The organism is Citrobacter amalonaticus Y19 (assembly GCF_000981805.1).
Classification (GTDB): Bacteria; Pseudomonadota; Gammaproteobacteria; order Enterobacterales; family Enterobacteriaceae; genus Citrobacter_A; species Citrobacter_A amalonaticus_C.
The window spans coordinates 1-111,853 of record NZ_CP011133.1 but is presented as its reverse complement, the minus strand read 5'-3'; the positions used below and the strand labels follow the sequence as shown (position 1 = coordinate 111,853).

General features: G+C 46.5%; 132 protein-coding genes and 1 riboswitch (1 of these 133 cut by a window edge). Of the genes, 105 read left to right on the top strand and 27 right to left on the bottom strand.

Going from position 1 to position 111,853, the window contains the following annotated elements:
* The 3 genes from F384_RS26770 to F384_RS26760 all read left to right on the top strand — a co-directional run.
* Positions 1-633: the 3' portion of a 2,3-bisphosphoglycerate-dependent phosphoglycerate mutase gene (locus F384_RS26770; protein WP_046499040.1), read on the top strand. The gene continues 54 nt to the left of window position 1, outside the view; 633 of the gene's 687 nt are visible here — the last part of the coding sequence; its start codon lies beyond the left edge, outside the window; its stop codon occupies positions 631-633.
* 34 nt (positions 634-667) lie between these two features.
* Entirely contained in the window at positions 668-1,042 is a 375-nt protein-coding gene (gene crcB / locus F384_RS26765; protein WP_008786685.1) for a fluoride efflux transporter CrcB, read from the top strand.
* A gap of 110 nt (positions 1,043-1,152) precedes the next feature.
* Positions 1,153-3,489, top strand: coding sequence for an HAD-IC family P-type ATPase (locus F384_RS26760; protein ID WP_052747017.1), 2,337 nt, complete (start codon positions 1,153-1,155; stop codon positions 3,487-3,489).
* 63 nt (positions 3,490-3,552) lie between these two features.
* On the opposite strand, the gene F384_RS26755 is transcribed toward F384_RS26760, so the two are convergent.
* The 4 genes from F384_RS26755 to F384_RS26740 all read right to left on the bottom strand — a co-directional run bounded on the left by F384_RS26755 (position 3,553) and on the right by F384_RS26740 (position 8,517).
* Positions 3,553-5,073, bottom strand: a complete 1,521-nt coding sequence (locus F384_RS26755; RefSeq protein WP_046499035.1) for a MutS-related protein — start codon at positions 5,071-5,073, stop codon at positions 3,553-3,555.
* On the bottom strand, positions 5,070-6,608 hold the full coding sequence (locus F384_RS26750) for a MutS-related protein (protein WP_046499031.1): 1,539 nt from the start codon (positions 6,606-6,608) through the stop codon (positions 5,070-5,072). The genes F384_RS26755 and F384_RS26750 overlap by 4 nt, the downstream gene beginning before the upstream one ends.
* Before the next feature lie 238 nt (positions 6,609-6,846).
* A complete protein-coding gene (locus F384_RS26745; RefSeq protein WP_052747016.1) occupies positions 6,847-7,266 on the bottom strand; it encodes a universal stress protein in 420 nt (139 codons plus the stop codon).
* A gap of 51 nt (positions 7,267-7,317) precedes the next feature.
* A complete protein-coding gene (locus tag F384_RS26740; RefSeq protein ID WP_046499028.1) occupies positions 7,318-8,517 on the bottom strand; it encodes a cation:proton antiporter in 1,200 nt (399 codons plus the stop codon).
* A 124-nt stretch (positions 8,518-8,641) separates the two neighbouring features.
* Positions 8,642-8,702, bottom strand: a riboswitch (Fluoride riboswitch).
* Between the two features lie 525 nt (positions 8,703-9,227).
* Here F384_RS26740 and F384_RS26735 point away from each other — a divergent pair.
* Both F384_RS26735 and F384_RS26725 read left to right on the top strand, forming a co-directional pair.
* Entirely contained in the window at positions 9,228-9,410 is a 183-nt protein-coding gene (locus F384_RS26735) for a hypothetical protein (protein ID WP_046499024.1), read from the top strand.
* Positions 9,411-9,857: 447 nt separating this feature from the next.
* A complete protein-coding gene (locus tag F384_RS26725; protein WP_046499020.1) occupies positions 9,858-10,274 on the top strand; it encodes a hypothetical protein in 417 nt (138 codons plus the stop codon).
* A gap of 52 nt (positions 10,275-10,326) precedes the next feature.
* On the opposite strand, the gene F384_RS26720 is transcribed toward F384_RS26725, so the two are convergent.
* Entirely contained in the window at positions 10,327-10,548 is a 222-nt protein-coding gene (locus tag F384_RS26720) for a hypothetical protein (protein WP_046499017.1), read from the bottom strand.
* Between the two features lie 266 nt (positions 10,549-10,814).
* Entirely contained in the window at positions 10,815-11,321 is a 507-nt protein-coding gene (locus tag F384_RS26715; RefSeq protein WP_046499506.1) for a hypothetical protein, read from the bottom strand.
* Positions 11,322-11,481: 160 nt separating this feature from the next.
* Here F384_RS26715 and F384_RS26710 point away from each other — a divergent pair, with 160 nt between their 5' ends.
* The 3 genes from F384_RS26710 (at position 11,482) to F384_RS26700 (ending at position 13,406) form a co-directional block, all read left to right on the top strand.
* On the top strand, positions 11,482-11,880 hold the full coding sequence (locus tag F384_RS26710) for a hypothetical protein (RefSeq protein WP_046499014.1): 399 nt from the start codon (positions 11,482-11,484) through the stop codon (positions 11,878-11,880).
* Between the two features lie 111 nt (positions 11,881-11,991).
* The gene (locus F384_RS26705) at positions 11,992-13,182 is read left to right on the top strand and encodes a hypothetical protein (RefSeq protein ID WP_046499011.1); all 1,191 of its coding nucleotides are present in this window, start codon (positions 11,992-11,994) and stop codon (positions 13,180-13,182) included.
* A 35-nt stretch (positions 13,183-13,217) separates the two neighbouring features.
* Positions 13,218-13,406: a hypothetical protein gene (locus tag F384_RS26700; protein ID WP_020996185.1), complete on the top strand. Its 189-nt coding sequence runs from the start codon at positions 13,218-13,220 to the stop codon at positions 13,404-13,406.
* 41 nt (positions 13,407-13,447) lie between these two features.
* Here F384_RS26700 and F384_RS26695 read toward each other — a convergent pair whose 3' ends face one another.
* From F384_RS26695 to F384_RS30090, 3 genes are read right to left on the bottom strand one after another with little or no spacing between them, the layout of a single operon-like run.
* Positions 13,448-14,428 carry a hypothetical protein gene (locus F384_RS26695; RefSeq protein WP_046499005.1) on the bottom strand — a complete coding sequence of 327 codons (981 nt, stop codon included), beginning with the start codon at positions 14,426-14,428 and terminating at the stop codon, positions 13,448-13,450.
* 25 nt (positions 14,429-14,453) lie between these two features.
* The gene (locus F384_RS26690) at positions 14,454-15,413 is read right to left on the bottom strand and encodes a toxic anion resistance protein (protein ID WP_226991693.1); all 960 of its coding nucleotides are present in this window, start codon (positions 15,411-15,413) and stop codon (positions 14,454-14,456) included.
* Positions 15,337-15,897: a hypothetical protein gene (locus F384_RS30090; RefSeq protein ID WP_193388329.1), complete on the bottom strand. Its 561-nt coding sequence runs from the start codon at positions 15,895-15,897 to the stop codon at positions 15,337-15,339. The genes F384_RS26690 and F384_RS30090 overlap by 77 nt, the downstream gene beginning before the upstream one ends.
* A 170-nt stretch (positions 15,898-16,067) precedes the next feature.
* Between F384_RS30090 and F384_RS26680 the strand changes: the two genes are divergently transcribed.
* The 7 genes from F384_RS26680 to F384_RS30255 all read left to right on the top strand — a co-directional run bounded on the left by F384_RS26680 (position 16,068) and on the right by F384_RS30255 (position 22,051).
* Positions 16,068-16,484 carry a hypothetical protein gene (locus F384_RS26680; RefSeq protein ID WP_046498999.1) on the top strand — a complete coding sequence of 139 codons (417 nt, stop codon included), beginning with the start codon at positions 16,068-16,070 and terminating at the stop codon, positions 16,482-16,484.
* A gap of 4 nt (positions 16,485-16,488) precedes the next feature.
* On the top strand, positions 16,489-17,217 hold the full coding sequence (lepB, locus tag F384_RS26675; protein ID WP_046498998.1) for a signal peptidase I: 729 nt from the start codon (positions 16,489-16,491) through the stop codon (positions 17,215-17,217).
* Positions 17,218-17,223: 6 nt separating this feature from the next.
* Positions 17,224-17,859 (top strand): hypothetical protein, encoded by a 636-nt coding sequence (locus tag F384_RS26670; protein ID WP_046498995.1) that lies wholly within the window; start codon positions 17,224-17,226, stop codon positions 17,857-17,859.
* The gene (locus F384_RS26665) at positions 17,856-18,164 is read left to right on the top strand and encodes a hypothetical protein (RefSeq protein ID WP_046498992.1); all 309 of its coding nucleotides are present in this window, start codon (positions 17,856-17,858) and stop codon (positions 18,162-18,164) included. Before F384_RS26670 ends, F384_RS26665 begins: the two co-directional genes overlap by 4 nt.
* A gap of 459 nt (positions 18,165-18,623) precedes the next feature.
* Positions 18,624-19,703: a restriction endonuclease gene (locus tag F384_RS26655; protein WP_046499500.1), complete on the top strand. Its 1,080-nt coding sequence runs from the start codon at positions 18,624-18,626 to the stop codon at positions 19,701-19,703.
* Between the two features lie 232 nt (positions 19,704-19,935).
* The gene (locus tag F384_RS26650; protein ID WP_046498985.1) at positions 19,936-21,300 is read left to right on the top strand and encodes a hypothetical protein; all 1,365 of its coding nucleotides are present in this window, start codon (positions 19,936-19,938) and stop codon (positions 21,298-21,300) included.
* A gap of 58 nt (positions 21,301-21,358) precedes the next feature.
* Positions 21,359-22,051 (top strand): hypothetical protein, encoded by a 693-nt coding sequence (locus F384_RS30255; RefSeq protein ID WP_193388328.1) that lies wholly within the window; start codon positions 21,359-21,361, stop codon positions 22,049-22,051.
* Positions 22,052-22,086: 35 nt separating this feature from the next.
* Here F384_RS30255 and F384_RS26640 read toward each other — a convergent pair whose 3' ends face one another.
* On the bottom strand, positions 22,087-22,656 hold the full coding sequence (locus F384_RS26640; RefSeq protein ID WP_080950112.1) for a phospholipase D family protein: 570 nt from the start codon (positions 22,654-22,656) through the stop codon (positions 22,087-22,089).
* A 261-nt stretch (positions 22,657-22,917) separates the two neighbouring features.
* On the opposite strand from F384_RS26640, the gene traA reads away from it, so the two are divergent.
* Positions 22,918-23,253, top strand: coding sequence for a TraA family conjugative transfer protein (gene traA / locus F384_RS26635; protein WP_008786660.1), 336 nt, complete (start codon positions 22,918-22,920; stop codon positions 23,251-23,253).
* A gap of 48 nt (positions 23,254-23,301) precedes the next feature.
* On the opposite strand, the gene F384_RS26630 is transcribed toward traA, so the two are convergent.
* Positions 23,302-23,589, bottom strand: coding sequence for a DUF1294 domain-containing protein (locus F384_RS26630; protein WP_046498981.1), 288 nt, complete (start codon positions 23,587-23,589; stop codon positions 23,302-23,304).
* 176 nt (positions 23,590-23,765) lie between these two features.
* Here F384_RS26630 and F384_RS26625 point away from each other — a divergent pair, with 176 nt between their 5' ends.
* The gene (locus F384_RS26625; RefSeq protein ID WP_046498978.1) at positions 23,766-25,241 is read left to right on the top strand and encodes a 3'-5' exonuclease; all 1,476 of its coding nucleotides are present in this window, start codon (positions 23,766-23,768) and stop codon (positions 25,239-25,241) included.
* 38 nt (positions 25,242-25,279) lie between these two features.
* On the opposite strand, the gene F384_RS26620 is transcribed toward F384_RS26625, so the two are convergent.
* Together F384_RS26620 and F384_RS26615 are read right to left on the bottom strand one after the other, a co-directional pair.
* Positions 25,280-26,179: a DsbA family protein gene (locus tag F384_RS26620; RefSeq protein WP_046498976.1), complete on the bottom strand. Its 900-nt coding sequence runs from the start codon at positions 26,177-26,179 to the stop codon at positions 25,280-25,282.
* 23 nt (positions 26,180-26,202) lie between these two features.
* Positions 26,203-26,772, bottom strand: a complete 570-nt coding sequence (locus F384_RS26615) for a hypothetical protein (protein WP_046498972.1) — start codon at positions 26,770-26,772, stop codon at positions 26,203-26,205.
* A 149-nt stretch (positions 26,773-26,921) separates the two neighbouring features.
* Between F384_RS26615 and mobH the strand changes: the two genes are divergently transcribed.
* The 18 genes from mobH to F384_RS26525 all read left to right on the top strand — a co-directional run bounded on the left by mobH (position 26,922) and on the right by F384_RS26525 (position 46,342).
* On the top strand, positions 26,922-29,624 hold the full coding sequence (gene mobH / locus F384_RS26610) for a MobH family relaxase (protein WP_046498968.1): 2,703 nt from the start codon (positions 26,922-26,924) through the stop codon (positions 29,622-29,624).
* A complete protein-coding gene (gene traD, locus F384_RS26605; RefSeq protein WP_046498965.1) occupies positions 29,617-31,587 on the top strand; it encodes a conjugative transfer system coupling protein TraD in 1,971 nt (656 codons plus the stop codon). The genes mobH and traD overlap by 8 nt, the downstream gene beginning before the upstream one ends.
* 8 nt (positions 31,588-31,595) lie before the next feature.
* Positions 31,596-31,982 carry a hypothetical protein gene (locus F384_RS26600; protein ID WP_046498962.1) on the top strand — a complete coding sequence of 129 codons (387 nt, stop codon included), beginning with the start codon at positions 31,596-31,598 and terminating at the stop codon, positions 31,980-31,982.
* Positions 31,967-32,617 (top strand): DUF4400 domain-containing protein, encoded by a 651-nt coding sequence (locus tag F384_RS26595; RefSeq protein ID WP_046498959.1) that lies wholly within the window; start codon positions 31,967-31,969, stop codon positions 32,615-32,617. The genes F384_RS26600 and F384_RS26595 overlap by 16 nt, the downstream gene beginning before the upstream one ends.
* Before the next feature lie 84 nt (positions 32,618-32,701).
* Positions 32,702-32,995: a hypothetical protein gene (locus F384_RS26590; protein ID WP_046498956.1), complete on the top strand. Its 294-nt coding sequence runs from the start codon at positions 32,702-32,704 to the stop codon at positions 32,993-32,995.
* A complete protein-coding gene (locus tag F384_RS26585) occupies positions 32,992-33,810 on the top strand; it encodes a DsbA family protein (RefSeq protein WP_046498953.1) in 819 nt (272 codons plus the stop codon). Before F384_RS26590 ends, F384_RS26585 begins: the two co-directional genes overlap by 4 nt.
* Positions 33,811-33,859: 49 nt before the next feature.
* Positions 33,860-34,144 (top strand): type IV conjugative transfer system protein TraL, encoded by a 285-nt coding sequence (gene traL, locus F384_RS26580; RefSeq protein ID WP_046498948.1) that lies wholly within the window; start codon positions 33,860-33,862, stop codon positions 34,142-34,144.
* Positions 34,141-34,767: a TraE/TraK family type IV conjugative transfer system protein gene (locus F384_RS26575; RefSeq protein WP_046498944.1), complete on the top strand. Its 627-nt coding sequence runs from the start codon at positions 34,141-34,143 to the stop codon at positions 34,765-34,767. Before traL ends, F384_RS26575 begins: the two co-directional genes overlap by 4 nt.
* A gap of 158 nt (positions 34,768-34,925) precedes the next feature.
* Complete coding sequence (locus F384_RS26570; protein WP_226991692.1) at positions 34,926-36,041, top strand: type-F conjugative transfer system secretin TraK; 1,116 nt, start codon at positions 34,926-34,928, stop codon at positions 36,039-36,041.
* A 4-nt stretch (positions 36,042-36,045) separates the two neighbouring features.
* Entirely contained in the window at positions 36,046-37,443 is a 1,398-nt protein-coding gene (locus F384_RS26565; protein ID WP_046498941.1) for a TraB/VirB10 family protein, read from the top strand.
* Entirely contained in the window at positions 37,440-38,006 is a 567-nt protein-coding gene (gene traV, locus F384_RS26560) for a type IV conjugative transfer system lipoprotein TraV (protein WP_008786645.1), read from the top strand. Before F384_RS26565 ends, traV begins: the two co-directional genes overlap by 4 nt.
* A 97-nt stretch (positions 38,007-38,103) precedes the next feature.
* Positions 38,104-39,705 (top strand): YadA-like family protein, encoded by a 1,602-nt coding sequence (locus tag F384_RS26555; protein ID WP_046498937.1) that lies wholly within the window; start codon positions 38,104-38,106, stop codon positions 39,703-39,705.
* 183 nt (positions 39,706-39,888) lie between these two features.
* Entirely contained in the window at positions 39,889-40,653 is a 765-nt protein-coding gene (locus F384_RS26550; RefSeq protein ID WP_007372229.1) for a DsbC family protein, read from the top strand.
* 27 nt (positions 40,654-40,680) lie between these two features.
* Entirely contained in the window at positions 40,681-43,167 is a 2,487-nt protein-coding gene (gene traC / locus F384_RS26545; protein WP_046498932.1) for a type IV secretion system protein TraC, read from the top strand.
* Positions 43,164-43,436, top strand: coding sequence for a hypothetical protein (locus F384_RS26540; RefSeq protein WP_046498929.1), 273 nt, complete (start codon positions 43,164-43,166; stop codon positions 43,434-43,436). The genes traC and F384_RS26540 overlap by 4 nt, the downstream gene beginning before the upstream one ends.
* A gap of 10 nt (positions 43,437-43,446) precedes the next feature.
* On the top strand, positions 43,447-43,971 hold the full coding sequence (locus tag F384_RS26535) for a S26 family signal peptidase (protein WP_046498924.1): 525 nt from the start codon (positions 43,447-43,449) through the stop codon (positions 43,969-43,971).
* Entirely contained in the window at positions 43,965-45,278 is a 1,314-nt protein-coding gene (locus F384_RS26530) for a TrbC family F-type conjugative pilus assembly protein (protein ID WP_193388327.1), read from the top strand. Before F384_RS26535 ends, F384_RS26530 begins: the two co-directional genes overlap by 7 nt.
* Positions 45,275-46,342, top strand: coding sequence for a TraU family protein (locus F384_RS26525; protein WP_046498912.1), 1,068 nt, complete (start codon positions 45,275-45,277; stop codon positions 46,340-46,342). Before F384_RS26530 ends, F384_RS26525 begins: the two co-directional genes overlap by 4 nt.
* 48 nt (positions 46,343-46,390) lie before the next feature.
* On the opposite strand, the gene F384_RS26520 is transcribed toward F384_RS26525, so the two are convergent.
* Entirely contained in the window at positions 46,391-47,137 is a 747-nt protein-coding gene (locus tag F384_RS26520; protein WP_046498907.1) for an AcaB family transcriptional regulator, read from the bottom strand.
* A 436-nt stretch (positions 47,138-47,573) separates the two neighbouring features.
* On the opposite strand from F384_RS26520, the gene F384_RS26515 reads away from it, so the two are divergent.
* The 21 genes from F384_RS26515 to traN all read left to right on the top strand — a co-directional run bounded on the left by F384_RS26515 (position 47,574) and on the right by traN (position 70,240).
* On the top strand, positions 47,574-48,185 hold the full coding sequence (locus F384_RS26515; RefSeq protein ID WP_046498904.1) for a hypothetical protein: 612 nt from the start codon (positions 47,574-47,576) through the stop codon (positions 48,183-48,185).
* 62 nt (positions 48,186-48,247) lie between these two features.
* A complete protein-coding gene (locus F384_RS26510) occupies positions 48,248-48,748 on the top strand; it encodes a hypothetical protein (protein WP_046498901.1) in 501 nt (166 codons plus the stop codon).
* Between the two features lie 366 nt (positions 48,749-49,114).
* Positions 49,115-49,879 carry a single-stranded DNA-binding protein gene (locus tag F384_RS30085; RefSeq protein ID WP_155404062.1) on the top strand — a complete coding sequence of 255 codons (765 nt, stop codon included), beginning with the start codon at positions 49,115-49,117 and terminating at the stop codon, positions 49,877-49,879.
* A 74-nt stretch (positions 49,880-49,953) separates the two neighbouring features.
* Positions 49,954-51,510 carry a recombinase RecT gene (locus F384_RS26500; protein WP_046498899.1) on the top strand — a complete coding sequence of 519 codons (1,557 nt, stop codon included), beginning with the start codon at positions 49,954-49,956 and terminating at the stop codon, positions 51,508-51,510.
* A gap of 57 nt (positions 51,511-51,567) precedes the next feature.
* Positions 51,568-52,677, top strand: a complete 1,110-nt coding sequence (locus F384_RS26495; RefSeq protein ID WP_008786633.1) for a lambda-exonuclease family protein — start codon at positions 51,568-51,570, stop codon at positions 52,675-52,677.
* Between the two features lie 371 nt (positions 52,678-53,048).
* A complete protein-coding gene (locus F384_RS26490; RefSeq protein ID WP_008786632.1) occupies positions 53,049-53,426 on the top strand; it encodes a hypothetical protein in 378 nt (125 codons plus the stop codon).
* Positions 53,427-53,483: 57 nt separating this feature from the next.
* Positions 53,484-54,563 (top strand): AAA family ATPase, encoded by a 1,080-nt coding sequence (locus F384_RS26485; protein ID WP_020996201.1) that lies wholly within the window; start codon positions 53,484-53,486, stop codon positions 54,561-54,563.
* 59 nt (positions 54,564-54,622) lie between these two features.
* Entirely contained in the window at positions 54,623-55,978 is a 1,356-nt protein-coding gene (locus F384_RS26480) for a DUF3150 domain-containing protein (RefSeq protein ID WP_046498895.1), read from the top strand.
* Between the two features lie 64 nt (positions 55,979-56,042).
* Positions 56,043-57,956: a VWA domain-containing protein gene (locus F384_RS26475; RefSeq protein WP_046498893.1), complete on the top strand. Its 1,914-nt coding sequence runs from the start codon at positions 56,043-56,045 to the stop codon at positions 57,954-57,956.
* A gap of 63 nt (positions 57,957-58,019) precedes the next feature.
* Positions 58,020-58,520, top strand: coding sequence for a hypothetical protein (locus F384_RS26470; RefSeq protein ID WP_046498890.1), 501 nt, complete (start codon positions 58,020-58,022; stop codon positions 58,518-58,520).
* A gap of 55 nt (positions 58,521-58,575) precedes the next feature.
* Positions 58,576-58,884 (top strand): hypothetical protein, encoded by a 309-nt coding sequence (locus F384_RS26465; protein WP_046498888.1) that lies wholly within the window; start codon positions 58,576-58,578, stop codon positions 58,882-58,884.
* A gap of 10 nt (positions 58,885-58,894) precedes the next feature.
* Positions 58,895-59,122, top strand: a complete 228-nt coding sequence (locus F384_RS26460; RefSeq protein ID WP_064766556.1) for a hypothetical protein — start codon at positions 58,895-58,897, stop codon at positions 59,120-59,122.
* A 34-nt stretch (positions 59,123-59,156) separates the two neighbouring features.
* On the top strand, positions 59,157-59,378 hold the full coding sequence (locus F384_RS26455) for a hypothetical protein (RefSeq protein WP_020996203.1): 222 nt from the start codon (positions 59,157-59,159) through the stop codon (positions 59,376-59,378).
* A gap of 27 nt (positions 59,379-59,405) precedes the next feature.
* Positions 59,406-59,666, top strand: coding sequence for a hypothetical protein (locus tag F384_RS26450; RefSeq protein WP_020996204.1), 261 nt, complete (start codon positions 59,406-59,408; stop codon positions 59,664-59,666).
* Between the two features lie 24 nt (positions 59,667-59,690).
* On the top strand, positions 59,691-60,080 hold the full coding sequence (locus tag F384_RS26445) for a hypothetical protein (protein ID WP_046498882.1): 390 nt from the start codon (positions 59,691-59,693) through the stop codon (positions 60,078-60,080).
* 21 nt (positions 60,081-60,101) lie between these two features.
* Positions 60,102-60,617, top strand: coding sequence for a hypothetical protein (locus F384_RS26440; protein ID WP_046498877.1), 516 nt, complete (start codon positions 60,102-60,104; stop codon positions 60,615-60,617).
* A gap of 215 nt (positions 60,618-60,832) precedes the next feature.
* A complete protein-coding gene (locus F384_RS26435) occupies positions 60,833-61,171 on the top strand; it encodes a hypothetical protein (protein ID WP_080950111.1) in 339 nt (112 codons plus the stop codon).
* Positions 61,149-62,249, top strand: coding sequence for a conjugal transfer protein TraF (gene traF, locus F384_RS26430; protein WP_046498875.1), 1,101 nt, complete (start codon positions 61,149-61,151; stop codon positions 62,247-62,249). Before F384_RS26435 ends, traF begins: the two co-directional genes overlap by 23 nt.
* The gene (locus F384_RS26425; RefSeq protein WP_046498872.1) at positions 62,246-63,688 is read left to right on the top strand and encodes a conjugal transfer protein TraH; all 1,443 of its coding nucleotides are present in this window, start codon (positions 62,246-62,248) and stop codon (positions 63,686-63,688) included. The genes traF and F384_RS26425 overlap by 4 nt, the downstream gene beginning before the upstream one ends.
* 14 nt (positions 63,689-63,702) lie before the next feature.
* Positions 63,703-67,146, top strand: coding sequence for a conjugal transfer protein TraG N-terminal domain-containing protein (locus F384_RS26420; protein WP_046498868.1), 3,444 nt, complete (start codon positions 63,703-63,705; stop codon positions 67,144-67,146).
* 436 nt (positions 67,147-67,582) lie between these two features.
* Entirely contained in the window at positions 67,583-70,240 is a 2,658-nt protein-coding gene (gene traN, locus F384_RS26415) for a conjugal transfer mating pair stabilization protein TraN (RefSeq protein WP_046498863.1), read from the top strand.
* Between the two features lie 45 nt (positions 70,241-70,285).
* Here the strand turns inward: traN and F384_RS26410 are convergent, their stop codons facing one another.
* From F384_RS26410 to F384_RS26385, 6 genes are all read right to left on the bottom strand, one after another.
* Positions 70,286-71,056 (bottom strand): hypothetical protein, encoded by a 771-nt coding sequence (locus tag F384_RS26410; RefSeq protein ID WP_046498859.1) that lies wholly within the window; start codon positions 71,054-71,056, stop codon positions 70,286-70,288.
* Between the two features lie 127 nt (positions 71,057-71,183).
* On the bottom strand, positions 71,184-71,714 hold the full coding sequence (locus tag F384_RS26405) for a FlhC family transcriptional regulator (protein WP_046498854.1): 531 nt from the start codon (positions 71,712-71,714) through the stop codon (positions 71,184-71,186).
* A 2-nt stretch (positions 71,715-71,716) separates the two neighbouring features.
* On the bottom strand, positions 71,717-72,247 hold the full coding sequence (locus F384_RS26400; protein WP_008786618.1) for a hypothetical protein: 531 nt from the start codon (positions 72,245-72,247) through the stop codon (positions 71,717-71,719).
* Positions 72,240-72,800: a transglycosylase SLT domain-containing protein gene (locus F384_RS26395; protein ID WP_008786617.1), complete on the bottom strand. Its 561-nt coding sequence runs from the start codon at positions 72,798-72,800 to the stop codon at positions 72,240-72,242. The genes F384_RS26400 and F384_RS26395 overlap by 8 nt, the downstream gene beginning before the upstream one ends.
* A gap of 30 nt (positions 72,801-72,830) precedes the next feature.
* Positions 72,831-73,361: a hypothetical protein gene (locus F384_RS26390; protein WP_020996207.1), complete on the bottom strand. Its 531-nt coding sequence runs from the start codon at positions 73,359-73,361 to the stop codon at positions 72,831-72,833.
* A gap of 14 nt (positions 73,362-73,375) precedes the next feature.
* Positions 73,376-74,398: a ParM/StbA family protein gene (locus tag F384_RS26385; RefSeq protein ID WP_008786616.1), complete on the bottom strand. Its 1,023-nt coding sequence runs from the start codon at positions 74,396-74,398 to the stop codon at positions 73,376-73,378.
* Positions 74,399-75,583: 1,185 nt separating this feature from the next.
* Between F384_RS26385 and mobI the strand changes: the two genes are divergently transcribed.
* Together mobI and F384_RS26370 are read left to right on the top strand one after the other, a co-directional pair.
* A complete protein-coding gene (mobI, locus tag F384_RS26380) occupies positions 75,584-76,015 on the top strand; it encodes a conjugative transfer protein MobI(A/C) (protein WP_020996208.1) in 432 nt (143 codons plus the stop codon).
* Positions 76,016-76,896: 881 nt separating this feature from the next.
* Complete coding sequence (locus tag F384_RS26370; RefSeq protein ID WP_008786615.1) at positions 76,897-77,586, top strand: hypothetical protein; 690 nt, start codon at positions 76,897-76,899, stop codon at positions 77,584-77,586.
* Between the two features lie 57 nt (positions 77,587-77,643).
* Here the strand turns inward: F384_RS26370 and F384_RS30080 are convergent, their stop codons facing one another.
* Positions 77,644-77,880, bottom strand: coding sequence for a hypothetical protein (locus F384_RS30080; protein WP_139156957.1), 237 nt, complete (start codon positions 77,878-77,880; stop codon positions 77,644-77,646).
* A 118-nt stretch (positions 77,881-77,998) separates the two neighbouring features.
* Here F384_RS30080 and F384_RS26365 point away from each other — a divergent pair, with 118 nt between their 5' ends.
* The 35 genes from F384_RS26365 to F384_RS26200 all read left to right on the top strand — a co-directional run bounded on the left by F384_RS26365 (position 77,999) and on the right by F384_RS26200 (position 99,878).
* Positions 77,999-78,562, top strand: a complete 564-nt coding sequence (locus tag F384_RS26365; RefSeq protein WP_008786614.1) for a hypothetical protein — start codon at positions 77,999-78,001, stop codon at positions 78,560-78,562.
* 12 nt (positions 78,563-78,574) lie between these two features.
* On the top strand, positions 78,575-78,991 hold the full coding sequence (locus tag F384_RS30250; protein ID WP_193388326.1) for a hypothetical protein: 417 nt from the start codon (positions 78,575-78,577) through the stop codon (positions 78,989-78,991).
* Positions 78,992-79,112: 121 nt separating this feature from the next.
* Complete coding sequence (locus F384_RS29650; RefSeq protein ID WP_071846954.1) at positions 79,113-79,364, top strand: hypothetical protein; 252 nt, start codon at positions 79,113-79,115, stop codon at positions 79,362-79,364.
* A 15-nt stretch (positions 79,365-79,379) separates the two neighbouring features.
* Entirely contained in the window at positions 79,380-79,652 is a 273-nt protein-coding gene (locus F384_RS26355; protein ID WP_046498843.1) for a hypothetical protein, read from the top strand.
* An 11-nt stretch (positions 79,653-79,663) separates the two neighbouring features.
* Positions 79,664-80,047 carry a hypothetical protein gene (locus F384_RS26350; RefSeq protein WP_046498837.1) on the top strand — a complete coding sequence of 128 codons (384 nt, stop codon included), beginning with the start codon at positions 79,664-79,666 and terminating at the stop codon, positions 80,045-80,047.
* Positions 80,048-80,110: 63 nt separating this feature from the next.
* Positions 80,111-80,806, top strand: coding sequence for a hypothetical protein (locus F384_RS26345; protein ID WP_046498832.1), 696 nt, complete (start codon positions 80,111-80,113; stop codon positions 80,804-80,806).
* Positions 80,807-80,986: 180 nt separating this feature from the next.
* The gene (locus tag F384_RS26340; protein WP_046498827.1) at positions 80,987-82,159 is read left to right on the top strand and encodes a hypothetical protein; all 1,173 of its coding nucleotides are present in this window, start codon (positions 80,987-80,989) and stop codon (positions 82,157-82,159) included.
* An 801-nt stretch (positions 82,160-82,960) separates the two neighbouring features.
* Positions 82,961-83,281, top strand: coding sequence for a hypothetical protein (locus F384_RS26335; protein ID WP_020996210.1), 321 nt, complete (start codon positions 82,961-82,963; stop codon positions 83,279-83,281).
* A gap of 151 nt (positions 83,282-83,432) precedes the next feature.
* Positions 83,433-84,026 carry a hypothetical protein gene (locus tag F384_RS26330; RefSeq protein WP_046498820.1) on the top strand — a complete coding sequence of 198 codons (594 nt, stop codon included), beginning with the start codon at positions 83,433-83,435 and terminating at the stop codon, positions 84,024-84,026.
* Positions 84,027-84,120: 94 nt separating this feature from the next.
* Positions 84,121-84,387, top strand: coding sequence for a hypothetical protein (locus tag F384_RS26325; protein WP_046498816.1), 267 nt, complete (start codon positions 84,121-84,123; stop codon positions 84,385-84,387).
* Between the two features lie 109 nt (positions 84,388-84,496).
* Positions 84,497-84,955 carry a hypothetical protein gene (locus tag F384_RS26320; RefSeq protein ID WP_020996211.1) on the top strand — a complete coding sequence of 153 codons (459 nt, stop codon included), beginning with the start codon at positions 84,497-84,499 and terminating at the stop codon, positions 84,953-84,955.
* A gap of 35 nt (positions 84,956-84,990) precedes the next feature.
* On the top strand, positions 84,991-85,467 hold the full coding sequence (locus tag F384_RS26315; RefSeq protein WP_046498810.1) for a hypothetical protein: 477 nt from the start codon (positions 84,991-84,993) through the stop codon (positions 85,465-85,467).
* A 75-nt stretch (positions 85,468-85,542) separates the two neighbouring features.
* Positions 85,543-85,818, top strand: coding sequence for a hypothetical protein (locus F384_RS26310; RefSeq protein WP_020996212.1), 276 nt, complete (start codon positions 85,543-85,545; stop codon positions 85,816-85,818).
* 115 nt (positions 85,819-85,933) lie between these two features.
* On the top strand, positions 85,934-86,206 hold the full coding sequence (locus F384_RS26305) for a hypothetical protein (protein ID WP_046498802.1): 273 nt from the start codon (positions 85,934-85,936) through the stop codon (positions 86,204-86,206).
* Between the two features lie 154 nt (positions 86,207-86,360).
* The gene (locus F384_RS30075) at positions 86,361-86,666 is read left to right on the top strand and encodes a hypothetical protein (RefSeq protein ID WP_008786602.1); all 306 of its coding nucleotides are present in this window, start codon (positions 86,361-86,363) and stop codon (positions 86,664-86,666) included.
* A 12-nt stretch (positions 86,667-86,678) separates the two neighbouring features.
* Positions 86,679-86,972 carry a hypothetical protein gene (locus tag F384_RS26295; protein ID WP_008786601.1) on the top strand — a complete coding sequence of 98 codons (294 nt, stop codon included), beginning with the start codon at positions 86,679-86,681 and terminating at the stop codon, positions 86,970-86,972.
* A 97-nt stretch (positions 86,973-87,069) separates the two neighbouring features.
* Positions 87,070-89,142, top strand: a complete 2,073-nt coding sequence (gene dinG, locus F384_RS26290; RefSeq protein ID WP_080950110.1) for an ATP-dependent DNA helicase DinG — start codon at positions 87,070-87,072, stop codon at positions 89,140-89,142.
* A 20-nt stretch (positions 89,143-89,162) separates the two neighbouring features.
* Positions 89,163-89,477, top strand: a complete 315-nt coding sequence (locus tag F384_RS26285; protein ID WP_046498794.1) for a hypothetical protein — start codon at positions 89,163-89,165, stop codon at positions 89,475-89,477.
* Between the two features lie 99 nt (positions 89,478-89,576).
* Positions 89,577-89,975, top strand: a complete 399-nt coding sequence (locus F384_RS26280) for a hypothetical protein (RefSeq protein ID WP_046498791.1) — start codon at positions 89,577-89,579, stop codon at positions 89,973-89,975.
* A 29-nt stretch (positions 89,976-90,004) separates the two neighbouring features.
* Entirely contained in the window at positions 90,005-90,427 is a 423-nt protein-coding gene (locus F384_RS26275) for a hypothetical protein (protein ID WP_155404061.1), read from the top strand.
* Positions 90,424-90,819 carry a hypothetical protein gene (locus F384_RS26270; RefSeq protein ID WP_046498784.1) on the top strand — a complete coding sequence of 132 codons (396 nt, stop codon included), beginning with the start codon at positions 90,424-90,426 and terminating at the stop codon, positions 90,817-90,819. Before F384_RS26275 ends, F384_RS26270 begins: the two co-directional genes overlap by 4 nt.
* 1,049 nt (positions 90,820-91,868) lie before the next feature.
* Complete coding sequence (locus F384_RS26260; protein WP_046498775.1) at positions 91,869-92,564, top strand: hypothetical protein; 696 nt, start codon at positions 91,869-91,871, stop codon at positions 92,562-92,564.
* 272 nt (positions 92,565-92,836) lie between these two features.
* On the top strand, positions 92,837-93,295 hold the full coding sequence (locus F384_RS26255) for a hypothetical protein (RefSeq protein ID WP_046498772.1): 459 nt from the start codon (positions 92,837-92,839) through the stop codon (positions 93,293-93,295).
* A gap of 303 nt (positions 93,296-93,598) precedes the next feature.
* Positions 93,599-94,240 (top strand): hypothetical protein, encoded by a 642-nt coding sequence (locus F384_RS26250; protein ID WP_046498769.1) that lies wholly within the window; start codon positions 93,599-93,601, stop codon positions 94,238-94,240.
* A gap of 454 nt (positions 94,241-94,694) precedes the next feature.
* Positions 94,695-95,372, top strand: coding sequence for a hypothetical protein (locus tag F384_RS26245; RefSeq protein ID WP_226991691.1), 678 nt, complete (start codon positions 94,695-94,697; stop codon positions 95,370-95,372).
* The gene (locus tag F384_RS30245) at positions 95,369-95,833 is read left to right on the top strand and encodes a hypothetical protein (RefSeq protein ID WP_193388325.1); all 465 of its coding nucleotides are present in this window, start codon (positions 95,369-95,371) and stop codon (positions 95,831-95,833) included. Before F384_RS26245 ends, F384_RS30245 begins: the two co-directional genes overlap by 4 nt.
* Positions 95,834-95,972: 139 nt before the next feature.
* Positions 95,973-96,212, top strand: a complete 240-nt coding sequence (locus F384_RS26235) for a type II toxin-antitoxin system CcdA family antitoxin (protein WP_046498757.1) — start codon at positions 95,973-95,975, stop codon at positions 96,210-96,212.
* Between the two features lie 2 nt (positions 96,213-96,214).
* The gene (locus F384_RS26230; protein ID WP_046498752.1) at positions 96,215-96,523 is read left to right on the top strand and encodes a CcdB family protein; all 309 of its coding nucleotides are present in this window, start codon (positions 96,215-96,217) and stop codon (positions 96,521-96,523) included.
* Positions 96,524-96,546: 23 nt separating this feature from the next.
* A complete protein-coding gene (locus F384_RS30200; RefSeq protein WP_167337386.1) occupies positions 96,547-96,702 on the top strand; it encodes a hypothetical protein in 156 nt (51 codons plus the stop codon).
* A 154-nt stretch (positions 96,703-96,856) separates the two neighbouring features.
* Positions 96,857-97,411, top strand: coding sequence for a hypothetical protein (locus tag F384_RS26225; RefSeq protein WP_046498747.1), 555 nt, complete (start codon positions 96,857-96,859; stop codon positions 97,409-97,411).
* Positions 97,412-97,483: 72 nt separating this feature from the next.
* Complete coding sequence (locus F384_RS26220) at positions 97,484-98,101, top strand: hypothetical protein (protein ID WP_046498741.1); 618 nt, start codon at positions 97,484-97,486, stop codon at positions 98,099-98,101.
* Between the two features lie 22 nt (positions 98,102-98,123).
* Complete coding sequence (locus F384_RS26215; protein WP_226991690.1) at positions 98,124-98,678, top strand: HAD domain-containing protein; 555 nt, start codon at positions 98,124-98,126, stop codon at positions 98,676-98,678.
* Between the two features lie 92 nt (positions 98,679-98,770).
* Positions 98,771-99,058 (top strand): glutaredoxin family protein, encoded by a 288-nt coding sequence (locus tag F384_RS26210; RefSeq protein WP_226991689.1) that lies wholly within the window; start codon positions 98,771-98,773, stop codon positions 99,056-99,058.
* A gap of 10 nt (positions 99,059-99,068) precedes the next feature.
* Entirely contained in the window at positions 99,069-99,467 is a 399-nt protein-coding gene (locus tag F384_RS26205; protein ID WP_046498736.1) for a hypothetical protein, read from the top strand.
* Between the two features lie 84 nt (positions 99,468-99,551).
* The gene (locus tag F384_RS26200; RefSeq protein ID WP_046498732.1) at positions 99,552-99,878 is read left to right on the top strand and encodes a hypothetical protein; all 327 of its coding nucleotides are present in this window, start codon (positions 99,552-99,554) and stop codon (positions 99,876-99,878) included.
* Between the two features lie 363 nt (positions 99,879-100,241).
* On the opposite strand, the gene F384_RS26195 is transcribed toward F384_RS26200, so the two are convergent.
* The 3 genes from F384_RS26195 to F384_RS26185 all read right to left on the bottom strand — a co-directional run bounded on the left by F384_RS26195 (position 100,242) and on the right by F384_RS26185 (position 101,464).
* Positions 100,242-100,550 carry a hypothetical protein gene (locus F384_RS26195; protein WP_046498729.1) on the bottom strand — a complete coding sequence of 103 codons (309 nt, stop codon included), beginning with the start codon at positions 100,548-100,550 and terminating at the stop codon, positions 100,242-100,244.
* A 39-nt stretch (positions 100,551-100,589) separates the two neighbouring features.
* Positions 100,590-100,901, bottom strand: coding sequence for a hypothetical protein (locus F384_RS26190; RefSeq protein WP_046498724.1), 312 nt, complete (start codon positions 100,899-100,901; stop codon positions 100,590-100,592).
* A gap of 224 nt (positions 100,902-101,125) precedes the next feature.
* Positions 101,126-101,464, bottom strand: coding sequence for a hypothetical protein (locus F384_RS26185; RefSeq protein ID WP_046498719.1), 339 nt, complete (start codon positions 101,462-101,464; stop codon positions 101,126-101,128).
* Between the two features lie 237 nt (positions 101,465-101,701).
* Between F384_RS26185 and F384_RS26180 the strand changes: the two genes are divergently transcribed.
* The 4 genes from F384_RS26180 to F384_RS26165 all read left to right on the top strand — a co-directional run bounded on the left by F384_RS26180 (position 101,702) and on the right by F384_RS26165 (position 103,698).
* On the top strand, positions 101,702-102,145 hold the full coding sequence (locus tag F384_RS26180; RefSeq protein ID WP_046498716.1) for a hypothetical protein: 444 nt from the start codon (positions 101,702-101,704) through the stop codon (positions 102,143-102,145).
* Between the two features lie 119 nt (positions 102,146-102,264).
* Positions 102,265-102,606: a hypothetical protein gene (locus tag F384_RS26175; RefSeq protein ID WP_046498712.1), complete on the top strand. Its 342-nt coding sequence runs from the start codon at positions 102,265-102,267 to the stop codon at positions 102,604-102,606.
* 158 nt (positions 102,607-102,764) lie between these two features.
* Entirely contained in the window at positions 102,765-103,385 is a 621-nt protein-coding gene (locus tag F384_RS30555; protein ID WP_226991688.1) for a hypothetical protein, read from the top strand.
* A gap of 46 nt (positions 103,386-103,431) precedes the next feature.
* Positions 103,432-103,698: a hypothetical protein gene (locus F384_RS26165; RefSeq protein ID WP_046498709.1), complete on the top strand. Its 267-nt coding sequence runs from the start codon at positions 103,432-103,434 to the stop codon at positions 103,696-103,698.
* Between the two features lie 67 nt (positions 103,699-103,765).
* On the opposite strand, the gene F384_RS26160 is transcribed toward F384_RS26165, so the two are convergent.
* The 3 genes from F384_RS26160 to F384_RS26150 are packed head-to-tail and all read right to left on the bottom strand — an operon-like array spanning position 103,766 to position 104,934.
* Complete coding sequence (locus tag F384_RS26160; RefSeq protein WP_046498706.1) at positions 103,766-103,996, bottom strand: hypothetical protein; 231 nt, start codon at positions 103,994-103,996, stop codon at positions 103,766-103,768.
* Between the two features lie 42 nt (positions 103,997-104,038).
* The gene (locus tag F384_RS26155) at positions 104,039-104,497 is read right to left on the bottom strand and encodes an RES family NAD+ phosphorylase (RefSeq protein ID WP_046498702.1); all 459 of its coding nucleotides are present in this window, start codon (positions 104,495-104,497) and stop codon (positions 104,039-104,041) included.
* The gene (locus F384_RS26150) at positions 104,494-104,934 is read right to left on the bottom strand and encodes an antitoxin Xre/MbcA/ParS toxin-binding domain-containing protein (protein WP_046499459.1); all 441 of its coding nucleotides are present in this window, start codon (positions 104,932-104,934) and stop codon (positions 104,494-104,496) included. The genes F384_RS26155 and F384_RS26150 overlap by 4 nt, the downstream gene beginning before the upstream one ends.
* 155 nt (positions 104,935-105,089) lie before the next feature.
* Here F384_RS26150 and F384_RS26145 point away from each other — a divergent pair, with 155 nt between their 5' ends.
* The 8 genes from F384_RS26145 to F384_RS26110 all read left to right on the top strand — a co-directional run bounded on the left by F384_RS26145 (position 105,090) and on the right by F384_RS26110 (position 110,878).
* Positions 105,090-105,407: a hypothetical protein gene (locus F384_RS26145; RefSeq protein ID WP_046498696.1), complete on the top strand. Its 318-nt coding sequence runs from the start codon at positions 105,090-105,092 to the stop codon at positions 105,405-105,407.
* Between the two features lie 41 nt (positions 105,408-105,448).
* Positions 105,449-106,291 (top strand): hypothetical protein, encoded by an 843-nt coding sequence (locus F384_RS26140; RefSeq protein ID WP_046498690.1) that lies wholly within the window; start codon positions 105,449-105,451, stop codon positions 106,289-106,291.
* Positions 106,263-106,541: a hypothetical protein gene (locus F384_RS26135; RefSeq protein WP_046498685.1), complete on the top strand. Its 279-nt coding sequence runs from the start codon at positions 106,263-106,265 to the stop codon at positions 106,539-106,541. Before F384_RS26140 ends, F384_RS26135 begins: the two co-directional genes overlap by 29 nt.
* 60 nt (positions 106,542-106,601) lie before the next feature.
* On the top strand, positions 106,602-107,045 hold the full coding sequence (locus F384_RS26130) for a hypothetical protein (RefSeq protein WP_046498679.1): 444 nt from the start codon (positions 106,602-106,604) through the stop codon (positions 107,043-107,045).
* A gap of 285 nt (positions 107,046-107,330) precedes the next feature.
* Positions 107,331-107,495 carry a hypothetical protein gene (locus F384_RS30195; protein ID WP_167337385.1) on the top strand — a complete coding sequence of 55 codons (165 nt, stop codon included), beginning with the start codon at positions 107,331-107,333 and terminating at the stop codon, positions 107,493-107,495.
* Between the two features lie 239 nt (positions 107,496-107,734).
* On the top strand, positions 107,735-108,910 hold the full coding sequence (locus tag F384_RS26125; RefSeq protein WP_226991687.1) for an HNH endonuclease signature motif containing protein: 1,176 nt from the start codon (positions 107,735-107,737) through the stop codon (positions 108,908-108,910).
* Between the two features lie 1,130 nt (positions 108,911-110,040).
* Positions 110,041-110,562: a hypothetical protein gene (locus tag F384_RS26115; RefSeq protein ID WP_046498671.1), complete on the top strand. Its 522-nt coding sequence runs from the start codon at positions 110,041-110,043 to the stop codon at positions 110,560-110,562.
* A 46-nt stretch (positions 110,563-110,608) separates the two neighbouring features.
* Complete coding sequence (locus F384_RS26110; RefSeq protein WP_046498669.1) at positions 110,609-110,878, top strand: hypothetical protein; 270 nt, start codon at positions 110,609-110,611, stop codon at positions 110,876-110,878.
* Positions 110,879-111,853: the final 975 nt, after the last annotated feature.

Below are 111,853 nucleotides of genomic sequence, written 5' to 3'. Positions count from 1 at the left end.
CGTTTTACCGGATGGGAAGATGTTCCGCTGACGCAGAAAGGAGTGGAAGAAGCCCGGCACGCAGCAAACCTGATAAAACGCTCCGGGATCATCATTGATAGTGCCTGCACATCCGTTCTTAATCGGGCAATTCATTCACTCTGGCTGATAATGGAAACGTTGAATCAATTGTGGTTACCGGTGGACAAATCATGGCGGTTAAATGAACGCCATTATGGTGTGCTTCAGGGAATGGATAAGGATAAAGCCGCTCAACAGATTGGCCAGAAAATCGTTTATCACTGGCGGAGGAGCTATCGTGGTATCCCGCCTCCGTTACTGGATGCGCCTGCTTTACTTCATCGTGAGGCACGTTATCGCCATGTGTCCCTGACGGATCTACCGGCAGGTGAAAGTCTGGAAATGACGCAGCGAAGGCTGCTGCCTTACTGGCACCACGTCATTGTCCCGCGAGTTGTCAGTGGTGAAACCATGCTGCTGGTCAGTCATGCTAATGCATTGCGTGCGCTGACCATGTTTATTGAGCAGATTGACGAAAACAAAATTCCCGATCTGCATGTCCTGACGGGTGTCCCCGTACTATATGAAATGAATGAAAATCGGGCCATCACCGCACGTTATTCCCTTGAATGACGGTCTGATGGTGCCCTGATTTCTGCGAGGTGATATGTACAAATCATTATTCGCGGTAGTGATAGGCGGCTCGATCGGCTGTGTGATCCGCTGGATACTGTCCATGCGTCTCAATGCGCTTTTCCCCAATCTTCCTCCTGGCACCCTGGTGGTTAATCTGGTTGGCGGATTTATCATCGGTATGGCACTGGCCTTCTTTGTCCGGCAGCCTCACCTCGATCCCGCCTGGAAGTTTTTTATTACCACCGGCTTATGTGGCGGTATGACCACCTTTTCCACCTTTTCTGCTGAGGTAGTGGTTCTACTGCAGAATGGCAATTATGCATGGGCTGTCATTTCCGTACTAACGCACGTAACTGGCTCGCTTCTGATGACTGCCGCCGGTTTTTTTGTGATGACACTGTTGTAAATGCATATGCGCCATACGCTTAACCGGCGCTATGTCTCCGTCAGACTTTCATTTTATCGGCATAGCAACACGCCTGACCCGTCGGGTCAGGTTTTTCCGGAGAAGGATGTATGGAGATGCCCCCTGAGAATAACGTGAAGGGACTTTCCGAAGCCGAGGTGCGGGCCAGGCTGGCGCAATATGGCTACAACGAAGTGCGTGAACAGCCTCCGGGCCAGTTGCGTGCGATCCTCAAACGTCTGTGGGGCCCCATACCCTGGATGCTCGAAATTGCGCTGGTACTCGAAGTGGCTCTGGGGAAGACGATCGAACCCGCCATCATTGCAGGGTGGCTCGCTTTCAGTGCGATCCTTGGCGGCATTCAGGAACGGCGGGCACAGTCAGCACTTGACCTGCTGCGCACCCGGCTGAAAGTCAATGCCAGTGTATGTCGTGATGGCACCTGGCGACTGATACCGGCCCGGGAGCTTGTCCCCGGTGATAGTATCGCCTTAACAGCGGGGGACCTGGTCCCTGCCGATTGTATGATTGATGAGGGAACTGTGGATGTTGACCAGGCGGCCCTGACCGGGGAGTCAACCCCGGAGTCACGCAACGAGGGGGATACTCTCTATTCAGGATCGACGATTGCGCGCGGAAAGGTGACAGGAACCGTCACCGCCACAGGTACCCGAAGCTACTTTGGACGTACGGCAGAGCTGGTACGAACGGCCAGCTCTGCCAGCCATCTTGAACAGCTTCTGTTCGCTGTTGTGCGCTATCTTGTGACCATTGATGCCATGCTTGCGGTCATTCTGGCCGTTGTTGCACTCTGGCGCGGTGAAGATTTGTTGCCCCTTGTCCCCTTCTTCCTTGTTCTCATTATTGCGACCGTCCCGGTGACAATGCCGGCAGCCTTTATGGTCGCCAATGCAGTAGAAGCCCGAAGGCTGGCGAATCAGGGGGTACTTGTCACCGGCCTGTCGGCGGTACAGGAAGCGGCAACCATGGATGTGCTGTGTATCGACAAGACCGGTACACTGACCAGAAACCAGCAGTCAGTTGCCGGCATAACGGCGCTTCCGGGAGAGAATGAGGACGAGGTTCTGGCCTGGGCTGCCGCGGCCTGTGACGAAACGACACAGGGGCAACTTGAGATGGAGATTCTGGATGCGCTACGACGCCGGGGGGGAATACCGCATATCCGAGAGCAATTCATCCCGTTCGATCCTGCCACGAAACTTTCCGAAGCCCGTGTGCGTTCAGACAATGACGGATTATCCGTTCACATCATTCTGGGTTCACCAGTTGTTGTTGCCTTACTCGCCGAATCTCCTCCTGAGTTCACCACGATCCAGCAGGCCATGGCGGCATCCGGCGCCAGGATCCTGGCAGTCGCAACCGGCACCGACGGCCATCTCCGTATTCGCGGGTTGCTGGCACTAGCCGATGCACTACGTGATGATGCCGCAGCCCTCGTCAGGGATATTCGGGCACTGGGTATCAGGATAATCATGGTCACCGGTGATACGGTTGATACCGCCAGAGTTATCAGCCGCCAGGCAGGGCTCGGTGACCGCTTCGGCGATGCGGTCAGGGATCTGCAGACACCTCTCCGCTTTGATGGTTTTGCTAACTTCTATCCGGAAGAAAAAGTTCGTCTGGTGCGGTCCCTGCAACAGACGGGCTGTATAGTCGGCATGACGGGGGATGGTGTGAATGATGCGCCGGCACTGAAACAAGCTGAAGTGGGCATTGCCGTACAGACAGCGTCTGACGTGGCAAAAGCTGCTGCTCAGGTGGTGTTGACCCACCCCGGATTAGACGGTGTTGCCGCCGTCGTATCGGGGGGCCGCCGCGTTTTTCGCCGCATGCTGACCTGGACAATAACAAAAATAGCCCGGACCGTTGAGCTGGCGGCCCTGCTGACCATCGGCTATATCGCGACAGGATTCTTCGTCACACCACTGGTTCTGATTGCCGTGATTGTGGTTCTCAATGATGTGGTGACAATCACGCTGGCGACAGACCGATCGTGGATTACTTCATCACCAGAAAGATGGAACGTTGGTGACATTGCCCGGCTGGGAGGTGTCCTGGCCGCAGGCTGGCTGGTTCTGGCATTCATGATCCTGTGGTTCGTCCTTACCCGGTTGCAGCTTCCCGTCCCGCAAATCCAGGCCCTGATGTTCGCCTATCTGATGTATACGGCCCAGATGACGATTTATCTTTCACGAACGCCGGGCCGCTGCTGGTCACTCCGTCCGGGCCGGTTTGTTGTGTTGGCCACGGTGGGCAATATCATCATTGCCACCGTACTGGCTGCCGGTGGTTTCCTTATGACGCCGGTCTCACTGACACTGCTGGTCATCATGTTTGCTCTGGTTTTGCTGGCCACCCTGCTGCTCGATCAGATCAAAATATGGCTCTTTGCCAGAAGACCTGTTGAGGACTTACCGAAAAGCTGAACACAGATTACATCCGTTCACCATATCCGAATAGTTATCACCGATCGGACTATGACGGGGCACTCAGCCGCTTTCAGCGGATTGTGCCGGAGGCGTGAAGACCTCCCGATAGAGGTCTTCACCATAGCTGGTATCCAGTGGCGCCCCTTCCGTAATACGGAACGTTCTTTCGCCATCCTCACGCCTTTCCGCGCACAGATAAACCGTATCCTGGTGATACTCCTGATAAAATGCGCAGGCAAATTCCGAGGTGTGTGTGACGAAAAACAGCTTCACATGACGTTCTGCCAGCGCGGTCACTATCCCCCTGATAATGCCTGCTCCTTCCCGGCTGTTAGTGGCGGAAAACGATTCATTAAACAGCACCAGATCATCCGGCTTCAGTTCGCTGACGATATCCCGCATACGTCTGAGCTCTTCATCAAGCTTTCCTCTGACCATATGGCTGTCTTCTTCACATTTATAATGGGTAAAAATATTCCGGCAGATATCGGCACTGAAACATTCTGCAGACACAAACATCCCCGTCTGCATCATGATCTGGGCCAGACCGATGCTGCGTAAGAACGTCGATTTTCCTCCCTGGTTAGCCCCGGTAATAATAAAGGTGTTTTTATTATCCGCTTTCAGGGTATTGCTGATGATGGTATCCGGAGAAGTCAGCGCCAGACAGGTATCAAATAATGCATCAAAGACCAGATAGCGCTCCCTTTTGTAGATCGGAACCGGAAAACACTGTGGCACATTCCGGTGATTCAGCACCTCAGCAAGATTCAGGCAGGCGATATAGAAACCCAGCTCAGCACGCAGCGCGCGAAAGAAATTGAGCAGATGTGCTGTAGACTGGGCCATTGCGCTGGCAACCAGCACCAGTCCCTCATCCTGCAGGTCGCTGAGTGCCCGGAACCCGTTTTCATCCCGCGGAGCAATCTGTACCGTATAATGTTCCGGTTTGCGGGAAAACAGACGCCGGAACCAGTTTCTGTTCTCCGCGGCAGGCTGGCGTAGCACATAGCCCTCCCCCCGGTTTCCCGCCCCCAGTCTGGCGCTCAGCAATACCCCTTTTTTAAATGTCATCTGCCTGAGGTGTTCCTCGATTACCTCAAGATATTCATCATTCAGCTCCTGCATAATCATGACAAACAGGCGTTCCATGCCGGGTGAGGCGACATGAAGAAGGTTTTTTTCCGCAATTCCCCTGACCTTACGTAAATTGTCCAACAGAAAACGGGTGAACGAAATGGACTGATGAAGAATGGCGGAAGGATACCGCCCGAAAACACCGTAATGGAGTTTTTCCTTTTCCATTAACAGGCAATCCACCACAACTTTATAAAATTCTCCGAAAATTTCAGGATTGTAGAGACAATCGCGCAGGATAGCCTGCCGGTATTCAATATCCTGTACCTCGGTCAATGGTTGTGAACACGCTTTTCTTACCACCGAATACAGAAAATCATCCCCGCCGGAAAGCGCCTGAAAGAGGACCTCCAGTTCCAGATCTTTAGTCAGAAGGGTAAAGTGGGCAGGAAATGATTCATCTACGATAAAATCATCATGTTTATACATCAGGTATGCTTTCATCCGTTTAACCCCGCTTTTATTTTTTCGTAGGTCAGTCCATATTTCTGCACCAGGGTGACCGACCATGCCACGCCATCAGCAGGTTTCCTGATAACTTTATAGGTCCGGGAGGCCTCATTATCCTCTTCCACCGTACTCATCATGCTGACGACTGACGTATCCAGTGCCGTCAGTTCATCTATAAACGTCACGCAGATACAAATGGCATCCAGCGCGATGACCTTTTCAATGACCCGGGTACCCAGATAAATCGCATCGTGTGAGGTTGTAGAGGTGAATATCTCATTCATAATGATGAGGCTGCGGGCAGTGGATTTATCCAGTATGGTTTTAATTCTCACCAAATCGTCATACAGTTTTCCACGTAAATTATGAATATTTTCATTTTTTTCAAAGTGGGTAAAAATATTATCAACCAGATACAGCGTTGCCTGTTGCGCGGGAACGTATAACCCCAGTAGGGCAAAATAGTGTAACTGTCCGACCATTCTGGCAAACGTGGTTTTCCCGCCCTGGTTAGGCCCGGAAATCACTAAAATACGCTCTCTCCCGTGGAGATAAAAATCATTACAGATAACCGGCACCTGCTTATTAAGCAGACTGTCAGCAAGCGCCAGATCAAAGGCCGACGTGACCGTAATATCTTTTCTTTCGCGATTAACCTCAGGAATACAAAACGTTAACCCTGCCACCTGAAACTGGCGGATATAATGGATACTGGCAAGATAAAACTGAACCTCTCGCTCAAAGACCTTCAGCGTATGTTCCTGATAATCAGAGTGAGCTTCAATGAAGGCATCAAGCCCTGCGAAAACAGCAGGGAAAAGTTTCGCCACACAGTCCAGAATTCTGGCCTCAAGATTATTCATGATGCCATCATGACTCCTGAAATCGACGTCAACCTGGACATCATGCTGTTTAAATCGGGAAAAGACCCGTAATACTTCATGACTGTAATTTATCTCATCCGCATAATGTTCCACGCTGATGGTGTCACCTTTGATCCTCAGACTGTAGCGGATATCTTCAAGTTGATTTCTGATGGTCTGAGCAACGGTAGATAAATCAGTAAATCCATCACTGTTGATATATTCAGACAGATAATTTCTGAAATTCGTCATCCCGCAGGACGTAAGTGACAGGGTTTCCAGCCGCTCATGCAATACGGTCACAGCACGGCAGTACAGCAAAACACACTCCAGCTCCCATCGCCGTTGCTGGTAGTGGTAGTAGCGGTTCTCCTTTCGCGAACCAATCTCCCTTATTTTCTGCATTGTCGTTGAATATTCAACCAGGGCATTGTAGAGGTCGTCTTTAGCCACATCCTGAATAACTCCCTGACGGTAGTAAATATCGTCAGGGTATTCCAGTGGAGTATAAAAGAATGGAGAGATATCATACTCCTCCCGACCTTTGACAATCGCCGTCACAACTTTATCAAGATTCAAATCAACAAAGCATTCAGGCTGCCGGGTATTTATTTTATGTTTTCTGTTTTCATCAAGCGTCGCGAACAATATGCTGATAAAGTTCATAATCCCTCCGGAATGACTTTCCTGATAATTTAGTTTAATAACGGACCCTCGTGTATATATCACCGGGCCGTCCTGCTATACTCATCTCCATACAATGAATGGAGATCATCATGGATTATGTCTTAATCGTATTCGCTCTCATGATTCTGGCCCTTATATGTGTATTTGCTTTCGCATTATGGTCGCAACATCGTGTGGCGAGAAAAAAACATAAAAAGTAATTAATTTCTTCAGGCCGTTATTTTCTGACCACAGTGACCGGACACAGGGCATGGTCAACGACCTGGCGGGCAACGGATCCCAGCAGCCAGCGAGAAAACAACGTTTTGCCACGGTGACCGACCACGATATGATCGATACTGTGTGTATCAGCATAACGAAGTATTTGTTCGGCGGGATGGCCCATTGCCACATGGAATTTGGTCTCTTTTTTCAGCTCAGGATACTGTTTTTTCAGATTCCGCATCATCTGGTTAAAGTAGGATTGTGTCCGGCTGACAAAATCCTGCATCTCCACCTCGCCACCAAACTCCGGCAGCTGGCATACGGCAATAACGTACAATTCACTGTTATAATGACGGGCAAGTTCAGACGCAAAACTCATCGCCTCTTTTGCGGGATCAGAGCCATCATAGGCAACCAGTATTCGGTTCATCATGATTATTTCCTCTTCTACGTAACGGACACTGAACATCGACAGTTGCGAACATTATTCCCCTTTATTCACCCCTTCATCCGTCACACGCCGGGTGTTGTCGTTTTCCGGCAGTAAGTGGCGTGGTAAGAAAAATGCATTTGCTATCAGCGTCGGAAGCACGGCGCTGCCGATCACCGCAGCGACCAGCGATGAGTACTGCGCCTCATTTATCAGGTGATGCGACAGGCCAAACAGTGCCGAAATCGTGCCGAAGGTCAGCCCGGTGGACATCAGCAATGTGGTGTACATACTTTCCTGATGGGAAGATCCATACCAGCGGCACACCGGATAGACTCCGGCAAGCTTGGTGAGCATTTTGACCAACAGCAGGATCAAAAAAGCACCAGGTGCGCCGGTCAGTGCCGGAAGAGAAACCAGCGAGCCCGCCCGGATAAAATAAAACGGCGTCAGCAGGCCGAACGTCAGCGTCCTGAGACGACGTATCAGCGCATGGTCCTTACCGACGGTTCCCGCCAGCACCATCCCGATAAGATACGCTGGCAGTACCGCCTCACTGTCAGCCCAGGTGGCCAGTCCACCGAGGGCGAACAGACATAACATTAAAAACTTGGCTTCCAGTTCGGAAGGCCGATCGCCAAAGCGCTTGAAGAAACGGGGGGTAAGCCAGGGAAGGAGAAAAGCCACCACCACCATGGCGCCGGTAAATGCGACGGATCTGAACGTAAAGGGGGCGAAAATTAGTCCCAGAGCAATAACGGTCGCCAGATCGGTGACAAAGCAGGCGGCAAGGACCGTTTTCCCGTATCCGGAGGTATTGAACCCAAGCTCCAGCATCACGGCATACACCACCGCGACCGATGTCGTGGACATGGCGATCCCGGCCAGCCAGCTGGCTTCGGGCGTCCATCCCAGACACCATCTGGCCAGTGCAGCACAGAGGAGAAACGGCAGGAAAAAACTGATCAGCCCAATAATCAGCGCCTGTTTCCACTGTTTTCGGAAAACGCCCGGGTCGAGTTCCGCTCCGGCAAGGAAAGTCAGCAGTATTGCGCCTGCACCGGATAAAAACTGCACCCAGCTGGCATCTCCGGCCAGTATGCTGGCACCTAACAGGGCACCAATAATGAGCTGCGCAATGGTGCCCACTACAATTTCGGAGAGCGCTGTCGCGATACGCAGGTATATGGACAGGATGGTGGCGATTAATGCGAGACCCAGCCACAGTGCAGCCTGGAACCAGATTTCAGTCATATAAACTCCCGATGGTAACCGGTGGTTTGCAGAACTGACAGGCAATGAAAGGGGCCAGAAAAGGTAAGCGGCATATTGGCTCCTACACAATGCAACTTCTCACCCGCAACGGGGTGAACAGTCAGAATGTGTAGGCATCATCAGCCGGAAGGCGGTTAGAGGAGAATGCCATCTCCTGTAAAAACCCTAGCAAGAAATACTACTGTTTGCCAGCAGTTGAAGACAGGGTTTGAATAATGTTTGTCAGATATGCTTCTGCTGACTGTGACAAACACCCTCACCTCCTGCTAAAGAGGATGCAACAGGTACAAAAATCAAAATAGCCCTAAAAGCGGCTATTTGGTGCTAGTTCATGAAGTATATTTCTAGTAAAACGGTTTTTAATGATAAAAACGGTGAAAGAACAATAATTACCAGCACTATCATCCGTGAACTAGGTTTGTGCTTAACATAAGTTAAATGCTGTATGCATATACAGTACTTCTTAACTTTAAACATACTATAAAAGCAGTTCCGCTACTATCTACTCTTCATTCGTTACTTATGAAATCCAACTTCATGGCTGTATGTCATCACAACCTCGTTCGATCGTACTGAGACAAGTCATTTCACTGGAAATGAAGAAGAATATATAATAGTTCTAGGCGATGGGCACTATCAGGACATTTTAACAGAGTTATTTAAACACATAGACGATAATGGAGAGCAAGATGAAGATATTTGATATGACTATGTTGACATCCTTTTTTGGCGATGACATTTACAAATTCCTAGATAAAAATTTAGGGAATGATGCATATTATGTCGGTTTGATTATATTAGCCTCACTGTGGATTACCGGGGCCACAATGATATCAATTATGTTCTCAGGAAATAAAAATAAAATTCGGTGATCGAATGACTCAGCAAAGGAATGACATCACTAAAATTTCCAACGCATTCATAACCTTAATGAATGCAGCTGAAAAAAGTGTCTTTCACTCAAAATCAATGCAGATTCATGGCCTTCAGTTAGTAGATGAGTTATACATCCGTGCCCAGACAGGAAAGATGTCATACCTCGGTTCGCCGGTACTTATAGTCGCTACCATTTCAATGAAGAGCCCAGGCAAGGGATTTTTCAAAGAGTTACTCTCGAAATTAAAAGAAACCGCTGAGACCAATAAATGCATCTTGAAGATTGAGAACGTCATTAACACCGAACTTAGGGAGTTTCTTATCCGAGAAGGGTTTTCATTTCCTGGTGAACGGTGGATGTGCGGTTCGGGTTATTGGGCTCCCTCTTCACTTGGGCTCAATGACCACTTATCCACCCTCCCCGTCTAACATGAGGCAGTACAATGTTTATAGCCAGTGAAGTTGCTTATGTTTGCGAGCTATTACATAAATATGATGCACTGCCACTCGAATGTGATGGTCATTCTATGGTTGTAAGTAGCCTGCTAGATAGATTCTGTATACCGCACCAGCGCATCGTTGGAGAAGTGACGTTGGCTGGATCTGGCCAGATAATTCGGCCTCATCTGTGGATAAAGTATGACGAATACATAATAGATTACCGCCTACGCATGTGGGCAAGGCAAACCGCAGATAATGTTTGTCTAGTACCTCATGGCATCTTTATCGAAGATAAATGCCATGCAACTTACACTGTTCATAGCATTGCCAGGAAAACCGTAATACCAGACAAGGTGATTGATTTAATGACTGATGGAATATGGTCTAAAATTCTCCACGATATCACTCATAAAAATTAAGATGGCTTAGAGTGGGATGCATAAGTTGTTCACAAAAAATGAGTCTCAAAACTCAGAGCAAAGACGATTTTTTCCAAGCACCAATCCTTGAGAAAATTTGTTTCTCTACTGCCTCAAGCTGATTCATTAAAAGATGATAATCAGGAACTTCAGCACCAATGTTCCCTTCCCATTTCTGAGTCAAATCACTAACCTTCCCTTTTAATGTTGAAAGGAGAGTAAGCTGTTTTTTTGCGAATACTATCTCTTCCTGATGTATGTTTTTCTTTGCCATTGTAGGTTCCAAATCCATGCTGATTTAGGTTAGGAGATTGCATTTTATTAACAATATTTTTATTGATTGTAAACAAATATCTCAATGGAATAGCATGAAATAAAGTCATAGAGACCACTATTCCTTGTAGTATCAGCATGATAGGAAGCAAGCAGAGGATTTGAAAAGCAGTCGGTCATCCTGAACAAAAAGATATTTTAAACCAAACAAAAAAACCATCACTGTTAAGCGATGGTTGATGATTTCAATATGCAATTATTTAATAATCAGACAAAATAACCAGGGTTTTTAATCAAATCACTTTGTTGCGTACTATGTGCCATTTCAACAAATTCAGACACGCTTATAATTTCATTGAGTGTGGTGATTGCGAATAATCGTAAAGAACACTCTTTACTACCTTTATTTGGATAGATATTCAGGAAAAAATTAAATTTTTGACCAACCGAACAAATAGGTGAAACCGCAGCATATGATTGTGTCTGTCTGAGGTAATGAGTAAAACATTGTGCAAGAACAAGACCCTCTTCAACCGTTAACGACCTGGACGTCTGAACCTTTAATAAATTTACAAGGTTATCCAGGGCGGTCTGAAGAGGAATAAGCTCATTTTGAGGAACCTCCAAAAAATCAGCTATAACAATACCAAGCAACTGACTTTGATCGTTCATGAAATTATGGATGTAAAGAAAGTGTGAGTCACTGAATCGTTCAGCAGCATCATACTTAAAATTCCACTCATTCATAACTGCACTGTATTTCTGGTTATTCATGGTTAGCTCCTCTTTATATAAAAAAAGATTAACGCAACCCTCGCGGCTGACGAAATTCCTAGACCCGATAATTTCGCCCCCTATTGCGGGCATAAAAAATTGTCTCGCTACGGTCTGTCTGGCAGAATTCCCTGAAACCGATTTGCGATAAGTAACCCTGATGAAAAACCTCATAAATGATGTTGCAACTGAAGCACGGGCATTACTGAACGGTATCTTGGCTGACTGTGATACCGATGACACCACGGGCACTTGCCTCTTTGCCAGTCTGCTATTGGCTCGCCTGGCACATAGCAAAGGGTTGCTAGCTGTGATTAGAGGGGGCGATGGGAAAGCTGACGGTGGATTATTTACTATACATGGCGGGTACGGGCATTACTGGTGCGAAATCTCTATTAACGATGAACTCCACATTGTTGATATATCGGCTGATCAGTTTGGCTTCGAAGGAGTGATCGTTAAGAGCATCAATGAGGCAGAAGGCTGGCCACGTTACATCCCAGGGAACCAGGATGTCGTAAATGCAGGAGTTGAGGAGCTCTTCAACCACGGATATTAAATGGTAGATCTTAGTGCGATTTATACACCTCAAAACGCCCCCATTCTTGATTCAAGAATTATTGCTTAACACGTAATATCAGAAATATTTAGTTCACTCTAAGGCAAGTGAATGAAGAAAAAATCATCGTCATGGTCACCAGCTGAAGATCTGAAGCTTGTAAAGGGGCTAAAGGAGGGTTACTCGTTTGCAGCGCTTACGTCCGTTCTTGGATACAATCAAAGGATAATTCAGCTAAGGTGTATCGAGCTGGATTTATACGTACTCGAAAGAGAAAATCTCTCTGAGCCTAGCGAAATTACCCTCAAGCCTAACTCTTCAATCAGAGTACCACCGGCTGCGGCAGCTTCAGGCATAACTCTTAAAACCCTGCTGGATAATGGATGGGTAGCACACTGCATCAATGGTGAAAATGTCCTGTACTCTCCAGACTGGTGGCGCACAAGAAACACTTGCCTGCTAGCACCGGAAGATGAGGATACAGGCCAGCCACATCAGAAAAAATCTTCACACCTCATTATCGGTAAACCGTGGACTCCTGACGATACTCGGGCCTTACTTAAGGCGATACAAAATGGTATCAGTAAAACAGCACTTACCGAACTTACCTTAAGAAGCCATCAATCAACTCTTCAGCAACTTATAGAGCTTGGGATGATTACTGTGGGCGCTGAAGACGATTCATCGAGTACGGTTATATGGTTAAATAAAAAAATAAGTTCTGCAAAATTATCAAAGAAACGTTTTCTTGAAGTCCTGCCACTAATCGAATTCGGCTGGTACATTGATGGATTCGACCTTAGCGCCCCAGATTGGTGGAGCAAGCATCGAGTGCTTAATGAAATTATCTATGAAGCCGTAGCAGATAAAACCATTTCAAGTTACCCGGCCAGAACTGACATTGGTTGTGATAGTGAAAAATCACAACAAAATAAGGAAAGTTCAGTGCCTGAACGGAACCAAAGAGACCCACAAAAACCAGCCAAATGGGTACGTGGAAACTATAAGTTTTTAATTACACTTATATCTGAGCATCGTGCAATAGAAGTGATTGCCAAGAAAATGAATAGGACAGATGGCGCGATCAGGTCACGCCTACAGCATATCGGTATGACGCGTTACGAGAAACCCACAAAACCAGGTGAAAAAGGAAGTGTTATTAAAGCCACATCAATTTCTATAGATACCTTCAGAAACCAACCTTTTTTTGTGAAGAGATTACTCATAGAGACTGGATGGTCTGAAAAGAACAATGAACTGCATTGCCCGGTCTGGTGGAGCAATTACCCACACAACGTTTAACGGGCTTAGTCTCGAACTCTACCCTGGAGAAGTATATGTTTGATTATTTTAACAGACCATTTGACACTTTCGACTGGGTGCTGATTATAGGATGCGGAATCCTTTTTGTCGGGCACATTATCTGGAAAGTTTTCTTCAGCGATGAAGGCCGTAGGAAAATTGACAATGAAGCCCCTCCTCCTATCATGACTCAGAAAGTAGATGATGAGACGGATGCAAAATAAGCAAACTATAGTAAAGAAAGCGCCTTCAGGGCGCTTTTCTTTTAGTACGTGAGATGCTTTTTGTTTGATTCTATCAAATAACTTAGCTTACGGTAATTTTTGACTGTTATGAATAAAAGAGCTAAGGATAATGATATGAATACAAGAAATACGGTAGTTGTTGTTTTTATAATGCTTTTGACATTATGTTTTTTCGTATCATATTCAGTTTTCCAGGCTGAATATGGGTTTGATGTGAGAATGCCAGCATTTACACCAATATCATATAGACTATAATCTATTGGGTTATAAAGCTGTGTATCAAACAAATTAGTTCCATCTGCAACCTCATCGTCTTTATGTTCAGGCATTAGCAATAACAAATTTCCAGGATGACGTTTATAAACGCCATCGTGATCTCGCTCAGTGGCCATGATGACCCCTCTCAGTAACAAGCCATCAATCTCACCTAGTTTTTTTACACTGGTTAATTTTGACATAGAAAGTACTTCTTCTACGGATTTTTTTACATTCTCCCCTTTTTCTCCATATATTTCATACAATGATGGTAAATCACCTGTTTGTATAGCAGAGCTTACTTTTTCAGAGTAATACGTGTACCTATCAGACTCGGAATCATAAAGCGTTCGAAAAACTGAAAAGCCGGTGGTTACAACTACAAGGGCGAAGAACAATTCGATATTGAAACCATCACCTTTAATCAGTGACCATGCAATTGCAAACATGGTTATCAATGATGTTATTACACTGGCGTATAGAGCCATGTCGGAACCAAGTGATTCAAAGATATCTGAAGTAACCACACCAAATCCATTAGCACTCAGAACCTTACTAATATCAGTTGAAACCTGGGCAACCTGTCCATCTATAGAAATATCCGTTGGAATACAAAACCACAATATGAGCAATATAACGGCAAAGAGTAAGGATAAAGCTATCGAAAGATAAATAATTCTATCGCGCTTACATCTTAATACCCTTTCTACCTCATCAAATGGATTGCTTTGCCTGATTTTTGCCATAGAACCTCCTACAAATTTGTAGTCATTATTTAGAAGACAGTTCCTGCGCAATCATAAAACGTTTCTCCTTCCATTGCGCTGCGCGTGTTTCAAGCTGGACATGTTGTGTTTTGGCACGGTCGTGGATTTTTTTAATTTCTCGTCCGGCCTCATTGATCTGATTTGATATGTAATCAATTGTCTCAACATCATACACTGTACGATTAGCTGTTTTTGCTACACGGATACTACTCTCTTTTACCAACAAAGCTTGACGTCTGGCTTGTTGATTTACAGAATCACCAATTGCCTGAATCAGTAATGAGCTTTTGTCACTTCTTTCGGCCTGGTCAATTATAAGATGGCTACGTTTAGAAGATGGTATCGTTACTTTAATAATAGTTTCAAACTGGTCTACCATCGAAAGGTTATTGAACTTCATCATTTTCATCATCTTCAGGTCTTCAAATGCCTTTTGTTGTTCTGTGATCATGTCATTTCGACGTTTGGTTATGAGGGCGATTTGATGTTCGATATTCATTGCTTCCATGCTCAGCATGGTATTATCAGGTTGAGTTTTTAGTTCCTTACGAATAGAAACCTGAACTGTTTGTAACTTCTCCAGAAGGTAATAAGCAGCTACAATGTTAACCCCTGTACTTTTTACACTCGTTAAGGCTTGCTCATACATTCCATCAATATTTTTATTCATTTCAAACAACCCTTCAGATATGCTTTCTATATCCGAAGTTAAAATATCGATTTGTCCTTTAACTGAATCAAATCTTGACATTGCACTAAAATGAATGCCGATGGCTTTCATTATGAAAGGCCCAACATACGGTATCCGTGACAGTTTCTTTTGAAGATAACTTGGTTCGACTGCATTACTGACTTCACGAGCCAGTGCAACAATCTCATTCAGAGTCTCACCCTTCTTGCCCTGAGAAGTTGTTAATTCTGATCCGTAGCCTGTTAATTGCCATATACTCATTGCTTGTGACATTGTAGTCACTCTCGTTCTTATCTTTCAGATATGACTCGACAGCATCTATGAAAATCTCCAGTTGATGAATATCTTGCGCATAGATTGCCTCCAGACCTTTTGTGATCTCAGCATGAGAGATTAGCATTTTGAAATGATCTGGTATGCGTTCACATAGTTTCATGACTACTTTGCTATAAATATCTAACTGGAATTTCCGCAAAATTTCCGAACCGGTTAAATAATCGAACACCCGACGAAAAAGATTCTTTTTTCCCGGTGAGAAATTGGCTTCCGTTTTGGTCATTGCGTCGATAAGCTCGTAAATTTCACCTAAGAGCCCCTTTTCAATATCACTCATCTTAACTGCTTCATCGATAGACATTTCATGCCCATTGATGTTGAGGACACATTTCTGATTTGAAATAAGCTCTGGCCCGAATCTATCGTAGCTCAATGGGTCTTTGACAAAGGCTTCTACCATCTTAATGGCATCACTGCTCATTTCCATTCTCCGCAAATTACGATAGAAAAAATCTACCATGTTCTTTTCAACTCACGAAATTACTGACCACTTTACGTCTGTTTTTCGGGGTCGTTTTGCTTTCAAAAAAAGTCGGAGAAAATTTGTCTGTCTATAAGATGGAGTAATCAAACATAGCTATGGTGGATTGCATGGTTAAATTTATACCCATTATGGTGGTAGCGGGCAGAACGCAGGCCAGATCTATTGCCAGACTGTTACAGGATTCAGTTCTGGTTTGGTCATTATGGAGCTGGTTCCACGCAATCATTCCATTCTATGTGCCTTTAGCGGTAGCCATTATCATATGCACAATAGATGCACGTGTGGGTTATAAAACATTTTTCAAGCCGTTAATTTACATTAAAGCTAGAAGTTTTAATGTCTCTACAGAAAAACCTACAGTTCAGCTCCAGTACTCATTAGCCGGTGGCCAGGAGAACCAATTTTTCACTTTAGCCAGAAAAACCACCAGCATCCATTTTGTTTACCTTTTCACCTGTTATGTGTACCTGTCTTTGGCTAAATCACTCTCCAAATACGCAAAAGTAATTCAGCGTGGTATATGACACCATGAAACCGTTAATTTTTGTTTTTATCATCTCTGTGCTTTATCTCGCTTACCAGCTGTTAAGGTCTCGTCGTCCAAAGCATTGGTTGATAGTTTCCTCCTCCTTATCGCTGGCAGTTATTCTGTCCTTTCAGTTTCTGGGGGGAGTATTCCTGATCCCTACAGAATCTATGTCACCAACTATAAAACCTGGAGATTTGGTTATTGCTCAGCGTGTAGGAGGTTTATTCGATCATCGCGCTGTTCAGCGTGGGGACGTACTCGTTTTTAACGCTCCATCCGTTCCTGGGGTTTACTACGTCAAACGCGTATTGGGTATTCCTGGCGATACCGTCACATACAACGAAGATAAAGTCTTCTCGATAAACGGTAAACAAAACGGTAGCCTGATTAAAAAAGATGCTTTTACAACTCAATACCAGGCAGAGACCGACACTGCCGGGCAAAGTTATATCTTCGAGACCGATAATCGTATCGGCTACGTACAAACGGGGAAAAAATGGATTATTCCCGAAGGATATTACTTTATGGTCGGTGACAACCGAGACCACTCGCTTGATTCCCGTTACTGGGACAATCCCCCTGGTACACCCAAAAACCTCAGAGGTCTCATCCATCACGAAAGTCTCGTAGGGAGAGTGAATTTCAAGATAGTCAATTTAGGCTTTCTGGCGCGTGGCGATTCAGGAGACCGTTCTATTAAACAACGACAGCAGCCGCAACAAAGGTAATCAGTCATGATGATCGAAACCTTTTACAGAACCGATGATATGAAGGTCAGAAGCACTTACGAGGAGGTGCTGTCTGCCTACCAATTGTGGTTCAGGTTAACAAATCAGCTCTGTAAAGATGAGGGATTCGAAGGTTTTACTGCTCATGATTTTTGTGTGCCTGATTTGTTTCTACGTTCAGTCGAATGTCATATCCAGCGGGTGTCTGGTTTCCGTCAATTCAAAGAGCAATGCTTAATTAGCCCCGACAACACTATTCCGTTTGCCCTAAGAACAGACCATGAGCATGGCTCTGCGCTATTCAATAAGTTTAATGGTATATCGAAAGCTGCATTGACATCGCTGGGTATTGATCCAATTCGCTTTGGTAACCCACCATTCGGTTTTGCGAAGGCTGTATTTTTGATTCTGAATATTCACCATGAAGCAAAATTAAATGGATTAGTTGGGTACAGCCAGTTGTGGGCTCTTGAAAACCAGCTCGACGAAATTCTTTTTGTTTGTTCCCTACCCGTTGTAGGCTGCGGGAGGATTCCATTTTATGAGACTCCGGCCATCCCCCCTTACTGGCTACCTATCACGGGAACTGAAGCCATCGACCTCTTTAATACGCACAACACCAAAATGAGGAAGAGAGGATGAAATCTATAACGATTGTTCTTTTATGCTTCCTTACCCTGGGTTGTGGAAGTCGGGATGCATTACCAGCTCCGGCAACTAAGGCTATAAATACCCTTCAAGATGCGATGGCAACTCTTACTAATGCTGGTCTATGGAATGAAAACGAGCTTTCTGGTGCTGAATTTCTTGAAAACAGTGACAGGAGCATGATAGTCGCTAACTTAACGAGCGTTCCTTGCAGAATGGTGTTCAGTTACGTCAAGACTTCAATTCACCCTTATTGGATGCCGAGCCAAATTGCTTGTGAGGAAGATGATAAGAATTAACTAAATTCACTGTTGTGCTTCGTCAATCGCTACACGGTGGTATCCTGTTATACAGGCCAGTAATGTGTATGAGGAAACCATGAACTCTCTACTCCAGCGTGTTGTGATTTACGCCATTGTGATTCTGATATGTAGTGTTTATTGCGTCCTGTACTTTGTACCAATCACTTCCATAAAGACGATCAACGCCATTGGCATTGCGAACTTAGTGGTTCTGGCGTTACTCACATGGTTGTTAGTAAGACCACGTTTGTTCCGATTGTGGAGTGGGTATCTTGTACTGTCAGCAATCTATTTAGGTGCGATATACCCTGATTATCCATATGTTGAAGAAATCATCGTTTATACATTTGCCCTGATCTGTTTATCAGTCATGGCATACGATGTAATCATTGATAACTGTAATGGGATACTGAGGCGCACCTTCCTTAGAATTAATTCTGAATGAATGGTGACCATATGGTTTTCAGAAAATTGGCAGCAAAAGGAATGTCCCGAAGTGCCAAATTCCAGTGGTGCTTTTTTCTTGTAACGTCATTAGTCTTATACTTTCTCCATGATGGCCCGTTAGTCATTGCGGGCCTCTTTATTACGCAATTATCTCTCCAGATGACCCTGACCCGTACAGGTAGGGAAGTCTCCGGCGTGATTTTTAATATCCAGTCATGGAGAAACAGTGGAGCTAGCCAGAAAACCTATTTATTCCGATGGTATATCGGATTCCCGATCTCATGCTTGTTATATATTCTTTCTCTGACTAATTATGTATACATACCAGGCGATTTGTATTACCAGTTTATTGCAAGCAGCACTGATAACCTTGCCCTCGTAATGACTCGCTTTGCTGTGGGTGTAAGCAATATACTCCCCGACATCCTTCGTGGCACATCTTTAACCTTTGCGATAATGATGTTTGTAGGAACATTGCTTAAAACTGTTCAACTTGCTGAAGTACGGCGAATTTACTCTTCTATTCAGGATGCAAATGATGCTCAAAATATCCTCTCGAATATGTCGTGGGAGCAATTTGAAAAGATTATAAGACTGCATTTCGAGCTCAACGGCTACAAGGCCACTCTGACCAATACAGGAGCTGACGGCGGAGTCGACATTCTGCTGCATAAAGGTGGCCACCGCGAAATGGTACAGTGCAAACTGTGGAAAACCAGCAAGGTTGGTGTATCAGTAGTCCGTGAAATTTATGGTGTGGTGCAAGCCGATGCATATGAGCGGGGCTATATCATAACCTCCGGGTTCTTCACTCAGGATGCATGGACATTCGCTCTCAGCGCAAACGTTAAAGGAACATTATCACTTATCGATGGTTCCAGACTTCTGAAAATCATCAAAGATAAAGACATCCCCACCCCTCCCCCTGAGATAATTAATGTTGTTCCAGGTGAGAATGAAATAAACGATCCGAATGCCATACCTAACTGTCCCCGCTGCCATAGCAAAATGGTTAGAAGAATGTCGAACGGTAATTATTTCTATGGTTGTTCGGTTTATCCCATTTGCAAGGGAACTCGTAACTACTAGAAATCAATCTTCAAGAAAACCATCTCATTTTGCGGTCGTTTTCTGGCCGCAAAATTTCGAGAGCTTACTCCATCAAGATATAATCCGTTTATTATCGCGAGAGCATATTTTCCTAATCATTTCCGGGGCAACCATCTCACGCGATTATGGGGCTTTCCATATCATGCTCACTTTCATATACACCGTGAGTTGGGGCTTCGGCCAGAACGAATAGTGATCAACGAGGTTTTCAATGACGAGTGAAAAACGTGGCACAAGTGCTGAATACGGCCAGGAGAAATTACGCGAACGCGCCGCGCAGAATGCTGGAGATGATACTCCCAGCGTTAAGGCGCGAATTTCCAAAAAAACCTTGGGTATCCTGGTTGCCGGTCTCTTTGCGGTAGGCACATTAGGTGCATTTATTTCAATGCATGGTAAGCCAGACAAAGAACCGAACCTATCTATCGTCGAAGTTGCTAAGAGCGGGATTAGCGTTAACCCTGATATTGCAAAGCAACATGCTATCGATGCGGATGACGATGACCTTGATACCGGTGATACTGGGCCTCAGCCGACACTGACACTTCCTGTCGCAAATAATGAACAGGAACCTGCATCAGTCACTCCTGATGAAGAGAAACGTGAACCTGCTGTCACAAAGCAAGATAGCGCCGGTGTTTCACCTCCATCGCCTGATAACCTTGGCGATCAGATGCTAAAAATGGCCACAACCACGTCACCAGCTAACCCGGATGCAAATTCACCAGTTGCTTCTAAGTCGGCTCCTTCTACGCAGTCATTGGTTGACTCAATTAAGGCGGAACCTGGATTTACTGACGGTAGTGAGGTTTCACAAAACGCAGAACTACCCGGAACTGTTGAGGTGACTCCTGCCCAGGAAATCGCACAAAAAGCACTATCTGGGGCCACAAGTGAAGCACCGGCTTCTTCTCCAGCTACAGCTCCTGCTCCTGCTCCTGCTCCTGCTCCTGCTCCAGCAGAACCAAGTCAACACGCTGTGGCGCAGATCAACCCGGTTCTAACACCTCCATCTCCTACAAATCGAGAAGTTGTAGGCGTTGAAAACACCGCCAAAGATACTTCTGGCCATCAAATTGACCCCGCTGAGTTCGGTTATACAGAACCCGCTAACACTGCGGCTACTTCTGACTATAAAGCTGCATCAAATGGCTATACAGCCCAACAATTTGTAGTTCAGGAGAAGAATACCCTTACTGGTGCTGACCTGGACTATAGTGGTCATTTTAAATCGGTTGAATACAACTCGCAGGGACAAAACACGGTATTCGTTTATTCAACCTTTTCATCAAAAGTATTCCTGTTACCATCGAAAGGTAAGGTCAATGTATACCTTTCTGATACAAAAGGTTGGTCAGTATCACTCCTCCCAGGAAATATTCTGCGGGTACAGCGATCAGAGAATAAAGGGGCTTGGACGCAGGCAACCGACCTCTTTGTACTCAATGGCGATAACGCCTACTCATTGATTCTACAGGCAGTCGGTGATCCTGATAAACGAACCGATTCCCTCAAATTCACGAAAAAGGAACTTTCTAAACAAACGGACAAGCTGGCAAAGAAATCCAAAGCCTGACTGTTGATTTGAAATTACGAGCGCATCTTTGGTGCGCTTTTTTTTCGGGAGGAGTTACATGACAGATTCATGCATCGACGGCTTAAGGCTGGTTTCCACCAGTTACCAAATTGGTTTTCCCTGGAATGAATGGTCAGAGTCGAAATCCTACATCGTATGCCGAGCCCTGGTAGACCAGGGCGTGGTTGCAGGAACGGCCACTATAGGGACACGTCGAAAAATGGTCAAAGAACGCATCAATCCAGGAGATCGTGGGATATACCAGATAACTGAAACGCAGTATGGCTGGATAGCACTTAACGGAGGGGGTGTGCTCGATCCTTGCGGCTTTCTTGGTAAGCCATTATCCGGCCCGGAACCCCAGTTTTGCATCCTTGAGAATGATGAGTGCTATATCAGGGGTATAAATCCCGTTCAGTGCCCCAGAACTCACTTACCTGAGCATCTTGTCAGTGATGAGTTATTCCCACTAACACGCGGTGTTATGCGCGATACATGCAGCCGCCTGCTGGGGTACAGGTTGCATATACAGGGATTGACTATGTCCGAGGCAGCATACCTTCTGTCAAGACCACTTACCGATTTTGACCGGTACAGCCGCCTGGTGTATGAATACTTTATTAAAATGGGGCTAAGCAGCATGATGCCATTAAGCAACATCAAACTGCTGCATCCGAATTTAGCCCGTAAAGGATGGCGTTCATTTTATAACGACCTTGATATGGACGAGCTTCACGTATTTCTGAAATGAGAAAAACAGGGTTCACCCAGAACCCTGAAAGTAATTCAATAATTAGGTATGTAATCCACACCACCAGCCCAACGCGATTCCCAGTGGGCCAGATACTGCGCTGTGACATCCGGGACGTTATAGAGAACAAGGCTGTTTTCACTATTTTTCATAGCTGAACTGGAATAATTAAAACTCCCGGTCTCAACAGATACCTGGTCGATACACAAATACTTATCATGGTGCAGAAGAAATTGATCATTCGTCCGTACCGGGATGCCCGCGTTAGCCACGGCATTCATAGCCGATACGGCATATCGGTTTTTATTTTGCTCTTTGTCGACTACGATCCTGACATCTACACCCCTTCGGTGAGCATTAACTAATGCTTTCGCAATTACGGGTGACGTAAATGAGTATGCCCCCATACGGATTTCCTGCTGAGCTGAATTGATCAGATCCAGTATGGCTTTCTGTGCAGACCCTTCAGGCGAAAATCCGACAACGACTCTCACACCTTCAGACGGTAGCATCACGTCAGTGGGGCTATCAGCGTGAGCTGTATTTGAACAAAACAATAATGCCAATGATGTCAGCGAACTAACCAATACCTCTGATTTTAACATATCAACCTCGTTTAAATGTGACACTAGTAAAGTTGGTTTTCTTACTCTAAAAGAAGATTTCATTTAGAATTACAGGTATTTTAATAGACACGGATAAATGTCACCTTATATCTCGCATTGCTATTGTATAACGCCTCGCTTTAATCATGAAAATAAACCAAACAATATTTATATTAAAATGGTTCTCAGCTCAAACCCGTTAAATAGCTGGAGAACATCCAAAGATCGAAATTATTAAAACTCGTTATTAAGGATGTTTAAATGAACGCTATCAAATTCGAGAAATTTAAAACTCCGCTGGTGATCACCGGCATTCTGATTCTGGCCATTGTAACCGCTCATGCTTCTGGTTCGACCCAGGAAGGTTTTGACGATGTATGGATCAAAATCTCTGATTACATGCAGGGTTCTCTGGGTAAGGTACTGATCGGTCTTATCGTTCTGGTGGGCCTCGCAGCTGCCGTTGTACGTCAGAGTCTGATGTCACTGGCGGTTGCTGTTGGTGGTGCGATCTCCCTGTACTACTCCCCGGACATTATCAATGGCATGATGGCCGCATCCCATGCGGTGCAAACCACGTTACCGACATTCATGTAGCCGACATGGATGAAAAAAGAACCGGCTCAGGCCGGTTTTTTTACATCTTTATATTTTATTTCCCGCCCATAGAAAATTCCATAATCCAATGTAAAGAACTATCCAGACCGCTACGATGACCCGGAACCGGCGTTGGTAAGCACTGCGTGTTTTGTGTTTAAACATCCGTTGAGCGATGAAACAACCGGGCCAACCTCCGAGCAAAATGAGCGCATCTAGCGTTAATTCATCCACACGGTACTCACCAGCAGTCGCAGCTTTTTTATCTTTGTAATACACATAAATCGATATCAGACTCCAGATTGACATCCAGACAAAGGACGATAAATAAAACATAGTTCACCTCCTGTTGAGGGGTCGCAGTAATTGTTTGATGCCTCTATATTATTGTATTACTCAATACCAGATAAATTTGTAACCTAAAAAATGGGTACAAATCGACCCCATTTTTAAATCATCCGCTGCGGGCTAAAAGGTACTATTAAGCGAAATCTAACATAAAGGTAATTCTGATGCCGGTAACTGATGAACAGAACGTGATCATTGGCTTCAAACCCACGCCTGGCAGTATTGTTTCAGTACAGGCATACGCAGGGTCTGGTAAGACCTTTACACTAAAAGAATTCGCAGACGCAAACCCTTCACTCAAAATACTCTATATCGTCTTTAATAAAGCGATTAAGGACGATGCAAAAAAGAAATTTCCCAAAAACGTCGAGTGCAAAACATCTCATGGTTTAGCCGCAGCTCGCTACAAGCACTTTGCTCATAAATACAGACAATTTATATCCGTGAGCGAATACCGCGCTATGATGGATGAAGAGGACTGGAGAGTGGTTAAGCTTGCAATAAACGGGCTTACCCATTTTATGAATTCAGATGAACACGATATTACCACCGAACACGTACTTAAAGATTTAAGTAAGGCCGATAAAATATCTCAAAGCAAGCTGGATCAAGCGCTACGTGCAGCAAAACGTACATGGCAAATGCAATCTGATCCGCTCAACGATGCCTATTGCTCACCGAATACCATCCTCAAGTTGTTCCAGCTATCGAACCCAGCCCTTGACCAGTTTTACAATGTCATTCTCTTCGACGAATCGCAGGATGCAAATCCGGTAACGATCGATATCGTTCTGAGAAACAACTGCTGCAAAGTCTTTGTCGGCGACCAGCACCAGGTGATTAACCGGTGGCGCGGCGCAGAAAACGCCCTTGAGGTTGTTGAGGGCCACGGGGCTCAGGTTATGCGCCTGACTAAATCCTTTCGGTTTGGGCCTCTTGTTGCAGCCCTGGCCAACGTTGTGCTGTCAATGAAGGGAGAAACTTTCCCCCTGGTAGGCCTGGGTAGTCTTGATGCTATCGTTGAACCAGCTGCGATACTGGATCAAAAGTTTTACGCCATCATCAGCCGTACCTACATGGGAGTCATACAATCTGCCTACGAGGCGATTATGTTGGGTAAGCGGGTGATGTGGAACGGAGGTATATCCAAATACCGTCTCGATGAGCTCCTCGATTTACACGCGCTGAAAACAGGCAACATTGCCGCTATTAAAAATAACCGTATCGCTATGGAATACGGTAACTGGGCAAATTTTTATGAGATCGCGGAAACCACTAAGGACGTGGACATGGTGCGGGCTATTAAGCTAATGGAAGTGTATGCTGATATCCCCGGGATGGTTGAGACCATGAGGATGAATGAAGCCAAAACAGAAAAGGAAGCTGACCTACTCGTTACCACGGCCCATACATCGAAGGGAAAGGAATTTGACCATGTCATTATCAATGACGACTTCCCATCCATTATAGAAGCAGTTGTGATGAAGAAGCCTCGGGAAGTAATTATTGATGAGTTAAATCTGCTGTACGTAACCATTACCAGAACGAAGAAATCAGTAAACATCAATACTTCATTAATGGAGTTATTAGAAGAATACCGAAGTCGTATTGATCGAAATGTTTCAGTGGTGATAATTTGAAAAAGAGCCCTGGTTTAATTCAGGGCTCTTTTTTATTTCTATTTTTCTGGTTGGGACGGTGAGGTTTCGCCCGATGTGTCTTTCTGAGAATCGGTAACCATAGCCTGGATCACTTCAACGAATTTTGAGAAGGGTTGTGCGCCTACAACAGACACTTCTTTACCGGTGACATTATCACGCACAATCGTTGTTGGTGTACCATCAACACCGGCAACTGAACCGGCCTCCATATCCTGCTTAATGCGCTTAATCACTTCAGTACTGCCCATACAGGTATCATACTTCGCCTGGTCTACCTCAAACAGTGCTGGGATACTGTCCGCATCCTTAAAACCTTTACCGTTCGTTTCAGTATGGTTAAACCAGTAATCAGTAACGGCCCAGAAAGCACTCGGCCCTTTCTGCTCCGCAATACACTCAGCAACAGCTGCGGCCTTCGATGCAACCGGCTCATGGAATGACATTGGGTAGTGACGCCACTCCCAGTTTACGGCCCCGGCTGTCGCGGTATCAACGATATACTTCGGTGTTTCTTTGAAGCGCTTACAGAATGGACACTCCAGATCTTCATAGTTGATCAGCGAAAACCGAGCGCCCGGCTCGCCATAGATATAACGGCCATCAGTATTTTTATTTGCTTTGTCCCAGCCTTTATAGAGTGCCTTTCGTTCTTCAGCGAGCTTTTGGTCGGCGATAGACTTGAGAGCATCTTTTACTTCATCCTGAAGATTTCCCTTTGCTCCCGATTGAGCCACGGGATTCGTGGCCAGCGATGTGCTCATTTTATCCAGCAGTTGATTGGTCATCACCTGGGTCTTGTACGTGATAAAACTAATTACCATCAACCAGATCATTCCGATTACAACAACGATTCCCCCGGCCCAGGCAAAAACCGATTTATTTCCAGAACTGCACTTTTCGTTTCTCTGCTTATCCATTGTACCCTCGCGTTTTAGATGGATTAGGACTTAGGTTGTTGGTTATCGATCTGCATCTGAATTCGATATTTCCGCAGCTCTTCCGGTTCTCCACTGGAAAGCACACTTAATTCGTGGGCACTTAACCGATAACCAGGTGTTGAGCAGTATTTATCTTTGATGCGGAGGTATTCGGCCCTGCCGGCGTTCTGTGTGTTATTAGGAAGGAGAAAGGTATTTTCCCCGCAAAATGCTGGGGTCTGGGTGAACGTGCCACGCGGCCCATTGGCATACTTTGTATTAGCCACTGAAGTGAGCAAGACCTGGGTGTAATTGTCATGAGCCACATATCGCTTCCCTGATGGGTCATTGATTGCATACGGACTCACGAGCGTGTGCTCATACCCTGGGTAACGTATCGCCGCGCCACCGCGTTCAGTACTACGCCAGGATTCTGAGTACTGATACTGGTAAGGGTACTCGGCCCTGGCCGGAAGATTGCGCGTTTCGTCGAGGTAAGTACGTTGAGGTTTACCTGACCCACTGCAACCGCTGGTGATTACGCCGGTAATAACCACCAGCAGGGGATAAACAATTTTATTAGCCAATTTCATCGCTTAGTCTCCAATTGGATAGCAACGTCATTATCTTAATTTCCTGCCCTTGACGTTATGTTTTATGAAGACAAAACGTCGTCATTTTTCAGCACGAATTTTCTCTCAATCAGTTAACTTACAAGGTACTTAACCGGAGAAATATTTTAATGCTGAGACTCATTAAAAATGTTCTGAATATCTTTTCGCCTGATAACAAAAAGGCTACCACTGATCTATTCGGTGACGAAATCGATACGTCAGTAGATGAAGAAATCGGAAAACTCATTTCTTCACGAGATAATATGCGCTATCCGGCAAGCGAAATCGGATTCCCGGCTCAAGTACCGGGTGAGTACGTATTACGTCATTACCAGAAACCGCTTGTGATGGCGATTAAACGAGAGCTGGATATAAGGGACTCTGAGTTCAATCAGCTTATTCTTCCAATGCTGGTAAATTTCGCTAACTTTGTTCATCTCTTCCCTGCATCTGAAAACCATCACCACCGTGCTGCAACCGGTTTGTTACGTCATTCATTAGAAGTGTGTTTCCAGTGTATCCGGCGTTCTAAAAACATTGAGTTCGATTCAATGGCGGTTCCCGTACATAAATCAAATCGGGCATTAGCATGGCGACTTGCAGTTGCAGCTGGTGGGCTACTTCATGACCTCGGGAAACCATTTACCGATTTTGAAGTATGGAACGAAGACGGGAAAATTCACTGGCCACCAGGCCATGAACCAATCCATATCTGGGCAAAAGAGAACAACGTAAAAAGATACTATCTTGTATGGAAACCAGGCCGTCACCGTCAGCACACCTCCAGCACGAGCAATATGCTGTTGATGATCATGCCAAAAGAAATGCATGTTTACCTGCTCAACGGCGGGAATGATATTTTCAATGAACTGACCCGGGCACTGAATGCCAGTGCGCAGCTCAATGCAGAAAAGCTTAGTGGTCAGGACGTCAAAAACAAAATTCTCACTACCATTAAGGCCGCAGATTCAGCATCCGTTAACTATGATATGCGGCAATACGCCGGTGATGCGATTCGTGCAAGCCAGTCAGGCGTACCTGCGGTTCAGCGGGTTGTTGATGCCATGCGCCATAGATTGAAAAAAGGTGATTGGATCCCGAACAAGCCAGGAAGCCCTGTATGGGTGACTACCTATGGCGTATTCATCGTCTGGGGTGTTGCGGTCAAGGATATTATTGAGACTGTCAGGAACTCCGGCTCTGTTATTCCACAAACCCAGAACAGTCTGGCTGACCTGATGCTGAGTTATCATCTCTGTCGACCAAACGTTCACCAGGACGATGACACGGCATACTGGCGTATTGCCCCTCATATTTTGAATGATAAAAGCTCAAGAGAAAGCAAAGACCCTAAAGTGGCGCTGAGCTGCATCCTTCTGATATCTCCAGAAGTACTATTTGTCGATACTGTTGACCCTCTACCATGCAGCAGCCGCATCCGTATCGAAGGGAAATGGGTGGAATACCTGACCGGGAGGCCAAACCAGCCGAAACTTGTCGAAAGCGAACCCTACATTGGACAGAAACCTGTTCCGTCAGCCGGGATACCGAAGGAAGTCGATCCCTCAGTTTTACAGGGTGGGACAATCATTGATGAAGAACAGGAATCGCCACTGACGAGTATTTTTGGAAACCGACAGGTTACGCCGGAAAACGCCCACGAACTGTTGCATAAGCTCAATTTGCTTTCTGATGAAGACTACAATCGTGTTAAGGAAAGACATACCAGTCCCAAATATCCAAATGACTGTCAGGATGGCGCTAATTCACCAACAACTGAGCCGGTGGTCAGCGGTGAGCCAAATGAGCTCAAAGCTAATGAACCAAAGCCAGTACCGGAGAGTAATGAACCCAAACGCCGTCTTTCGCTCAAAGAAACCCTGGCATCAGCACAAACAGAGATTGAGTTCTCTGCACCCGGTTCATTTACAAAAGAACCAAACCATAAAACTCTGAACGAAACTCTTGAGTTTCATTCAATGATCAACGCGTATAATAGCAACGAACCAACTTCAGGCGATGAAATCGATCAGCCCACGCGCTCACCTACCCGGCAGGCAATAAAGGAAATTCAGCTGCACCAGGATGCTGTCGACACCGGCATACAGTCTGGTGAGGTAATAGATGATTATTCAATATACCAAGATTATGATTCCATGTGGCAGGATGACGTGAAAGCTGATAACGATTATGGTTACTCGGCTCATGCGGATACATCAGACAACGTACCGGCTAATGTTAAATTTTACGATAAATTCAGCCAGCTATACATATCTGGTCTTGAAGCTGCAAAAGAATTTCTCGTTAAATATGTTGCCGACCACGCAAACGACCTATTTATTGAATCAGGCCACTTAATCATTACTGTTGATAAAGATTTTGACGAACGTAATTTTGCGCTACTTCAGGACTCGAACTGGTTATGGCAAAGGTTTATGGAAGCTCCAGCCCAGTATTATTTTCACCGTACTCAGAAGTGCTTTTATCTCAGAAAAGAACTTAATAATGATATCGACTTGCTGATGGACGGGAAGTTTAACCATCTGCTTTACTCTGCTTTAACTGATGTTTCAGATAAAGATTACGACATTACAGATTTATGTAATGAGATGATTTCAAAAGGTATGTTGAAGCGAACCTATTCTGGAGAGCCTGTTATTGCCATAAGCGTTGCCTTAAAGCGACGTATTGCAGATGAACTCGGCATTGATATTACTCAATTGCAAAAAATTATGCTTATGCACTTTGATTTCTATTCAAAGACCGGTGTTGACTACATTCTTCCTAATAGTGAAAGAATGCATAATCAAATGGTGGATAAAGATGAGTGAGTGGAAATATAACTTACGTTGGCGCACCAATTTTGAAGGTCTTGAGCTTCTTGGCTGGACAGCTGGCATAGCCGCCACTATCGGGGTTAATACACTTTTTAATATGCCATCACTGCCCTGCTATCTTTCTGTTGCCGTACAAGCCGCGTATGGCATACGTAGTCTCCCTGCGGCATGGGATATATACACTCATAAGCGTCGACTCAAACGCAAACCTAAACCGCTCGTCATGGACATGAAATCATTTATAAAACAGATGATTCGTGAGCCTGAAAGTTATCTTATCGGCAAGGGCTTTGAGTGGGGGCAAAATGAAGGGCAACTGGCTTCAGAGCTGATAAAACGTGATATCAAGAAATTTATAGCTAAGCCGCCAAAAAATTTCATGGGTCTCGGTTGGATACATGCGCTTGGTAAGAAAACCGAATGGGTCGGTATTTCGGAAGAGCTTTTAACATTGCATACTCTGGTAACTGGTACAACCGGTTCAGGTAAAACAACATATTTCAAACTGCTTATTCTTCAAGCTGCACTAAAAAAACAACCGCTTATTCTCATAGATCCAAAAAATGACGAAGAGCTCGCAGAATGGATGAAGTTTTGTCTCGAATTGGTAGATCGGTCGTCAAAATATAATTATGTTTCTTTAGCTCATCCAGAGAAGTCAGCTCGAATTTCTCCTATTACTAACTACACGCAGGCCGGTGAAGTTGCCAACAGGATCACATCGGTTATTCAACGAGCAGACAGTACGAGTGACCCGTTTGTATCGTTTGGTATTATGTCATTGACTACTGTTGTTGAGTTGATGAAGATTTGTGAAATCAAACCAACACTCCGTAATATCAAATCACAACTAAGCGCTGATATCTCTTCATTAGCATCGCTATTGATTTTGGCAATCACTAAGTTCGGGCATAAGACATTAGGTGAATCGGATTTTGACATCATCTTGCAGGCGAAGATTGATCGATACTCATCTAAAATTAAAGGGCCAAAAGAAATTGCTGAGATTTGTGCTGATATTTATCGTAATGATATTAAGGGTAATAAAGGGAAAGGTGATACCTCTATTGAGGCGGGAATTGATATGTTCGGCCATCAGCGCGAACACTTCCAGAAAATGATTCTGAACGTAATGCCTATTCTCAGCCAGTTAACCCAGGGCTTTATGTCAGAACTATTATCCCCTGACAGTAATGATGAGGACGAACTGAATGACATGCGCCCAATTTCTAACATTCAGGATATCATCACTACCGGGGGTATGTTGTATTTAGGGTTGAATTCACTTGCAGATGCAGAAACGGGTTCAGCTGTGGGTTCGATTTTCCTTTCCGATATCACATCGGTCAGTTCTACGGTATACAACTTTTTGAAACCTGGTGGCCAGGACTTGGCTTCAGTAATGGTACTGATAGATGAAGCAGCAGAGGTAATCAACGACCAGGTCATTAAAATGTTGAATAAAACCCGTGGTGCTGGTTTCCGGTTATTTATTTCATCGCAATCAACATCTGACTTCGAAGCCCGCCTCGGGTCAGAAGCCAAAATGAAGCAGGTTGTTACCAATACCAACCACTTTACGGCGCTGCGTACACCAGACCCTGAAGCCCAGGAAGCAATTATGAAGCGCGTCCCCCCAACAAAATTTAAATACATTATGCGTGGTCATGGTTCTAGCGCGGGCGCTGATCCTGAGCAGATTACTGGTAGTGTCGGGGAACGATTGATGGAGGAAGAAGGCGAGCTATTCCAGTCCCAATTGCTAGGTTGGTTACCAAACCTAGAATTTATGGCAATTAATCAAGCAAACAAAATTGTTAAAGGCAAAGTACCTATCATTTTAATGCCAAAGAATGATTCCGATCTAATCAGCATCAGAAAATTGGCTAAAAAGTTCCTTTCTACCTACGAACGATTACAGAAAGTTCGTGGTGAAAAATCACGTATTAGCGCATAGGGGTCTTTATGATTAAAACAAAAACTCTATTAAAGCGTAAAGATGATCTCGCCTCATATGACGGGTTAACCATGATCTGGCCATGTGTTGACGGCATCACTGCGCGAATGCTAGCTCTGCTGAAAACGCTTGCGCATGAAGAGCGTGTTGGTGCAGCCGTGAGCTCAGCCATCAAGGCTTATCATCAGGACATCGATGAGGAGCTAAATGACTGGGAACGTCTTGCTATCTATATCATTGAGCTCGGCTTATTCGTCAGCCGCGAACTTCAATTCGCTTTGAATTTGCAGGAAATCACTTCACGGATAAACCTACCGAGGAAGCTTACTCACGAACTAATGATCCAGGCGGGGAGGAAGGCCAGAATTGAGGAGGTCGAATGTCTGATAAGCTGAATGAAGAGAAGTGGCCTAAGACCATAAAGACGCTGATCATCTGGAGCTCGGCGATACTGCTCTTTATTTCTGTCTTCTTCCCGGTCGAATATTTCAAGTCTAATGCACTTAAGGAAATAGCCTGGGGCCACAAGATGATCGGTGATAAAGATTTCATTATGGTTTTGCAAAAGGCGCGTGACAATTATACGGAAACATTTGTAAATACGGGGATTGATAAAGCTCTAAAGGATTTTTACCAGCTTCCCCCAAGCGACATGGCTAACCACGGCGGGCCGCTGAAGTATTTTATTGGCCTATTCCAGAACATTGCCGAAAACCTTAACTATTGGCTCTACATGATTATGTATCGTTTGACACTGGACATGTACTGGTTACCGTACATGACCGTAGTCATCATGCCATCTCTGTTCGCAGGCGTAATGCGATGGATGGCAAAAAGATATAATTTTGGATATGCCAGCCCGTTTCTTAACCGACGTAGCATGGTATTAATTGGCTGGGGTGTTTATAGCGTTCTGCTATCACTATTTATACCGTTACCCGTGCCTCCAATGATCGGGGCGCTCATAATGATTGTGATGATACCTATAGGTTCATCTCTACTTATTTCGAACCTGCCAAAACGCATTTAACTTTCAGAAAAGCACCTCAATTTGCGGTGCTTTTCTTTATCCTCAATATTTCTTGTTTGTTAAATTAGCTGTGCGAGGTGACGCATGACTAATTCAAAACCATTTATTCTTTCTGCCCTGATCTGCCTGACGTTTACCGTAGGGATGATTGGCTATTTACTAATTTCTGATGTCCCGGAAAAAATCCGCATCCTCAATCAGAAGATTACGGTTGCTACTTACCCCCAGTCACGGGATGTCCTGAACAAAGACATGGCTGAAATCATACTGCCATATCTTAAAAAGCAGAAAGCAGCTGAGGCGTCTCAAGCCGAAGTCAAAAAGCCAAACGAAATCTATACGCCGGAACAATTGCAGCAATCAAGAGGCTACAAATGAAAAAGAACATTTTTAACTCTCTTATATTTGGTCTTCCGCTCATTATTATGGCAACCACTGCGGCGTACTTTACCTACCAAATTAACCAACAGTCTCAACTCCTGAATGACCTGGCGATTGTTGCAGAGACCCACCAACCCGTAGTCAACAACAAAAGTGAGCTACTGGATGCATTTGCAAAATACATGAATGCGGCAGGTCTTAAGCCTGAATCCCAGAAGCAATCTAATGTCGGTTATCGGACTGGCAATAAACCCGATACCGCCTATGCCCCCTCGACAGACAATGAACGTATTTACGGAAACCCGGATGCTCAGTTCTATATCATTGAGTATTCCGACTTTGAATGTCCCTACTGCAAACAACATTTCCCTATCGTGATGGATCTCGTGGATTCATCGCAAGGGAATATTGCGATGGTCTTCAAACATGTTCCTGTTCACGGGCAGGCTTCACGAACTGAAGCTTTAGCTGCGGAGTGCGCTGTTGAGCAAGGAGGAAATCCATCTTTCTTCCAGTTATCTAAAGCATTATTCCACTACAGCCAATCTGACGGCCACGGTCTTAGCGCCCCCCTAGACAAAATCGCCCGCGAAGCTGGTTTAGACGCAAACCGCTTACTTGAATGTATCAATGCTGCCAGGCCGTCGAGCAAGATAGCCGACGACGTTCATGAAGCCGGTCAGCTTGGTATTCAAAAGACCCCTACAAACATTGTTGTTTATGGAGATAAGTCGGCCATTGTTCAGGGCGCAGTTGATGGCGCTGGCCTTATGCAGATGATGGCTCAGCTCGCTGGCTCTGGTCAGAAATAGCCGCATTTTGTCGTCAATTAATCTGAAAAAAATCATATGAGAGGTCATCATGGAACCAGTTTATATTTCTCACTCGATTGACGAACCACCAAAGTTATTTTTCTGGTCTGTCGATGAAGCCATGCCATTTTTCGTAGCACTCGCGGTTGGAATTATCACTGGACGATTATTACCGATGATAATTCTGGGTGTAGTTGTTTCACGTGTATACGGTGGTTTTCTGGCGCGAGCCTCTGAGAAATATTTTATGCACCTATGCTACTGGAAATTCGGAGTCACATTCGGTGGTGGCACTTTTGTACCTGAATCCTTCGATCGGGAGTTTATTGTATGAATATCCAAAATTTCAAAAAAGGATTAGTTGGACTTCAGTTAGAAAACAAGAGTTTCAAGTTAATCGCTGCCTCGATGATTCTGGCTAACCTTGTACTTGGTTATGCTCTGCTTGCCAAAACACAACCCATCACCATTATTCCGCCAAACCTTACCGAAACAGCATGGCTGGATGAGAAAGCCGCCAGCAGCTCTTACATGAAAGCCTGGGCGTTATATATTGCTGACAGTTTCGGAAATGCTAACCCGACTACTTTAGATCTACTCAAAAACTCGATCGGCCCCTTTCTTGACGCTTCAATTTACACAAAAGTCATGAAAGCAATGGACGATCAGATTGACCAAATTAAGCGCGACCGAATCTCGCTTTCTTTCAATCCTGTCGGAGTTATCACTGACCCGTTAGCAGTTGGTACTTTTTATGTCACCGGCAACCAGACTCTCGAAGGTATCACCGGCAAACCATCGACCACACCGGTCTATTACGAGATTACTGTTAACGTAAAAGGCTACCGTCCGATTATTACGTTCATTGAGATAAAGAGTGGCAAACCGTTACTGCCAAGTGAACAAGATAAACACAAAGGCCAAAGCCAGAGGTCATCGGCTGCAAGAACATCCTGACATAATTTCGTCAGTTGTATTACCGGAGATATAAATCAGTAACCGGAGTTTTATAAACCAGCAATCAGTAAACAAAACGGATGTGCCGAAATGAATTTTCTGATTGGTAATTGCCAATTTAAAAATGAACGTAGCGTTGCCACTTATCGGGGGGCTAAATGTTGAATAGTAAACATACAATTATCCTGTTGCTTATCGTGTCATCCACATTAGCGGCCCATGTAACTGCGGGGGAAATGTCGGTTGATCAAGGGATGGTTTTTGAACAGCCTGATGCCCAGGCACAACCAAAAGTTACTGCGAAGCTCGCCTCTCGACCAGCGTCCTCGACCCAGGCAATGCTCAGTACGGCAACACGCCCTTACCCTGACAACTACACGCCACCAGCAAATGACACAAACGCGGGTGTTGATGAACCGGCTATTGATGGCCGTAATATTCAACCAGTTCCTGCTGCCATTGCCAGCCCGGTTCCACTGACTAAAGAGGTCATCCCATCTCGATTGGAGTACATCGTTACACCGGGCGTTAATACCCTGGTTCCGATCTCTATTAACCAGATTAACCGGCTCGTTACGCCATTCGAACATCCTGTTGTTCAGAAGGTAAAACAGGAGGGTGTGACCGTAACCGTCAAAGATAATGCCCTCTACGTGTCAACTGCTGACAGTAACCCGGCAAGTCTCTATATCAGCGAGAAAGGTGACGAAAGCGTTGCGATTTCCGTATCGTTAGTTCCCCAGAAAATTGCTCCTGTTCAGGCCTCCCTTATGCTTTCGCGCAAGCTGAATTCCACCGGAGCTTCTGGTGTGATTACTGCTGGATATAACAGTTTTGGTGGAAGTGAAGTTAAAGCCAAGCGATGGGAACAGAAAGATAACTACATCGAGACCATTCGAAACATAATGCGAACCATCGCGCTTGGCGACATCCCCCCTGGCTACTCCCTGGGTAATCTCTCTTCCGGCGTTGGGATCCCAAACTGTAATTTCCGCACGGGTACTGACCAGGATCAGATTCGTTACTCCTTCAGTAATGGCCAATATCTTCAGGGTAGCCAATTCAGTGTCATCATCGGGGTTGCACAAAACACTGGTTCATCAACGGTAATGGTTGATGAATCACTCTGCACCCATCCTCAGCTTGCAGCAAGAGCATTATGGAGTCGCAACACTCTCCAGCCTGGCCAGCGAACTGAAGCTTACTTCGTTATCCGCAACATCCAGCCAAACGAACAAGCTAACGATTCCATGCGCCCTAAACTCGCGGAGTAAAAACATGCTTATCCCCTTAAAAGAGAAATGGGCCTCAATTTCAGCAAAGCATAAAAAATGGGTTTTATGGGCTGGCGTAATGACTTTCGCCGTACTTTTTTTGCTCTTGGTCATCCCTGACTCAGCTGGCCCCCGAAACCGAGCGCCACAAGAAAAAGTGATTGCCAGCGTCCTTACCGATGGTGATACCAATGGGGTTAGCCAGAATGCTATTGCGGCGCGAATTCGCGCACTCGACAAGACAATTAAAGATCAAGGCCAACTGATTAAAGCGTTAACCGAAAAATATGGTGCTGACCAGACAGCTCAGCGACTTAGCAATCTGGAGAACGGCCAGAAAAAATCAGGCGCTGAGGTTGCCGCTATTAAGAAACGCGTTGATACCGTCTCTAACCCTGTGCCTTACTCACAACAGCCACGCGGAGCGACACCACTGGCTGGAAACGGCCAACGTAACGTCCCAACTCTATATAAACCTGAAGAGATATCAGCCCCTTCCGTTACGCCCAGAAACTCAGGAAGTTTCAATAACGGGAAAACATTACAGCGCGTATACGAAGATGCGGCTCCCCCAGTCGTACCGGAACCCGCAGCAAACCAGCGACAGCAGAAAGGGAAGGATGGCAAAGCAGTTCCAAGCCAGATAACTCCTGAAATTATCACTGTACAGGAAGATATTGAAGCCGCCCCCGTTGCTGACGAAGATGATAACCCCGAGAACCAGACCTACCTTCCTGCAACGTCGATCATAAGTACTGTTTTGATTGCGGGGATGGATGCTCCAACATCTCGTGATGCACGAAAAGACCCTTACCCGGCACTGGCCAGGGTGAAAAAGGATGCAATTCTTCCAAACCGTTTCCGGGCAGATATACGCGAATGCGGAATGCTTGCAGCTGGGTTCGGTGATTTGTCTTCCGAAAGAGCTTATTTCAGGTCGGAAGTCATTACGTGCATTCGGGATGACGGTGCGGTTTTTGAAGCCCCACTCGTAGCATACGCTGTTGGTGAAGATGGTAAATCAGGCGTTCGTGGTCGATTGGTTACCAAACAAGGGCAATACCTGGCGCGAGCCCTGACCGCAGGCTTCCTACAGGCAGCGTCTCAGCTCTTTAATGTCCAGAGCATTCCTACAATCAGTATTAAACGCGATGGAGATAGCAGCGATTCCACTCCATACCAGCAGGTTATGAGCTCTGACGCACTCCAGGGCGCAGCTGTTTCTGGCGTAGGTGGCGCATTGAATCGCCTTGCCGATTTCTATATGCAAATGGCCGGTGACCTTTTCCCTGTAATTGAAATTGATCCAGGCCGTAGTGTTGATTTTATTGTGCAAAAAGGGGTCATGCTGAAATTCACACGTGTTACTTCAAAAACTCAAACCGTTGGGGGCAAGAAATGATGACGAAGAAAATTGTATCGGCATTGTTTTTAGTTAGTGCCGGTTTTGCGATGTCGGGTTGCTCACTACTGGGCCAGAACGATGAATATGGATGCAAGGGAATGCCCAATTCGGTCACATGTATGAATGTCCGAGATGTGTATGCCCTGACCGATGGAGATGATTATCAGGAGCAGATTGACACCGCATCTGAAAACCAACTTTCGGGAAAGCCTGTGGAGGTTAAGCGGCTTCGCACTACAGCTGAGAACGGTGGACGGAATACTGCCGATGGTGGTCGATACGTCCCTGTGCCTGCTACCGCTGCTGATCCTCAACCCATCCGAACACAATCTATCGTCATGCGGGTGCTGGTTGACCCCTATGAGACCGCAGATGGTGACCTTAACGTCCCTGGCTACGTCTATACCGAGATTGAGCCGCGTCGTTGGGAGGTAGGTGCAAGAAATAGTGCCACGTCAACTGCTGTTATCAGACCGATGTCTGCACCGGTTGCCGCTGTACCAGCGCAATCCCAGGGTGAGACATCGCAACCACCTCAGAAAGGGAGTTACATTAAATAATTGACCGGTAGTACCGGTATAACCGGTACTACTTTTTTTTATGTGCTGTATTCCTTGGTCGTCTTTTTAATACCCATCACTGATAAAGGTAAAGCACATGAAACAAAAGTCATTATATATTGCTATTGTTCTGGCACTTCATTGTGCCGCTGCCTATGCAGATAACACAATTGATGAACACCAAATTGACAAAGTTACTGTAATTGGTGATGAGAATAGTGTTACTGGACTATCTCAATGTACACATTCTGACGAATGCGAAGTACCTGATGGGCCGTCAAGCGTTAATGGTAGTTATAACATTATAACTGGTCTATCAAACTACGTTATAACTGGTAATAATAATAAACTTGACTACACATATGATCCAAGCTTGAGTTGGTCTAGTTATGCAAACAGTTTTAACGTATATGGTAATTACAATACTGGTACATATTTACAAGGATTAAATATTTTCGGCAGTGCTAATGACGTTTATGGCATTAACGTTGATATAATGGGGTATAGCAACAAGATAAAAGGAAGTGCAATACAGGTCATGGGTAGTTATAACGATCTGGATACTGTAGGTATGGGCGCAATTCTCGGTTCAAGAAACACTGTTACTAATTATGCAGGTTCAATAATCGGCACATTCAACACATTGAGTGGTGGTTCCTATGCTTTGACAATAGGTTCACTTAACAATATTACAGCGTCTCCATTTGGTGACCCCTCCGTGCCTTTTAAATTCGGCAACATCACAATCGGGACGATTAATACCATTACTGATTCAGATGAATCAATCGTACTGGGTAACTACAATACTGTTTCCGATGATAACGCAATCGTTATTGGTAATTACGCATCGGCTTCCAATGGTGGTATTGCCATTGGTTACGGTTCGATCTCCAATAGCGCAGATACAGTATCGTTTGGGTCATCAACGGTACAAAGAACGCTGACTAATGTAGCAGATGGTTCCAGCCGGTATGATGCTGTGAACTATGGCCAGCTCATGAACTCGGTTAGTTCGCTTCAGGCATACACCGATAGTGCTATCAGTTCGTACCTCTCATCCATTGGATCTGGTTCTAACACAACGCCACCTATTACCGGAGGAAATGACAATAACGGTACGGACGGCAACGGGACAGGAAGCGGTACAGGGGCTGGTAGCAGTAACGACAATAACCAGGCTGCAACGGATGCTAATACTTATACCGACGAGCGCGAAGTGTCGATTAACGCCCGAACTGATAGTCTTATTGCAACAGAAAGCGCATCCCGGGTTACTGGGGATGCTCAAACACTGCTAAGTGCAAACAGTCATACAGATGCCCGTGAAGCTGTCATCAACTCCAGAACTGATATCCTTGTCGATACTGAGCGCCAGTCGCGGATTGACGGTGACCGCCAGACTCTGGCTTCAGCCAATAGCTACACAAACCAGAAGTTCTCTGACCTTAAAAAGACGGTTGACCGTAATGATAAAAGAGCAAAAGCAGGCTCAGCGAGCGCTATTGCTATTGCTTCTATTCCCTTCCTCAATAACGTCTCGGGTTTTGGCATGGCAATGGGTGCGTACAGGGATCAGGGAGCAATTTCGGGCGGTGCGAATTACGCTATCAACGAAAAAGTAAACGTCCGCTTTAGCATGTCGGCAGATACAGCCGGTGGTGTTGGCGCTGGTGCAGGATTTGCGGTTGGCTTCCAATAATAATTAAGCATGAATAAAAAAGCCACTTTTTAGTGGCCTTTTTTAATTGGATTAATTGAGTAATCAAAACCAATATTAACATTTAACCACTTCCTTTTTTTGGGGGCAGTTTGCAGCCCTTTTTCCTGCGGCAAAATAAATCAATATGTAAAAATGAAACCTCTCTCATTTGGAGCGGTTACTATGAACTTTATCAAACATGTCGCGACTGCGGCACTTTTGGTGGCACTTTCTGCATCAGCTTCTGTATTCGCCGATACAGTAAAAACAAACACTGGGAATATCGACACGATTTTCAATGAAAAGGCGTTCAAGAACATTCCTCAGAATTCGCAGGAAGTAAAACGTTTTGTCGTTCCGACTAACGGCATCATCGCATTAGAGATTGATGGGAAAGTTAATTTACTGTCTTCAAATGGCCGCTTCGTTATTCAGGGGACGCTCTATGATACATGGGCTAAAAAGCCCCTGACCACCATGAGTGAAATAACCAAGAACGCCAGCATCATTCCGATGAAAGAGCTGAACCTGAATATCGCGGACTTGCGACCAGCCGTATGGGGCGATGGGCCTAAAAAGGTCATGATATTTACCGCACCTGGTTGTGAAGCCTGTGCAGCCCCGCTTTCAGCACTTGCTGACCTCGACCCGAAAGAATTCACCGTTAGCGTTCTGTCGCTCGGAGCTCTGGGCCCGGCAAGCCAGCAGCGAAATATTGAATTGTATTGTGCTTCCGACCGCTACCGCGCAGACCGCGCAATTATCAGCGGCAATTCCACTCAGAAATTCGACCAGGTAAAGAACTGCGATATGCAGGCTCTGGCTCGGCGTGAAGTTACGGCTCAGATACTAGGTGTCAGCATGATCCCTTTCATTGTACGTGATGACGGCTCCTACGTACTCGGCTCACCAAAACAAGGCCTCAAAAACTTTATCGAGAACAAGTAACACTTTCTTGGGAATCCTGGAGGCATTATGAGTGAATCTTTAATTTTTCAGCGACTCAAGAACCTGAAACGTTTTTCTGACTTGTGTCCTGTACGTGCGTATGACGAATCCAATCATTTGTTTATGTGCGACAACAAATATGTTGGCTTCGGATTTGTATGTCGGCCCTTAAGCGGGACAACCGGCAAGGAGATGACTAACCTTCAAACGTTGTTGTCTTCCAACTTCCCCGCCAAAACTATCGTTCAGTTTGACCTGGTTGCAAGCCCAAACATCGTACAGAAAATTAACCGGATGGACGTATTGCGTATGGATTGCCGCGACACAATCCTGCGTAACGCAATTTATAACCGTTCTAAATTCCTTTTGAAAAGCACCGAAGCGCCGATGAAGCGAACCGGCACTCGTGTCCGAAATTGTGTGCTTCTCATTACAGTAAAAATTCCGATCAAATATAACTATGAAATGCGTGAAGAAGAACTCAATCACGTAAACGAGCTGCGAAATGTGTTCGAAACGACGCTGAGCATCACCGGTTTGTGCCCCGGTGCATTGACTCGCGAAAGTTACATCGATGTATTGAGCTCCATTTGCAACCAGGGCGAAAGCGCCTCCTGGCGCGACCGGACGCCGGTGCAGCCACAAGAAGACAAGTACATTTCAGAACAGTTAGTCGACCACGACCGCATGTTTTTCATTAAGAAAGACTATTGCGGTTTTGGTGACCCGACAGATTCCGAGCTTCGAGGAGAAGCACCTACACCGACAACGTTTGTGAAAACATTGAGTGCGCGAAAATTCCCGAAAAGATTCTTTCCCGGGCAAGCTCAATACTTTCTCGGCGATATGATGAGCGGTGTTACCGGCATTAAATCATCATGCATCATTTCAATGAGCCTGATTTTCTTCGATCAGCAAAGTGAAAAAACTAAGTTCACATCGAAACGTAACTGGGTTGTTCAGCAAACCAGTGGCCCATTAATTAAGTGGGTTCCATCATTGATTAACTTGCGTGAAGGCTTCGATCTTCTGAGCGAAAAAGTAGATAACAACGACCCTATTTGCAAAGCCAAATTTACGGTATCAATTTTCTCGAACTCAAAAGATGGCGTGTTACGCGCAGCTCAGGAAGCAGCTAGTTATCTGAACACCTATCAGTTTAAGATGATCCCAGATACCTACTATGTTGCGCCTATTTTCCTGTCTGCTCTGCCAATGTTTAACGAAGCATCAGCAGAAAAATCCATTGGGCGATATCGTACAATGGCACTCAGTGAAGCGATGGTACTTTCGCCTCTCTATGCTGACTGGCAAGGTACGGACAAACCCGCCTTAATGCTGACATCGCGCTCTGGCCAGATCCAATCACTGGATTTGTTTGATTCTGATACTAACTATAACGCCTGTATCGCAGCTGAATCAGGGTCGGGTAAGTCATTCCTGACAAACTACATTATCACCGCCTACAGAAGCCTCGGGGCTAAAGTATGGTGTATTGATGTAGGTGACTCGTACAAAAACATCTGTGAGACCTACCAGGGCGATTATCTCGACTTCAATCCCAAAACCAGGCCATGCCTTAACTTCTTCGAACTGATCGAAGACTATTTCGGTGAGTCTGAAGATGATGACTCCAGCGGGGGTGAAGAAGATCTGATCATTGGATTGTTATCGGTGATGGCCGCGCCTAAAGAAGGTCTGAATTCATTCGAAGAGTCTCGACTTAAACAACACGTAGCTGATCTTGTCCGTGTACACAAGAAAGAAACCACCGTTGATATGGTTGCTGATTCACTGCTACATGATGAAGATAAAGATATAAAACGTATTGGCCATCAGCTCTATCCGTTCACGAGTGCGGGCCAGTACGGGAAATACTTTGTTGGTAAGAACAATATCGACTTCAAAAATCCATTCACTGTACTTGAGCTCTCCCGACTGGAAAGTTCAGAACACCTTAAACAGGTTGTCCTCCTTCAGCTGATTTATCAAATTCAGCAGGACATGTTCATGGGCGACCGTAGCCAGATGAAGCTGGTCATTATCGATGAGGCCTGGGCGTTGTTATCAGGAAATATCGGGGCATTCATCGAGAAAGGTTATCGCCGGTTCCGTAAATATAATGGAGCTGCAATTACCATCACCCAGTCTATCAACGACATTTACAAAGATAGTATCGGGAAATCGATCGCAGATAACTCAGCCTTTATGCTCTTGCTGGGACAAAGTGAATCCGCAGTTAACGAAGCTGAAGCTAATAAACGTCTGGCGCTGGATGAGGCCGGTTACCGGTTCCTTAAAACTGTCCGTTCCACGAAAGGTGTTTACTCAGAAATCTTTGTCATATCGAAAGCGGGCCAGGGTATTTGCAGGCTTGTGGTTGACCCATTCAGCTTACTGCTCTATTCGACTGACCCGAAAGACGTTGCCGCGATAAAGGACAGAAAGTCCCGGGGGTTCAATACCGAAGAGGCTATAAACGAAATCCTGGTTGAGCGGGGGCTAGCTGCATGATTAAAACTGCTGCAATCGCCCTGCTTTTTGGTTTCATCGGAGCCGCCCTTTTTGGGCGGTTATTCCCACCAGCCTCGCCCTATGACTATGTAGCAGTCATCAACTTTATGGACGATAAAGGCCACCCGCTAGGTGAAGCCCAGTCAAGGTTGGTGTTAGCTCGCGCTGAGAAGCTTTCAAAGGCGGGATATATTGTGCTCAATGCCTCAGCACTTTATAGCTACCCAACAGGGCTCCAGATCCCTCAGACCATCAGCACTCAGCAATAGTGGTGGACGAATGAACACGCCCAAATCGGTATGGAGCTTAATATTTCGTAAAAAGCGAAGCTGGAGGCAACATATTGTTTTCAGCATCGTTGTTATTTTCTTAACAGCACCGCTGACGCTATACGTGCTTAACCGGTACGAGATTGGTATCGATCCACAAAATAACCAATGTCTTCCTCCGTACCGAATATATCTCGTCGATAAAATGGACAAATCAATCGTCAAGGGGAAAATTTACGCCTTTCATTCTGAGCTAATGCAACCTTATGGCAAAGGACTGAAAATAGTTGATGGCATTGCGGGAGACAGAGTATCCGTTGATCCCGAAGAGACCGCAATTAACGGCTCTATGGTCGGCGAGGGACTGGCATTAGCGGCAGAGTCTGGCCATACCGAACAGGAGCTCACGCGTAGTGGTGTCGTACCGAATGGTCGCCTGTGGATGATGGGGCGCACCAGATACAGTTTTGATTCCAGGTACTGGGGATCATTAGACGAGTCGCAAATTATAGGCCGAGCGTATCCATTATGGTAAAAAAAACACCTTTTCGTCTTTCAATATTGGCATTTGTAACCGCTGTCGTTTGCACCCCAGCCTGGGCCGAAAGCTCTGGTATTGATTTAAGTGATCTACCGTCAAGACCGGCAGCCAACTTAGATAACATTCCGACCAGACCGGCAAATAACTACTCGGTCACCGACATTCAAAAAGCTAAGCGTCAATTATCTGCAACTGAAATGAAAGACATTGACAGTCTCATCAAAGCGGCTCGTGATAATCAAAATGCCGCTACCGACAGAGCTACTGACACGGTTAAAGATAATCGAAAAATGATGGGTGAAATGCCCGAGTATAAAAATACAGATGAACTAGTCGATGATGCGGTAAGAGGAGCGCTAGCAAATTCTGATATGACTAACGAAAAACAAAATAAGCCAGTCGGTGATTTTATTTATATTCTCGTCTCAGCGTCTCTAAGCGATGCTGAAATCACCGACATTCTCAAGTTATACGATGGACGCACGGATATCGCGCTGGTTGTCCAGGGAGCGAAAGATAAAAAGAACCTGCTTGATGAACTGACTCACTGGCAGAGACTTTCCTTCGACTCCAAGTCTTCTCTGGCCGTAAACCTCGATCCAACAGTATTCAAAAACTACAACGTCAGCTCTGTACCAACCATTATCCATGAAAAAGATGGTGAGCTGGTGGCCAGGGTGACAGGCATCTATGACATCGCGTACCTGAAAGACAAGACCGGTGACCTTGGTGTGGCCGGGCCCGCAGTTGGGGTCGTAGAGAAGAACCTTATTGATGAACTACAAGAAAGTGTCGCGAAACTCGATTTTGATGGTATGAAGAAAAAGGCCATTGATAACTACTGGCCCCGCCAGGTTTTCCAGGAATTCCCGGAAGCGACAAAGCGAGCTACCAGAACCATCGATCCGACGGTCATTATCCCTCAAAACATTACTTCGCCTAACGGCGATATCGTTGCAAAACGGGGGCGATTTAACCCGCTAACTGTGATGCCATTTACCATCAAGCTGATCTTTTTCGATGCACGTGAAGAGTGGCAACGCCAGTTTGCTAGGTATCAGTTTGAACATACACCTTCCTCCCTCACGCCAATACTGGTCACGACCAACGTGTATGGTGATGGCTGGCAGACCTTCCGTGACACCAAGAAAGAATACGGTGATTTCGCAAGGCTATACATGATTCAGCCAGGCATGGCCGAACGTTATGGTTTGATAAACGTGCCCAGCATTGTGACAGCCGACAGTAAGCGATTCATTAATGATGAATACTCACGTAAAGATTTTGAGGAACTGAAATGAAAAAAATACTCTCAGTTCTGAAATCACCCAAGCCCCTGGTTCTCGCATGTCTGGCTTTTACATTCCCTGTTTTTGCCGCTGACGTTTCAACACCCGTACAGAACAAGGTCTGTCATGATAACCAGGTCTTATCAGCGAAACTCATTACGGATGTTTGCTGGAACTGTATTTTCCCGATAAAGCTTGCCGGTATTAATCTGTCGATGACTGGCACTGCACCTGACAATGCAGCAACAGGGACAGTATGTGCCTGTAAGGACGGGCTTAACGTCTATCACCCGGGTGTATTGACCGCGATGTGGGAACCGCGAAAGCTCATCGAGTTAACGAGAACACCCGGGTGTATGTCATCACTTGGAGGGGTAACCCTCGACCTTGGTAATGATTTGCAGTTTGGCCCGCAGACCGATGGTGCAGCCGAGGAACAGCGGGAGCGTTTCTCGATCAGTTTCTATAATGCTCATATGTATGCGATGCCGTTATTAAGAATGCTTGATATGTATCTACCCGGACAGTGTAATGCCGACCCATACAGCGATTTTGACATCATCAATTTCACGGAGATTGACCCGACCTGGAATAATACGATGCTGGCATTCTTCCAGAACCCGGAATCAGCAGCTGTGGCTAACGTGATAGCAATGCAGGCTTGCGCCGGTGAAGCAGCTGCACAATTTGCAGGTAAACAGCCAATAGACTCACTTTGGTGGTGTGCCGGTTCCTGGGGTGGGCAGTATCCCTTAACTGGTTCGGTACGGAGTATGGATGCCCCCAGAACAACCAGCCTGGTCGGGATCCGTATGCTGGCCGCAGAACATCGACGTGGACTGGCCTACCGTTCGATGGGAAACGATACTGTTTGTCGCTCCAAGATTTATCCAACGTTGCCAAAGCAGCAGTACAAATTGAATATGTTCTACCCTACCCCGGAGACAAAAAATAGTCATGAGGTAGGTGAGTCCCCATACCAATGGCAAGGCGGGCCTTTCCGCTATCCAACCGGTAAAGGTCAGGACAGCACCTACATGATTTTCCAGTGGGTAGATTGTTGCCGCACAATGTAATAAAAAAACCCTGCAATGCAGGGTTTTTAATTTCTGTTATTCGTTGAATTAAGCCTGCCGTTTAATGGCCTCATTCTGATCATCATTCGCTTCATTACTGGCATCCTGCAACACCGTAGTTTCCTGGTCTACCAGGGTAGGTTCGGCCTTAGTGCTTCCTGCCGATTCTTTTTCAGCGGCCCGGCCATTGGCCTGATTAAGCTCATCAGCAGATGCCTGCGCGTGACGTTTGAGTGATGCAGCCAGATCACGTATGAGATTATGAAGACGAGACTTAAACTCTTCAACCTCATCCTGATTAAAACAGTTATTTAACCAGAGCGTATCAATGATCTGGTGCAATTTATCAAAGTTCTGAATAATGCGGATCACCCGCATCGCTTGCGGCGTTCTGATGCGAACCTCATGTTCTTTTGGATGGGTGTACCCGACTTCATTGAGACTGCTGCGTTCTTGTTCTTCTTTTACCGCACGGTTCAGAATAACAATGTTATTTTCCAGTTCTTTCTCAGGCATGTCGATTACTTCGTTAACTGCCTTCAGTGTACGTTCAATCGCACCACTATATTTAGCGCCAAGCCGTTCAAGGGCTCGGCTGTTATTGGTCAGATTGAAGAGCGCCTGGGAGATAATGTTAAAATTTCGGGACTGAACACGAATACCTTCCTGGGTGTGAAGAGTAAATTTCACAACAGCTTCAGGATTGGAATACTCGACACGGGTGTTAGGGGTTCGGTTATCCTGAGCCCCACTCTTTTTAGCTTGTTTTACGGTTTGTACCGGTGCTTTAGCCATAACAGAACCTCGGAGTTAATTTGTATGCCAATTGATTAGGCCAAATCACTGGGTCATTGTCATTGAAAAATGACTGCATTATGACCATAAAAAACCGACTTGAAAAATTAAACCAATATGCTTAAATGAATGAGAACCGAGCTGACGGAAATCAGCACAACTTCCTAGTTAATTTCGCGCACAACCAGCGCCCACCGGATGTTCTCCTCCCGGGTTAACTACGCCTTCTACAGGCCCGAGCATCTCTGATGTGTTTAGGTTAAACCTGACATGTCTCTTTGCTTACCCTTAAGGGTATTTTGGTTCTCAATCCCAAACAAAAAAAATTGTTAATCCTTTTAACTCCCGCGAAATCAACAGATGCACATTTATGTGTGCGTCCGTTTTGTTTACCTCTCAGGTAAGCAATTTTGCATTCTAAATTTATAGGTGATCTATGTCTGACCCAATCTCTTTAATGGCAGGTATCGTATTTTTTGGTGCTGTGTATTACCGTGCTGAATATATCAGATTCCTTGGCCCAATCTGGCTGGCAATTTTTATAGCGGAACGCGGATTACTGTTCACTGGTCTTGGTTTTGTTACTGCGACTGTGTGTGTGGTGGTTGCTTTACTCGTTATTTATAATTCATTCTTTACCAAGTCTGGGAAAAAATCTAATGAAGCAACTAATGGGAACATGGTTGAAGGTTCTTCTCGGGCTGGGTCAAATAATGACAAAGCCAAATATGCAAACCATCGTTATGAAGGAACGCTTGTTTACTGCGGTCTCGAAAACTGGAAACACGATCCTAGTAACGATAAATCGTATTTAGTCAAAATTCATAGTGGTGGTAAAGATCATGAAATTTGGGCTGTTGGGCTCAAAAGTGCTGTGGAGACTTGTGGAGCAAAAGTTGGAGATATCGTTTCAGTCTGGAAAGAGTCTGAAGTAAGAACCGACAAAGCACAAGTGTTTGACGAAAGCGGTAAGGTTACAGGGTATCGTACTCTCCTTAACGAAAAACGTCGCGGCATTTGGGTTATGCAAGTACTCGCCGAAAGCTAAAATATTCTTAATTCAGGCTATAAGCCTAATCTTTTTAATATTTTAAATATATGAGGTATATTATGACAATTGTCTATGGTAGTAGCATTGAGCCAGGTGGTATGGAACTGGATGATTACACAATGATTGCAGAGTGCGAAAATTGTGGTCATGACTGCCGACATCGGATTTATGAAGACTGTGTTGCAGGGGCAATAAATCAGCGATTCTCTTATACGTGCAATCACTGCGGTTATCATTCCTGTAACGCTGAAGTATGTGACGTATGCGATAGCATCGAATGCGAAGAACATGCTGGTCGTTATCAGTCTAATATTTTCTTCGAAATGCATGAGCTCATTGAGCTCATGAAAATAGAGGGAGATATACTGGCAATCAGAGCAAAAATCAATGTAGGCGCTCACGACTTTGGAGATCTTTCAAGGTTAGATGATTGCCTGCATAGGCTCATCTATCCAGGTTATTATGAACGGCGAAATACCAATCTCTATAAAGAGATATCAGATGCATCAACCGACATGGCAATCCAAACATGGAAGCGTCTGGAACGCTTGTTATGCTAATACCTCCCAACAAAAACCCAGCGAAAGCTGGGTTTTTTTCTTTTCTGGATTGACCAACCCAACGTCGTATCATAATCTTATATCGCGGACATACCGCTTAACTTCTTTTAACACTCTTTATTTCGGCAACGCGCCATCCCTGAATGAATATGTTCATTCGCACGGCTTCCCTACGCCCATAGAATTCGACACACGGTGCATCATGCATCGTGTTTTCTGCGCCGTCGAAAAAGGTGTTTTTCCTCTTGTTGAGGATAGCGTGAGTCCAGCACTCTAACTGGATGCTTCATCAATCTTTCTAATTCTTGTGCCTATAGCACTAAATTTTCTAACTTTCTTAATTTAAAAATTTATGAGGTATAAACTATGCAATCCAGAGCAAAGGGTATTGTTGCGATAGAACCTAAGTATATGCCCGCATCTGATAATTCAGATTCGTATATTTATTTTCGTTTACGCTGTGACATGTCCATCAGCGGCAAGTCCCAGACCGAGTTCTATTCGATAAAAGCATTTGGTAAAGTCGCGGATTTTCTACGTGACAATATTCAAATGAATACCGAAATGTATATCGAGGCATTAGCTCGATCATTCCGTTATACAAAAAACGGTATTGACCAAATGAGGACTGAGTTTCATGTTTTCATGGCTCGAATCATTCAGACTGGCCAATCAATTGATACCCGTGCAAATGAAACTGTAAAGGCAACATCGACATCAACCGGCACTACGTTATCCCCTGAAGTAGCGCAAAAACTAAAGGACGATATGAAGTGGCAGAAAATGTCTGATGAAGAGGTAAGAACTGCTTCTGAAAAATGGAGAACAGTCTATGCCGAGCAAAAACAGCTTCACCCTGGAAATGAGTCTATATTACCAGACAACAATAAACAGTCAGAAAAGAAGAAGCCAGACACTTCGCAGAAGTTGGACGCTAAGAATAGAGCCGTGCAGACATCACGTCCGCAAGTGGCTACCTCTAAGCGCCCAGTCAACATGCAAGCCTGGACAACTCTGCCAGCCGATAATTCGACAGCAGCCGTCATTGCAGCCCGTATGAAACTTAATGAACAATTAAGCTCTACCGGGCCGGAAACATTAACCAACGCATATTCATCAGTTCGCGGTTGATATGACTGGTTGCTGATTTATCAGCAACCTTCTTCTTTTTAACTTTTTAATATATTTAATTTAATGAGGTATATATGTACTCAAATAAATCACGTAGCTCAGGTTCCTCTTCTAACAACAATAAAGGCAACTCCGATATTGTCGTAAAGATGGACAGTATTGCACGACATATGTTGTCGCTGGATAAGATGTTCGCATCCGCAGGTTCCAGTGCTCCGCATATCTCATTCGAACGTGAATGCGTATTTGCAAAACATATTGTCAACAATAATAACTTCCTGGCTGACATAGCAGTTAATAATCCAAAGTCCTTCGAAACTGCATTCCTTCAGCTCGCAAGTAGCGGCCTCACTCTTGACCCGGCGCAGAAGCAGGCTTACCTGGTTCCACGCGATGGTCGTGTCATTCTCGACGTGTCCTATATTGGGCTCAGCAGGATGGCCACCGATGAAGGTTTATGCGAAGACATTGTGGCTGAATTAGTTTTTGATAAGGACTCATTTAAAACCAATGGTCGTCGCTCCAGCCCAGACCACGAATTTGACCCCTTTGCTTATAAAGGGGGACTCGTTCTCACAAACACCGATCAGGGTGATTTAGGAGATCGGGGCATGTTCAGGGGGGCTTATGTCGACTATTTAATGAAGGATGGACGTCATCTGGTATTTTTCATTGACCTTCAGGATTTAGCTCAATCTCGGGCGAAATCCGAATCTTGGGCAAAAGTGGAGAAACGGCAGTATTCTCCGTGGACTCAGTTCCCGTGGAAGATGGTGCTCAAGTCTGCTATTAAGCAGACCATACACTTAATTCCCGGTAACCGTACTCGCCTGAGTTCGATGATTGAATATCTGAACACTGCTGGTGGTGAAGGTTTCCGTACAGCAACAATACCCGTCGCAGCTGCTGAAGCTGAAATGGAGATTAGACAAGAAGCCAGGACGGCTGGTAATACGGATACCACTATCCAAACTGAAAAGGCTGATGGTAAAGTTATTGAAGGCGAGTTCAATAAGCTCGCTGAAGAACCTAATTCAACCGAGCAGCAGGACATCAAGAGCAATACACCAACCGATGTTAACGATACGGCTGAGGGAAATACTCCTCCAGCCGAAGTAAACGGTGCGGCTGATGATATTCTCCCCCCACCCGCAGAAACCAATGGGCAGTCCAATGAAGAAATGTCTGAACATCCCGGGGTTAGAAAATGGGTTGAACGCAGAATTAAAAAGTTAGTAAGCCGCGCAGAAAAAACGCTTGGATACGAAACTATTTTAACCGATGCAAAAAGCAGTTTCGATCTGAATGAAAGTGAGCTGGCGTTCGCTCGCTTATCTTTAGAAAAATCCCGAAGGGCACTTCTCAAAAATCATTTAATTAACGCAGTAGGTAGCTTCGATTTTACTCAAGTCCTTAACTTCATCGAAAAAATGGGTAAGGGTGAGTTTAAAACCGACGCGGCCAAATGGGTTGGTGAAGTCCAGGCCGAATCAGTGGAAATACACCAGTTATATCTTGAGGCTGTTAATACCTCTGATTTTACCAGGCTTCATGCCGCTCTCAGCAATGTGACATTCCCCCCTCTAAAAGAAATGGTAGAAGGTCTTATTGAAGATCTTCAGGCCGCTTAACTTATCCGGCAGGAAACTGCCGGTCTAACTTTCTAAATTTATCTTAAGGTGATCATTATGTCTGACATTTATGAAGTCGTTGATGTTGTGCAGGGTTCAAAGGACTGGCTCGAATGGCGTAAAACCGGTGTGACTGCAACATGCTCCCCAATTCTGTTAGAGGAGCCAGGTGCAACTAAAACGCCCTACGAACTCTATTTGCAATACGCTGGCCTGATTCAGGCAGAAGACCTTTCTGTCATTAAACAGGTTGATGCTGGTAAAAAGCTTGAAGCACTTGCCAGAAGTTACTGCGAAAAAGAGATAGGACAAATCGCCCTGCCTTTCTGTGTAAGGAACAAAAAGTATCCTTACATGATTGCTTCACTGGATGGTCAATTTGACGATGGTTCAATCCTTGAGATAAAGAATCTTTGCGAGAGCAAACATCTTTCTATTCTTCAGCTTGAAACTAAATCGCCAGAATTTCGTTATTACTACTGGCAAGTTCAGCACCAGCTGCTGACAACAGGCGCACCCCAGGCATATCTTGTGTTCTGGTCAGCAACTGACCAGACCAAGGTCTTTAAAATTATGCCTTCGGAGAAAGCGTTTTATCGCGTCCAGGTTGCCTGCGAATATTTCTGGAATAGGGTTCAGACAAAAACAGCTATGCCGTTTGATAAGGAAAAAGATATTTTACTTATCTCTGATCCTGTAATCATGTCTCATACACAAGGCTTTAAGCTTCCAGACGACCTGGAAGCTCGTGTGGTAGACATAGCCAGACAAGTTGGAACATTGCAGCAGATGGAGAAAGAGTTAGCTTTAAAGAAAAAGCAGTTCGAAGAATACCAGAACTCGGTCAATTTATTGATCCAGGGTCTTGGTGTTTCTGTTGGCTTTTCCTATAACGAGCTTGTTAGAATCGATGGCTTTGGCTTTCGTTTTCTTCAGTCTCGCGTACCGGAAAAACCGAGCTACAAACGAATCTGCGATAAATTATCTATTGACCCGAAACATCATCCAGAATGTTACGGTCAGTCATCGGTACGAAATTCACTAAGTACCTATGAATATAAATCAACTCTGACTGATACTGTCTACATTCCTTTGGATGACAATTCCGTACTGGTATCACCTGGTGCAGAAGAGACAGACTCAGCCCAACAATTCGTTGTTTTTTAATTATTGAGCCCAGTTTAAAACTGGGCTTTTTTTTTGCTTGACCAATTACACATCCTTTATTATCTTTAAATAGCGGCTTAGTCCGCTTAACTTCAGGCAACTGCCTTTAAACACCTTCTAAATTCGGCGCTCAAGCCACTCCTGAATACCTCCTGGTATTCACAAGGATTTTTCTCGCCTAAACAAATTCGATAGCCTGCGGCTCACATAAGCGGCAGGCTTTTTTGTCCGTCGAAAAAGGTGTTTCGTTGTCACGTAGACAACAACAAGTGCCTCAGTCACTCCCAAACTGAAACTAGTACCTAACTTCAGCCTTCATGTAAGGCTTAATTTATCTAATTCACTAATCTTTTTAAATGAGGAGTCTGATCATGTTTCTTGTAAATATGACTGCATATCTTGCATCCCCGGAACAACGGGAAATGGGCGTTATTGATGTTGATCAGCAAGTATCACACGCATTACGTGAACTGTTGACCTTTAATACCTGTCCTTCAGAAGATGTTATGACCGATAAGGCTAAAGAATTCGCTGAAATCGCTACATCTCTCTGCAATAAATATAAGGCTGACGGCGTACTTGTTTATGCCAAAACCTTTTTTATGCCCGTTCTGGTCTCTGCATTGAGTGCCCGTGGTATCGTCTCTTATGTAACGTATGCCCCAAAGGTAACCAGTGTTGATAACAGTGGCAGTGTAAGCCGCAATTATAAGCATGTTGATTTAGTACGTGCTGATATTGCTGCATAGCATCATTCTTCTTAATTTTTTTAATTCTTAAATCTATCTAATTTAATGAGGTATATCATGACTACTAATTTCGCAAACCTGTCTGTTGAAATCATGGCGCGCTCTACACCTGTCCACCCTTCTGTATTTGGTATTGTTGTACCAGAACATCAGATGGATAAAGTGAAACCGTTCCAGGGATTTGACTCAGCCAATCCATTTAGTGCATTCGTGCCTAAACAGAATGACGACTATGTTTTTGAAGCGTATTTGCGTTCATCTGTACTGATGTGGATTAACTATCCACAAAATCAGTCTCTGTGGATCTCTGGCCCAACAGGTTGTGGCAAAACCAGTGTTGTCGAACAAGTAGCAGCAAGACTTAACTGGCCTGTCATGAAAACTACAGCTTCACAAGACCTGGATATTAACAATCTCATTGGCGGTCTCCGGCTTCAGTGTAATGAACTGACCGGTGATACCAAGACTGTTTTTGTTCATGGCCCACTGACGCTGGCGTACAAGTATGGACTGATTTTCCTACTCGATGAGTACGATCAATTAGACCCATCCTGTGCCAATGCCTTTAACGCCATCCTCGAAGGAGGGAATTTAGTTATTCCTGAAACCAACGAGGTAATTAAACAGCACCCGAACTTCAGATTTGTTGCAACGGCTAACTCGATTGGTCAGGGCGATTTTACTGGCGTTTATGGCGGTGTGAAAACATTAAATGTGGCCAACCTTGACCGCTATATGTTTATCACTGCTGACTATATGCCAAAAGAGACCGAGACTAAATTGATTACCAAATATATCCCCGACACCAAAGTCGCGGAGAAATTTGTTGACGTTGCGAATATGATTCGCGGTCTTTTTGTAGGCAAGAATATCACCGGTGAAATTGACACTAGTGTCAATACTAACAGTGCAAAACTCCCGGACGGTGTTCTTCCCGACACTCGTTTATCAGTAACGTGTTCAACTCGTTCGCTGGTGGCCTGGCTTGACCGCTACTCAATGATGAAAGCTGCAAAGATGCCACGTGCATTATTAACAGCTTTCGATTATCAGATTGGTAATCGTGCATCAGCAGATGATAAAAAATCTTTGCATCTCATCGTTGAAGCTGTATTCGGTTCTGAAGCACTTAAATAAAACCCCGCTTGGGGTTTTTTAATTCTTTTTAAATCAATTTTAAATTAATGAGGTATGTCATGACTATCAAATCCAATGCCACTCAGGTTCTGGAACAACTTATTCTCGTTTCTCTTTCTGATATCACCAGTATTAGTGGTCGTCGTAAGCTGAAAAGAGAAGATCTTGGTAACAGTGCTGATTTGCCACCTGATGTGCTTGTTTCATTAGGTAGCAAGAAAATCATTGACCCACAACTCATCAATCCATTTACCCGTAAAAAGAATTCAGCTCACGCTTTTTGTCTCGAAGCGGGTATTAAATTTATGGGTGGTTATGCAATTCCAGCAGACAAGGTTAATGATCTAATTGGTAAACTGAATGTACTTAAGGGCGAGTTTTACGATTACAAAAAAGAATTTATGAAAGCTGATTTTAATAGCTGGATTAACTCTTTTGAAGAAAAGTATCGCTCTATACTTTTGCGTGATGCTGCTATCGATTTGTCTTATATGGATAGCCAGATACAATTTGGCTTTACTGCGATTCACATCACGCCTTATGGCAACAGTGTCATTCAGGATGGTTTAACTGGGCAAGTTAAAAGTTTAGCGGATGAAGTTTATGAGGATGTGGCTGATGTTGTGGAAGGATTCCTTAAAAACAGGAACCCTGATGCGTTTTCTCAGCACACACTAAATCCTTTACGCCGCTGCGGCGATAAACTCGCGTCCCTGGCTTTCATCGCACCCAGCGTCCAGTCTCTTAGCGACTATGTTAATCAGGTAATGAAAGACATTCCGCTAACCGGTAAAGTGACGGGCAAACCTTATAACGACATTCTCTCTCTCCTCAATAACTTACGCGACCCAATTCATGCAAAACAGTTTGTGGAACTGCTGTCATCCGCCAGTACTACAGATGGTAACGATACAATTGACCCATCACTTTCAATGAACCTTATTGAAGATGATGATGCCATTACTTTAGCGGCCATGTCGGCAACTCAGGTTCAGGCGGAAACGATACCTCCTCTGCATACAGATGCATTTGCATCTGCTGTGGTAGTGGAAGATCCGGTCGGATTGCAAAACGTTGATTCACTCGCTGAAGCCCCATCTGTACTGGTAGAGGTCAATGGTTCTGCTGATACGCCTTTGGCAATCGAACTGGTTAATACGTCGGCTGATACTGACGTTAACGACTTGTCCGATACCCAGGAGCATGTAATTGTTAATGATGCTGTAATTCCTGCATTTGATGCGGTTATGGTCGATGATGATTCATTTTTGGACGGTGATTCTGTTGCACCCCGTTCTCTGCCAGACCCTGCTCTTATTTCGGGTTTGGATTCTGAAAAAGTCATTGATGGAAAAGAGCCGGAAATTGAAACTTCGTCTTCACACGATGATGACGGAACAATAATGGTGTTTTAAAAATAAAAGGCCCACTCTGGGCCTTTTATCTAATTAATCTATTTAAATTTATTGTGAGGTATATATGGGTATTTATAATTCCCTTCCTATTGTCGCACGTGCATTAAGCTCTCAGATTGGCCTTAATGTTTCTGTCGGCGGCAATGAAGCATATGCTACGGAGACTGGAGCTGGTTTTCTTATTAACATTCCATTCTTCAAAGACGCTGAAATGTTGGCAAATCCTTTGTTAGGGTATGCCGTACATGAAGCAGCACATATCCGTTTCACTGATTTTGGTGATCTCAAGATATTCATGCAAGAGCATATGAAGTCGGATAAATACAACGTTGAGGTACTTAAACATCTGGTCAACCTTTGCGAAGATTTGCGCATTGAACGTGCGATGAGTTGTCGCTATCCAGGTACATTAAAGTATCTCAATTCACTGAATCATTTTTTGTTCAGTGAGGAAGCGGAATCCTGTGATAAAGCTTCTTCGGTGTTTTTGGATACCCTGCTTACTTGTGGTTTGAACCGCTTCAACGGTTTAACTATTCCAACAAAGCAAGCGCGTGAGGACTTTGAACGTATCTTCGGGCTGGAGCTGTATGACAAAGCTATGATGGTTATGGCTGAAGCAGTACAAGCAACCTCGATTAAAAAGGTGTTTGAAGTTGCATGTCGGTTATATGACCTCGCAGTAGATGCATTTAACGAAACTAATGAGCAGGAAGAACCTCCGCAGGATGATAATCAGGGTGCTGATTCTGATGACAGCAAAGGTGATGACAGTTCGTCAGACCCGGCCCAGTCATCCGACAGTTCTGACAAAAATGGGGATGGCCAGAATGATAGTGCAGGCGGTAATGACGGTTCATCGTCATCGCCAGCCGGTCAGAATGAGCCTTCTTCAGAACCTGATGGTAATGCCGGTGGCGCACCAGATAAAGAACATGGGCAAAACGGTACCGATGATGAAAACGAAAATTCTTCGTCAACATCAGCTAATCGTAATGCTCCTGCTTCCAACTCTAGTGACAGCAACGCCGCTGCTTCCCATCCGGGCGTAAATGCTCAGGGTGAATCTTCTGTCGGTAACCTGTCCCAGAACGGAAAAGACCCTTTCGAGGGAACCACATCGAATGATCTTGGCCGTACAGGACAGAACACTTCAGATAAGCTCAATCAGCTAATCAAAGACAAAGTACCCCCGCATCAACGTATCGTTTCACCTACTCCATATTCAGTAGCACCTGCGAAGCGGCACGATACCGGTAATGCATCCGTAAGTTTAGGGGTGCAGATGGCTACCGGGTTACGTCAATCACTTCATGGGTTGTTGCAGGGTGTAAGAGCGGTGAGAAGAACACATCGTGAAACTGGTCGTAAGCTTGATTCTCGACTGGTTACCAGTGCCATGCTGGGAAATACGCGTCTTTTTAAACATAAGTCCAAGGCAGTAGATGTCAGTTCTGCTTTTACTATCCTGCTGGACTCTAGCGGGTCAATGAGCCGGTCGGTTAAAGAGGCTGAAGCCGCTGTTGTATCAATGTTGTATGCGCTCGATGGTATTCAGGGGGTAACTACCTCGGCATATCATTTCCCACACGCCGCGCATAATAGCGTAGGTCTGTTAAAAGGACGGGAGCAAACTCTACGGACAGCTATTGGAACTCATCAGTTTGGAATTGGTACGCAAGGTTGTACTCCTCTTTGCGAATCGTTATGGCCTGCACTTGCAGACCTGACGTCAGCTAAAGCGGATCGCCATGTATTGGTTATTGCAACTGATGGCCAGCCTGATGATATGGCTTCTGCGCGAGCGATGATACAAAGCGCTAAAGATGATGACATCATCGTTATTGGTATCGGTTTCGGTGATGCCAATGACAGCATGATGAAAAGTCTTTTTGGTGATACCGGTATTTCTGTCGGTTCTGTTTCTGCCTTACGTAACAAACTCTTTGAAGTAACCCGTAAAGCTCTCCTGTCTTAATCTGTATTTTAATCTCTGTTTTAACTTTCTAAATTAATTTAATTTATTTTAAAGGTGATCATTATGTCTGCAACCGCAAAATTTAAAGTGGTTCACGAAAATCAACTCTCATTCATGAGTATTTTCGATGCCACTGAAAGTGAATATGATCTGATATCAGCCGATTTAGAACATAATTATGAACTTCGTTTTTCATCAAAGATGGCTTACGAGATAATTCGGGATAGCATATATATCATGACTGCATACCGTAGTACTGGCGAGCAGCGTGTGGATGAAATCCTCTGGATTTGTTCGGAAGAAAATCAGGAAGACCTTTGTTCATTTACGAGTTGCTGCAAAATAGCAGGTCTTGACCCATTCGAAACCCGAATGGAAATCCTGCACGAGTGGTCTGGTGAATTGGCTAAGCAAGCAAGTCTGATTGCGCGTCATCACTTTACTGCTCCCACTAATATGGAACATGTTGCATCCCAACGTATTGGATACGAAAAGTACAGAAAAGCGTTTTATCACACTTATCCTAAAGAGGCTGCAAAGCCGATTAGGGATAAGCCTCTGTAAAAATATAAACGCTGACTTCGGTCAGCGTTTTTTTCGTTCCGCGCTGGAGACTAACATGAATATTTTAAAGCATGATTTCGACAGTTCCTCTGAACAGCGACAAGCGGGTTTTTTGCTTAATCAGCTGGAGGATCTAATAGGGTTTATTGCCACGAATGAGTTCAGGGTTACTTCAATCAATCAGTTCATTGAGGTTGAGGCATCTGAGCTCATGGTTATTAGCCTGTGGCATCCAATGTGTCCCGATATCACTGAGGTTCATTTCTTCCGTGATATGGATAAAAAGTGGTGGCCCTACAAGATATATGAACTCATGTCTGATATAACGACCCAAACTCAATTTATTCCTCTTGTAAATCAATAAAGGTGACATCGTGATTCATTATTGGGTTAAAGCAATACCCGGTGAGACTAGCATCCTCGATCCTCTTCGTCATAGCGTCCTTGCCATAAAATATTTGGATGGAGCACCATTGCTTTTTCAATGGCCTCCTGAAGAAGGATGGACGTTCGAGATTCTGGATAAAATACAGCCACGCGGGGTTGAGTTTGGGGCCAATGCATATATTAATGATGTATGGATTGGCACTACAGAATGGTAATATTTTAAAGACTGAATGTCTGGAGTCTCATTTCATGGATATCCCATGCATTTTGTTTACATCAAATAGTCGGCATTATGTAATCACTGAAGACTCAGTTATCGCTGCCTGGCCATCACGTTCTGATAAAGAAAGTGAGACCCTTCAGCTTAATGACGGTCGGATTATTACGGCGAAAAATGTTCGGCGATTTAATTTCATCGATATTCCAAAAATTGAAAGCCTGACGGCGATTGATGATGGAATTGTCTTTTAACTATATTAATTAATAACTGGAGTCTGTATGAGTGGCTGCGCGTTGATAGAGTATAACAACCGCACCGCCAGAATACGCGGTGAGGTTGCACCAGGCGATAAGCATTATGTTCAGTATGCTCTCGCTCACTGGGCTGTCATTGCAATCAGGATTCGCAATACAGACCATCAATTTACCCGAATACCGGTTGATGAGTGGATTGAAGGGATTGCAAAACAAGTAAATCCTTCTGAGGCTCGCGAGCAGATTTTTAATGCTCTATTACGGTGTAAGCCGGGTATCTTCTAATTAATTTAATTTATCGAGGTATATATGTTTTATTCTGAAACCGGGGATGTCTATGGTTTTGTCTCAGGCGGTATGTCATTGCGAACTCATTCGATTGAAAGAGATTTGCAGGACTTAAGATTACTACTCGCCGATATGGAAACCATTAATATTCTGAACGAACGAGGGATAGGAACTCACAAAACCATCTTTCATGTAACACAAAATGAGTCGAAGGCATCAATGCTGGTTACTCGTTTAACTTACTGCCAAGGTGGTGGACGATTTACTCACCCTGAATGTGCTCTTCTTGTTGAACAGATAACTGATCTCGGACGCAAGTTGGGTAATAAACATTTCGATACGGCGATGAATGAAGCAAAACGCTTTATAGCGAATGAGGCTGACTTCATGAAAGAACAAACTGTCTGGTAGAAAATTTCTAAGGAGTCACTCATGTATACTTCAACTACTGCTAAATCAGATCATATTGATAGCTTTAATAACGCACAAAACCGTATGTTGATGAATTACGAACGTGATGAGTTTGAACAAGCTCCCGCTGCCGTACTTTATGATGCTGTCGGTGCTGTCGTAAACGATGAATATGATATTGATATAATTTTTCGCCTTATGGATATGGAAGGAGAAATGTTGTTTCTCCGCGCAATGAAAAACCTCGGCTGCCAAGAGAATGTTTTTTATTACGAATCTGGTGCGGTGCTGACTGCTAACGATGCAACGTTGATTGAATTTGCTTATAACCTTGGCAAACATATCAGCAACGAGTTCTTTACTCGTTTCTTGCGTAATTCTCAGCTAGCCCGTGAACTCATCGGTAACATCATTCGTATAGGCAACGATGCCCTTAAATTTCCAGATGACGACCTGAATACAGTATTTGAATGCTGTGTGATGGAAAATTCATCCTGGAAAAACCAACGTCATTTCAAAGATAACTTTGGTCTTTAAAGCATCTAATTCTTTTAATTAGCTAACACTGAAAAACCCAGTCTTCGGACTGGGTTTTTTTGTATTTGCTGATTTCAAACATGTAAACAAAACGGATGTACACGAAAATTACTTTTGATTTTTACAGTCAAAACGCTGCCATTTTTGAACTTCTTATTTTTACCCATATGGCAAACTAATCGTAATGCCGTCCGTATTTATGATAAGGGAGTTTTATGAAGACACTTAAATGTTCTCATAACAGGGCAATGCTTATGCCAGCACACAAAATCCCTGCGATATTAGTTAACGACGACCCTAAGAACATAGTTACTGATGAGCTATTGCGTAAATATGGAACACGCATGACTCTCGATGAGGCTTGCTCCGAAATTGGCGTTAAGTCGGATAGTGTAGCCAAACGTATAGGGCAGGTCAGATATCGGCATTATGCATTAACTCGCCAGCTTGAAAGTGCAAGGGTCTTTAGTGGAAAAAATACCTTTTTCTGGACGGAGTCCATCGCAAGAATAATTTCCGAGGGTAATTCCGATGAAATATCAATTTTTAACTAAGAGCATTATTCCCCTGCTAGTGGGTTTTGCTTTTACTACCTCTGTTCTTGCGGATGAGGGTAATACCATAACGCCTCAATCCCCTCAGACCACCAGTGACGACCTCGCTGGTGGTCAGGCATTTCTGAATGGTAAAGAGGAAGGTTGGTTCTGGCGTAAATCGCCACCTGAGCCAGTGAAGAAAAAACCAGTGAAGTTACCTCCTCCGCCGACTTTACCGCCTCAAGAAATTCCCAAACAGGTTGCTCAAACACCTGTGGAGTCGACTCCTGACCCTGTCGCAACTGAAAAGCCTGGCCCAGCTCCGTTCACCGTCGCTTGGTTTAATGAAAACATTCAGAAACTGCGCAACCAGGCCATCGACAATCCTACCCAAGAAAATGTTAGGGCATATTTTCTGGCCCAACGCATTATGCTGGATAAAGCCAGCCGCTTTACTGATATGGCTAGGTTAGTTACTTCTACCGACCCCCTGATAGATGAGAATAGCCGCCGCTCAACCTCAACATTTGGGGCAATGGATCAATCGAATGAAGCTGAGAACAATTCGAGAACGGTCATAAAAGACGTAGCAACAAAAGCAGGATTGTTTTTCTTTTTCCGTGGTGAAAACTGCTCCATATGCGTAAAACAAGCTTCCGTCATGAATACGTTTAGTTTCATGACAGATATGAAGGTCATCCCAATTTCACTTGATGGTAAACCTCTCCCTGGGAATATTTACCCGGACTGGAGGCCTGATTCTGGCCAGGCATCAAAGCTCCAAATATCAAACGCACCTGCGATAGCTTTGGCAATCCCGCCATCTACAACACGCATTGTCTCATTTGGGCCTATCAGTGCCGACCAGTTAATTTCAAGAACAGTCCTTATCGCCCACGATGCAGGGATCATTTCTGACCAACAATATAAGAGCACCTTGCCATATAACGACACGGGTTATATCGACTCAAACATTCTGAATGACATGCCTAAAGACCTAACTCAACAACCTGATGAGTTTATTAAATATATACAAGCCAAAGCTGGCTACGGTTCGACACCTAACCAAAATGTAAATAACCCGGGGGAAAAATGAATATTTCGCGTAACTTTAATATAAAGAATGTATTCCGTAGAAACATTCTTGCAATTTCTATTTGCCTCACCGGGTTGACTACTTTTCAATGCGAGGCCACCAGCATTAGTACTCAGCTAGACAGTATGTTCGGCTCTATGTCTAATGTTACAGCCCCCGGTGATTATCAGAGCGTTACACGTGATGGTTATACCGGTGGGGGATTTGTTCTACGTAATAAGCTCCGTACATTGACACCTATCAGTATTAGTCTCCCTTCAGCGCAGGGAGGATGTGGAGGGATAGACCTTTTTGGTGGGTCATTCTCGTTCATCAACGCTGATCAGTTTGTCCAGATGCTACGTAATATTGCTTCTAATGCTGCCGGTCTCGCTTTCCAGCTGGCCCTGAACGCTATGGATGCCGTTCTGGATAATGCTATTTCGAAAATGCAGGCAATCATCCAGCAGATGAACGATCTGACCGCAAATTCGTGTCAGTTAGCGAAGGGGTTGTTAGTCGACACTGCATCTGCATTTGGTGACAGTGCAAAGGCTGCTGTATCTTCTCAGCTGTCCTCTGATGGCCTCTCAGACCAATTTAAAGCCATGTGGGGCAATATGGGTGGTGGTAAAGCACCCGACGTACAAAAACAAGAGGCAGGGAAAAGAAAGGCATGTGACGATTACGGTAACATTGTTTGGTGTTTGCTCCAGAATGGTAGCTTTAGCGATCAATTCATCGGTTCCGAAGATGAGCAAAAAGAACTCATTATGTCTATGACCGGCACCATCATCGTCGGTAGCCAGTTGGGTACAGATAAAGATGGGTCAGCCAAAAAGAGTGTGGTTAGAATTGCTCCACTCGCAACTTCAAATGTCCTGGATTCTTTTATTAATGGTGACGATAGTTTCGACTTCTGGTCTTGTTCAGGTCAGACTAGTACTTGTGAGAATCCAAAAAAACAGACCAAAGTAATTAAAGGTCTCGCTGCCAATATCACCCTCTTCTTTATTGATAACGGATATTTGAGCTCGGCCAGATCTGGATCAAACCCAGGCGATGCTAAATTGCGCCAGGCCAACTACTACAACGTTGCTGGCGCTACCAGTAAAGCAACTCAAATTGCACGTCATGATTTAGGCGCATCTTATTCCTATATTCGTGAACTATCTCCTGTCATAGCCTATTCTGCTGCCTATAACTACCTCAGCGAAATGCTCACGGCTGCTGCGACCGGCGCACGGCTCCAGCAGGAAAATGATAAATCGGCGTCGGTTTATTATAAGGATGCTGGAGAGTTAATCGAAAAGGCAAGGCAAAATCTGTATGTCTCCTATAACGCCATGATATCTCGTTATGGTGGTGAGGCCCGTATACCTGAATCATTCAGCAACTATATGACAACGCTTCCGCAGGTTCATTATGAATCTGAAGGTTCTCTTGATGGCTCGCTCTAACAAGGTAACTTAATATGAGTGAATGGAACGTATATACCGTTGGCAACATTGAATTTATTTATAACATATTCAATGCAGTTGCCATGTTATTGAATGATGGCACTTACGGATCCTTGTTTAGGATTTCAGCACTTATTGGTGTGATTTGTGTCGTGCTTGCTGCTGCTATATCAGCCGGGAAAACATTATCCCTTTCTCATATGTGTGTTGCCGTCGTAATGTATTACCTGTTTTTCGGTGTATCGATGCGCACCAATATTGAGGATGTTACAACAGGTAAGTTCCGTGCTGTTGATAATGTACCAGCGGGATTAGCCGTTGCCGCATCTGTGCTTTCCACTGTCGGGTATGCAACGACTGAGAAGATGGAGCAGGCATTTTCTGTCCCAAGCATGACTGAGTATGGGTCTCTGGATCCCCTTTTCACTCTGGCCACATTATACGACACATTGAAAACGCCAATGCGCTGGACGGGTCAAACTGGTGCTTACGGTGATCTGGACTCAAGCGTTTCAAATTATGTTAAGAACTGCGTAGGAAACGATATTATCCGTGGTTCTAAAACTTTTGCATCAATGTATCGTTCTAACCAGGGTGTATCTGGGCTGGCTTCGAATGATTCCTTCCAGCGGGTTGTTATATACGACAACGTTCGCAGCGGTTGGTCTACTAGCACTGAAGAATCATCTAATGGAGGCTCACTCTATACTTGTTCTGACGCTTACACGAAACTTAAAGGATTAGCAACTCAGAACGCGTCGAGTCTCGACTCAGCTTTTGCCAGCTCATATACAGCATCCGGGCGCACCTGCGGTGGAGCACCGTGTTCAGGTTCAGGAAAGGCCCAGGAAGTTCTTAATTTTTTCAACATCAGCGGCACTGATATTCGTGATTTCCAGTTAATGTTGGTCATGTACCCGCATTTCAGGGAATTGCCAATGTACGGCCTCGAAAGTTCATTTCGTGGTACGGCTGCTGTAACACGCGCCCAAACCATGACTCAACAGGCATTCCAATGGTCTTCTTCTGGTTCATCATTCTTGAGCTGGATGGGTTCATTTATGCCGATTTTCCAGGGGATAATTTACGCACTCGCACCATTTATGGCCTTCCTTTTCGGTCTGGGTATTATGGGTTTGCGACTGGTGATGAAGTACTTCCTCGTTATCATCTGGACATGGACTTGGCTTCCCCTCGCGGCGGTCGTCAATATGTATGTTTTGAATAGCATCCGCGATGCATCCAGCCAAATCCTTGTCAGTTCGGGTTCTGGTGGGCTTAGTTTTGCTCAGCTTTATCAACTCTTGTTTGAGACTCAAAAAAGCATAGGTCTTGCTGGTAACTTGTACGCGATGATCCCGGCCCTGGGTGGGTTCATTGTCTGGGGCAGTTCTGTTGCCTTTAACTCTCTTGCAAGCTCAGCAGCAGCACCTTCTGCCGCCGATACTAAAACCCTCGCACCTGATGTTACCAACGCTCCTGCGATCAACAGTCGTGGTTCCGATGTTGAATTTAACCCAACGCAAGGAACGATCATGGGTGGGTCTTCTGGCACTCTCCCAAACATTGATATGAAACAGGTCGCTACTCACAACCTGTCCAGTGCTAAGCAGGAACTTGATGCAGCCTCTAGCTCGTTGACTGCTCAATCCGGCGCAATGATTAGCCTGGTGGCCAGCGACATGAACTCTGGGGGGCATTCGCAGGTTTACAGTGATGCTTCAAACGCAGCATTTGCAAGCTTGAGCAGCTCTGACCGCGCCTATGTTAGTTCTGTAGCTAAAGAACAAGGAATTTCTGATATGCAGGCGCTTGTATCAATAGCCAAAAGCGATGCGAGCGTCGGTGGGGGATTTGGAAGCCCAAGCGGTGGTGTAGGCGTTAAGGGTGGTATGTCTCGTTCAGAGGCAGAAAGCAGTGGGCTGAGTAATGACAACAGCGCTAAGTACGGTTCTACGGACAGTGCCACATCGCATAAAGTCGACAGCGCTACCCAGTCACGCATCGTCAACACGGCAGCAAGTGCGATGTACCAGTCCTTATCGCAAGAAGGAGAAAGTTCTCAGTCGACTCGTTCTTTTGCTGAGGCAAATCAAAGAATGCAGTCCGCACAAAAGAATTTCCAGGAAGCAAACTCGTTTGCTTCAAGTACCTCAATGGGCCAGACAATGAACGCAGCGCAACTTGCTACGGCTATTGGTCGTAACCATGATGCACAAGCAACATTGACTCAAACCCTCGCGGCGCACCCTGAACTATCCAGCAAAATCGCCGGTGATGCAGCGAGCCTGACCTCTTTAGGTATGACTCACGAAGATGCACATACCTTTGCGCAATTCAAAGCAGCCAGTGAACTTGGTTTAGCAGGTGCAGTAGCAGCCAAAGCCGGGTTCATTAACGCTGACTCCAGCCCAGCGTTGACCACAACCGCATCTGAGCAATACCGTGGAGTGAGTGGCGGAGCTGAAAGTGCAGGTGGCCGGGCAGTTGCTGGTGCAGCGGACGTTAGTAACTCGGTAAATGCTGTAACTGGCCGTTCTTACGGTGCGTTGGGTGATGCACATGCTTCATCGTCAGATGGTTATGGGCAAGGCCAGGTTAATACTGTCGGTGGACAGAATAGCGGTGCAGTTGATCAAATTCATAAAGGAAATCAAGGTGAAGTCATGACTAAAGCGGGTAACACCGCCGCGAATGACTTCGAAAACAACCACTATAATCTCGGCGGTATCACTGGAGACTTTAACAAGCTCGTTTCTCATGTCAGCAATGCGTTCAAGGAGAGCCCGGTTTATGAGCAGGTGCATAACCAGGCCAAATCAATCGCCGGAGAAATTCCGTTGGGTGGTGATGCAAACCGCGAAGCAGCGCGAGATTCCATTGTGAACTACTACGCAATGACCAAAGCCGGTGCATCTGAGCAACAACTTACCCAGGCCCGCAGTGACATGATGGCTCGCATTCAACTTGCGACAGGTGGGGAAAATAACAATGGAACTGTGTCTGGCGGGAATACATCCCTTGCCCGTGGTATTGCTGCCCGTATTGATAATGCTGGTTTAGACCGTTCAGCAAATGATGGCTCTATTATTCAACAGGCGACAACTGCATTGAATACAGACCGTCAAACGCATGAATATAACTCTGGAGGTATGGCCAATAACCTTGGAGGAATGCATCAGGCATCTAATGGAGGTTCTTCTGTAGGCGATGGTGTTCCCTATGCGATGGGAACCCACAACCAGGGATACGGCGAAGCTGAAACTATGACCGTTAATGCCCACGGTGCTGGTGGCCATAGCGATTCAAATAACGGAGGTACAATGTTCAGTGATCCACCACCTGCACGAGCTACTCAATCGCATCAGGAGTATGTCCCAGTACATCCGCGACATAAGGAAGGTAAAGGTGGCCATAGCGGCGGAAACGATGACATGATTATTTCATCGAAAAAGTGATTAGTAATAAAGCCCTGCCAGCCTGGCAGGGCTTTTACGTAGTGGCAAACATATAGACAACTGGAAGGCTCAATAAAGAATAGAACAGAATATAAAACTCCCACATTCGCTCACATTTACTCTTGGCCGTCCGCCCTTTTCTTCCACGGCCTCTTCGACCATTTCCACCACCATAATCAGAATCGCTCGGCCCCGATAATGGGATAAGGCCAGTTATACCAAACATGTCCATAAGCACCCCCAGTCGGTAATAATCAGAACGCAGAAAACACCCTCGTTTTGCCGTCCTTCTTTATTGTCTGAAACCAGTCCGTTTAATACGCTGCCTGCTTAATCCTTCATTTTAGTAGCTTCGCATAGAAATGCTGGCTGACGAAATTTAGTTACCGAGATCGCTGACTTCATAATCAGTAACCACGACAAAGGTGATCATAGAATGAAAAACCTTTTCCGAAAAAAATGGTTTTACAGACCACTCTGCACAATAACGATGTTATGCCACCTTGGTGTTGTATCCTACATGCCGTATGCCTTTTCCGCTACGACCCAGGAAAACGTCACATCAGCCACCAATTTCTATAAAACACTTCCGCAGGTTTCAGCTACGTCAAATGGTACGGTTCAGTATGGAAAAGGCCAGGCCGTTGACCTGAACTCGGCTTACCCAAATCAGGGTTCATCAACTTCACTGGATAGCCTGACAGGCACATTCGGAGATGACAGCAACACATTAAAACTTGGCAACACGACTAACGCCAATCTGAAAACAGAAGATTCTCTTCGCGGTGAAGCTTATCGAACGCTGGTGGGCTCGACGAAAACTACGGCAAACCTTAAGCCCGACGATTCCATCTTTGATGGCCACAAAGACTTCCTGGAAAATCAGGATAAATACATGCAGGATCTTGGTGACTGCTCAATGACGCGCACCATGACCAACAAAGATACCGTTAATCACATACCTGACTACCGGGAATGTACCCGTACCACGAGTGTTAGCGGCACATTTACTCTCTACCATCCTTACGTAGCCGGTATGCTTTCGCATTATAGCGGGGCTGCAAACATCGGTTCCTGCGGGACTAACTGTATCGAGCTCTGGCTCGGCACTGTTGGGGATAACTACTGGGACGGCAACTGTAAGATTTTCGAACAGGCAATGGCAGTCACCGTTTACAACCCGCAGGCAGTCACCAGCGCCAGGATAGTCAGGGCAAAATGGGATGACTATATGCAAATTTACGTCGGCGGAACAGACCGAGCTAGCCTTGTATGGGGTGGGCCATACGGTACTGGTACTTTCCCCCCCGAAACCGCTGGAAAGTGTGAACTTAGCACCAGTTGGGATCAGTCAATAAATGTCGATGTCACTGCGCAAATTCGAAACACTCCCATGAATGGAGTTCTTAATTTCAAAAACCGAGTGTCGGTAACCGGCAGTGGCGAAGGTTATGCTCTTATCTATATTAACTTCGACCCGAGTAAGATCATTTCGGATAACGAATGGACTGTCGATAAACCAGAACAATTCGATACGTTGCTGAAAGCCATTAACGCCGGTTATTGCCAGAACTATACGGTCACCTGCCGCGAAACAGTCACTCCTGATACCAATGGATGCGCAACCATTAATGGTGCTCGTATATGCGAAAGTCAGCTTGCTAAGCCGCCCATCAGCGGGCTATCACCATTCTGCAAATCGGCTACCGTGGTTTCAAACTGTGGGACAGACGCCGGTGTTAACAACACCTGTAAGCAGTATGATGCTGACACCGCGTGTAAGTTCATCAAATCAACATGCATTACAGGCGCTGAGGGGGACAAAAACGGATGCTGGCAGGCTACCGAAGTATGGGATTGCGGAACAGATGTCGTCGTACCCAATACCTCTGCCACGGATACTTATGTGTGTCCTGGTGCAGTTCAGTGCTTGAATGGCTCCTGCCTTCAGCCATCAACAGAACCAAGCGGTGATTTCAACAAAGCAGTTGCAACCCTTCAGGCCGCAACTTACGCATTGAATGAAATGAAGTGCGGCGATGATACTGATGAAACGAACCGCTCATGTACTCTTTTCAAAGGTGAGTCAGCTCAATGTAAATCGGCTATGGGCGGTTGGGTGGATTGTTGCGATCAGCCTGTAGATGTCAGCTGGATTCAGTATTTGCAGTTATCGTACTACACCCTGAAAATTGCAGATGCTGTCGCGGTTAAAGCCGGTATGTTCGAACAAGGGAAAGGCGTTTTCGACATGGGGTCTGAGCTTTTAACTAACGCCATCGATACCATTACCCGTCCTGCAATCTCGGCATTCAACAGTCTGGTCGGTTCCGCAGGTACAGAAGCTGCCCAGCAAGCTACAGAAGCAGGGTTGTCTGGATTAATGAATCAGGCTATCGGAGCGCTGACTAAACAAGTAGCCCAGTGGACGCTTGATACCTTCGGCCCAGCTGCAACGAACCTGATTTTTGAAAGTGCGGCTTCTGGTGGGGGCGCTGCCGTCACATCGTCAGGCCTGGCAACCTCAGTGCAATTATCTTCAACAATTGTTTCCGCGATATCCGTGGTTGGATACGCTTATATGGCTTATCAGATTGCCAATATTCTGGTCAACATCATCTGGGCTTGTACTCCAGATGAATTTAAGCTGGCCGTCAAAAAAGAGACAAAATTAGCAGTTCATATATCAAGCTGGTGCGAAACAAAGTTCCTGGGCGTCTGTATCGAGAAGCGGTCAAGTTACTGCACATTTGACTCGCAGATCGGTCGTATTATTCAGGAGCAAGGGAGACCAATGTTAGGCATAAGTTGGGGCGATAAAAAGAACCCGGACTGTAGGCCTCTGACGCTAGAAGAGTTTGGTCGGATCGATTTTAATAAACTCGATTTATCAGAATGGATTGGCTCACTTTACGAGGCAAAACTTCTACCAAAAGCATCAGAAATCAATCTTGATAAGATAACCGGTAAAGGAAGTGTATTGAACATTGACGGCTCACGCCAGAACTCTCTGGAGCGTTTCCAGAGCGGCGTTGACAGTATCGATGTAGATGCTGCGAAATCAAGTACAGAAGCCGTGCTGAAGACTCAGTAGCATTGACGAGTAAAAAGCCCCGATTTTTATGTCGGGGCTTTTTTTTTACTTCCTGAACAGGTATTGCTGACCGTCGCTGAATACCATTGGCTCATGCTCAGGGGAACCAGGCAAGAACAGCGCCCGCTGAGCGCCCAGTTCTTTACTCATTGCTTTAACCAATCCCACGTTAGAACCTCGGGCAGCATAGAGGTTGAAACAATCATTACCGATAATGAATGTCGCCTGACCGCTGGTGCTGATAGGTGGTTTTGGCAACGTTGGGGCAATATCAGCATACGATACCCAATCACCGTTTGTCGCTTTCCGGCGAACAGCATTTTCAACAGCGCCGCCTTTCCCCTCGCACATCCCACCAACTTTGTATCCGTCCATCCGGGTTAGTGTTTTCCAGAAGATCGCATTGACCTCACGCTCGTTTTCTTCCTGAGATTTACCGTTCCATGATGCGACCCGTACAACGCCATCAACGATCGCTGTAGGCTGTTGGGCCGTTAAAACAGACAGTACAGGGATGAAAGATGTGTGTGTCGCGAAGCCCGCAGCCACATCGGCCACTCCATTACCTCCCAAGTTGGTTACACCTTTTTCACCAGCCTTAACCGGAGTTTTGAGAGGGACAAGCTGGCCATTAGACGTGAAGCCGTTATAGATAAGGTATTGATCGCCCGTATCGGTGATCTGACGTAAATCCATCGCCCGGGCAAATTTCAAAGCATCAGATGGATTGGAGTCCACCGGCATAGCCGGTGGTTGAGAAGCCGCGCAACCAACTAACATCAGCGATACCAAAGCAAGACCAGAGATTTTCTTCATTTTATTTTCCTTGGGACACCAGTAGGTTTGTTATTCAATACTAACCCGACTCATTCAGGTGACGAAGTCACCATGCAATAAAAAAACCCGTAACAACGGGCTTTTTTATTAAATTTAGCTTAGTCACTTACGAATTTTCATTTTCAGTTTCTGCATCAGAGCAAAACGGACAAATATGCTTTTTCCGTGGACGGTCACAACTCTGCGGAGAAATAAATGAAAGCTCGCAACGGTAACACCTTACCATGCGAATTTCTTCAGCACGAAAATCACGAGCAAGCGTCCAAGCCTCATTGGCATCAATCATCATTTTTGAGGCTTCTTCCGGGCGGAACTTAAGGTTTAGCTCCCGATAGATTTCGAACGCACTAACCACATCAACGATGTTGTCACTGTTATTAGGATCTTTCGAACGACGCAGATAGATGCTCATAAAATTCGTTGCTTCAACTTTTTTGTGTGTCGTGTTGAGCAACGTTTCTGAATGTTTAAGTCGTCCGATCGATACATCACTCAGATGGAATTCTTTACGCAAAAAATCAATAACACGGTCACTTGCATTAAGTGAATGCACAATAATCTTTCTACGGAAGCCTAATTTTACCATTTTCTGAGTTAACGCAAATTTATCTTCATCCCGGACAAGAGCAGCCTTCATAATCAATTACTCCAATGAGAATAGCGCGACTGTAAGTAGCCTGTTAATTCCAAGGTTGGGTTGGGGGCTCCAATAACTGTACTGAAGTCACAATCTACTAAATCGGCAAATGGACGAATAGGTTTAAAATATATTTTGCCGGTTATGATTGCATCAATTGTCTGTGCATCATCCATACGTTCGACAAGCTGGACGGTTTTTTCATTATCAAACCAGTAGAATGTTTGGGCGACAGTACCTGTATTAATGAAAACACGAATACTGAATACCAGCAGAGCAAGCCGCAGGATGTATGAATCATGGCGAACGAATTTTTCTACCTCAGTAGAAATCTTGCGTTCAGGATCATGACAGATATTAAAGATGGGCAAGTCATACTTCTCCATCGATAGTGCGAGCTTTGCCTGATTAGTTTTCTCAATCAAGAACTCCCGGTCACCTTCTGCTAACTCAAAAGGGCTTTTATACAACGATTGCGCACGGGTAATAATTGAGATGGCAGTCTGTAGAAAATACAAATTTTGATTAATCATTTTCGATAAGCCTCTTCCATACGCGTAATACGCGCTGACCATATTCACGAGCCTTGCCTTCCAACTTAGGGTTTTGAGTGTTGTATCCACCTATCGCCAGTTCTATATCACCAGGGTTAGCTTTGATGGCCGCACACAAAGTCTTTGCCCCGATTCGGATGTTTGTATCGATATCCAAGAGTTCTTCAGGATGGTTAACATACTGTCCGTTCCAACGAAAATTAATTTGAACGATTCCAATATCTGTTACCGGAGTGGCAGAGAGGTAGCGGGCTAGCGCTCTCTTAGCATCTTCATAACTTGTCGGGTAATACGACCCATAAACATAGTTGTTCAATGCCCAGGGGCTCGGAACAACATACCCCTTGGTTCCTGCATTTTTTTTACTCTCGGTGAGTGCCACCGCGTAGAGAAGGTACGGATCGAGACCACACTCTTTCTGGGAATGTTTTTCCCAGGAAGTGCCACGAAGATCTACAAGCCTGGCGTTCGAACTCGTGCAGTAAGCAGCACATAGTAAAGCGAGCACCAAACTCTTCGTTGCTTTCTGCATTTCCCCCTCCCCACTAACCCTACGATGGCATCAACTTATGCGTACACGCCTTGGTGTACCCTTTACATTAACGCCGCTACCTTGATTGTTACCTGCCTCCCCAAAACCCGATTTATCTCCGGGATTGGGCTCCGGTTCGTTTCCAGTAAGCTCAGGCTGACTGATTAGGTTCGCCGTCGATAACTGGCCATCGTTTACTTCGAGATGCTGAATATCATCGCCCTCACCAAACGGCGGGCCTGTATTGACTATATCGTCGCTAACCACGTGACGAAATTTTGGTTCCTTGTCCTCATTTTCTTTGGGTAAGTGGCCGTCTCTTTGACTAGTCATCAGACCAGTCTCCTTTTCTATATTCGGCCCACGGACTGATTTCTTCTGTTCTGATTTACGTTTTTTTGAAGTCTCACGGACGACACCGGGTATAAAATTGTCACCCGCTAGCAATGCTCGGTTCGCCAGCGCCAATAGAGAACTACTACGCTGGCCAGACGGTTTTGATTCCAGATAATTAATCAGCTCTGGAAACAGTATTGGATTAATCGTCACTCGAACTTGCATGAACCCCCCTTTGCTCAATCGTCACCGTAAAGCATCAAGTCAACGCCATAGTTCCAGAAACCGATAGCATTACTGGCAACAGGCAACGGGCTCGATACGATCCTGGCTCGGGGGAATTCCTCACGAATAGTCTGTTCATAGAACCCAGTCCCACCACCGGCAGCTGCAATGATATGGACTGGCCCAAGAACCCTTGTCGATTTTCGCAACTCTTTGACTACATCACTGGCGATGGAGGGAATTGCTTCTTCAAGCAGAGGGCGTAGGGGAATGTGGCGGAACCCATTAAAGAAAGATGGTTCATTGTTACGGAGAGCGATTTCAATGATTTCTGGTAAATCATCGATACGCTCTTCCGGGTTAACGGCATTAAGGCGATTCACAATGCTTTCAATAATTGCACTGGTTGCTTTTAGTGATGAACCTGAAGAGCCTGATACCCGGCTCCCGCTCTTAAAGGCGATGTAGTCCATCGAGAAGAAGCCTGGGTCAACCACGAGAATAGTCGCCTTCTCTAACTCTTCCTGGCTGATAAGGCCTGGTCTGTTAACGATGTCATTGATGACACCTACGCCCTGCTGAAGAACAAGGCATTTTTTAACAGTCACTGTTTTTCCAGGCGCAATGGTAAACGTCCCGGTGAGCCTAGCGGTAAGTTTTGCGCGTTCGCTATCGTTGGCTAGACGAACAGGTAAACCTGTTACTACCAGATCGATGTCATTGCCAGATTTAGCGGCTATTTTATCCAGTGAGGCCAGATATAGCGCCAGGTACATTTCTGTCATGTGGTAACGGTCATGCAACTCCCGTGCATCAGGGCGTTCGGTAAAAGCCCGCCATTCTTTACCGCCTGGGTAGACAAGCACTTCGTGTTCGCAGTTACGCTTTACCAGCCGCACATCTTCTACAGCCTCATTCGTTGCGTAGGCCGGATAAATACTGACTGTGGGTTTGTCATCCGCTGGATCCCCGACAGCAATTTTTACATTGCTGTACCCAATATCAATTCCGCAGACAACCAATTTGTCATTGCTCATTCGTTAACCCTGCAAGTTAAAAATGAATTACTGCCACTCCGATAACATTTGAGCGCCAAAAAAGGGGGTCGCACTAACGTAATGAAAGGTGGCCTCCCCCTGCCAACGTCGGGAATAAACCGTTAACAAGTTGTTACATGGTATTCAAACGATAATTGAATACCATTTTTTTTATCGGCAAAACGCCCCCATTTTTGACGTTAATAATGGCTAGATTTGGACGCTTAAGATGTCCGTTATGTACATAAATGCTGCATGAAACATGACACTATATATGGCTAAATCTAGCCTTAAAATCATCAACCCCTAACTTAAATTAGACTGGGTAAATTAGATGGTAATTTGTGAGGACAACGCTTTTAGATAGGCTTTCCGCCTGGGAATTTGGCGGAGTATATATACTGGACAGGCAAGTTAAGGAGACGTGAGTTAAGGAATGCTGTGGGGATTTTTCAAGGTGGCATCTTGTTAAAATTTAACTTAAGCGCATGAAAGAATTTCACTTAAATATGCACTTTGAACCTTCATTCCACCCCAAAAAACACCCCCTCAAATTAGTATATATACCTATAAAATGTGACCAAAATCACCATGACACCGATGTAATTTAGGATTGATCCTCAAGACAAGTGAAAGTGAAAGGCGGTTTTCGGTCTGGTTGCCATTGTATTCTCCAGAAAGGTAGTCAAAACGGTAAAGCCCAGAAACATGGTTTTCTGCCATATCATATAGCGATTCCACATAAGCGCTTACGATGAGGTCTATGCAGTGGTGGCAATCATTACGTCAATCGCCTTTACGTCAGAGAAAGTGAGTTTCCATTATATTCCCCAGAAACCTATGAAAAAGTAGAAATACCCAGAAACGTCGTTTTCTGCCATATCATATAGAGATTGGCAAACAGCTTGATTAAAATAAAATGGCTTGATAAAAGTACCAGTACAGATTGATATTAATAACTCAAACACCAGATTGCCATTGTATTCTCCAGAAACATCCAAAAAATGAGAACACCCAGAAAGTTACTTAACTGGAGAATCAATCTTTCCTGTTTCGGAACTGAATGCTAAAAATCGAACCTGAAAAGGAACTTTCTCTTTCTCCAGAAACGTAGGGTTCTGGCGTAATAATAGAGATTCTCTTTTTTGGGGTTAAGTCCTACTCAAAAAACATCGAGGTGGTTTTATGCAACTCGTCGGGTATATCAATGATCTGGAAAAGGCTCGCGATGCGGTTGATTCAGCCGCAGAACTTCTGTTTAACGAAGCCAATAGTCTTCGGGAGGAATATTGGGAGAAAGCTATCGCAGACGACGAGAAGGCGCGGTACAGCTTTAACGTAACCAGGCAAGGAACAACTATCAGGATCCGCTGGGCCAGATTGACTCCTTTACGCAAAGCTGGTGGTGGCATTGATCGTGTCGTCCCCAAATACCTACCTCTCAACAAAGGCGAATCATATCCACCAGCGAAATTTAAGGACGCAAGCCAGCGAGAACTTGCGCTTATCGAACTGTATGAAGGTCAGCTTATTTGGTTGCGTGATGAGCTACGAAAAAACCGTGCAATTCGGCAGGCTCTTTCGCTTCGAATAACTCACCTAAGAAAACAGCTTTAGAAATACAATGGAGTAAACATAACGGATATACATGAATACCAGGCGATGACCTGGTATTTTTGTTAGTGAGCCTTCAGGCGATCTGTTAGTGAGCCTATAGGCGATAGCGGACTTATCGCGACGGAAAGGAATCAGGATGATCGCAATATGATCGCGATTGTTTTCGCCCGGGTATGAACGGTGGGGAATGCAGCGGGCTATTTCGCGGGCGCGAATATGGAAGGTAAACAAAGCGGAAGCGATAGCGTCGGTTTTCTCTATTTTTACATCGGGCGGTTGAGCATGGTAATAATCAAACCGCACGATGTCGGAGGAAAGATGAATTTCCTCCGGGGGTTTTTATGGGCAACCGGAGGTTGCCTTGGGTTTTAATCGCCGGGGAAAACCAAAAGTGAATAACCGACATGGTTTTCCTCCGGGGGTTTTTGTCGCGGCGCGTACTGCCTGGATATTGTGATCGGCTATCAGAACGGCCAATGCGAAGTCGATACCCTCGTTCGGAATGACATCCCTCCCGATACAATCGTAAACAAAACGGAACCAGTAATAATTTATCGCTCTGATTATCAAAGCGGATCATCTCTGTCTCATACCGGCTAAATACCCTTGTGAAATCGATCTGTATTCACAAAAGGATCCGTTATTGGGATAAAACCACGCCAGAATGGCCTCAGAACGATTCTGAGCTTATCCCCCTGGTATTTTCACGATCGGATTGATTAAAACGCGCCTGAGCGTTTTGAGCGCGTTTTGTGGATCGACATATCTGTAAATTTCCTGAGTATGGTTAGGCTATGCCTGTCCTCACCCTGATTTTGTTGCGAACTGGGAAGCCATTATGATTAGGTCTGAATGTAAAGCACTTGCAGAGGTGATGCGGTATGAGTCATGAGCGCATTGAGGTTATTGGTGATGGAGGCAGCTGGATAGCCGAACGGCTTCAGTCATTCAGGTTAACGATCCTGGGTCAAAGTGAGTCGTTGTCTATCGTCAGGAATCCGGCTGACAATTCTGCCTGGGTTACTCACGATGATACCGGCCTTGTATTATGCCCCCTCCATGTTGAAGGGTCGTCGGCCCCGGGCATAGCTGAGGCTGCTGAGACGGTAGAGAAATACATCACCCGGGTGAGTCCTGCGGGATTATTAGCTCGGATTAAGCAAGCCCGTAACCAGCTGGATAAAATTGCCGCGCCGGTAGACTCACTTTCTGCGGCAGCACTGTTAAGACGTGGCGGGATCCCGATTCTCTCACTGCGAACCACGGAATATCTGAAGTGGTATGAATCGTTAGCGAGACTGGCGAAAGGTCATGCTCTGTCACCATCCATCTGGGTCGATAACTACCTTGCCGGTGATACACCAGAAAGTGCCTGGGCGAATGGACGCGGACTCTATGAGTTAATCAACAATGGAAATATGACATCAGCCAATACGATATTCCCGGTCTGGTATTCGGTAGCGCTGGCACTGGGGAGATTCACAACGGAAGAACTGCCTGTGATGAATGCCTGGCCGAGCTATTGTGATGGAACCCGGGTGGAGAGTTTTATCCAGTTGTATCGTGATTAACTCTTATTCATAGGCCATATGATTAACGAAATAGTAGATCTGCGGTAAGTCTGGTCGTTACCAGGAACCCCGGGACAGACCGAAACTTGCTTTCGGGTTGTCTCGGGGTTGGCCGAGCGAAGCGCTGGCAAGCGAACACGACGCTGATGTCACGGAATTATTACTTCCCCCTACCACTGACACCCCCACAAATGTGCCGCCTTTCGCCCGTAGATAACCGTGAGGCAGACCGAAACTTGCTTTCGGGCTGTCGAGGGGTTGGCCGAGCGAAGCGCTGGCAAGTACAGACTGCATTGCAGCCCCAGTATTTCTCATCGCTAAATTCTTTCTTGAAATATCGTCAGTTTCTCTGTTTGTCACCCACCAGCCTCATGTTGTTATTGACCTAACTGCCATTCAATGGGAAGCAACAATGTTTAATTTAATCGCGAAGGCTAAAGAAGCAGGTTATCAATTCTGGATCAGTGCCTCGAAGGTACTGACAGTTACTGCCGTAACCGAGGGAGTACTGACGGTTATCAAAACTGTAACTGATATTAACCCTTGCTTGCTGGTGGCTGAGTTAATGAACCTTGGGATCACTGTATCCCCAGATAATAACTATTTCTGCTGGTTGGATCGCGAAGGTGTCCTTTGGGCCGTTGACCGCCACCATCTCTATCGCGGAAATACAGGAGAGCATGGGATAAGCTGGGAAGTCGTCTATCAGCACGGCATGGTAATTAATACCCCTGAGCAGGCATCCATTCTTTTCAAAATACCGCACGTTGGGCGCTTTACTGCCACTGTTATGTATAGCGCGGGCTATGCACCCGACTGGGTTCTTCCAGCCTTTGTTGATTTTTCTGGTGAACCGGATCATGAAACAATCCTGTCCTGGTTATCCGAGGTAGGTATTCGTAATGCAGGAATGCATCTCGAAGATATTGAGTTTCTTTCTGTTGAAGAAAACCCTGACGCTTATATTTCCCTTTAATGAGGTCACTATATGTCAAACGTAATACCTTACTCTTGGGTGGTTCGCTTCGATGTTGCTCCTCAGTGGGTAGCAGACGGCTTTATCATGACAGATACCACTGCTCTCGAAATGTTATCTGATGTTATTAACTATGCAAACGAACACGAACTTGCCGCATCGGTTATTTCAGCACCCGGTGCAGAACGAATTGCCGAGGAGCAAGGCTATTTGCCATCTAACAATACGGAAATAATGAGTCAGGTGCTAACCGGCTCACCGCAGGCATATGCTAAAGCATCCGTGGCAAATACCCTGCTAAAGGCTATAGCGGCACTTGAGAAAACGCAGAATAATAAGCAGATCGTTAAAGAACTGCATTCCAGCCTGGCTTTACTGACGGGCTATAAGCCTATTTCGGACATTATCTGGTTTCCAACCCCAGAATAATTCTTTCATAAAGAGCTTAAATTTTTAGCTCTTTTATTTATGGCTTTTCTATTCGTCAGCCACCCGGCGTGTGTTTAACTGAAGTTAGTAAACAAAACGAAAAACATACGCGGGGTGATTTATGAATACTGCAATTCATCAAGTTCGAAATAACGGTCGTCGCACTACATCTGCACGTCCAGTTTGTTATCCAGTACGCCCGCAGACAGAAAAAGAACTTTTTTCTGTAGGCCGTAGTCTCTGGTATCGCTACACCACTTCATTTGGCCCGTGCCGTGAAGTTCACCATCATCATGTGCAGCAGCTTGCACACCTGGTGGGTAAATCTGTTGGCTATGTTGAACATGCCATTAATCATTACCTCACGCATTGAACGAGGCGGCTTAATATGTCTACTCAAATCTATTGTGCGGTGCTTCGCCATTTCATGATGATGGCTGCATCCTCCCAGCACTCATTGGTTGTGCTGAAGCAATTATATAACGCAGAGATTTCATCGAAAGCTCACCTGGCTGGTCTCTCCGTGTCTGAAGCTGAAGCGCTCCTGGCCCTGCCATCCACCAGCTGGCGCAAACGCGATGACGTGATTCATGAGCTCAATATTCGTCTTAAGCAACTCACCGGCGTAACCACACCGCCAGCTCAACAAATCGCTAACTGATGGAGTTCAACATGCTGCCATTCCTCATTTTGCTGTTCTGCTCATCGCCTGAGACTGCGCGTATGATCTTAATCTACGCTACTGATGAAACTGCGGCCCGCCTCCAGGCGCTTGAAGATTTTGCACGTTTGAATGATTCCGGTTTTGCTGCTTCCGCCCAAGGCCCATCTGAGTGGGAGAACCCTCACGGTGAGCAGCTCTTCATCGAATCGGTATACCCGGTTCCCCCCGGGGATTTATCCGCTATCCGCCGAATGCTCGGGGATGACGATGCCCCATATACCGACAAGCATCTAATTGCCGGTTTACTGGAGGACAGCCGACGTATACAGATGATTGAACCGAATGCCGGTACTCTTTCACGTATTGCTCAGGCAGAGCAGTACCTTCAGTAGACCCGTTTTCCGACCGCCCACCAGCAGGTGGGCTCTCGGGCTAAATTCCTGTAAGAGGTATGTATGCAAGGTACACCACGCTGGTGGCAAAATGGTCGTCGGGTGCAGGCCGTTCTCGCAGATAACCAGACCGCAGATGTTCGGCTCAATATCGGTCATGAGAATGACTTCTGGTTTACCGATGATGGTAATAACCCTGTTGCTGTGCTTAAGGTAATCGGCCCGGTCTATCCACTGGATCCGCTAAAATTCACCTCCAGTATCACGGATATCCTTCCTGAAGATGTCCTCAGCTATAAAACTGCCCTTCAGGAACACCAAGTGATAAACCGGCCTGTCTCTTTCTATTTAGCGCTTGCCGATGCCTGGTTACTTGTCAATGAGCAGGAGCCGGTTTACCAGTTCCGCATTCGAAACCAGTACAACGGCATGGCTACAGAATGGAATTCCGTTGCCAGGGACAGAGTCATCGAAGTCATTAAGATGCAGCCAGAGAACGCTGAATTTCGGGTGCTTACCACTTCCCCCGCCGAACCTGTTGAGAACCCCCGTGAGCTGATTTCGGAAATAGAGCGCCTGAGAGAAGCCATTCACAAACTCTACCCAGCAAATACAGAACTTCGCCGTATTGCCCGCAATAGCGGAAGGATGCATCTGCATGACGATACCAATGGCAAAATGGCCTATGCAGACAATGCCAGAATTACTCCAAATCTCGATGCATTTGTAAAGCAGCTGCATCGCTCACTCAAGGCTTAGCGCATGAAGTTGTAACCCCTCCCTCAGTGTTTTCTGCTCTGATCAGCGCCGTCATGAATCAAATTTTTGACGGCGCTGCCGGTTGTGCCGATATCAAACATGGTAAATACAATGGATTGATTGTTGTCTGGATCCCGGACACGGATTTATCGTTGATGGAACCAAGTTGAGATATACGAGATGAAAAGACCAACCGCGCACAAAAATGACCGTCTGCCGGTGCGCAGAACTAACCCTACAACGCCTCAAGCAAGAGAGCGTGTTATTGCCGGGCTGGTGGCTTCAGCTACATCTGACTTCGTCTACCTCGTTCAGTGGCTGAAATCGGGAAAGCAGAACGGTGAGCCTCTACAGCTATCCAGATGGGATAGCCTGAGAAATGCAATCAGCCACCTTGAGACGCTGGATGCCGGTGTACAACCTGACTGGCGCAAAGTGCTCACTCTGGTGTCGCGGGAAATTCATACCAGCCATAATGTCCAGGCGGTTGTTACACCCCCGTCAAAAATCGCCGGTGGCATACTCAGCAACCTTAACGACATCAGCCAGAAGATAGCGACCGGGCTTGCATCCCCTGACATGCTCGGCAGACTCAATTATATGCTTCAGCTGACCGCAGGCCTGGCTGGTGGTGACGAACTGGCGCAAAGCATCCGTAAGGTTTCTGACAGTGCAGAAAAAGCCCTTCGTGGTTATGACAAGCCGCAGGCAAAACCCAAAACACCTAAACCGGCCCCACCAGCTCATGCAATCCGTGATGATCAGACGTTCCGGCTGGAGTGTGCCCCACTGATTGGGGTTGATGACCTCTTTGTTGTGGCTAATTGCCTTATCGCGATGTCCGCCCGCCTGGGACGTTCTCCTGTCAGCCTGGCAAAACGCGCAGCGGCTTTAAAAGGTGTGATTCAACCCGATATGCTGGCTGACCTGCTGGAGCTCTTGCAACAGGACGTGGATCTGAACGCCCTGGCCCCGCCCCCCAGGGTTAAAGACGATAATACCCGCAGTGATGGAGGTAAGCTCGTCGGTTTAACCGGGGTCGTCGAAGGTGGTGCGTCAATCGGTGCTGAAGCGCAGCGTATCATCACCGCAGAACTGAAGAAGCACTCACCGCTCACTTCGGCGCAGCGCGTATCTTTCGATACCGCTCGTGCGGGCCTGGCACTGGAGAGCGATACATTCCGGGTTATTGAAGAGATCAGGCGTATTGCAGCGTCTCTCAACTGGAGACCGCTGGCTGTTGCGGCCCATGCCGCGCATAAATCGCCTGGTATCCGCCCGGAGATTGCCGGGGATGTGATCACATTGCTGGCGCAGGATGAGACTTTAACCACCAGCAATACGGGCCGTTAAGTTCCTGCAAAGCAGACTACTGCTTACCTCGCGATATTGCCCCCAGCAACTCATAAATAATACCGGTATAAACGTCTGCGTTTTGCCGGTATTTTCATTCGCTCTATTTTTACAATTAGCGATAATAGCGTTGCTAATTACGTATTTTTACACTCAGAAACCTTCGTCACCTGAATAGGGTATGGTTCACTGAATAGGCAAAGACGTTAAATCTTGTCAGCTACAGAAAGGAGGATTTATGTAAATGCTCTCGTTACGTTCAAACTCTTAAATAACTGCCGCGCCTGCCTATATAAGCCAGGCTGTAGACCAGAAGTCTACGAATTTAGCGTTACTGACAATTCACAATCCAGTGAACCGGCTCACATTAAGGAGGTTTTATGCGAACGCGTAACTTTACATCCGAGTCTATGTAAACTGATCTGCTGGCGCTGCCGAGAATGGCGGACTCCGCTGCCCCGGTAATAGACCGGGGCAGCAGGACGAAAGCGTTAACGAATTACCGGTTTTTAAAACCAATTTTTTCGTCTGGTGGGATACAAGCGCTTAGGCCGGTTTCCGTCAGACACCCTGAAGTTGTGATGTGTGAGTGTGTGTAGTGCCCCCCTGGAAATTGTTGTAATTAATTACTGTGTGTAGTTTTGCGGGGATAAATCCCCGCTTTTTTTTGGTATTTTTTCTCTTCGTCTCCCCCGCGCCCTATGCCATGATGCTTAAGGATTAAACGTAGAATTCTTTCTCTTTTTAGCTGAAGTCTGACGAACTGGTTTCCTTTTGACCTACACACATTGAGGAATGAAAATGAGCGACGAAATTCAAGAAATAAATGCTGCTAACGAGATGCAGAAAAAAATTGCGGCGGCTTTAGCTTCTGAAGGCTTATACCTTCTGGACGGACATACCTACACCGCGCTGTGGTTGAAAATGCGAAGAGTATGTAATTTTTATTCTGCTATTGATGGGCAACCAGTCACTGTCACTCTTAGCCTTACGCAGTCAGGTACGGTCGTTGTATCGTGGCAACCAAAAACCAATAAACTCGTGCCTGCTCCAGATAAGACCTTTCCCCTTTCACGTTCGCCAGCTCCTGATATCACTTCAACTTCAAAATACGGATATTAGCGAGTAGCGCCCTCAGATTTCTAATCTCTGAAATCGAAGACAGGCGGGGTTAAATCCCCGCTTTTTTTTGCCCGATTCCCTTCGTCACCTGAATACCCCGTGAGATTATAAGTAAACAAAACGAACAACACTCAACACACGGGGCAATATCATGACTACCACCAACGGAAAAAAAATCTTCTACGTTCACTATTTTGAATTCGACTCCTGCGGTGGCGAGTTTCCACTGATGCGCGTTGAAGCGGAAAACGAAGATGAAGCCAAACTGATCTGTCTTCGCAACCTCGCGGATGTTTATGACGTTGATCATGGCGATATCAGCCTTGAAGAGGGCTTCGAAGTGAACGGCAATAGCGTTTATCTGCAAGGGATTTACCCGGCAACCGCAGAGCAAGCGCTGGTGGTTGATGCGGTATTTAATATGGCTCCTGTCGCACCAGTCGCTGAGGCTGTGACCGGCACGGCGGAATCCACCAGCGGTATCAGCCTGGTCTCTGACAAGGTCTGGCTGGAAAGCTGGTTCGATCTCGAAGACGAATTTGCTGATCAGATGTCCCACGTCGCAGAAGATGACAAGTCTGATACCCGCTTCGTCCTCTACCGTGACCAGGTCATCGATGTGCGTGAATGCGAGACCTCTTCAGTCCCTGGCTGGGATCTACAGTTCGGCTTAAGCGGCGGGACGCAGATGCTTTTCATTCGCCTGTCTGAGGACGGCGATCACGTGGCGTTGGGTCTCGAATAACCACGGCCTGCACCCGGGTACGTTCGCCCGGGTTGCTCCCCCTCCCCTGAATTCAAACCGAGTGTTATGACATCATTCTGAGGAGTACCAGACGATGAGTGAAGTGAAGAATTACAGCATCTCGAAGACCATTGATTTTTACATCAATGAAGCATCCCCGGAAACCATCGCGGGCCGCAGGATCTATCTGGAAACCGTATTAGCTCCTCGTCTTCGCAAAGGCCTTGCCGTGCTCAATAATATAAACCTGCCCGAGCAGGAAGATATTGAGCTGCGCGATGTGTACCAGCGTGGCGTGGATTTCTTTGACAAATTGTTCGATGCCCCCGTCCCGCAGGCCAATACCACCACCAGCAATTAATCCGCAAATTTAGTCCATTTTTTACCCGGCTCTGACTTCGTCACCCGGGTAACCAGTGATTTAATAAGTAAACAAAACGAACAAATCCAATTATCACTGGGGATGCACCATGTTTAAAAGTCTGTCTGAATTGATGACCAGCGCTGGCAAGACCGACGCGCATAAAGTCTCGATAGTCCAGGTTAAAACCGGTGTCACCTCGTGGGGCCGCAAAAACCAGTCATCCCGGCCTACGGCTGAATACCAGATCTGGATGGATACTCCTGACAACGACAGTCGTATCGTCCTGAAGCTGAATTTCGTGCTGAGTTCCCGCCGTAACCAGCCTGAGAAGAATGCGCCCCTGAATATTGAAATCAGCCAGTACGCTAACTGGGATACGGTGAAACGCACCTGGGCGGAATGCGCTCCTGAGCGCTATATGCGTCTGGATAATGAAACGGCAGATGAGTTTATGTCCACCAGCGGGGTCTGGGAAGAAACATCTGTCATCACCAATGATATGCAGCCGGATTACCGCTACTTCTATCCAGGCACGTCCTATTACGTGGCAAACGACAGCTACTGAAGCCAGAAAACACACCACATAACCGAGGATCTACCATGACCGATGTTAACCAGACTACCCCTGAGTGCTTCAGCATTTCTTCCCTGACCGACCTGTATCGCTCGGTGCAGGCTACCGAGTCCCACGCCCTTTCAATGATGCGTGTCCAGCGGGGGCTCACCTCCTGGGGGAGCCGTCGTACTACTGACCGCCGAACTGAGGGGTTCACCGTCTTTCTGGATGCGCCGGATAACGCCAGCCGTATTACTGTGAAAACGGAGTTCGTGCTGAATGCTGCTAAGACCGGCCCTGATACGTCCAATGATCTGGTGGTGGAAGCGCGTGAACATTCAGGCTGGGATGAGAGCCGGAATTGCTTCACGGTTACCCGCGAGATCGGTGAACTGCGGGTTAATGCTGGTGGTGATAATCATGCCGCTACACTTCGCCAGCTGTGGAAGCTGCTTCACGCGCAGGCAAAAGCTTACCAGTCCAGAAATACTGCCGGTAACGCCACCTGGCTTATGTTCTGATAAGCCCCGGGCATGGTAATGTGCGTCACGACATTAAGCGCGTGGCGCACGACGTTCGTTTAGAAGGAAGTGAAGATGAAAATAAGCCAGCTGGAAGCCGGGATGAGTGTCTGGTCGGTTAGCCGGGTAAATATGGGCAACACCACACTTAAGACGGTTGTCGTCCACCCGGTCGTGATTGTCGAAGTCCATGACAACCATGTCATCGCCACCTGGAATGGTAACGCCCCGCGTCGTTTTGGTGAGTCCGTCATTAAGGGCTGGAAGAAAGAAAAGCCGTTGCTGATCCGTGAAGGTTTTGGGCAAATGCGCCTGGCTACCCGGGAAGAGAAAGCGCTGGCAGGCAAGTAGCCCCCTTCGTGACCTGTATGACCCGTGGTGTAATGGCTCCGACAACCCAGGCAGTTTTCGCAACGCAACACTCTGCCGCAAATCACCAGCCACGGGGCCAGACAGGGAATACACGATGACCGATGCCATCCTTTCTGAAGAGCTGTACTTCAAATATCTCAACACCCACGAACGCGAAAGCAGGTTTCGCATTGACTCCTTTCGCTTTGATGGCGAGCCTCAGTGGACAACCAAATTCGGGCAAGCTCGCATCCGCCCTTCTCAGGTACGTGTACTGCTTTGCCGCTGCGGGGCAAACAACTGGAAGGACGATGGCAGATTCGCCAATGAGTACTGCTGTGACAGCTGCGGACAGTTCGTGGAGGTGCTACAGCATAACGACCGCTGATTCGCATCCCGGAGCCGGGCCTGACGGCTCCCTTATGCACCATTTCAGACCGACATAATCATTCTGATAATACCCGCCGTATCGCCTTCGTCACCTGTCGGGCCCGTGTTGTACTGGTATCAGTACAACATAAAACGAGATCACGGGGCGCATCATGCAGACACTGACCGACGTATTCAGCGATAAGGCGAATAAAGCCTTTCATTCGATTTTCGCCGATTTCCTGCCCGCCAGCGCGGATGGGGTAATGACCTTCACGGTTCGCGGCTACGGCGGAAAATCTGCCAGTATGACCGTTCCCTCTGCCACCCCGGTTTTTGTCTTTGGAACTGAAGAGCTCGCCGACTTCCATCGCTCCGCTGTGGCGGGAGAATTCTACATTGTGGATCACGGTGGTTTCCGCACCCTGAATCAACAGGTAGAGCGTGGCCGCGTTCCGGTCATCTACGACATCCTCTGAAAGGAACCGCTTATGGCCATCGACACGGTTTACCGCCTGCGGCTCGATTTCGACGTGTATAACGGCGATGTCATCGACACCAAAGAGCAGGAAGACAAAGACCAGATCTCCATTGCGAAAATCAGCCAGTTTATCTTTGAAGCATCCAACCGTTTCAAGCTGGATAGCTGCGAAACCAGTGAAGGCGGGCCAGCGCATGGGCCTTACTGTGTGCTGGAGCATAGCGACCGTTCCGCGCTGGAACAGGCCGAAAATGAAATTAAACGCTATGTGAGACGCTTTAAAGGCCATTCACTGAAAGACTGATGAACCCGGTACATCCACCAGCTTGAGGATGTCCCTGACTTCGATAGCCGCTGCCAGGCTGTAATTACTGAGCAGCAGCAGAGAACAAGGTACGGATATGCCAGACAACAAACCCCGGATGACTGCCGCTGAAATGACTGAGCGAGCCTATCACTCCTTCCTGGACGCGAAAGGGTTATCCCCTCGTGCCGGGCAGGTAGACATGATGGCGTTTTGCAGCGAGGTCGTGAATGCGACCCCATCTGAAGAGCAGTATCGCGTCGGGGTTATTGAGGCAGGTACGGGGACAGGGAAAACACTCGGGTATTGTCTGCCTCTGATCCCTCTGGCGATGGAAAAGCATAAGACGCTGATCATCTCCACGGCAACTGTTGCGCTTCAGGAACAAATCATCTCCAAGGATCTGCCAGAAATTCAGGCGAGAGCGGGCCTGAGCTTCTCCTATGCGATGGCGAAGGGCCGTAGCCGGTACTTCTGCCAGATGCGCTGCGACGTTCATATGGAAAGCGAAATGAATGCCTATGGCTACATCCGCGATGATGTGGAGGATATCAGCAAGGCCTTTGCTGGTGGTCACTGGACGGGAGAGCGTGATTCCTATCCTGATGAGATCAGTGAGGCGGTGTGGGGCCGGGTTAATGCCATTGGCAGTCAGTGCCCTAAAAAGCGTTGCCCACACTATCACCGTTGTCCGTTCTTCCTCGCTCGCGCTCTGCTGGATTCGGTGGATGTGGTTATCGCCAATCATGACATCGTATTGTCTGACCTGTCGCTGGGAGGCGGTATTATTCTTCCCCCGCAGGAAGAGTCCATTTACGTGTTCGACGAAGGTCACCACGTTCCGCAAAAAGCAATTAACCACTTTGCGACCTCAGCCTCTCTTGATGCCAGCAGGCATTTCATGGCTGAAATCTTCGACATGGTAATGACCATGCCGGAGTCCTACGGCGGGACAATGGAACAGCACGTGCAGCAGTTGGTGGAATTTGCGGGCCACGCCGGTAATGAGCTCGGTGATCTGCGGGGTACGCTCTTACGCTCTCTTAACTGGCGAAGTGATCACGACATGCCGAACGGTGTGGAATCGGACATCTACCGCTTCCCGGAGGGCTTCGTACCTGAAGCTATTGCGGCCCTGTTTTCACCCGCGTTAAAGACAGTAAACGAGATGCAGAATATCGTTGTGAAAATGACGGCGATTGTGGATGAGGCCGGGCGGGATATCAGCGAGGATGATCTGGCCCTGCAAAAGATGGCTGTCGGCGAGCTGGCAAATCGCCTGGCGGGTATGCATCAGGCTCTGGCCTCATACTGCCGGAATAAAACCGTCTCCGGTATGCCTATGGCCCGGTGGATTAATGTCCGCCGTACTAAGCGCAGTACCGAAGTGGTGATCAATTGCAGCCCGGTCTATGCGGGCGAACACCTTAAGTCTCAGCTCTGGACAAAGGCTTACGCCACGATTGTGACCTCGGCAACTATCCGCTCCCTCAGTAAGTTTGACGCATTCATGGAGCAGGCCGGTCTTCCAGCCGATACGCCTACCCTGCTGGCCCGCAGCCCGTTTGATTACCAGAACAACGGTGTATTGTTCATCCCCCGTATGCGCTCGGTTCCGACCAATCATGAAGAACATACAGCGGAGATTATCGAACTCCTTCCCAAACTGGTTCTTCGGCTTCAGGGTTGCCTCGTGTTGTTCGCCTCCCGCAGGCAGATGGAAGAAGTCAGCAAAGCGATGCCAGAACATATCTCACCGCATCTGCTGATACAGGGGACACTTCCAAAACGGGAAATACTGCTGCGCCATAAACTCAGAATCGACCGTGGTGAGCCGAGCATTATCTTTGGTATGGCTTCTTTCAGTGAAGGGGTAGATCTGCCTGGTGTTTACTGCAACAACGTCATCATTGCCAAACTGCCTTTCAGCGTTCCGACCGACCCGGTGGGCCAGACCCTGACGGAGTGGCTGGAGAAAAACGGGCGTGATGCATTCCGGGAAATCTCTATGCCTGAAGCCTGCCTCAAGCTGACCCAGTCGGTTGGTCGTTTGATCCGCACGGAGAGTGATACCGGCGCGGTGACCATTCTGGATAAACGCCTGAAGACAAAAGCCTACGGTAAGGACATCCTCGCGTCCCTGCCCCCTTTCCGGCGAGAAATCCGGTAACCAACAGTAGAGAGGTTGTTATGCATAAGATTGAATGTCCGCGCTGTCTGGGTGGTAAGGGTGAGATCAGAGCGTTCCGGCACGTGCAAGGCGGCGTGTGTTTCCGCTGCAAAGGCCAGGGGTATGTCGAGGTGAAAACCATCCCGAAACCCTCTATCCGGTTTGTTGCCATGCAGAAATGGGCAAATCCAGAGGACGTTAACTACAACAATGGTGATTTTATCAGGACGTTCTATTTCAAGGCCCGCAGCCAGGCTGAAGCAACCAGGAAACTCCAGAAAAAACTCGGTGCGTCTGGTCGCGAGTTCTATGCCACTCCTGCGGAGGATGTCTAGCAATTAATGGGGGCGTTTTGCGGGGGATTTCCAGTCCATCCAGACCCTGTATTTAGTAAAATTTCATCCAACCTAATTCATACCAATAAGGTGACAACGATGACAGCTTTAACAACAAAAAAAAATCGCACATTTAGCGCCTATCTCAACGCTCTGGCATTACCGGTGCTGTTGTTCGTTGTTGAATATGCTGCGGTAATCCTGGCTGAGAAGTCAGGGTTAATCTCAATAGAATGGAGTAGTTTCAGGTTGAGCATCCTATTCTGTATAGTTTCGCTTGTGTGTACAGCTATTTCCTTCTCAAATGGTGAGAAAGGTAATTTCTTCTTCGCAGCCGCTGGAATATTAATTTCCTGGGCATTCGGTTTGGTTATTTTTCTTGTCGCATTATTCATTAGTTTCGATCTGTCATTTCTCACCGGTCGGAGCGTTATTAATACTATAAGTACTGGTTGTATATTTCAGATTATTGTCGCTGCCATAAAAGAAAGATTTTAATGGCCTTGAAATTTAACGCAGAGGTATACATGCAAATCACTACCAGAATAGCGTCCATTGGTAAAGGGTTGTTCTCAGTTTACTTACCAATAATCTATATAGTGCTTCAGTTTGCTTTGGTCTATCATTATACAAAAAACAGTTGGGTGCAAATGGACTACATTTCATTCTGCGTCGCTATTTTTGTTTGTATTTTAATGTTGTATTTTCTTATCATGACGCATTTTCAAACGGACATAAAAATGTTCATTTTTAATGGATTGGCGATTCCTGCTGGATGGCTTCTGTCGCTGGTGGTTTTCTTTATGGTATCAGAACATCATAGTATTAATGAATACCTCGCGGGGTATTGGCATCATTTTGCTATATGCATGTCAATGCTGGTGCTTTTTATTTCAGCGGGTTATGGCATAGGTATTATGCAATCTATAAGCAAGAGGTTTGAAAAATGAGAACTCCCACTTTTGCAAGAGGCTATTTTTCTCTCACCTTCCCAATTGTGTACCTTCTTATCCTGTACATACCAACTTTATATTTAATTCAGCAGGAAGTTATTAAAATTGATGCTGGGCATTTACTCGGGCCGCTAATAGTTTCCGTCCTCGGATTATTGCCCCTTAGCAGCCTTCATTTTCACCCCAAGAAATTTGCCGTCATTATGGATGCCGTTGCTATACCTACCGCTTGGTTAGTGACCATTTTCGGTTTCATCAGTAGGGCAACTGATATTAACTATCAGAATTTTTTAGCTGATGGGTGGGTGAACGGACTACTGTTCGGCTCTGCTATTGCAATTATGATTACTGTTATTGCTGGAGCGCTGGGGGAGTTTTTAAAAAAATAGAGCTGAGCCTCGCTTTGTTTGTTTTCTGTTTAGTTTTTGCATCTGGAATTGTAACCCCTCTTAAGATTCGTCATGAGTAAAGCAGGGTTGCTCAGGCTGGAATGCTGCAAAAAAGACCTTTCACTTACAGCTGGAGTTTGCTATGACATTAATCATCACCACTTTATATAAAAAATTCTCATTCCGAGTACTCGCAGTGCCGCTGATTATTTTCAGTATTGAATTTTTGATATGGGCAGTGCTTATTCGCGAGAATGTTATATCCGGGGACTGGCATCTTTACAGAACTTTTTTATTCGCTTGTGTACTCGCAATGATTGCTACGGGATTTACATTCCAGAACCCTGATTACTTAAAGGCTGCTATAGGTCTTCTCGTATGTCTGATTTTGGGTTTTATGATATTTTTTATGTGTCTTATCGGGTCTCTCGATTTTTCGTTTCTCACTGCCAAGATGGTTATAATTTTCATGATGGCAAGCTTTATATCTCAGATTCTTACTTGCCTTATTAAGGTGTTGGACATTTAACTAAAACCCCACCTGGACATCCATTGAAAGAATGATAAAAGAAAGCACCTCATTTTGCGGTGCTTTTTTTTATCATTCACTTTGCAATCTAAGTATGCTTTCGCCTGAAGCAACCGAAAAGCACCTTTCGCGAGAGGTTTTTTTCGCGAATTTTAGGAGAATGAGATAATGGTATTCCCACTTACTTTCCATCAGTACATTCTGGAGTAATGACATGTTTACTTTAGTTCTCGTGATTGGGCTTTATTCAAGTAGTGTAACCTCTCAGATAATACCTGGCTACAAAACCTATGATGAATGCCAGAGTGCCGCGCCTAAAGCAACTCGTTGGGAAACGGTCACCATCTTAAGTTATTGCATTCCCCAGCCTGCGGATAAGACAAAGACGTAAAGCTGCGGCATATGTGAATAATCGAAGTGGTGTCGATTTGATACCTAATTACTTCGTCAAATGTCGACCGGTGGGATAATAGGTTTAAAACAGTTAATACCTTCATGAAATAATGGAGACAAGGTCATCATGCTCGCATTCCATACGGTCAGAGTAAAATTGAGTTTTGCCGGAAAGCCACCATCGGCATTTCTGCAAAGTGCCCTATTTATGGAAAATCAGCGTTCCGAGTTCGCCAACTGGGGCGACCCGGGTACGGCAGGTAACACACTGCTTCGCGACATCCTCCGCTCTCAACCAACGGAGCTGGACACTCTACAAGGCGTGGTCACCCTGACCACCAGTATCCTTGGCAAAGCCGAATGTGCTGAGTTGCTCATGCTGGTGGGTCTTCCTGTCTCTGATGAAGAAGCTGCTGAGCTAGTGATTAACAACGCCGCTATGGTCTTTACTACCGGACAGGCCAATGCAAAGAGCCTGATTCGCATGGAAATCACCAAAGCGCGACTTACTCCTGATCAGCAGGTCATTGTCAGTACTGAAAACCTTGTCCGGCAAATGTACGTCATGAACATCAACGGGATCTGCTTTGTCGTTGAGCCTGAGATATGCCTCGATGCTGAGAAACTGCCAGGTGCAGAGTTCTTTCTCTCTGAAGACGAAATGGATGCTGCGGGTGTGGGCCGCTGGGGAGAAAACGGCAGTCAACACTGGCGATGCATGGTTGCCCGGCTCAATGGCAGGAGCGTCATCCTGAATGAAATGGGACATATGTCCGAGCTCGGCGATGAACCGGAAATTCAGCTCAATAGCTTCGGCGGGTAAAGACCACCAGCGAGGAACTACGATGAGACACGATAACGTTAAGCCCTGCCCTTTCTGCGTTGTTCATCTATCCGGGTTCGGGAAATTTCGAATAATTTTCGCGCCAGCTGCAATTCCTGCGAGGCCACGGTGGCGTTTCAGGACTCCGAAAAAGCCGCTGTGACGCGCTGGAATACCCGAGCTGAAGAGAAACAAGCTGGTGGACTCCAGTCAGCATAAATTAGCCCCGGGCTGCTCTGTAGGCCCGAATACCGATATGAGGAAACACTGACATGAACCATTACATCAACGAAGTGTTATGGAAATCAGTACAGGCATTTATCTTCTCGTTTGTTACTGCCCCGGCAGTAACGTTACTGCTCGTACTGTTCTGTACGACTCTTACCAGCTCACCGTCAAGAGCTTTCCTCGATCAGGCCCGTAGTCTGGTTGGAAATGCCACCAGCACCACGGTCATGGTTTGCTCTGATGAGAAGGCTGAATTTGTCGCGTTCCGCTCTTCAGATTGCCCGCGACACGCGGTGAATGCGGATGATGCCATTGAACAATGGGATTTGCAGTTGCTCAAAGCCTACCTGGTTGTGGCGGGTATCGCTTTTGCCTGCTTGATGCTCGCTGATTTGTTCAATTACCGCAGAAAGCCGTGGCGCTATGGGAACCATCCCGCTGAAATGACACGGATCCCTTTAAAATCCGTGCCGAAAGAATCCGATGATGACGCGGATAAGTAACCGCTCATTACGCACATCAGACAGCCGGTTAATGCCAGTTGCATAGGGGGAAGTATGGGTAGGCCTACAGGAAATATCGTCAGACTCACAAAATCAACAGGTCGAAGTAGTGACCATTTTGGGCCTTGCGAGTTATGCGGAAAGCATATGTCGGAAGCATTTCGTACCAGAAAAGCCCGTGAGTGGCAGCGTGAAAATGGCGAGTTCTATTACGGCCATGATTCCGCCGTCATGTATGCACATGAAAACTGCATTCTAAATCTGAAATGAAGATTAGCCTCAGACTAACAACTGGTGAAGATTATGAATAAACCTCTGGATAAAATGTTTCCTGTTTTTACTATCTTATTCTTCTTCGTGGTGGTGCTATTGGGGGTCGCTATCGCTGAAAAACTTCTATGGGAGGGACACCGCTATCCTGATTTTCTTATCAGTGATGCCTATGTGGCGAAAGATACTCAAGTGCAGGCTACCAGCGATACATCACTGATTCAGCAATGCTACGCTCAGCACTTAACCGGGTGTGAGAAGTATCGTCGAAGCTTCAGCCAGTTGGAGGTGGAGGGTGGCGATCTCAAATCGCTGTGTAAAATCCAGACAAATGGCACGGATCTGGACGTCTGGCAGAGTGACACTCAATTGCTGGTTCGTTGCTCACGAGGGCATGTTTTCCGTGTTATACCACTTAAGCCAACAGACAGCTCCGTTGAAAAACTAAAACCAATGGTTGATTTGGTTAATCACTGGTTAATTTACAACCGATTCACCAAAGAGATATTTCAGCAAGATCCAGTCGATATCTATTTTGTCGGTCTGGATACGGGAGGAAAGCACCTTTCTGTAAAATATTGCTTTAGCGGGGTTAGTCAAATTACTCCGCAAGAAACGTTCCAGAAATGTGCAATCGAGTCTGATGTGACTAAAGCGGAGCGCGACGAATCATGATGACATTCCTCGTCAATCTGTATCGCGCAACTGCGACCTACCGCAGTTGTGCGTTCTTTACTCTGGTCTCCGGCCCGGCGCTTGCGATTTTCTTAGCGTTCGTCTGCCTTAACTTTTCTGGCTCACCTTCAGCTCAACTGCTGTCTACTGCCAGAAATGTCATTGATGGTGCACCGGTAGGTAAGCTACTGGTTTGCGTCGATGAATCAATATCAACGACTCCCCCGACACCTCTCGTAACACCCTGCGTTCGCGAGGCGGTCGATGAATCAAAAGTTACTGCGTTGTGGGATTCAAACTTCCGAATGGTTTACGCAATGCTTGCTCTGCTTTCTGCTGTTATCTGGTGTCTAGTGAGCGCCACACGAGCGAACATATTCAAGGACGCTAACCCCCCTACCCGATAAGTCTGTCAATTCTCCAATAAAATGATAAAAAGTTATGAAATTAAGGAATGATGATGAACATAAATTACAGTATTAATAGCAGTGTGCTCATGATGATGAGTGAGTTTATGATTACAGCTTTTGTAATCGTAATGCTTTTTGTGATTGTATTAGTATATAACAAAGCATTTAAGTCTGAATTAAGCATTAAAATATTTTGCTTCAGTCAGTTAACAGCTATTTTCATTTCCGTATTAGAAATAACAACAAAAAGAACAAATACTGGAAGTATCAGTATTACATGGAGTGATGGCATCCATCAGTTTTATACCCACGTTTTTCTGGGGTTTGCTTTTTCTTTCTTACTTTTTTTGCTTGGTCTTTATGACTACAAAATGAAAGGCAACAAAGATGGTTTAAAGGATTGCAAAAAACATCTTTTACCGTGTTTCATAGGGAGTTGGTTCGTATTAATAATATTCTTTTTCTCCGCTTCGCCTTTGCGCTATGAGGAGAATTTGATTACGGATGCTCGTGTCGTAGCTTCGGATCCTAATCGAACCACAATTATCTATGCTGATGGGTTCTACTGGCTATTTGATATGGATAAAAATGAATTTGATAAGTCTATATCCAGAGAGATAGTCAGAGGCAACTACAAGATGTTATGTACTTCAGAGACACCAGCTACCTGTTGGGCAGGCAGGAAATTCCCCAAAAAAACACCACTGGACAAAGTTTTATGAAAGATTGTAACGCTGAGAAATATTGCTATTCATGTCTTTTCGCAGCGGTATTTAGACCAGGTGATATGCCTGTAATTTCCGCGTTCCGGGCGCGGTATTGGGCTCTAATCATTCGATGGGCATTGCGTTTCGGTTACACCGTTTGCCTGATTGGCAGCACTGGAACCGGAAAAAGTTACCTCCTCGAAAGAACGTTACGAGGACGGATCATTGATGCCCGACTGTTACTGGTAAAAAATGATTGGCATGGCCCTGTGCCATTCAGTTTGCGCGGTGCAAAGCCGGGCCCGGTAGGCATAGATGAATCATCCAGTTTTTCAGAGGAGACGCTACGTCAGAACGCTGAAAACCTGAAAGAACGAGGGGTAGCCTATACAGCGCAAAGTATTGAACAAGCTGCCAAAATTGCGACTAACCTGCCAAACCGGCGTGTGTTGTTAATCATGATTGGAAAATCTTAGCCTCATCAATTTAGACCGTCTGACCTGCTGAAGTGACGCAGTAGACTCTTTCGAAAGCAGACAGATTTGCTGGTGGGATAAAATGGGCGCATACTTAAAGCACGTGTAATTGACACGTGCTTTTTTTATTGGGGGACACATGCAGACTACAGCTGCTCGCCAGAAAAAAACCGTCAGTGTCACTCTTGAGCCAATGCTTGTACAGCAGGCAAGAGACGCTGGGATTAACTTGTCCGCCACGCTGGCAGAAGCGCTTCAGAGCAAACTGAAGGCCAGTGCTGCGGAAGAATGGAAACGACAGAATCGTGCTGGTATTCAGGAGTTGAACCGCATCACTGAAGAGCATGGGTTACTGTCTGACGAATACAGGACGTTCTGATAATGCAATACACCGTTTACCGCAATACCGGCAATAGCCAGGCATATCCTTACCTGCTGGATATACAGAGCGACATCATTGGTGAGTTGAATACCCGTCTGGTGATCCCGCTTCATCTGCTGAAAAAAGGAGCCTCGGCCCCGGTTGCGCGGTTAACTCCGGTTATTCAGGTGGAAGGGAATGACGTTATCCTGATGACACATGAAATGGCCTCGGTTCGCGTGAAGCAGCTTGGTCAGGCGGTCATGGATGCATCTCCGTTCCGGCACACTATCAAAGGCGCTGTGGACTTCCTGCTGGATGGTTTCTGACAGAGATAAAGAGCGAAAAATTGATGAAACAAAATGAACTGCTGGAAGTGGCAAAAGCCATGCGAGAGTATATTGATGCCCTGCCTGCCGATGTCGTTGCAGCATTACCGGCGATGCCGGGATTTGATCGCGACTGGGCCGACGAAGTTATTTACGAAGCTGAATCCGCCAGCAAATAAATCCCCGCCTGCGCCCGTTTCATCTGAATTCGGGCCGTCACAATCTTTCTGATTTTATTGAGAAAATAGCCACATTTTGTCGCCTTTTTCCCTTCGTCAGCAGACTCAGCCGTTCGATAATAACTACAGACCAACACAACAACTGAGGTGTTTTATGTTAGCGATTATCCCGGCAGCAGGCACTGACAAGGTTTTGAAAGCCTCCATCAAACATGTGCTCGATGAGTCTTTCCTGTTTGCAATGGCTTCAAAAGCAAGCGCAACGTACATTTCATCCCATATCAGCGATGACGGTGAGGGTACTGTGTTTTTCAGCCTGAGCGACTGGGATAGCCTCAAGCCGTCCTTACCAGACGATGGCTGGGATGGCGATACAATGCCGGGTTTCATTGAGCTTCTGGATGCCATTGCGGCGCAGAGCTATAACACTGTCGAATTTCACATTGATCACCCGCTGGTGGTAGGCGCTGTCTGGTTCACCAATGAATATTACTTCACGGTTACCCCGCTGGCGTATGACCTTGCCGCACCAGATGGTCAGTTTGTGCTGCCGGATGGCTCCTCCTACTGGCTCGATGACCTGGATGAAGTCAGTTATGACGAAATGACTGACTACTTTGACGGCATTATCGAAGTCGATGGCGATACTATGCTGGGTGTGAAACGCAACAACGATGACACCGTAAGCGTCAGCAAAATCGAAAGCTAACTCCCCCTCTGCCCGGTGTCGGTAACCTGCCGCACCGGGCATTTTTCCCACCAGCACCCTCTGGAGGGTTTCATGAAAGACCGTTTTTATCTGGTCAGCCTGCGTGACACCGTTGGTAGCAATACCGCCTTTCATAGCCATCACGGCAGGGGTTACAGCACCGATCAGCGTAACGCACGGGTTTACACCCGCGAGGAAGCACAACGTGCATGGAATACGGGACGGGAGTTTGACCTGCCGATTGATGCTAATGCTGTCGACCGCCATCTTGTGTTTCATGTCGATCATCAGCTTGTGCCGGGACAATCAGACCTTACTGAAAGCGCCACCGGATATGTCGGGTTCGTTAAAGGCCAATGGGACGGAAATGATCTGTTCTGGCTGGCGGATACGGGCACAACCACGGATTTTTCCCTTGCAAGACGGTTTGGCTCACCGCAGGCAGATAGCCCGGATGTTGTCTGGTTACCCCACCGCATCGCCGACACTGCAAAGCGCCCTACCTTCAGTATTGAGTTGATAAATCGCCGTCAAATGACGCAGGGGGCCGGTCTGCTGATGCCTGCCTGGCTGAAACGCCAGAATCGCCGACAGTCAATGGGGCTGACTCGCTGGAATTGTCCCGGATGTGGCCGTATTTCATGGCAACAGAATCCGTATGATTTTGATGGTTGCCGGTTCTGTATTTGAACGACGGCAATGAGAGGCTTTCATGTTCGGATTTGTGCAAAAGTGGTTAGCGCGGCTCACCAGCCAGGACGATATGGATCAGATGTCGGCCCGGCGCTCTGCGGGCGAGTTCTGGCTGGAAATAGATGCCGGTCGTCACTGGATTTTCCTCGACATTGATGGCGTACTCCACCGGGCTGAAAACGGGTCGCTGGAGTTTATGCCTGTACTGGATCACGTGCTAACGCAATGCCCGCAGGCGGGAATTATCCTTTCCACAAACTGGCGTATCGGCGTACCCCGGGAAATGGTGCTGAGTCATTTCCCTGCGGGTATACGCGAGCGGATTGCGGGACTCAATCCCGATCTTGATGGGCTGGTAGATAACCACGTGCGTTACCACGAGTGCATGGCGGTCGTTAAACGGTTCGGCCTACAGTATTACACCTTCGTGGACGATACTGCCCGGCTGTTTCCTGCCGACTGCCCTGCCCTTTTTCTGACCCAACGCCATGAGGGGCTGAATACTTTGCGAGCCGAAGCCCTGATTGCCCGGGTTAATGCGCTGAACTCTCACGCTCACCGTTCTGGGGGCTAATCGCACTATCGCCCGCCGTTTCCCCTGCCGCACTTCGTCAGCCGTAGAAAGCTGAGATAATAAATATATCCCGAACACACCAGGCTATCTCAATGAAAATTACTGTGTTTACTGCCCCTGATTGTCCGAAATGCCGTATGACGCTTACCCGCTTTTCTCTGGCTGGGGTGGATGTGAATGAGATCCCGCTGGTGGACAACGCTGACCTCGTTCGCCTGACACAAAATACCGGTGCGCCGCTGGTAGTGGTGGTCAACGATGCGGGCCGTGTGACGGGTTGGGGTGGGTTCCGGCCTGATCTTATTGCGACAACTGCCAATGGCTGGAGTGTCGGGTCACTCGATATCCCCCCGTCGCTGGTTAATCACGTCCTTCACTGAGGTAAACGCCATGCACAATATCTCTGTCGAAATCCCTGCGGCCCTCGGCGTACACCCTCCTTCAGGAGCGGATGTCGTGCTGATAGACGATCTGAATAAAGCCCTCGCCGGTGCTGGCTTACCGCGACTGAAGATAGACCCGATAACGTGGACACCTCCATCAGGCCGACCGGTGATCTACCGGTCTGAAATTCCCGATATCCTGCGCCATGCAGGCATAAACCCTGACACCTCTGACATGGTGAAAACCTTCTGCTCCGGGCCACTGCCGATTGACGATAACGAGCTGGATGCCCTTCTGGAGATGCGCGAGCGGGATGGTCATAGCGAAAGCTTCAGGATCGCGCTCTGTGGAGCGCTGGATGCGATTCTCGTTCGACTCTACTCAGCAGAGCGTCAGCTTCGCTAAATCGCCTGTAACGGCGCTGGTGGCCTCAGATGGGGTATCAACCGGCCCGGTTTCGGCCTGAATAGTTCAAAGGGAGCAAGGTATATGAGTCCTGAAGAAGAAAATGCGCTGCATCAGCAGCTGATTAAGCTTGGCGATATGATGGGGGATGGCCTGCACTATGAGCGCGACGGTCAGTGGATAGCCCGGGAGTACAAGGCCACGTTGCGGGCGCTGGGGCTTTTGAAGGCTCCCAAGCGTAAGCATAACCCGGCCAAAACACTCGCTGTGGATGAGCGCATGGCGCAACGTGTGAAGGACGTAGCCTGTACGCAGTGCGCCGGGAAACTAAAACAGGTGCGTTCCGGGTCTCTGAAAGCGCGATGCAGCCGATGCGATACAAAGTTCACCCTCCTGAAAACCATCAAGTAACCACGCCCGCAGCTGGTGGGCACTCCACCAGCAAAAAAATTCCCGAAACTGTGACTCCTGCGCTTGCCTGCCTTAACGTCGTGATACCTGACAACCCGCCCGAAGAAATTAAATCTCACACCTGCAAAAGTCGTGATGCAACGATTTGGCGTATCTACCACATGCAGCGAGATAAAAATGAAAGACTTTCATTACCTGTACGTTGAACTCCTGGTCGAATTGCTTCGACTGGTCAATTTTCTTCTGCCGTTATGGTTTGGCAGTTGAAAGTGAGAAGGAAATGCCGGGTAAGACCTTACCGGGTATTTAAAATTAAAAGGGCGCACTTAGCGCCCTGTCAGAAAGGTGTTTTATTGCGAGGGATTAAGAGACAACCGTTGATTTCGTTTTGCTGTTTTTCCGTGCTTTAAAGTATTCGTACACCTGCACCGCACGGTAAATAACGCCACCAGCAAGAACACAACCGCAAAAGACGAGGAGAAACCACGAAAGGATCCTTAATACATCAAAATTTAGTGCTTTTGCCGCCGAACCTGCTAAAACGATAATAAGTAAACACAAAAAAGATACGATTACCATATGCTTACCGAGATGTACGCCATACAACAGCAAGGTAAGAACCAGATAAATGACCGTTGACGCGCTGGCTAAATTCAGGGTGGATGGATCCATATTGATACCTTCGGCAATCAGTAATGAAGTTTATGACCGTTAATTTAGGAGGTTAAGAGACGACAGTTGCTTTCGGGTTTCGTTTTTTAAATATTTGTACACTTGCACCGCACGGTAAATAACGCCCCCCGTAAGCACACAACCGCACAAACCGGGGGCAAACCACATAACGTTCTCTAGCCCACTAAGTTGAAGCTTTCTTGCTACTGTTTCCACTATAACGCACATACCGAACCACACTGCGCTAAAGAGCAGCAGATATTGGGCGATGTTAAAGCCATACAGCGACAAAATAAGAAAAAAATAAACAGCAATCGCAGCACTAATGGTATAGGGCGTAATGAATTCCAAATTGCACCTCCAGCAATTGATATGGGGCATTGGCTGTCTGATTTACCATTCCAGGACGGAGTGATAACAGCCATTTGACCATAGGTGCATAATGTCACGAAATAAGAGCACTAAACGCATTTTAAAAGGTACAAATTGCGTGTAAAAAAGCCCGCCATAATATGGCGGGCACATTCAACTTCATTACCGGCGACCTGCTAAATCACCGTAATCAAAGGCGCAGGCTACTGACGAAATTCCCACTGTTTGATCAGTTTTTTGACAAACGCCTCGCCATAGATCTCATGTGATTCCATGTACGCACAAAGCTGTATCAGGGTCATCATGCCATCGCGAAGGGTATCGCATGACTCGTTACGGCAATAGGCCGTAAGTTTATACATGTCTGCCCCGCAAACATCCGGGTTGTAGAGATTAACGATCAGGCTTGCCGCGAATTTCTTTCTCTCGGCGATAGCGCCCAGATACGCCAGCTCCCTTTTCAGGTCTTCCGGGATAGGCGTGACATCACACGCTCGTGGGTTCAGGTTTATCTGGATATGGTCAAAGTCGATTTCCTGCATTGTCCTGGTTCCTTCTGCTGATATTCGGTATCCGTCTGCCGGGCCACACGGTTCTGCATGTCATGCCCTTAATATCGCCATTGTACCGGATACCTGCAATTTGCCCCGTAACTACCGGTGCTGATGATGAAAAATATCTGTATTTTGCGAACGATACACATCTGCCCTTCCTTATTTCGTCAGCTGAATTGTGCCGGGTAAGCTGGTTGCTATGTAAGTGACCTAATGGAGAACACCATGCAGCACACTGCAACCACGCACCTGCCACCGGCTAACACCGTGAGCATCGTCAGTACAACCTACGGTCAGACGCTGGTGGTACTGAACGGGAAATGCCTCCTCTGCGTACCGCCTGAGCGAGGGGATGAAGCCCGGCAACTGGCATCAACCACTGCCGGAGCGCTCAACGTGCCGGTCGATGTCGTCCACCTCGATACATTTGCTACCGATACAACCGAAAGCCAGCTGATGGCCCGCTTTGAAAACCAGAATGCCGGGCCGTGGTATAGCCATGCGTTTACCATCGCGTTCAGTGTTGAGTACCCGGCGAAGAGTAGCGATGACATTCCACCAGCGGAATTACACCGTGCGTTGATGAAGCGGGCCAGAGACTTTGCCGGTGATCTCGATGCGCTGGTGGAAGCCTGCGGGGCATCTTATGACAGTTATCAGATGGGGTAATGCCTGCTGGAAATGACCGCATTCTGCTGGCTTTTTCAATGAGATATCGCCAGCTGCTTTGGTAGAGTTTTCCAGATAGCAAGCGAACATCATAGCCAGTGGCAAGAGGTAAACCCTATATGAATTCTGTCTGTCTTGATTACGAGAAAGTAGATTTTCTGGCGAATCTCCTGATCCCCGCCCTCGCCAGACACCCCATCAGTAACAGTTTCCCGGAGCGCGGTCTCGCACTGAAGGAAAAGCACCCTGAACTGGTGGACTGGCCCGAGCGCAAACTGGGAGAAGTGGAAAATTATCAGAATGCGCTGTCCAGACAGCTACCAAGCCTGAACAATCTGACCCTGCCGGAGTTTATCGACTTCATTCTCACCCCGCATGTCGCAGAGTATGTTCTTGAGCAGGTGGGCACTCCGCTTGCTGAAGAAACCATGCAGCTGTTTATGGCGAAAGTGAAGGCATAACGCGGTTTTCCGCCCCATATCCTCCAGATAATAACCGGCCTTAATGGTCGGTTATTTTTTTGCACTTTCTGCCCCGAAAGCCTTCGTCACCTGCGGGGAGCATGGTTAACTGGTTATGTAAACAAAACGAACAACACACATAACTACAGGGGTCTACCATGTTAAATCCAGCTATCTGCGCCATGTTCATGTTTCAGGGCTTCCAGCAGGAAGTCGCTCGCCTGACTGCATTATCAGAGGCAAATCCTATCGCCCTTACTTTCGAGTGTGACAGCATCCAGACCATGATCTGTGAAACGCTGGCTGGTGGCGAAATTGATTGCGCCGAATGGATGCTGGACGTCGCAGGACGTATCTGTTTAGCCTGTGAGCCTGCTTATCAGGCCTCTGAAGAGGTGGGCATCTGGTACTACGATATTGCTGAATGGCTGGGCGCTGAAGTGGCCTGCCGTTGCGTGAAAGGTGATTTCAGCGTGAGCCAACTGGTCGATCTGGCAGTGAGCCTCACTGAGTCATGGGACGCGATGAGCGATACCCGCAAACAGGATGCCGACGATTACGTCATTAACCGCATCACTGGCCTTGGTATGTTGTTCTGTTCCCGTACAGAAGCTCCCGGCGTGACCCATTGGGAAACCGATGATATGCAGGTCACACTGACCCAGCGTGTCGGGTTTATTTATACCCTGACGGTTCTGCCGAAAACCGGCGCAGCCCCTCTGCTGATTGAAAACGTGATTTTTAATGCCGCTCAGCCAGTCGTCCATCGCCTTGTCTGAAACTCTGGCCACTGCGACTCACCACATTCACTACAGGAAAATGACCATGAAACTCACTGTATCGACTCGCCAGGTAAGAATTGAAGGGAATTATGTCTCTGTCGTCTTTAATCGTTTCCACAACACCATGCCGGAAACGGCGGAGGTTAAAAATGCCGATCAGGCGCGGGCATTCATCAACGATTACATCGCCCGTAATATCCATGAAACGCCGATGCATCTGGTGCTGAATAAAGAGGGCCGGGCATTTGGCGGGTTCGACGCGCTGAACAGCAGCCTTCCAGCCGCGATTGAATCATCTACCCGTTTGTAATGTCTGGTTGGTGGCGCTCAGTGAAGAGCGTCACCCCATGTAACGAAGGGAATTACCAGAGTACCGATTAATCTTTCCTGACCCACGCCAAAAGCATCGCGCCCGCCATCACCGTCAGCATCACTGCAAAGATGAAACCAACCATACTCACCGCGTCATTCTTGCCTGAATAACCGCAGGCTTGAGAGGTATCACCGACCGTTTTACAAATTGTATCGGGATCAAGTCCCCAGTATACAAAGACAAACAAGGCAATTGCAGAGATAACAGCTTTATAGGCTTTCGCTTTCTTTACCATCAGACACACCTCAGTTCGTTACTGTGGGGGAATTGCATGGTGTTATTTCAGGCGCGAATCAAACCGGAACGGAATTTTCCTGACGGTAGCCATCAGTTCAAAGAGTTCAGGGTGAGCGGGATTCAGCAGGTAGTTGAATTCAACCGGAGACAGCGCACTGGGGATACGTAGCGCGATTGAAGAACCGCTTTCAACCCAGCTATCACCGTAGTGCGCCAGCTCGGCAGGAGCATCCTGACTTGCCCAGTTATCAGGAAGCAGGTTCATGTCGAATGTCTGGATCTGTTCATCCGGTACATCGAGACTCAGCAGGGTAAAGTCGTCCAGTAGCTGCGGTGCGTTAATGTGTACCAGCGTTTCAAGCATGGTAAGGGAGGCCGCTTCGGACAGGTAGACCATTGCTGTGCCAACGCTGTTCCAGCGGCCCCCCGCTTCTTTTGCACCCAGACCAGACCACGCAGTCATCAGATAACGAGTCTTGGTCAAACGGTAAAGGATCACGAATATACCCCGTGCTCAATACGCGTAATCAGGCGCATAACTTCGAGCGCACCAGTCTCAGAAGAAACAACCTCTGCCGGTGATTTCCAGCTCAGACCACGGTTCGCTTCGTTCATCCATTTGTGCGCTGCTTCTTTGTCACCTTCAAACAGCTCTACAGCACGTTCAATGACGCGGATAATGCGCACCAGACGTTCGCTCTGATCGGCAGTGAAACGGTCTTTGATGCTACGATTAAACGTCGTATTCGGTATGCCCGACATTTTGCGCAGTTCAGACGGCGTGATGTTAGCCCATTCCGAAATGTGCTTAGCTACTGTGCCATCGAGACCGTGATTGATTTTGTCCATCAGCCCGATACCGTCATTGTCCAGACCAACAACCTGCCATAAGCAGTGCTGGTTCGATTTGGTCACGTCTGGAGAAAAAACTTTCATCGTCATAATTAGACCTCCCATTTGGTAATTTAATTATACCATATGGAACACTAACGGCAATCTTTTCACCATCAGGACAACCTCAGCGCCCTTCGTCACCTGCTCCGCCTGCCGGATAATAGGTTTATAACGACAAAACCATGACAGGGGACATCATGCCTAACCTTTATAGTTATGACCAACTGGACGCCTCACGACAGCAAGCAGCGCGAGCATCAGCCGCTGGTGGCGAATTATGGTGTGCCCGCAACAACGTGAAGAAGCAGGCAGCAGCGTCAAAGGCCGCAATTCACCGGGCAATCAATGACCATCACCGCATTGCCCGGCTGCAAAACACCTTTTCACTCGCGAAGGATATGCGTGAAAAGCCGGTCAGCTGGATTGAAAAGCGAATCCTCGAAAATCTGTGCATGTTCAATGAGCAGGGCGATATGTACCTGTTCACGCAACAGAACTTTGTCAGCAAACTCTGAACCTCTGGCCCGGTTCGTCGGGCCATTAAAAGGAAACCGATATGACAGACTTCATTGATAAACTGGCAGCGAATGGTGTGGCCTTTACCCTTCAGGACGGACGAATCATCGTTGAAGGCGATCTTCGTGTCGGGTTTACGCTTGAGCCAGAAGATACGGCAATTCCCTGTGACTATATTCCCGCGAATCTGACCGTGACGAACACCCTGACCATTCTGGCGGGCATTCATAGCATCCCTGCCGGGCTGGTGGCCCGCAATCTGTTTATCAGCTACTCTGAGCTGGAATCTCTCCCTGACAACCTGACCATTACCGGTACGCTCATGGCGAATTCATCACGCCTAAAGTATCTGCCGGAAAATCTTACGGTGGGCCGAGTTCTGGACATCATGTGTACTGATATCGCCTACCTGCCGGAAACGCTGAAAGTCGCTGGCAGTATGATGCTATCCAACACCCGCATTACCACTTTGCCGGATAACCTGCATCTTGAAGAAAATCTGGCCCTCGAAGCCATGCCGTTACAGGCGTTGCCAAAAAACCTGAAGGTGGGCCGCAGCCTGTATCTGGATGCGGTGGGTCTGAAGCGGATCCCTGAGTGTATATCGTGCCCCGTGATTAACCTGGTTAACCCGGGTAATTTTGAGAATGTCGCGTCGGTCACCGGAATCGGCGGAAAGCCTAACCGCCATGTCTACGCGCTACGTACAGCGATTGGCGTTCGCGTATGCATGTACGATCTGTCTGTAGACCCGGAAATATTTGGCCTGATGGTACGTGGCATCTATGATGAACCCACGGCTGAACTACTTGATAAGGCCGCACAACAATGTGTTCAGCGTCTGGAGGATATGTATGCTTCTGAAAACGCAGTTCGGCACTGACTCCGGTATGATTTATACCCGGAAGGTGTATCTGCATTACACCGACACTGACGGGCGTTCATGCAACAAGCTGATAAAAGGTTACTACTACCCGGGCGAAGTCCCGGTTGAGTCGTTTTCAGAGCGGGCGCTTGCTCCTGGTATGCGCCATCTGCTTAGTTGCCGATGCGGAGCACAAAACTGGGTTGCAACAGGCGGTATCAACGAATACCAGTGCGACAGCTGCGCAAAGGAAATAACCGTATACTGACGGTCAGCGCGGCGATACCGTTCGACCGGCATACCCATGACAATTAAGAGCAGGTGCTAAATGACAAAAGAAGATTCACAATTTTATGCCGGTGCAATCTGGGCCGCGTCGACCATTTACCGGATGCATTCTGATTCCGTAGTCGCGAAGGATTTTCTCCGCGAAATTAACGAGCTGGATGTGGCCGCAAAATGTGGGGCAGAGTATGACGTTGCCCCATTGCGCCTGTTTGTTATGCGTGATCTACCACTGGGTCACGATGCGGATTATGAGGCCATCAGTTTCGGGCCGGTAGACCGACACGGCAATATCATCTGCGATCACTCTCAGACTGCCGTCACCGATATCACCGGGCAACGAGCGTATGGGGTTTATGCCCGCCGTCCGGGTGAGTCAAATCTGACGCTCGTCGACAATCTGGATGACGAAGAAGAGGCCGAACCACTGGCGAAGGCGCTGGCTGAACAGCTCCAGCAAATCAAAGAAGGCCGCTACGATATTTAAGCGTTAGTCCTCGTACTGCTGGTGGCAATGCACTGGCGATTAAGGGGGTTAAGCTGCAAACATGACCCGCTGATATGTCGGTATAAAGCCTGTTTTCTAAAAGCCGTCCGGTTCGCCTGACGGCTTTTTTTGTGCCCGGAAAAGCAAGCATAACACGAAACGAAACCGAGATTATCTTTCTGAAAATAAATGGCTTTTTATACCCTCGTTTTCTTCGTCACCTGAGTCACTCCCCAGATACTGGATACAGAAGCCACAACATGTACCCGTTAATAGGAGCGACCCATGAAAGCACAAGCTGTTCGTAATCACTCTTTTGGCTCACTGAAGCTCAACGCAAGCCATGCGGCAGCAGCCGCGCTGGCTCACCCGGTAACCCATTTCTTCATGCTGTTCGCCATCGTGATGTACCTGGTCTATGGCGGTGTGGTTCTCGGCATTAAGCCGTAGTTTCCCTGTGGCCGGTCGCCCAACCGGCTTTGCCTCCAACCCTTCTGGAGGTGAATGTTAACTTCCCCGGTAAGCCGGGGATTTTTTTTGCCCGTAACTTCACCGTTCGCAACGGGAGCTAAAAACCCTCAGCGTTAGTTCCGTAACATAAGCGCTTCCTCAACGTCCAGGCAGTACCTTACCCTATGAGCAACACGCCACCTTCTGCCAGCCCTTCTACTGGAATGACGAACACTCTGATGACGCTGTACATCGAGCCTGATATGCCCGGTATCGAACATCTCATTATGACGATTATTCGGCTTCGACGAGAAGGGTGGATAGCGTCGGAAGAAATGCCTTTCCGACTATTTTCTTCAGAAGCATACCAGGCGATTCCTCCAGAGGCGTTTACTGACCCCATGCATCACCAGCTGAAAGAATATGTCAGCTTGTCCCGGGAGTTCGGTCTAATTAATGGGGCAAGACATAAGGCTCACCTCCGTGGTGTCATTCGCAGGGGGATAATGTCAGGTATAGATAAAACAGAGGTAATTCGACGCGTTCTATTATCAACTCAGTATTCTGACCATGAGCAGGAGATCACTTATCTGATTCGATCCCTCGCCCGACGAAATGACCGGGTAGCCCTTAAGCTATTTCCCCGAATGTTCAGGTACAAAGCCTTTGGCGTGGTAGAAACAGGATCAGGTTATCCACGACGGTACGAACATCATAGTTCCAATGACTGCCTGCTAGCAGGATATCTCAGAGACCAGGAAGAAATTCGTTCTTCTCAGGCCCGCCTGGCTTTACTCGATACTGAAGTCGAAAAGGAGAATGCTCAGAAATATGTACGAAACAAAATTCCTGCATCACGGCTGGTTCATTTCAGGCTCTGGTTTACTCGCCGATTTGGTAATGACACATCCCGTTTAATGGAGTCCGTAGACATCTACTGCGAGGAGCAAAATCCAGTAATGGGTGAGCAACCGGCAGTATTGCCATTACCGCGTGGTCACCTCCCCCATGCAGATATTCGTATGCGTTCACCGAGTACCCGCCGTGAGGTAAGCGTTCGTGATGTGCATGTTCAGTCTCAGTTCCGTGAACTGGTGGAAAAGAATTTTGGAAGCCGGTGCGCGGTATCGGGTAAACACCTCAACGGTGTACTGGAGGCAGCACATATTGAACCAACATCCGTAGCGGGCTGCTATAACGCCAGTAACGGCGTTTTGCTATCACCAACATTCCACCGCCTGTTTGACACAAACATGATGGGTATTGATCCCGATACACTACAGGTTCACTTCGCAAGCGGTATAGAGTTCCCTGAGTATGAAGGGGTCTGTATAAAACCGTTGATCTACAATCTGGATAAAAACAGGCTCCGGGCAAGATGGCTTGAATTTATGGTGAACGCGCCAGCTGAATAAGCCCTCTCCCCTCTTCCATCCCCCTGCCCTATTCAATCTCTTTATTGAAATAGCAAGGCAACATGGAGATTAGTAGCGCACAAACAATTCACCGATAATTCACATAAAAACCATATCAAAACAGAAAAATCAGATTACCGCATTTCATAACGCACTAGTAATTCACATTTAATAGACATTCAATCCAATCATCTCCTGTTCGCTTTGAATTTAAGTGATACCAGTGAATGATAAAGGACAGATAATTCACAAAATAACAATCATGTAAATTCAACACAAAGAAATGCAGAGCGGTATCTTCGGCCTGGTTCCAGTAATTGATGGTTTGAGTCCGGCCCGCATGTCATACTGATTTATATCTTTCGTGCAGCCCTGCGGTAGGCACGATTTCATCTCAATACATCCAGTGGCATGTGACTATATGATCGACCAGGCAGAGTTAATGAAGAGAGTTTTAGCGGTTCTGCAAGCCAGAAACGTGTCATTATCAGAGAGTCCTACGCGAATTCTGATGATGCTCCCAACACGGTTACGCGTGAATGTCACTGTAATCGATGCTCAAAATGAACCGTTAACCGCAACACTGATGCTGGATCAGGAAGGTCAAGTGACCTGTAAGCTGGCAACAGATCCGGCTGACACCGTCGTAGATATCAGTCGATATAGAGTCTGATTTAAATCCTCGCGTTCCAGCCAGCCATCCCCATCGTCGTTGCAGAATATGGCAATAAGCCAATCCCCAGCACAACCCTGAGTTGTAGCCGAAGAAAATCGTGCGCAATGCGCACGTAAACATGTCTGCCCGCCACGCGGGCAAAAGCCGTCTAAAGCTTCGGTCTCAGGCGAAGCTGGCACGGCATGTAAATTCGAATAGCGCCCTCACGGGGCGATTAGGCGAATTCTCAGCCCGCCAGGGCAAAGTCTCAAAGCGTATGGGGGTTAACCCCCCCAAAACGCTGTGGAGACTGTGGTAGCTTTTCGGAAGAACGATCCCGAAGTACTGACTACGGGCTGCGGCTGCCACCAGCCCGGCTATCAGGCGACCTATTAAATATTTCTCCGTATCACTTCGTCACCAGCTGAACGTGATTGACAATGGAATAACAAACAATAAACGGGGAACACGCACAATGAACACTCAAACAAGAATCAAACTGAAAGGCCTGAAAATCTACACTGGCATGAGCCAGGAAACTGTCTGCTTTAACGCGACAATCCTTTTCGACGGTCTGAGCATAGGTACAGCTGAGAATGATGGGCATGGTGGCGAAACTTGCGCTAATTTCGAGTCGGGGAAAAAAGATCTGTTTACTCAGGCCGAATCCTATGCAAAGGGGCTTTTGCCAATCTGCCTTGGTGAACACAATGGTAAACCATATTTCACTGACGCTAATCTGATTGAGGTAATCGATCATCTGGTCGGTTTGGAAGAGCGCAACCGCAAAACTAAATCAAGTTTTAAGCGGGTGTACCGCAAGAAAATCTGTGTATTACGCGATAGCAGACTGTGGGTCGTGGGGTATAAAACCCAGACGCAATACGCTTCATACATTGCTCAAATCAAAAAAGAACATGGCCCTGATATCGTCATCCTGGACGATTTGGAACATGATGAAGCTTTCGAGCTGTACAGCAAGCATTTATACGCCTGACCATCTGGCGTGGTAGAATTGAATAAAACTACCGCAGGGGAACAAAATGAAAGTTAAGGAGCTTATCGCTCAGCTTCAACTACACGACCCGGAAGCAGTTGTCGTAGTTGCCGGATTTGAAACCCAGAGTACTGGACTGGTTGCCGAAGCCGATACTATCAAAGAATGCGTGACAGTTTCTGTCAAAGCGGACAGCATGACGGGTGACCGTTCGCTGGCAAAAGAGGGGTCACCATCTGTTTGGTTGGGATGGGGGGATGATTACCGCACGGAGTTCTTCGTTAGTGCCATCACCGACCCTGACGAATTGGCCTGATTCTATTAAATACCCAAAAGCCTCTCATTCGGAGGCTTTTTTTATTGTTTGTTCAACGATGGCTGGCACGGGGATCTCTTCCGGTGCTAAAGCCACTTAACCCCCTTAATCGCCAGCCAGCCTCTCCGGGTTCTGCCCGGCCCGTGGGTTACTTAACCCCCTTAATCGTGTGAGATAACATTAATGTTTGCCCGTAAGGCGCTTTTCAGACAATAAAGTTTGCCCGTAAGCATGAACTGGTCTTCATCCACTAAAGGGAACATCCCCCTAAGCGAGGTTCTGTTGCCGAACTTTTCTTACTGAGGCCGCTACGGGCAATGTGACAGCGCCAACGATTGTATTAGCACTCTTCCAAATTAACACCGTCGTTAGCACTAATTCCCAACCGATTAAAGCGTTCACCATGACTGAATTCAACTTTCAGCGAGTGGAATAATCTTCCAGCACAAGCATCATGCTCTTACGGGCAAACTTTATTGTATTTTTACGTTCTTACGGGCAATCTTTATTGTCTGCGGACAAACTTTATTGTTGTTTCACAAATCGCCAGCCAGCCTCTCCGGGTTCTGCGCGGCCCGTGGGTCACTTAACCCCCTTAATCGCCAGCTAGCTTCTCCGATTCTGCCCGGCAGGTGAGTCACTTAACCCCCTTAATCGCCAGCCAGCCTCTCCGGGTTCTGCCCGGCCCGTGGGTCACTTAACCCCCTTAATCGCCAGCTAGCTTCTCCGATTCTGCCCGGCAGGTGAGTCACTTAACCCCCTTAATCGCCAGCCAGCCTCTCCGGGTTCTGCCCGGCCGTGGGTTACTTAACCCCCTTAATCGCCAGCGGTGGAAATGACCGACTCATAAATTGAGTTTCTTGATCGCAAAAAACAGAAAAAAGAAAATAGAATGTTAGCGTCTCAATCTGATTGCCGTTACAATTGTACGCATAGAGCATCATTTTACGCATTATACGTAAAGTATACGCATAT

Excerpts from the sequence above, each read along its gene's own strand:
- crcB (WP_008786685.1), top strand. The coding sequence starts at position 668 with ATGTACAAATCATTATTCGCGGTAGTGATAGGCGGCTCGATCGGCTGT.
- F384_RS26760 (WP_052747017.1), top strand. The coding sequence starts at position 1,153 with ATGGAGATGCCCCCTGAGAATAACGTGAAGGGACTTTCCGAAGCCGAG.
- F384_RS26755 (WP_046499035.1), bottom strand. The coding sequence starts at position 5,073 with ATGAAAGCATACCTGATGTATAAACATGATGATTTTATCGTAGATGAA.
- F384_RS26750 (WP_046499031.1), bottom strand. The coding sequence starts at position 6,608 with ATGAACTTTATCAGCATATTGTTCGCGACGCTTGATGAAAACAGAAAA.
- F384_RS26745 (WP_052747016.1), bottom strand. The coding sequence starts at position 7,266 with ATGATGAACCGAATACTGGTTGCCTATGATGGCTCTGATCCCGCAAAA.
- F384_RS26740 (WP_046499028.1), bottom strand. The coding sequence starts at position 8,517 with ATGACTGAAATCTGGTTCCAGGCTGCACTGTGGCTGGGTCTCGCATTA.
- F384_RS26735 (WP_046499024.1), top strand. The coding sequence starts at position 9,228 with ATGAAGATATTTGATATGACTATGTTGACATCCTTTTTTGGCGATGAC.
- F384_RS26725 (WP_046499020.1), top strand. The coding sequence starts at position 9,858 with ATGTTTATAGCCAGTGAAGTTGCTTATGTTTGCGAGCTATTACATAAA.
- F384_RS26720 (WP_046499017.1), bottom strand. The coding sequence starts at position 10,548 with ATGGCAAAGAAAAACATACATCAGGAAGAGATAGTATTCGCAAAAAAA.
- F384_RS26715 (WP_046499506.1), bottom strand. The coding sequence starts at position 11,321 with ATGAATAACCAGAAATACAGTGCAGTTATGAATGAGTGGAATTTTAAG.
- F384_RS26710 (WP_046499014.1), top strand. The coding sequence starts at position 11,482 with ATGAAAAACCTCATAAATGATGTTGCAACTGAAGCACGGGCATTACTG.
- F384_RS26705 (WP_046499011.1), top strand. The coding sequence starts at position 11,992 with ATGAAGAAAAAATCATCGTCATGGTCACCAGCTGAAGATCTGAAGCTT.
- F384_RS26700 (WP_020996185.1), top strand. The coding sequence starts at position 13,218 with ATGTTTGATTATTTTAACAGACCATTTGACACTTTCGACTGGGTGCTG.
- F384_RS26695 (WP_046499005.1), bottom strand. The coding sequence starts at position 14,428 with ATGGCAAAAATCAGGCAAAGCAATCCATTTGATGAGGTAGAAAGGGTA.
- F384_RS26690 (WP_226991693.1), bottom strand. The coding sequence starts at position 15,413 with ATGTCACAAGCAATGAGTATATGGCAATTAACAGGCTACGGATCAGAA.
- F384_RS30090 (WP_193388329.1), bottom strand. The coding sequence starts at position 15,897 with ATGAGCAGTGATGCCATTAAGATGGTAGAAGCCTTTGTCAAAGACCCA.
- F384_RS26680 (WP_046498999.1), top strand. The coding sequence starts at position 16,068 with ATGGTTAAATTTATACCCATTATGGTGGTAGCGGGCAGAACGCAGGCC.
- lepB (WP_046498998.1), top strand. The coding sequence starts at position 16,489 with ATGAAACCGTTAATTTTTGTTTTTATCATCTCTGTGCTTTATCTCGCT.
- F384_RS26670 (WP_046498995.1), top strand. The coding sequence starts at position 17,224 with ATGATGATCGAAACCTTTTACAGAACCGATGATATGAAGGTCAGAAGC.
- F384_RS26665 (WP_046498992.1), top strand. The coding sequence starts at position 17,856 with ATGAAATCTATAACGATTGTTCTTTTATGCTTCCTTACCCTGGGTTGT.
- F384_RS26655 (WP_046499500.1), top strand. The coding sequence starts at position 18,624 with ATGGTTTTCAGAAAATTGGCAGCAAAAGGAATGTCCCGAAGTGCCAAA.
- F384_RS26650 (WP_046498985.1), top strand. The coding sequence starts at position 19,936 with ATGACGAGTGAAAAACGTGGCACAAGTGCTGAATACGGCCAGGAGAAA.
- F384_RS30255 (WP_193388328.1), top strand. The coding sequence starts at position 21,359 with ATGACAGATTCATGCATCGACGGCTTAAGGCTGGTTTCCACCAGTTAC.
- F384_RS26640 (WP_080950112.1), bottom strand. The coding sequence starts at position 22,656 with ATGTTAAAATCAGAGGTATTGGTTAGTTCGCTGACATCATTGGCATTA.
- traA (WP_008786660.1), top strand. The coding sequence starts at position 22,918 with ATGAACGCTATCAAATTCGAGAAATTTAAAACTCCGCTGGTGATCACC.
- F384_RS26630 (WP_046498981.1), bottom strand. The coding sequence starts at position 23,589 with ATGTTTTATTTATCGTCCTTTGTCTGGATGTCAATCTGGAGTCTGATA.
- F384_RS26625 (WP_046498978.1), top strand. The coding sequence starts at position 23,766 with ATGCCGGTAACTGATGAACAGAACGTGATCATTGGCTTCAAACCCACG.
- F384_RS26620 (WP_046498976.1), bottom strand. The coding sequence starts at position 26,179 with ATGGATAAGCAGAGAAACGAAAAGTGCAGTTCTGGAAATAAATCGGTT.
- F384_RS26615 (WP_046498972.1), bottom strand. The coding sequence starts at position 26,772 with ATGAAATTGGCTAATAAAATTGTTTATCCCCTGCTGGTGGTTATTACC.
- mobH (WP_046498968.1), top strand. The coding sequence starts at position 26,922 with ATGCTGAGACTCATTAAAAATGTTCTGAATATCTTTTCGCCTGATAAC.
- traD (WP_046498965.1), top strand. The coding sequence starts at position 29,617 with ATGAGTGAGTGGAAATATAACTTACGTTGGCGCACCAATTTTGAAGGT.
- F384_RS26600 (WP_046498962.1), top strand. The coding sequence starts at position 31,596 with ATGATTAAAACAAAAACTCTATTAAAGCGTAAAGATGATCTCGCCTCA.
- F384_RS26595 (WP_046498959.1), top strand. The coding sequence starts at position 31,967 with ATGTCTGATAAGCTGAATGAAGAGAAGTGGCCTAAGACCATAAAGACG.
- F384_RS26590 (WP_046498956.1), top strand. The coding sequence starts at position 32,702 with ATGACTAATTCAAAACCATTTATTCTTTCTGCCCTGATCTGCCTGACG.
- F384_RS26585 (WP_046498953.1), top strand. The coding sequence starts at position 32,992 with ATGAAAAAGAACATTTTTAACTCTCTTATATTTGGTCTTCCGCTCATT.
- traL (WP_046498948.1), top strand. The coding sequence starts at position 33,860 with ATGGAACCAGTTTATATTTCTCACTCGATTGACGAACCACCAAAGTTA.
- F384_RS26575 (WP_046498944.1), top strand. The coding sequence starts at position 34,141 with ATGAATATCCAAAATTTCAAAAAAGGATTAGTTGGACTTCAGTTAGAA.
- F384_RS26570 (WP_226991692.1), top strand. The coding sequence starts at position 34,926 with ATGTTGAATAGTAAACATACAATTATCCTGTTGCTTATCGTGTCATCC.
- F384_RS26565 (WP_046498941.1), top strand. The coding sequence starts at position 36,046 with ATGCTTATCCCCTTAAAAGAGAAATGGGCCTCAATTTCAGCAAAGCAT.
- traV (WP_008786645.1), top strand. The coding sequence starts at position 37,440 with ATGATGACGAAGAAAATTGTATCGGCATTGTTTTTAGTTAGTGCCGGT.
- F384_RS26555 (WP_046498937.1), top strand. The coding sequence starts at position 38,104 with ATGAAACAAAAGTCATTATATATTGCTATTGTTCTGGCACTTCATTGT.
- F384_RS26550 (WP_007372229.1), top strand. The coding sequence starts at position 39,889 with ATGAACTTTATCAAACATGTCGCGACTGCGGCACTTTTGGTGGCACTT.
- traC (WP_046498932.1), top strand. The coding sequence starts at position 40,681 with ATGAGTGAATCTTTAATTTTTCAGCGACTCAAGAACCTGAAACGTTTT.
- F384_RS26540 (WP_046498929.1), top strand. The coding sequence starts at position 43,164 with ATGATTAAAACTGCTGCAATCGCCCTGCTTTTTGGTTTCATCGGAGCC.
- F384_RS26535 (WP_046498924.1), top strand. The coding sequence starts at position 43,447 with ATGAACACGCCCAAATCGGTATGGAGCTTAATATTTCGTAAAAAGCGA.
- F384_RS26530 (WP_193388327.1), top strand. The coding sequence starts at position 43,965 with ATGGTAAAAAAAACACCTTTTCGTCTTTCAATATTGGCATTTGTAACC.
- F384_RS26525 (WP_046498912.1), top strand. The coding sequence starts at position 45,275 with ATGAAAAAAATACTCTCAGTTCTGAAATCACCCAAGCCCCTGGTTCTC.
- F384_RS26520 (WP_046498907.1), bottom strand. The coding sequence starts at position 47,137 with ATGGCTAAAGCACCGGTACAAACCGTAAAACAAGCTAAAAAGAGTGGG.
- F384_RS26515 (WP_046498904.1), top strand. The coding sequence starts at position 47,574 with ATGTCTGACCCAATCTCTTTAATGGCAGGTATCGTATTTTTTGGTGCT.
- F384_RS26510 (WP_046498901.1), top strand. The coding sequence starts at position 48,248 with ATGACAATTGTCTATGGTAGTAGCATTGAGCCAGGTGGTATGGAACTG.
- F384_RS30085 (WP_155404062.1), top strand. The coding sequence starts at position 49,115 with ATGCAATCCAGAGCAAAGGGTATTGTTGCGATAGAACCTAAGTATATG.
- F384_RS26500 (WP_046498899.1), top strand. The coding sequence starts at position 49,954 with ATGTACTCAAATAAATCACGTAGCTCAGGTTCCTCTTCTAACAACAAT.
- F384_RS26495 (WP_008786633.1), top strand. The coding sequence starts at position 51,568 with ATGTCTGACATTTATGAAGTCGTTGATGTTGTGCAGGGTTCAAAGGAC.
- F384_RS26490 (WP_008786632.1), top strand. The coding sequence starts at position 53,049 with ATGTTTCTTGTAAATATGACTGCATATCTTGCATCCCCGGAACAACGG.
- F384_RS26485 (WP_020996201.1), top strand. The coding sequence starts at position 53,484 with ATGACTACTAATTTCGCAAACCTGTCTGTTGAAATCATGGCGCGCTCT.
- F384_RS26480 (WP_046498895.1), top strand. The coding sequence starts at position 54,623 with ATGACTATCAAATCCAATGCCACTCAGGTTCTGGAACAACTTATTCTC.
- F384_RS26475 (WP_046498893.1), top strand. The coding sequence starts at position 56,043 with ATGGGTATTTATAATTCCCTTCCTATTGTCGCACGTGCATTAAGCTCT.
- F384_RS26470 (WP_046498890.1), top strand. The coding sequence starts at position 58,020 with ATGTCTGCAACCGCAAAATTTAAAGTGGTTCACGAAAATCAACTCTCA.
- F384_RS26465 (WP_046498888.1), top strand. The coding sequence starts at position 58,576 with ATGAATATTTTAAAGCATGATTTCGACAGTTCCTCTGAACAGCGACAA.
- F384_RS26455 (WP_020996203.1), top strand. The coding sequence starts at position 59,157 with ATGGATATCCCATGCATTTTGTTTACATCAAATAGTCGGCATTATGTA.
- F384_RS26450 (WP_020996204.1), top strand. The coding sequence starts at position 59,406 with ATGAGTGGCTGCGCGTTGATAGAGTATAACAACCGCACCGCCAGAATA.
- F384_RS26445 (WP_046498882.1), top strand. The coding sequence starts at position 59,691 with ATGTTTTATTCTGAAACCGGGGATGTCTATGGTTTTGTCTCAGGCGGT.
- F384_RS26440 (WP_046498877.1), top strand. The coding sequence starts at position 60,102 with ATGTATACTTCAACTACTGCTAAATCAGATCATATTGATAGCTTTAAT.
- F384_RS26435 (WP_080950111.1), top strand. The coding sequence starts at position 60,833 with ATGAAGACACTTAAATGTTCTCATAACAGGGCAATGCTTATGCCAGCA.
- traF (WP_046498875.1), top strand. The coding sequence starts at position 61,149 with ATGAAATATCAATTTTTAACTAAGAGCATTATTCCCCTGCTAGTGGGT.
- F384_RS26425 (WP_046498872.1), top strand. The coding sequence starts at position 62,246 with ATGAATATTTCGCGTAACTTTAATATAAAGAATGTATTCCGTAGAAAC.
- F384_RS26420 (WP_046498868.1), top strand. The coding sequence starts at position 63,703 with ATGAGTGAATGGAACGTATATACCGTTGGCAACATTGAATTTATTTAT.
- traN (WP_046498863.1), top strand. The coding sequence starts at position 67,583 with ATGAAAAACCTTTTCCGAAAAAAATGGTTTTACAGACCACTCTGCACA.
- F384_RS26410 (WP_046498859.1), bottom strand. The coding sequence starts at position 71,056 with ATGAAGAAAATCTCTGGTCTTGCTTTGGTATCGCTGATGTTAGTTGGT.
- F384_RS26405 (WP_046498854.1), bottom strand. The coding sequence starts at position 71,714 with ATGAAGGCTGCTCTTGTCCGGGATGAAGATAAATTTGCGTTAACTCAG.
- F384_RS26400 (WP_008786618.1), bottom strand. The coding sequence starts at position 72,247 with ATGATTAATCAAAATTTGTATTTTCTACAGACTGCCATCTCAATTATT.
- F384_RS26395 (WP_008786617.1), bottom strand. The coding sequence starts at position 72,800 with ATGCAGAAAGCAACGAAGAGTTTGGTGCTCGCTTTACTATGTGCTGCT.
- F384_RS26390 (WP_020996207.1), bottom strand. The coding sequence starts at position 73,361 with ATGCAAGTTCGAGTGACGATTAATCCAATACTGTTTCCAGAGCTGATT.
- F384_RS26385 (WP_008786616.1), bottom strand. The coding sequence starts at position 74,398 with ATGAGCAATGACAAATTGGTTGTCTGCGGAATTGATATTGGGTACAGC.
- mobI (WP_020996208.1), top strand. The coding sequence starts at position 75,584 with ATGCAACTCGTCGGGTATATCAATGATCTGGAAAAGGCTCGCGATGCG.
- F384_RS26370 (WP_008786615.1), top strand. The coding sequence starts at position 76,897 with ATGAGTCATGAGCGCATTGAGGTTATTGGTGATGGAGGCAGCTGGATA.
- F384_RS30080 (WP_139156957.1), bottom strand. The coding sequence starts at position 77,880 with ATGCAGTCTGTACTTGCCAGCGCTTCGCTCGGCCAACCCCTCGACAGC.
- F384_RS26365 (WP_008786614.1), top strand. The coding sequence starts at position 77,999 with ATGTTTAATTTAATCGCGAAGGCTAAAGAAGCAGGTTATCAATTCTGG.
- F384_RS30250 (WP_193388326.1), top strand. The coding sequence starts at position 78,575 with ATGTCAAACGTAATACCTTACTCTTGGGTGGTTCGCTTCGATGTTGCT.
- F384_RS29650 (WP_071846954.1), top strand. The coding sequence starts at position 79,113 with ATGAATACTGCAATTCATCAAGTTCGAAATAACGGTCGTCGCACTACA.
- F384_RS26355 (WP_046498843.1), top strand. The coding sequence starts at position 79,380 with ATGTCTACTCAAATCTATTGTGCGGTGCTTCGCCATTTCATGATGATG.
- F384_RS26350 (WP_046498837.1), top strand. The coding sequence starts at position 79,664 with ATGCTGCCATTCCTCATTTTGCTGTTCTGCTCATCGCCTGAGACTGCG.
- F384_RS26345 (WP_046498832.1), top strand. The coding sequence starts at position 80,111 with ATGCAAGGTACACCACGCTGGTGGCAAAATGGTCGTCGGGTGCAGGCC.
- F384_RS26340 (WP_046498827.1), top strand. The coding sequence starts at position 80,987 with ATGAAAAGACCAACCGCGCACAAAAATGACCGTCTGCCGGTGCGCAGA.
- F384_RS26335 (WP_020996210.1), top strand. The coding sequence starts at position 82,961 with ATGAGCGACGAAATTCAAGAAATAAATGCTGCTAACGAGATGCAGAAA.
- F384_RS26330 (WP_046498820.1), top strand. The coding sequence starts at position 83,433 with ATGACTACCACCAACGGAAAAAAAATCTTCTACGTTCACTATTTTGAA.
- F384_RS26325 (WP_046498816.1), top strand. The coding sequence starts at position 84,121 with ATGAGTGAAGTGAAGAATTACAGCATCTCGAAGACCATTGATTTTTAC.
- F384_RS26320 (WP_020996211.1), top strand. The coding sequence starts at position 84,497 with ATGTTTAAAAGTCTGTCTGAATTGATGACCAGCGCTGGCAAGACCGAC.
- F384_RS26315 (WP_046498810.1), top strand. The coding sequence starts at position 84,991 with ATGACCGATGTTAACCAGACTACCCCTGAGTGCTTCAGCATTTCTTCC.
- F384_RS26310 (WP_020996212.1), top strand. The coding sequence starts at position 85,543 with ATGAAAATAAGCCAGCTGGAAGCCGGGATGAGTGTCTGGTCGGTTAGC.
- F384_RS26305 (WP_046498802.1), top strand. The coding sequence starts at position 85,934 with ATGACCGATGCCATCCTTTCTGAAGAGCTGTACTTCAAATATCTCAAC.
- F384_RS30075 (WP_008786602.1), top strand. The coding sequence starts at position 86,361 with ATGCAGACACTGACCGACGTATTCAGCGATAAGGCGAATAAAGCCTTT.
- F384_RS26295 (WP_008786601.1), top strand. The coding sequence starts at position 86,679 with ATGGCCATCGACACGGTTTACCGCCTGCGGCTCGATTTCGACGTGTAT.
- dinG (WP_080950110.1), top strand. The coding sequence starts at position 87,070 with ATGCCAGACAACAAACCCCGGATGACTGCCGCTGAAATGACTGAGCGA.
- F384_RS26285 (WP_046498794.1), top strand. The coding sequence starts at position 89,163 with ATGCATAAGATTGAATGTCCGCGCTGTCTGGGTGGTAAGGGTGAGATC.
- F384_RS26280 (WP_046498791.1), top strand. The coding sequence starts at position 89,577 with ATGACAGCTTTAACAACAAAAAAAAATCGCACATTTAGCGCCTATCTC.
- F384_RS26275 (WP_155404061.1), top strand. The coding sequence starts at position 90,005 with ATGCAAATCACTACCAGAATAGCGTCCATTGGTAAAGGGTTGTTCTCA.
- F384_RS26270 (WP_046498784.1), top strand. The coding sequence starts at position 90,424 with ATGAGAACTCCCACTTTTGCAAGAGGCTATTTTTCTCTCACCTTCCCA.
- F384_RS26260 (WP_046498775.1), top strand. The coding sequence starts at position 91,869 with ATGCTCGCATTCCATACGGTCAGAGTAAAATTGAGTTTTGCCGGAAAG.
- F384_RS26255 (WP_046498772.1), top strand. The coding sequence starts at position 92,837 with ATGAACCATTACATCAACGAAGTGTTATGGAAATCAGTACAGGCATTT.
- F384_RS26250 (WP_046498769.1), top strand. The coding sequence starts at position 93,599 with ATGAATAAACCTCTGGATAAAATGTTTCCTGTTTTTACTATCTTATTC.
- F384_RS26245 (WP_226991691.1), top strand. The coding sequence starts at position 94,695 with ATGATGATGAACATAAATTACAGTATTAATAGCAGTGTGCTCATGATG.
- F384_RS30245 (WP_193388325.1), top strand. The coding sequence starts at position 95,369 with ATGAAAGATTGTAACGCTGAGAAATATTGCTATTCATGTCTTTTCGCA.
- F384_RS26235 (WP_046498757.1), top strand. The coding sequence starts at position 95,973 with ATGCAGACTACAGCTGCTCGCCAGAAAAAAACCGTCAGTGTCACTCTT.
- F384_RS26230 (WP_046498752.1), top strand. The coding sequence starts at position 96,215 with ATGCAATACACCGTTTACCGCAATACCGGCAATAGCCAGGCATATCCT.
- F384_RS30200 (WP_167337386.1), top strand. The coding sequence starts at position 96,547 with ATGAAACAAAATGAACTGCTGGAAGTGGCAAAAGCCATGCGAGAGTAT.
- F384_RS26225 (WP_046498747.1), top strand. The coding sequence starts at position 96,857 with ATGTTAGCGATTATCCCGGCAGCAGGCACTGACAAGGTTTTGAAAGCC.
- F384_RS26220 (WP_046498741.1), top strand. The coding sequence starts at position 97,484 with ATGAAAGACCGTTTTTATCTGGTCAGCCTGCGTGACACCGTTGGTAGC.
- F384_RS26215 (WP_226991690.1), top strand. The coding sequence starts at position 98,124 with ATGTTCGGATTTGTGCAAAAGTGGTTAGCGCGGCTCACCAGCCAGGAC.
- F384_RS26210 (WP_226991689.1), top strand. The coding sequence starts at position 98,771 with ATGAAAATTACTGTGTTTACTGCCCCTGATTGTCCGAAATGCCGTATG.
- F384_RS26205 (WP_046498736.1), top strand. The coding sequence starts at position 99,069 with ATGCACAATATCTCTGTCGAAATCCCTGCGGCCCTCGGCGTACACCCT.
- F384_RS26200 (WP_046498732.1), top strand. The coding sequence starts at position 99,552 with ATGAGTCCTGAAGAAGAAAATGCGCTGCATCAGCAGCTGATTAAGCTT.
- F384_RS26195 (WP_046498729.1), bottom strand. The coding sequence starts at position 100,550 with ATGGATCCATCCACCCTGAATTTAGCCAGCGCGTCAACGGTCATTTAT.
- F384_RS26185 (WP_046498719.1), bottom strand. The coding sequence starts at position 101,464 with ATGCAGGAAATCGACTTTGACCATATCCAGATAAACCTGAACCCACGA.
- F384_RS26180 (WP_046498716.1), top strand. The coding sequence starts at position 101,702 with ATGCAGCACACTGCAACCACGCACCTGCCACCGGCTAACACCGTGAGC.
- F384_RS26175 (WP_046498712.1), top strand. The coding sequence starts at position 102,265 with ATGAATTCTGTCTGTCTTGATTACGAGAAAGTAGATTTTCTGGCGAAT.
- F384_RS30555 (WP_226991688.1), top strand. The coding sequence starts at position 102,765 with ATGTTAAATCCAGCTATCTGCGCCATGTTCATGTTTCAGGGCTTCCAG.
- F384_RS26165 (WP_046498709.1), top strand. The coding sequence starts at position 103,432 with ATGAAACTCACTGTATCGACTCGCCAGGTAAGAATTGAAGGGAATTAT.
- F384_RS26160 (WP_046498706.1), bottom strand. The coding sequence starts at position 103,996 with ATGGTAAAGAAAGCGAAAGCCTATAAAGCTGTTATCTCTGCAATTGCC.
- F384_RS26150 (WP_046499459.1), bottom strand. The coding sequence starts at position 104,934 with ATGAAAGTTTTTTCTCCAGACGTGACCAAATCGAACCAGCACTGCTTA.
- F384_RS26145 (WP_046498696.1), top strand. The coding sequence starts at position 105,090 with ATGCCTAACCTTTATAGTTATGACCAACTGGACGCCTCACGACAGCAA.
- F384_RS26140 (WP_046498690.1), top strand. The coding sequence starts at position 105,449 with ATGACAGACTTCATTGATAAACTGGCAGCGAATGGTGTGGCCTTTACC.
- F384_RS26135 (WP_046498685.1), top strand. The coding sequence starts at position 106,263 with ATGCTTCTGAAAACGCAGTTCGGCACTGACTCCGGTATGATTTATACC.
- F384_RS26130 (WP_046498679.1), top strand. The coding sequence starts at position 106,602 with ATGACAAAAGAAGATTCACAATTTTATGCCGGTGCAATCTGGGCCGCG.
- F384_RS30195 (WP_167337385.1), top strand. The coding sequence starts at position 107,331 with ATGAAAGCACAAGCTGTTCGTAATCACTCTTTTGGCTCACTGAAGCTC.
- F384_RS26125 (WP_226991687.1), top strand. The coding sequence starts at position 107,735 with ATGACGCTGTACATCGAGCCTGATATGCCCGGTATCGAACATCTCATT.
- F384_RS26115 (WP_046498671.1), top strand. The coding sequence starts at position 110,041 with ATGAACACTCAAACAAGAATCAAACTGAAAGGCCTGAAAATCTACACT.
- F384_RS26110 (WP_046498669.1), top strand. The coding sequence starts at position 110,609 with ATGAAAGTTAAGGAGCTTATCGCTCAGCTTCAACTACACGACCCGGAA.